This window comes from Bacillus sp. EKM208B, assembly GCF_011800725.1.
In the GTDB taxonomy this organism is placed as follows: domain Bacteria; phylum Bacillota; class Bacilli; order Bacillales; family Bacillaceae; genus Bacillus; species Bacillus velezensis.
The window spans coordinates 124,157-239,499 of sequence record NZ_JAANHO010000007.1 but is presented as its reverse complement, the minus strand read 5'-3'; the positions used below and the strand labels follow the sequence as shown (position 1 = coordinate 239,499).

The following is a 115,343-nucleotide window of genomic DNA, read 5'->3' as shown; positions in this document are numbered from 1 at the left end:
TTGGCCGTACTGACGGCGGCTGTCTTTTCTTATGCCATGTTTCAGGGCGGATTTGTGAGCTGGTTTTTATTTTATGCGTTTTTGCCGTTTACCGTTTACGCCGGGCTGGTCGCTGTGTACCCGCTGCGGGCGTTTCAGGTGACGCGTGACGTGTCCTCTGCCCAGTTAACCTCAGGCGACAGGCTGTCTGTCACCATCAGGCTGACGAGGCGCCTGCCGTTTCCGCTGACATATATGGTCATTGAAGATGTGATGCCGGAAACGCTTGGCGAGAGGCGCAGTGCGAAACAGCTCGTGTTTCCGTGGTTTCAAAGGAAGCTGACGTTACAATATGAGCTGCCGCAGGTGCCGCGCGGAGAGCATCATTTACATACGATAAGAGTGCGGACGGGAGATGTTCTCGGGCTTTTGGACAAGACGGCGTCGTTTTCCGTAACGGATACGGTTCTGGTTTTCCCGGCGTACGGGTCTGTTCACTATAAGCCGCAGGCCGTATCCGGAGAAGAGGGTGCGGGTGCCGGCGCTCCGTTTCAGGTACACCGTTCCGCAATGGCTGCGAGCGTCAGAAATTATCAGCCGGGCGACCGGTTTTCCGCACTTGACTGGAAAACATCGGCGCGGCGAAATGAGCTGATGACGAAGGAATTTGACCCGCTGCAGAGTATGAATATGATTCTCCTTTTGGACTGCAGGCCGTCCCCTTCGTTTGAAGCCGCGGTGTCAGCTTCGGCATCCCTGCTTTACACGGCGCTTATGAAGGGCTCTCCCGCAGGGTTTATTTCATTGGGGAGCGACCGGACCGTATTTCCCGTCGGGGAGGGAGACCGGCATTTCAGAAAGATGCTGCGTTACCTGGCATCAGCTTCAGAATCGGAAGAAGCTGATGCAGACGGGCGTTTAGGAAAAGAGCTGGCGGATCCGCGCGTCCGCAAAGCTTCCATTGCCGTCGTGACGGGCAGTCTTACAGAAGACCTTCTCAAACAGGCTGAGCCCGGACGTGCTGACATGACGGTGTTTTTGGCGAAAGAAACGAATGCCGCGCTTTCGGAGAAAGAACGGAAACTCGCTCTCATCTTCGCGCAAAAAAATATTAAGGTGCAAATGATCAGGGACAAACGGGTGTCCCATGTTGTTTAGAAAGAGAGGTGGCGCGCCATGCCGCATGACGAGAACCAGGGAAGCAGGCTGAGTCTGCTGCTGTTTTATTTTCTCGCTTTTTTATTGTTATGGGAATGGCTCAGGCCGCTGCACAATTTTACGGATACAAAACATACCGGTTTTTTCATCGTTTTTATCGGTTTGGCATTTCTGCTGTCATTCTTCCGGATGAGGTGGTACGTCACCGTGCCGTCCTGCATTCTGTTTACGTTGATCAGTATTCACATCCTGTTTTATAAAGGTTCTATTTTTCAGCCGGAATGGCTCGTTTCTTTTTTGCGGGACGTGATGCAAAATGCCCGCCACATCGGGACCGGAAGATGGAATGATATGAATCCGTCATTCCGCACATTGCTGTTTTTTGTGCTTTTATGGCTGCTCGTGTATTTGCTGCATTACTGGGTGATCTATCAGCGGAAAATATTATTCTTTTTTATCATGACGGTGGCGTATATCACCGTGCTTGATACGTTTACTCCTTATGATGCCGCATACGCCGTCATCCGGATCGTCTTTATCGGCTTTCTGATGATGGGGCTTTTGTATATGGAGCGCATCCGGCTTACGGAACACATAGCGTTTAAAAAAAGATTGATACTCAAATGGTTTCTGCCGCTGATGCTGTTTATCTGCGCTTCCGTCGTGTTCGGTCTGGCGGCTCCGAAATCAGACCCGAACTGGCCGGACCCCGTGCCGTTTCTTAAAAAAATAACAAACCACAAAGAAGTGCCCGCCGCCGAAAGCAAAATCGGCTACGGCAATCATGATGAAACATTGGGCGGCCCTTTTCAGGAGGATGATACGCCGGTTTTTACATGGAAGGGAAAAGAACGGGCGTACTTCCGGGTGGAAACGAAGGATACATACACGGGGAAAGGCTGGGTGGAGACCGATCAGGGCATGTCCTATAAACTGAACGGCGGCAACGTGGAAGATATATGGTTTGACCGGAGTGTGCAGACGAGACGATATACGGCACAGGTGTCCATTGATGAGAATTATCTCTATAATCACGTCATGTATCCGATCGGCGTCTCCAATATTAAACCGAAGCACTCGATTCAGCTTGAAATGAACGGAAACACCGAGCAAATTACGCCGGTCAGTGAACAAGTGGGCAACATCCGCAATATGGGACGGTACACGGTGACTTTTCAGGCGCCCGTCTTTAAGCTGAATGATCTCAGAAAAGTGAAAGTAAAACGATACCGTGAGCAGAATCAATTCAATGACCGGTATTTACAGGTCCCCGACAGCCTTCCGAAAAGAGTGAGACAGCTTGCGGACAGACTGACGCGGGATCATCATAATATGTTCGATAAAGCGAAGGCGATCGAGGATTATCTCGGATCTTCCGCATTTTCGTATCATACACAGGATGTCGCGGTTCCGGAGCACAATCAGGATTATGTCGATCAATTTCTGTTTGAAACGAAAAGAGGATATTGTGATAACTTTTCATCGGCAATGGCCGTGCTGCTCCGATCTGCGGGTATTCCCGCCCGTTGGGTGAAGGGTTATACATCCGGCGAGTATAAAGGGGCAGGCGACCATAACGGCCACATTTATGAAGTCACGAACAACAACGCCCATTCGTGGGTAGAAGTGTATTTTCCGGATCAGGGCTGGGTGACGTTTGAGCCGACGAAAGGCTTCACCAATCCGACGGAGTTTACGTCAGAGCAAAATCATACCGCGGCAAAAGACAGCGGAGGCTCAGCGGGGAACTCGGATGAACCGTCTGACAAGCAGCGTCAGGAAACAAAGCCGGAAAAAGAGGAAAAGCCGAAAAAGCGGGATCACAGCGCGGCACCGCAGCCTGTGATCCGCAACAAAACCGCGGCACAGCTATGGCCGTATGCAGCCATCGTCATTGTGATTTCAGCCGCGGCGGCACTCGCCTGGCTGCTCCGGGCGCGCTGGATTCCGCACGTTACAGCAGCCAGATTGAAGCGGCGAACGGATGAAGACGTCTTTTTCGACGCATATGCCGCACTGCTCCGACAGCTGAAACGAAAAGGGTTCAGCAGGGGAGACGGAGAAACGCTCCGTGATTTTGCCGCGAGGGTTGACGAGGCGCACCATACAAACGACATGTCCGAGCTGACGCTGCGCTATGAGCGTGCGTTATACCGCAGCGATAATGCCGCAAAGCTTTGGAATGAATCGGGACAGTTGTGGGAAAATATAATTAAAAGAAGATAGTCTTGACCGCATATCGTCCTGTTGTTAGAATAAATGAATGTTAAATGGGAGCCCGGGAGCGTTAAAAAGCCGGGCTTCCGGACAAGTCTTGCCGACAGAGGGCTGAACGTGTGTCCTCCGTTTTTTCTGTGTCAAAAACTTAGAGGAGATTAGGTGACAACCATGACGAAGTTAGTGAATGAAATGATTCTTGTTCTTGATTTCGGCAGTCAGTATAACCAGCTGATTACCCGCCGGATCCGTGAATTTGGCGTATATAGCGAGCTGCATCCCCATACGTTGACAGCTGAGGAAATCAAAGAAATGAATCCAAAAGGAATTATCCTTTCAGGCGGACCAAACAGTGTATATGATGAAGGATCTTTCCGCTGTGATGAAAAAATCTTTGAACTTGATATTCCTGTATTGGGCATCTGCTACGGCATGCAGCTGATGACTCATTACCTCGGAGGGAAAGTCGAGGCGGCAAGCCAGCGCGAATACGGAAAAGCGAACATTCAGATTCAAGGAACTCCTGACTTGTTCAAAGATCTTCCGGAAGAACAAGTTGTCTGGATGAGCCACGGCGACTTAGTCGTACAAGTGCCGGAAGGGTTTACGGTAGACGCGACAAGCCATCACTGCCCGAACTCGGCGATGAGCAAAAAAGACAAAAAATGGTACGGTGTTCAGTTCCATCCGGAAGTCCGTCATTCAGAATACGGAAATGACCTTCTGAAAAACTTTGTCTTCGGGCCTTGTGAATGTAAAGGCGAATGGTCAATGGAAAACTTTATCGAAATCGAAATGCAAAAAATCCGCGAAACCGTCGGAGACAAACAAGTGCTTTGCGCTTTGAGCGGCGGAGTCGATTCTTCTGTCGTAGCCGTTTTGATTCATAAAGCGATCGGCGACCAGCTGACTTGTATTTTCGTAGATCACGGCCTTCTCCGCAAAGGCGAAGCGGAAGGCGTCATGAAAACGTTCAGCGAAGGCTTTAATATGAATGTCATTAAAGTTGATGCGAAAGACAGATTCTTAAACAAGCTGAAAGGTGTTTCTGATCCTGAGCAAAAACGCAAAATCATCGGCAACGAATTCATTTACGTGTTTGATGATGAAGCGGACAAGCTCAAAGGAATCGACTACCTTGCACAAGGAACGCTTTACACAGACATTATTGAAAGCGGAACGGCAACTGCGCAAACGATCAAATCGCACCACAATGTCGGCGGACTTCCTGAAGATATGCAGTTTGAACTGATCGAACCGCTGAACACTCTTTTCAAAGATGAAGTGCGCGCGCTCGGCACAGAGCTCGGCATCCCGGATGATATCGTATGGCGTCAGCCGTTCCCGGGCCCTGGACTTGGCATCCGCGTACTCGGCGAAGTAACGGAAGAAAAACTTGAGATCGTTCGTGAATCAGACGCGATTCTGCGTGAAGAAGTGGCGAACCACGGCCTTGAGCGCGACATCTGGCAGTACTTCACGGTTCTTCCTGACATCCGCAGCGTCGGCGTCATGGGAGATGCGAGAACGTATGATTACACAATCGGTATCCGTGCCGTAACATCAATTGACGGCATGACATCTGACTGGGCGCGTATCCCTTGGGATGTGCTTGAAGTGATTTCGACACGGATCGTCAATGAAGTGAAACACATCAACCGCGTCGTGTATGACATTACGAGCAAGCCGCCTGCAACGATTGAGTGGGAATAATGAGAAAAGCCTCAAATCTTTTATTTATAAAGATTTGAGGCTTTTTTAATTTACATGGTTCTAGGAATAATGGGCCTTTTATCATTAACACCGGAGAAGATGTGCAGCAGTTTTTTATATATTCGAGTTTTTTAATCAGTTGTATTCCTAATATTCTCCCTATAATTTCATTTTTTCTAATAAAACTGAATTCATAAAATATTCATTTAATAACAAATAATGTATGTTATTATGAATATATACAAATAAAACATATGATGGTTTGAGTTTTCCAAGGGGTTTTTTATCTTCTGCATTCAGTTCTTTAGAAACGCAGAAGGTTTCTAATTTGCAGAAAAAAATGTTGAAAGAGGCTCGGAAGGATGGAAAAACATATTTTATTTTTTAATGCTACTTATATTAAAAAAATTTCTACTTTGGAGACTGCTAAAAATTTGGGCTTGACGGTTTCTGTTGTCGGCCCTGAACTGCCTGAATGGTCGCGGCCATTCGTTGACCATTACATTTCCGCAAATACTTATCAGATTGATGAGACTATAGCTGTTCTGAAGGAAACTGCCAAAGAAAATCCTTTTGATGGAGTCATTACATTCTGGGATAGAGATGTGGTTCCGGTGGCGGTAACTGCCCGAGAACTTAACTTAAAGGGCAGTCCGGTGGAAGCGGCAGAACGGGCTCGAAACAAATGGAAGATGCGTCAATGTTTGAACCGCGCACAAGTTCCTCATCCAAAATATTGCAAATTTACAAATTGGACCGAATTATATCATGCAAGCATTGATATGGAATACCCATTGATCGTTAAACCTGTGGGTGCTTCTGCCAGTAAAGGCGTATTCCGAATATCAAAGCCTGAAGATTTAAATCGCGCATATCAGCAGCTGTTAAACGCCGCGGTGCCGGAAAACGATAAAATGTTTTCTTTTTATCAAAACGAGTATATTGTTGAAGAGTTTATGAACGGACAAGAAGTCAGCATTGAGGGAGTGATTTCCGACGGAGTCATTCACTTTGCAGGTGTTACTGAAAAATGGACGGATCAGTATTTCGAAGAATACCAGCATGCATTTCCCGCCAGGCTGCCGGAGGCTGTGGAACGTGAATTATTCCACATCACCAGTGAAGGGATAAAAGCTTTGGAGCTGAACAATTGTGGTTTTCATGCCGAGGTCATGATCACAGAGAAAGGGTGCAAGATTATCGAGATCAACGGTCGTCTGGGCGGCGATTTTATTACTACCCATTTGGTTCCTCTAGCCAAAGGTATAAATATAACGCGCGCAAACCTATTGGCTGTATTAGGAGAAACAATAAGCTTTGAAGCTTCGAAAAGAAGAGCTGCCTGCGTCAGGTTTTTAATTGCAGACCGTGCTGGTGTGATAGAAAAGTGGGAAGGTGTCGAATCGATCAAAGAAATGCCCGGGGTCGTTGAATTTGTTTTAGAAAAGCAGCCGGGCGATCATGTTGGCCTGCCGCCTGAAAAGTTTCATGATTCCCGGATTGCTTATGTCATCACAGAAGCTGAAGATACAGAAAAAGCGATCGAATATGCTGAAAATGCTTTATCTGAAGTGAGGTGTTTCATCAATGGAGAGGAAAAGACTGTTCCTGATCGGGATTCCTGAAACGCATATTGAGAAGGCCGTTACGAGGGCAAAACAACTTGGTTTTGACGTCTTATTAGGAGATACAGAAGCTTCATTAAAAAAATATGAGCATTTAATAAAGGAAGCTGACCAAAAAATCGCATTAGATTATACCAATCATGAGAATCTATTCTCAGTCGCTAAAGAAATCCATGACAAAGAGCCTTTAGATGCCATATTTACTTTCAAAGAAGCCGGCTTATTCAATGTATCCAAACTTCAGCAGGCATTTCATTTAAAAGGAAATCCTCCGTCTGTGGTGCAAGCATGCCTTGATAAATATACAACGCGCCGGCTTTTAAAAAAGGCAGGACTAAACTCTCCCGATTTTGGATTGTGCAGGAGCGTGGAAGACGTATACGATTTTTGGAATACATCTCAGCATCCTATCATTTTAAAGCCGAGATCTCAGCAAGGCAGTATAGGCGTCATAAAAGTTGAGAAAAAAGAGGACATTGAGGCGTGTTTTAAAGAGTGTTCAAAACATGACGAGGAGAAGTCAGTATTAGCCGAAGAATTTATAGAAGGGCAGGAAATTTCAATAGAAGCCGTTGTCTGCCAAGGCAAGGTCGACATATTTGGTGTGACCGAAAAGTTGCTATACCCCGGGACTTTTGTAGAATCTGGGCATATATCGCCGTATAAACATAAAGAAAAACATCAGGATTTGTATAAGAATCTGGTCAAGGAAGTTGTTCATGCCATGGGGATCGTATTTGGCCCCTTGCATATTGAAGGGTATCACACAAATAAAGGATTTGTGGTTGGCGAGGTACACACCCGCTATGGCGGAGACAACATAGTGACCATTACAGAAATCGCCATGAAATGTGATATGCATACACCTATTTTTGCGGAACTGGCGGGCATCCCATATCAACCGGAAAGGAAACATGCTCAAAGCGAAGTATGCGCCGTTCGTTTTTTAGAAACGAACCAAGGGGTTGTACGCGCAATCAAAGGGATCAGCGATCTCAAAATGATGGGGAATGTAGTAGATTTTCATGTAAATTGCAGTGTCGGTGATAGAATCAGACCGATCAAAAACAGCTACGATAGAGCAGGATGGATGATTGTAAAGGGGAAAAATGAGCGAGAAGTCAATCACGCATTACATGATGCGATTGACAAAATAAAAATAATCATTAGGTGAAGGGGAGAATGATGGTGAAAAACAGAAAATCATCAATTTTTAGAGATGCTTTAAACAGTAAAGGTTTGGTGAAAGTTGCGGGAGCTCATGACGGTTTAAGCGCCAAATTAGCAGAGAAAAACGGATTTAATGCCGTATGGGCAAGCGGTTTGGGAATCTCGGCTGTGCAAACTGTACCTGATGCCAGTATATTAACGATGACTGAATTTCTTGAAGCCGCCGTCATTATGAATGAATCATGCAATTTGCCGGTCATCGCTGACTGTGATTCCGGCTACGGGAACATTCACAATGTCACCCGCATGATCAAAAAATACGAAGCTGCTGGTATTGCCGGAGTTTGTATTGAAGATAAAGTATATCCAAAATTAAACTCATTTGACGACAGACAACAGATCCTTGTCAGTACTGAAGAATTTTGCGCAAAAATTAGAGCCGCAAAGATGGCTCAGCAAAATGACGATTTTGTATTGATTGCCCGTGTCGAAGCTTTAATTGCTAAATTGGGTCAAGAAGAAGCCTATACAAGAGCAAAAGCTTATGTTCATGCTGGAGCAGATGCAATTTTAATTCATTCAAAAGAACAATCGCCTGATGAAATTATTGAGTTTGTTAACAATTGGGACGTGGATGCGCCGTTGGTTGTGGTTCCGACTAAATATCCGACGCTCTCAATGGAACAGCTTGAGAAATTGGGAGTGAAGGTTTCCATCTATGCGAATCAGGCGTTGCGCGCTTCTGTTAAGGCTATAAATGATACATTCGAAAGCATTATAAATAATAAATCGTCTTTGCAGATTGAAAATGACATCGTGAGCGTTAATGAGATATTTGACATTCAAGACGTTCCGGGGATGAAGCAACTGGAGCGTTTGATCCATAGACAGCCGGCTAACTGAGGTTTTTGTATCGTGCTATTTTAAGAATGGCCCATAAAGACATTGGAGGCGTTTGAATTGAATAAAAGATTATCCGATAGAGTCATGAATATAAAACCTTCGGCCACTATGTCATTAAATGCCAAAACGAAGATAATGGTAAAAGAAGGAAAAGACATTATAAATATGAGTGTCGGAGAACCGGATCTTCATCCGCCATTAACAGCCTCATATGCAGGAATTCAGGCAATAGTGAAGGGGAAAACCGGGTATACGCCGGCAGCAGGGCTGATTGAATTAAGAGAATCCATTGTGCGATATCTGCTTAACGAACGAGGTTTAGAATATAAACCAAACCAAATAATTGCATCTGCCGGGGGAAAACAGCCGCTATATAATGTTTTTCAAGCAATTTGTGATCAAGACGACGAAGTTATCCTCCCTTCACCTTACTGGGTATCTTATCCGGAACAAATCAAACTGTCGGGGGCGGTTCCTGTTATTGTAAGCTGTGATGAAACTACAAATTTTAAAATCACACCCGAGAAGCTTGCAGAAGTAATTACCCCTAAGACAAAAGCTGTTGTTATCACATCTCCCAATAATCCGACAGGGTCCGTTTATTCAGAAAATGAACTGAAAGCTTTAGGAAATGTGTTGAAAGATTATTCTGAAATTTTTATCATTTCCGACGAAATTTATGATCAGTTTGTGTATGAGGGCAAGCATATCAGTCTGCCGCTCATTTTTCCCGAATTGCTGAATCGGACCATCATAACGAATGGATTTTCCAAAGTCTTTGCAATGACTGGATGGAGGCTCGGCTATATCGCAGCCCCATCGGATATAGCCGAAGCCATTGCCAGCTTTCAAAGCCATGCTACAGGCAGCCCGTCAACTATTTCTCAATATGCCGGTATTTCTGCTTTAAACGGTTTTGACAAGTCGATGGTCGAAGAATACAAAAAAAGACGCGATATATTAGTCGATGGTTTAAATCAAATTGAGGGCATTCAATGCGCCAAACCAAATGGAGCCTTTTATGCGTTTCCGAATGTTTCACAATTTTTCGGAACAATGTTTGAAGATCAACAAATAATTGATGCGGAGACATTTTGTCATCTTCTGTTGGAAAAACAGCACGTGTCAGCTGTTCCCGGCACAGCATTCGGAGAGCCGAAAAACATTCGTTTGAATTTTGCCATCCCAAAGGGTCTTATCACAGAGGCTTTGAAAAGAATTAATAATTTTACAACTCAGCTGGCAGTTAAGGTATAACAGAGCGCTGAAAGCTTAAACGAGCCTCTTTATATCTGCATCTAATGTTTAGGCAGGTGGTTTTTTGAAAGGCATACGATTAAGAATTCACCCTGTGGGCTGGAATATCATTTTAGGCACCTTGTTTAGCAGAATGTCAGTCTCGATGAGCATTCCCTTCCTTTCTATTTACCTAACACAAGTAAAAGGTGTTTCTCCTGCTTTGACCGGCATCATTGTTTCAGTAAGTTCGCTGGCTGGGATTGTAATGAGCTTTTACGGAGGGTATTTGTCTGATCTTTTTGGCAGGAAAATTGTGATGATAACGTCTGTATTTTGTTGGGCGCTTGTTTTTGTAAGTTTTATGTTTGCAGATAGTGTACTCGCATTTTTTGTCATCAATGCGCTTAACGGGCTGTGTCAATCTATCTTTGAACCGGCGTCAAGAGCATTATTATCCGATATAAGCAAAGAAGAAAATCGTTTGAAGATGTTTAATTTGCGGTATACTGCGATTAATATCGGCGTAGTTTTCGGTCCTCTTTTAGGCCTTAGATTGGGAGCTGCCAAGACGGCTCTCCCATTTCTGTTCGCAGGTTTTACATATTTTCTTTATGGTCTATCTCTCGTATTTTCATTCCGAAAATTTAAATTAGATGAGAACAATCGAAAAGAAAATAAAACGACTATTGCTACGGCTTTTAATGTGACAAGGAAAGACAAGGTTTTTCTTATCACATTACTTGGAGTGATATTATCAATATCCGGATATGCGCACTTTTCTACAACATTGCCCCAATATTTTGCCGCCAAAATAGAGGACGGGGTGACCATATTTTCATGGCTTTTAGCTTTGAATGCAATTGTCGTCTTAATCGTTCAATACCCTATTGTGAATATCATGAAAAAGTTCCCGCCGATTCATTCAATCATTCTGGGAAATGCTTTAATTAGTTTCAGTTTATTATTTTTTTCGCTATCGTCCAACCCATTCATATGGGGCTCTATCGTCGTGTTTTTCACAATAGGGGAAGTTTTGATTTTTTCGATGGTTGATATGCTGGTGGATGAAATTGCAAAACCAGGCTTCAAAGGGACATACTTTGGAGCAGCAGGCTTTAACCGTTTAGGAAATGTAATCGGTCCTTGGCTGGGAGGGATTCTTCTTTCCTTTTTTGGTGTAAACGGGTCCTTCTATATGTTTTTGATCATTTTTATAACGACAGCCTCGGGAATTCCGGTTTTATTTTTGGCAAAAAAACATCTTGATAAGAGCGGACATTCAAAAGTTGATGTAACAGAATCTCATAGGAGTTAAATGTTTTAACACAATGAAGAATTAATGGCAAAGTCTTTGAACCTCAAAGGTTTAAAGGCTTTTTTCTTTTCAGCAGCGCCCCATCAGAATGGGAAACAAGAGTGTTTATATTTTTGGGGAGAGGAATACAGAGTGAACGGCGAACAAAGAAGGTATTAATCTAAGGGACTGACCCCATAAGATGAGACAAATAAAAAACACCTTCAAGTTTGAAAACGGATCGTTGTTATCCGAAATTAGACTTTGAGGCGTTTTTTTTCATCTTTTTGAAACCGTTTTGCCCTGATTCATATCTAACAGCATAGGAGGTGGATAAGGTGAAGGAAGAACGATTGATCAAAAAGGCGAAAAAAGGTGATGCCGCAGCCTTTGAAAAACTGATCACAGCACACCAGGATACTTTATATAAAACAGCTTATCTCTATTTGCATCACAAGGAAGATACGCTGGACGCTGTTCAGGAAACGGCTTACAAGGCTTTTCTTCATATCGCGCAGCTGAAGGAGCCGAAATATTTTAAAACGTGGCTGATCCGGATTTTGCTTCATACGATTTTTGCGATGAGGAAAAAGCACGGTGACGTCATCCCGTTTGAGCCGCAGCATGATACGCGCGCGGAGAATAAGAACATTGAAGAATACATAGATCTTCGGAATGCCCTGGAAACGCTTGACGAACATATACAGCTGACCATTCAGCTTTATTATTTTCAAGATTTCTCGATTGCTATGATCGCTGAACAGACCGGTATGGCGGAAGGCACTGTAAAAACGCATCTGCACAGGGCGAGAAAAGCATTGAAGCAGGAGCTGGAAAAGGAGGATAAACATATATGGAAAAGCATCAAATGAAGCAATTGTATCAGGACATTGACGTGCCGAAAGCTGAATTGAAAAATGTGATACACAGCGCCGCTGTCCGTGTCGGAAAAGAAGGCGCCGTCAGACGGAGATGGGGAAGAAAACTGATAAACGGACTCGCGGTTGCTGCTGCTTTGTTTATTCTGTATCTGTCCTCAGGCTTATTCATGCCCTCCGTTAATACGGCTATGGGAAACATTCCTGTTGCCGGACAAATTTACAGTCTGTTTCAGGATAAGGCAGGTTCTGCGCTGTTTAAAAGCAATTTGGTGACAAAACTGAATGAGAAAGCGGAATCACGCGGAATCACGGTGACAGTGAAAAGTGTGTATTACGACAGCGGACAGCTCGTTTACAATTTTACCGTTGACAATTTGAAATCAGATGAGGAGAGCATCTCTTTTCAAGTTGATTATAAAGATCCATGGAATATGTTAGCAGAGGATTATGACAACAGTGATATGAAAAAAATGAAAGACGGACGGTACGCGGGACAGCTTCGCCTGTTCACGGACGGCTCAAAGCTGAAAGACGGTGATAAGCTTCCGCTTGTCATTACAAAAATCAAGGACATCCCGGGAAACTGGCGCTTTACACTCCCTATTAAAAAACAAAAGTCCGTTTCTCTGGAAGGAACGAAAGCTGTGAATGTAAATCACGGATTATACCGCTTTTTCGATATCCGGGCGGAAAACGGAACGACGGGATCGGCTCTCCTGTATTCTATCGACTTCTATGATGCAGCCAAAAATGATGCCATCTCGATTTACGAGGCAACGGATGATGCCGGAAACCATTATGAAATGACGGCGTCGAATATTGAACTTGGCGGCAGAAAGAATCTTCCCGGCGGCGGGAAAAGAATACGCGGCCAAACTCAATTCAGCAAACCGATAGACCCGAAAGCGAAAACACTTTTCATAACGGGCGATATAAAAACAGAATCAGAGCCGGGAGAAATCGTGCCTCTGAAAACAAAACTGCCCGTCAGTTATAAAACGAAACATCATCATGTCGGCATTACCATCAAAAAGATCAAACAGCAAGGCAGAACGGTAATCGTCGATTATCAATTCACCGGAATCAATTACAGCAAGGCGGATGAAGATCAGCTGATCAATGTCGGTGAGTCAATCGGTCTCGGCAATACGAAAAAAATGAAAACCTGGCCATCGCTTAATGAGTATGAAAAAGGCTATTATCTGAAAGGGAATAAGGCGAAAGTCACGAACCTTAAAACGGGTGAAATGGAATCCGTTTTTGAATTAGATGATTCAACCGATAAAGACTATTCGTTGCGCGATTTCTCATTCGATTCATACGCTTTGTACGTCAATCAAACGGTTATGAACTTGCTGGCGGATGATAAGGGGATCACATTCGCGGTGCCGGTTCGGTCTGCGGACGGAAAATGATGTCTGGAAGGCGGCTTTTGCCGTCTTCCATTTTTGGTCAATTAACGAATAAACCAAATTTTTTTAACGGGATTGTTCGTTTTTTTTATTGAGTTTTCAAAATTGAATTGATACAATAGACTCAGAAATCAAATATGCAGATATCGTATAATGGCGGGGATATGGCCCGCAAGTTTCTACCAAGCTACCGTAAATGGCTTGACTACGGATCAATCTCAATCGTTTGATATAAATAATCCATTCTTATTTATTCAGACTGAACGTATGTAGTCAAGCGTCCCAAATGTATTTGGGGCGTTTTTTATTTGGCGGATAACGGGCAGAATAAATGGGAGAGAATGAAGGAGGCAATTGGCTTGAAGCAATTTTTTCAGTTTGATGAGCTGGGGACAAGCTATCGTAATGAAATCATCGGCGGTTTAACGACCTTTTTGTCAATGGCGTACATTCTGTTCGTCAATCCGCTGACATTGTCTTTAAACGGTGTGAAGGGATTTCCGGAAGCATTAAAAATTGATCAGGGCGCGGTGTTCACCGCTACAGCCTTGGCGTCTGCGGCCGGCTGTATTTTAATGGGGCTCATTGCAAAGTATCCGATCGCGATTGCGCCGGGTATGGGATTAAATGCGTTTTTTGCTTTCTCTGTCGTCCTCGGCATGGGGATTTCATGGCAGGCTGCGCTTTCCGGCGTCTTGATTTCCGGAATTATCTTCGTGGCGCTTTCGCTGACGGGACTGCGGGAAAAAATCATTAATGCGATTCCGCCTGAGCTGAAATTGGCGGTCGGCGCGGGTATCGGTTTGTTTATCACATTTGTCGGTTTGCAGGGTTCGGGCATTATTGAAGCGAACTCATCGACTCTGGTGTCTATCGGCAATATTCACAGCGGCCCTGTGCTGCTGACGGTTTTCGGTGTTATTGTGACGGTCATTCTGATGGTGCTTCGCGTAAACGGCGGCGTATTTATCGGAATGCTTCTGACGGCGGTTGCCGGCATGGTTTGCGGACTGATTCCAGTTCCGACGCACATTGTCGGCAGCGTGCCGAGTCTTGCGCCGACTTTCGGGCAGGCGTGGATGCACCTTCCGGATATCTTCTCCGTACAAATGCTGATTGTCATTTTAACTTTCTTGTTCGTCGGGTTTTTCGATACGGCCGGAACGCTGGTGGCTGTAGCGACACAGGCCGGGCTGATGAAGGAAAACAAACTTCCGCGTGCGGGAAGAGCGCTTCTGGCAGATTCGACATCAATCGTTATCGGAGCCGTACTCGGTACGTCTACAACGACTTCTTATGTTGAATCCAGCTCAGGCGTTGCGGCGGGGGCGCGCTCCGGCTTCGCGGCTGTTGTCACGGGCATTCTCTTTTTGCTGGCGATGTTTTTCTCGCCGCTTCTGTCAGTCGTCACCACGAATGTGACGGCTCCGGCTTTAATTATTGTCGGCGCGCTGATGGTGGCGCCGCTCGGTAAGATCGCCTGGGATAAATTCGAGGTGGCTGTGCCGGCATTCTTAACGATGATTATGATGCCGCTGACGTACAGCATTGCGACGGGGATTGCGATCGGTTTTATATTCTACCCGATTACAATGATCTGCAAAGGAAAAGGAAAAAGCGTTCACCCGATTATGTACGGGCTGTTCGTCATCTTTATCCTGTATTTCATCTTCTTGAAATAACGGAAAAACCGGCTGAGTTAAGCCGGTTTTTTGTTTTTGTCCTATTCCGTAAAACCAATACATACGATAAAACGTCATGTGGGTGTCCGGGTGAAGAAAACCGCTTGACTGTTGAAGGACGCTTCGGTACCTTATATAAGTGTTTTATTTTCTTATTTAACAAATTCCGCCGTATTTTTTTGATAGGAGTTGCTGACATGACGGAAGAAAGAAAAGAAACGTTGGAAGAAGAAAAACAGCATCAGGGGACTGATGAAGAACCGCTGTCGAGAATGTCCAGAAATGCGGGACGTTATCAAAAGCAAAAGAAAAAAGAAAAGGAACGGCGCCCGGCTCCGGCTTTTACGGAAAAACTCGCTTCTGCATGGGCCGCGGCCAAACGTTATTGCCGTTTCGCGCTGCGCATTTTGACATCACCGGTGAAGGTCGTTGGGGAAGACGGCTTTTCCCGCTTTAAATATGCTCTTATTTCAATGCTTGTATTCAGTATCTTTTTCTCAATCGGAAATTGGTTTCAGCTGAGGGCAAGCCAGCAAAGGCCTCTCGGATACGGGGAGCGGCATCATACGTTTTTTGACGGCTTTACTGTCGTTCTCGTGTATACGCTCGTCTTTTTTGCCGCTGCGGCCGGCGCGGTCTGGCTTGTATCACGTTATATGATGAAACAGAAAATTACGATGCGGGATGCGGCCGCGGGGGTCGGATCGCTTTTGGTTCCGGCTGTCGCCTGCTCTATCGTGTGGATGATTTTCGCGATATTGAATCTGCCGGTCGTCACCGTGGTGTTTACGGCGCTGACCTTGTTTCTGGCCGCCTCGGCGATGGTGCAGTTTGTGCAGATTCTATACAAATCGGCTGAAAAGCCTGCGGCTGACGTGATGTACTGTATTTCCGCGGCGGTCATCATCATGCTCGTTTTTACGGCTGTGACATGGCCGCTCATTTCCGAGTACTTTACTGCTTCGCTGATCCCTTTATAAGTCGAAATTTGTCTTTCACAATGTTTACAAATTTTTCTAATAAAGCGTATTGTTTTGAGGACCCGGCCGAGATATGATGAGAGCAACAGCAATTCGAAAGCGGCACTACTCTTTATGATTCGGAAAGGGATGATGAAGATGGCCCCGTTGTTGCGAGAAGCCATTAATCGGAAAAAACAGCACCTGAGGACAAAACTGATCCGCTCAGGGTTTTATCAAGACCATGTTCAGGAACTGTCCGGGTACACGCTGAGTGAACTTGAGAAGGAATATGAAGCCGTCAAACGATTGAAAAAAGCCGAGCTTCACTGATAAGAGCTTAACAGTCTGCCTTGCGGGGCGGGCTTTTTTTTCTTTTGAAAATGATGAAAAGAGGGTAAACTATCCTTAATTGAAGGATTGATGCTTTTCAAAGTATCAGAGGAGGGGAATCAGTGATGCAGACGATTTTATCCAACAGTATAGGTATGGTTCTCATTATTCTCATCATTAACATTATATATGTCTCTTTCTTTACGATCAGGATGATTCTGACATTAAAGGGACAGCGCTATTTCGCCGCAGGCATCAGTACGATTGAAATCCTTGTGTATGTGACCGGCCTGAGTCTCGTGCTCGGCAATCTGAATCAAATTCAAAACGTCATTGCCTATGCGCTCGGCTACGGCCTCGGCGTCATAGTGGGAATGAAAATTGAAGAGAAACTGGCGCTCGGCTATATTACAGTCAACGTCATTACGAAGGAGCTCGATCTGGACCTGCCGAAACAGCTCCGGGAAAAAGGATACGGGGTTACAAGCTGGGTTGCGGGCGGACTTGAAGGAGACCGGACCGCCATGCAGATTCTGACGCCGCGCAAATATGAGCTTCAGCTTTATGATACGATTAAAACGCTTGATGAAAAAGCGTTTATTATCGCCTTTGAGCCGAAAACGATCCACGGCGGATTCTGGGTGAAAGCAGTGAAGAAGAGGAGAATTAAGGAATGACAAAGCCAAAAAAGAAACGGTTTGAAGTAACGGAAGATGAAACGATTGACACCATTCTCACTTTAATGAAGGAAGAGGGTTATATGCCCGTCCGGCGGATGGAAGAGCCGATCTTTACAGAAAAGAAAGAAAATGGATCAATTCAAGTCGTTCCTTGCGGGAAAAAAATCGTATTTGAAGGGAAATTGATCTAAACACGAACATTAAAAGAAAGAATTTTTATATCGTTCGATAATGTCGTTGACATTATCCAAGTCCGTTGTTAAGATAAACATGAAATCAAAACACGACCTCATATAATCTTGGGAATATGGCCCATAAGTTTCTACCCGGCTGCCGTAAACGGCCGGACTATGCAGGAAAGTGATAAACAGCTGACATGGATATCGCAGAAGCGAACGACTGACGATACGCGCGCCATGCCCGGTTTGTATTGCTTCCTCATAGTTGCAATATAAGCCGGGCTTTTTTTTCTGAAAAACAAAGCATGAGAAGGTGGGAACAGAATGCAGCCGCTAGCAGGAATCATCATGGGAAGCACCTCCGATTGGGAGACAATAAAACATGCATGCGACATACTTGACGAACTTCACATTCCTTATGAAAAACAGGTGGTATCCGCGCACCGGACGCCTGATTTGATGTTTGAATATGCAGAAAGCGCAAGAGACAGGGGTTTAAAAGTCATTATTGCCGGAGCCGGGGGAGCGGCGCATCTGCCGGGAATGACGGCGGCCAAAACGACGCTGCCGGTGATCGGCGTACCGGTTCAGACGAAATCGCTTAACGGGCTTGATTCTCTTCTGTCTATCGTACAGATGCCCGGCGGCGTGCCGGTCGCGACGACGGCGATCGGGAAAGCGGGCGCAGTGAACGCGGGTCTGTTAGCCGCGCAAATTTTGTCGGCATTTGACGATGACATTGCGGATAAACTAGAGGCGAGAAGAAATGCGACAAAACAAACGGTGCTGGAAAGCAGTGATCAGCTTGTCTGATAAAAAAACGATTTTTCCCGGCGCCGTCATCGGCATTATCGGAGGCGGACAGCTCGGAAAAATGATGGCTGTCGCCGCAAAACAGATGGGCTATAAAGTCGCTGTCGTCGATCCCGTGAAAGACTCGCCATGCGGACAGATCGCCGATATTGAGATTACCGCCCAGTACAATGACCGTGAAGCGATTCAAAAATTGGCCGGAGTCAGTGACATCATTACCTACGAATTTGAAAATATCGATTACGAGGCGCTCAACTGGCTCAAAGAACATGCATATCTTCCCCAGGGAAGCGAGCTGCTGCTCATCACCCAGAACAGGGAAACGGAAAAAAAGGCGATCCAGTCAGCAGGCTGTCAAGTCGCTCCTTATCGGATCGTAAACAGCGGACGGGAGCTTGAGGAAGCCGTTCAGGCACTGGGACTCCCGGCGGTGCTGAAAACATGCCGCGGCGGATATGACGGCAAAGGCCAATTTGTCATTAAGGAAGAAGGACAGACAGATGAAGCGGCTGCGCTGTTAGAAAACGGCACGTGCATACTTGAAAGCTGGGTATCGTTCCGGATGGAGCTTTCCGTTATCGTGACGAGATCGGTGCACGGTGAGATTTCAACCTTTCCGGCTGCTGAAAATATCCACAAAAATAATATTCTGTTCCAAAGCATCGTGCCCGCGAGAGCGGAGGAAACGGTTCAGAAGCGGGCAGAGGCGCTTGCCGTTCAGCTCGCGGAGAAATTGGAACTTGTCGGGCCGCTTGCGGTGGAAATGTTCGTCACGGAAGACGGAGACCTTTTGATTAATGAACTGGCGCCGCGTCCTCACAATTCAGGGCATTATACGCTCGACCTTTGTGAAACGAGCCAATTCGAACAGCACATCAGAGCGGTCTGCGGACTTCCTCTCGGCAGAACCGATCTTCTCAAACCGGGAATGATGGTGAATCTGCTCGGTGATGAAGTGAAGCTTGCGGAGGAGCATACGGAGCTTTTAAAAGAAGCCAAACTGTACCTGTACGGAAAACATGAGATTAAAAAAGGCCGCAAAATGGGGCATATGACATTTTTGCGGAAGCCTGATGAAACATGGATTCAGGACATCACGAACATATGGATGAAAAGAGACGGAGGACGAGCATAATGATCGAACGTTATTCAAGACCTGAAATGTCCGCGATCTGGACGGACGAAAACAGATACCAGGCATGGCTGGAAGTCGAGATTTTAGCCTGTGAAGCCTGGGCTGAGCTTGGCGTCATTCCGAAAGAAGACGTCAAGGTCATGCGCGAAAACGCGTCTTTTGACATCAACCGGATTTTGGAAATCGAGCAGGATACGCGCCATGACGTCGTTGCATTTACCCGCGCGGTTTCAGAATCATTAGGCGAAGAAAGAAAATGGGTTCACTACGGCCTGACGTCAACAGATGTCGTGGATACCGCTCTTTCCTATCTATTAAAACAGGCGAATGAGATCTTGCTCAAGGACATTGAGAGATTTGTTGACATTATAAAAGAAAAAGCGAAAGAACATAAATACACGGTCATGATGGGCCGCACGCACGGCGTACACGCGGAACCGACGACATTCGGCCTGAAGCTCGCGCTTTGGCACGAAGAAATGAAACGCAACCTTGAACGTTTCAAGCAGGCAAAAGAAGGGATCGAAGTCGGGAAGCTTTCCGGCGCGGTCGGCACATATGCGAATATTGATCCGTTCGTAGAGCAGTATGTCTGTGAAAAACTCGGCCTGAAAGCGGCGCCGATTTCCACTCAGACATTACAGCGCGACCGTCATGCGGATTACATGGCGGCACTGGCTTTGATCGCGACGAGCATTGAAAAATTCGCAGTGGAAATCCGCGGTCTGCAAAAGAGTGAAACACGTGAAGTGGAAGAGTTTTTTGCGAAAGGACAAAAAGGTTCATCGGCTATGCCTCATAAACGGAATCCGATCGGGTCGGAAAATATGACGGGCATGGCGCGCGTGATCCGCGGGTACATGCTGACGGCATACGAAAATGTACCTTTATGGCATGAGCGTGATATTTCTCATTCATCAGCTGAGCGCATCATTCTTCCTGACGCGACAATCGCGCTGAATTACATGCTGAACCGATTCAGCAATATCGTCAAAAACTTAACGGTATTCCCGGAAAATATGAAACGCAACATGGACCGCACACTCGGTTTAATCTACTCTCAGCGCGTGCTGCTCGCTTTAATCGACACGGGTCTGCCTCGTGAAGAAGCATATGACACGGTTCAGCCGAAAGCGATGGAAGCGTGGGAAAAACAAGTGCCTTTCCGCCAGCTTGTCGAAGCTGAGGAAAAAATCACGTCCCGTCTCACAACGGAACAGATTGCCGATTGCTTTGACTACAATTATCATCTGAAAAACGTCGACTTGATCTTTGATCGTTTAGGTTTATAGAAGAAGCCAGCCGGAGGCGGCTTCTTCAGCCGCCATAGATTGAATATTCCCAACATTCGGGTTAGGAGGCCTTCCGTGAATATTGTGAACAATAATCTTCTTTATGAAGGAAAAGCGAAACGGATTTATCAAACTGAAGACGAACAGATTCTCCGCGTGGTCTACAAGGATTCCGCAACAGCCTTTAACGGTGAGAAAAAAGCGGAGATCAGCGGAAAGGGCCGTCTGAACAATGAAATTTCAAGCCTGATTTTCAAACATCTGCACGCCAAAGGAATTGACAACCACTTTGTGGAGCGTGTTTCAGAATCAGAGCAGCTTATCAAAAAAGTGAGCATCATTCCGCTTGAAGTCGTGGTCAGAAACATTGCCGCCGGAAGCATGTCGAAACGTCTCGGCATCCCGGAAGGAACTGAGCTTCCGCAGCCGATTATCGAATTTTACTATAAAGATGATGCACTCGGTGATCCGCTCATCACAGAAGATCATATCTGGCTCTTAAAAGCTGCGGCTCCTGAGCAGGTCAAAACGATCAAATCGATTACAAACCAGGTGAATCAAGAACTTCAGCATATTTTTGAAGACTGCGGCGTCAGATTAATAGATTTTAAGCTGGAATTCGGCTTAGACGCAGAGGGACGGGTGCTTTTAGCGGACGAAATTTCTCCTGACACGTGCCGTCTGTGGGACAAAGACACAAACGAAAAGCTCGATAAAGATTTGTTCAGACGGAACCTGGGAAGCTTAACCGACGCATATGAAGAGATTTTCAAAAGACTGGGAGGCATTTCATAATGTATAAAGTGAAAGTTTATGTCAGCTTAAAAGAAAGTGTGCTCGATCCTCAAGGAAGCGCGGTGCAGCATGCATTGCACAGCATGGCCTACAATGAAGTGCAGGATGTGCGCATCGGAAAATACATGGAGCTGACGATTGAAAAATCTGACCGCGATCTTGACGCGCTCGTGAAAGAAATGTGTGAAAAGCTCCTTGCCAATACAGTCATTGAAGACTACCGATATGAAGTTGAGGAGGTTGTCGCACAGTGAAATTTGCGGTGATTGTGTTACCCGGCTCCAACTGTGATATTGATATGTTCCACGCCGTAAAGGACGAACTCGGCGAAGAAGTCGAGTATGTCTGGCACGAGGAAACAAGCCTTGACGGATTTGACGGCGTGCTCATCCCCGGCGGGTTTTCATACGGCGACTACTTGAGATGCGGCGCCATCGCCAGATTCGCAAACATCATGCCGGCCGTGAAAAAAGCGGCTGCCGAAGGAAAACCGGTTCTCGGCGTCTGCAACGGATTCCAGATTCTGCAGGAGCTCGGACTTCTGCCCGGCGCGATGAGACGCAATAAAGATTTAAAGTTCATCTGCCGCCCGGTTGAACTAATCGTGCAGAACAGCGGCACGTTATTCACATCTTCCTATGAAAAAGGACAATCGATTACGATTCCGGTTGCCCACGGCGAAGGCAATTTCTACTGTGATGACGAAACGCTTGAAAGATTAAAAGAAAACGATCAAATCGCCTTCACATACGGCGGCGATATTAACGGAAGCGTCAGCGGCATTGCCGGCGTCGTGAATGAGAAAGGCAACGTATTAGGCATGATGCCTCACCCTGAGCGCGCAGTCGATGAACTGCTCGGCAGCGCAGACGGTCTTACATTGTTCCGGTCTATCGTGAAAAATTGGAGGGAAACTCATGTCGCTACTGCTTGAACCAAGTAAAGAACAAATAAAAGAAGAGAAACTCTATCAGCAAATGGGTGTCAGTGATGACGAGTTCGCACTCATTGAATCTATTATCGGAAGATTGCCGAACTACACGGAAATCGGGATTTTTTCCGTCATGTGGTCAGAGCACTGCAGCTATAAAAACTCAAAACCGGTTTTACGCAAATTCCCGACTAACGGCGAACGCGTGCTGCAGGGTCCCGGAGAAGGCGCGGGAATCGTTGACATCGGTGACAATCAGGCGGTCGTGTTCAAAATTGAATCTCATAACCATCCGTCAGCGATTGAGCCATACCAAGGTGCTGCGACGGGAGTGGGCGGCATCATCCGTGATGTTTTCTCAATGGGCGCCCGTCCGATAGCTGTATTAAACTCTCTTCGATTTGGTGAGCTCGCTTCACCTCGTGTGAAGTACTTGTTTGAAGAAGTAGTGGCGGGAATCGCGGGATACGGAAACTGTATCGGCATTCCGACGGTCGGCGGAGAAGTGCAGTTTGACGCAAGCTATGAGGGCAATCCGCTTGTCAATGCAATGTGCGTCGGCTTAATTGATCATAAAGATATTAAAAAGGGCCAGGCGAAAGGTGTCGGCAATACGGTCATGTACGTCGGCGCTAAAACGGGCCGCGACGGCATACACGGCGCTACTTTCGCATCAGAAGAAATGTCAGATTCATCTGAAGAAAAACGTTCCGCGGTGCAGGTCGGCGATCCTTTCATGGAAAAACTTCTCCTGGAAGCATGCCTTGAAGTCATCCAATGCGACGCCTTAGTCGGCATTCAGGATATGGGGGCGGCCGGTCTGACAAGTTCGAGTGCTGAAATGGCAAGCAAAGCCGGCTCCGGCATTGAAATGAACCTTGATTTCATTCCGCAGCGGGAAACAGGTATGACCGCTTACGAAATGATGCTTTCCGAGTCTCAGGAACGCATGCTTCTCGTCATTGAACGCGGACGTGAACAGGAAATTGTCGATATTTTTGATAAATATGATCTTGAAGCGGTTTCCGTAGGTCATGTTACGGATGATAAAATGCTCCGCCTCCGCCATAACGGAGAGGTTGTTTGCGAGCTTCCGGTCGACGCGCTGGCGGAAGAAGCGCCTGTATACCACAAGCCGTCAGCAGAACCCGCGTACTACCGCGAGTTTCAGGAAACGGAAGTTCCCGCGCCTGAAGTAAAAGATGCGACAGAGACGCTTTTTGCCCTGCTGCAGCAGCCGACAATCGCCAGCAAAGAGTGGGTGTACGATCAGTATGACTACATGGTGCGCACAAATACGGTGGTCGCTCCGGGCTCTGACGCGGGAGTGCTCAGAATCCGCGGCACGAAAAAAGCGCTGGCGATGACGACGGATTGCAACGCGCGTTATTTATATCTTGATCCAGAAGAAGGCGGGAAAATCGCCGTTGCCGAAGCGGCGCGCAACATCGTATGCTCCGGCGCCGAACCGCTTGCGGTCACGGATAATCTGAATTTCGGAAACCCGGAAAAACCTGAAATTTTCTGGCAGATCGAAAAAGCGGCCGACGGCATCAGCGAGGCGTGTAATGTTCTCAGCACTCCCGTCATCGGCGGTAACGTATCACTTTATAATGAATCGAACGGAACGGCGATCTACCCGACGCCTGTGATCGGCATGGTCGGCTTAATTGAAGATACCGCTCATATTACGACACAGCATTTCAAACAAGCGGGGGATCTTGTATACGTGATCGGCGAAACAAAACCTGAGTTTGCCGGAAGCGAACTGCAAAAAATGACAGAAGGCCGCATTTACGGCAAAGCGCCGCAAATCGATCTTGATGTAGAGCTGTCACGCCAAAAAGCATTGCTTGACGCGATTAAAAAAGGCTTCGTACAATCAGCGCATGATGTGTCTGAAGGCGGCTTAGGCGTAGCGGTTGCAGAAAGCGTCATGACGACGGAAAACCTTGGCGCGCACGTGACTGTAGAAGGGGAAGCGGCATTATTATTCTCTGAATCTCAATCACGCTTCGTCGTTTCGGTGAAAAAAGAACACCAAGCGGCGTTTGAAGCGGCTATGGCCGATGCGGTTCATATCGGCGAGGTAACGGCTGACGGACTTCTGGCGATTCAAAACCAGGACGGACAACAATTGGTTCACGCGCAAACGAAAGAACTTGAGCGCGCGTGGAAAGGAGCTATTCCATGCTTGCTGAAATCAAAGGCCTGAATGAAGAATGCGGTGTGTTTGGCATCTGGGGACATGAAGAAGCCCCGCAGATCACGTATTACGGCCTGCACAGCCTCCAGCACAGAGGACAGGAAGGCGCCGGCATCGTGGCGACTGACGGTGAAAAACTGACTGCGCATAAAGGACAGGGGCTTATTACCGAGGTTTTTCAAAACGGCGAACTGAGCAAAGTGAAGGGAAAAGGCGCGATCGGGCACGTCCGTTATGCGACGGCAGGCGGAGGCGGATATGAAAATGTCCAGCCGCTCCTGTTCCGTTCGCAAAACAACGGCAGCCTCGCGCTTGCCCATAACGGCAACTTGGTCAACGCCACACAGTTGAAGCAGCAGCTTGAAAACCAAGGGAGCATCTTTCAGACTTCCTCCGATACGGAAGTGCTGGCTCATCTGATTAAACGCAGCGGACACTTTTCGCTGAAGGATCAGATCAAAAATTCGCTGTCTATGCTGAAAGGCGCTTATGCCTTTTTAATCATGACTGAAACAGAAATGATCGTAGCGCTTGACCCGAACGGACTCAGACCGCTGTCAATCGGCATGATGGGTGACGCTTACGTCGTGGCATCAGAAACGTGCGCATTCGATGTGGTCGGCGCGACATACCTTCGCGAGGTAGAGCCGGGCGAAATGCTGATCATCAATGATGAAGGCATGAAATCAGAGCGTTTCTCCATGAATATCAACCGTTCCATCTGCAGCATGGAGTACATTTATTTCTCAAGACCTGACAGCAATATCGACGGCATTAACGTGCACAGCGCCCGGAAAAACCTCGGAAAAATGCTTGCCCAGGAGTCCGCGATTGAAGCGGATGTCGTCACAGGCGTGCCTGATTCCAGTATTTCTGCAGCCATCGGCTATGCCGAGGCAACGGGCATTCCGTACGAACTCGGTCTCATTAAAAACCGTTATGTCGGCAGAACGTTTATTCAGCCGTCCCAGGCTCTGCGCGAGCAAGGCGTCAGAATGAAGCTGTCCGCCGTCCGCGGTGTTGTTGAAGGAAAACGGGTCGTCATGGTTGATGATTCCATCGTGCGCGGGACGACAAGCCGCCGGATTGTCACAATGCTCAGAGAAGCGGGAGCGACAGAGGTGCACGTCAAGATCAGTTCACCGCCGATCGCTCATCCGTGCTTCTACGGCATCGACACATCAACCCATGAGGAGCTGATCGCTTCTTCTCATTCGGTGGAAGAAATCCGCCAGATCATCGGTGCTGACACGCTTTCTTTCTTAAGTGTAGACGGATTGTTAAAAGGAGTCGGCCGAAAATTTGAAGACACCAACTGCGGACAATGCCTCGCTTGTTTTACGGGCAAATATCCGACGGAAATTTATCAGGATACAGTGCTTCCTCACGTAAAAGAAGCGGTGCTGACAAAATAAAATCTGAAAATGACATAAAGGCAGCGGGAATTCAGGCTGCCTTTCTCTTTCTGCCTTTTAAGGAGAAACGAATTGACAAGGAGTGATAGGGATGTCTGATGCTTATAAAAATGCCGGAGTTGACATCGAAGCCGGATACGAAGCCGTCAAACGAATGAAAAAACACGTGGAGCGCACGAAAAGGCTCGGCGTTATGGGAAGCCTAGGCGGTTTTGGCGGAATGTTTGATCTGTCAGAGCTTCCGTATCAAAAGCCTGTTTTAATTTCCGGAACAGACGGTGTCGGCACCAAGCTGAAACTCGCATTTTCAATGGATAAGCATGACACGATCGGCGTCGATGCGGTCGCGATGTGTGTAAATGATGTGCTTGCCCAAGGAGCGGAGCCGCTGTTTTTCCTTGATTATTTGGCGGTCGGCAAGGCTGATCCGGTAAAAATTGAGCAGATCGTTCAGGGCGTGGCGGACGGATGCGAGCAGTCAGGATCAGCGCTTATCGGCGGTGAGACGGCGGAAATGCCGGGACTGTATACGGTTGATGAATACGATATTGCGGGCTTTTCAGTCGGCGTCGCGGAAAAAGACGAAATCGTCACCGGTGAACATATCGAAGAGGGGCATCTCTTAATCGGACTTACTTCAAGCGGCCTTCACAGCAACGGATTTTCCCTTGTGAGAAAAGTGCTTCTTGATGACGGCGGACTTGATTTGGATACTGTCTATGAACCGTTTGCGCGTCCTCTCGGAGAAGAATTGCTGGAACCGACGAGAATATATATGAAGCCGGTGCTCAAGGCGGTGAAAAGCGGTAAGGTGGACGGCATGGCGCATGTGACAGGCGGAGGATTCATCGAGAACATCCCGCGGATGCTGCCGGACGGATTGAGTGCGGAAATTGATCACGGATCATGGCCGATCCCGCCGATTTTTCCGTTTCTGCAGGAGCACGGCAAGCTGAAAGAAGAAGAAATGTTCAATGTTTTTAATATGGGCATCGGTTTTGTCCTTGCCGTTAAAGAAGAAAACCTGACAGACGTCATCGACACGCTTGAAGCTCAGGGCGAGAAGGCTTATTTGATCGGCCGGGTCAAGCGGGGCGAAGGCATTTCTTTCGGCGGTGCGGCTCTTTCATGAAAAAGTTTGCGGTATTTGCTTCAGGAAACGGATCGAACTTCGAGGCCATTGCCAAACGCATGAGAGAAGAGAAGTGGGATGCGGAGCTCTCGCTTCTCGTGACGGATAAGCCTCAGGCAAAGGCGGTGGAAAGGGCGGAGGCTTTACACATTCCGTCATTCGCCTTTGAACCGTCATCTTTTGAAAACAAAGCGGCCTTTGAACGGGCCGTTATTGAACAGCTGTGCCTGCACGGGGCGGAATTAATCGTTCTCGCCGGTTATATGAGACTGATTGGAGATACGCTGCTTGAAGCATACGGGGGCCGCATTATTAATATACATCCCTCGCTTCTTCCGGCATTCCCCGGGATTGACGCTGTCGGACAGGCGTATCGGGCCGGTGTGAAAGTGGCGGGCATTACCGTTCATTACGTCGACGAAGGCATGGACACAGGACCGATTATCGCGCAAAAAGCATTCGAAATACAGGAAAACGATACGCTTGAAGACATAGAGCATACAATACACGAGCTTGAGCACAAATGGTATCCGAGCGTTGTGAAACAGCTGCTGGGACTAAATAACAGAGGTGAAAAGGCATGACAATCAAACGCGCACTAATCAGTGTTTCTGATAAAACAAATCTCGTACCTTTCGTAAAGGAACTGACAGAGCTCGGCGTCGAAGTCATTTCGACCGGAGGAACAAAAAAACTACTTCAGGAAAACGGTGTGGATGTCATCGGCATTTCAGAAGTGACCGGATTTCCTGAAATTATGGACGGACGGTTAAAAACGCTCCATCCTAATATTCACGGCGGCCTGCTTGCCGTAAGAGACAATGAAGAGCATATGGCGCAGATCAATGAGCACGGCATTGCACCGATTGACCTTGTGGTTGTCAACCTTTATCCGTTTAAAGAAACGATTTCAAAAGAAGATGTAACATACGATGAAGCGATAGAAAACATTGATATCGGCGGCCCCGGCATGCTGCGCGCCGCATCGAAAAACCATCAGGATGTGACGGTCATCACAGATCCGGCCGATTACAGCTCCGTGCTCAATGAGATGAAAGAACACGGCGGTGTTTCGCTTAAAAGAAAACGCGAGCTTGCGGCCAAAGTATTCCGCCATACCGCGGCATACGACGCATTAATCGCTGATTACTTAACACGCGAGGCCGGTGAGAAAGACCCTGAGCAATTCACCGTTACATTTCAGAAAAAACAATCGCTCCGCTACGGTGAAAACCCTCACCAAGAGGCTGTTTTCTATCAAAGCGCACTTCCTGTCTCCGGTTCCATCGCGGCGGCAAAACAGCTTCACGGCAAAGAGCTTTCTTACAACAATATTAAGGACGCGGATGCGGCCGTTCAAATCGTCCGGGAGTTTACAGAACCCGCAGCTGTCGCCGTTAAACATATGAACCCGTGCGGAGTCGGTACGGGAGCTTCAATTGAGGAAGCATTCAATAAAGCGTATGAAGCTGATAAAACCTCCATTTTCGGCGGCATCATCGCGCTGAACCGTGAAGTTGATCAGGCAACGGCTGAAGCCCTTCACGGCATCTTTTTAGAAATCATTATCGCCCCTTCTTTCAGTGAAGAAGCGCTGAACGTGCTGACGGCGAAGAAAAACCTTCGTCTGCTCACGCTTGACGTGACCGCATCAGGGAAGAAAGAAAAACAGCTGACATCCGTACAGGGCGGCCTTTTGATTCAAGATTTAGACGTCCATGGATTTGATGACGCCGACATCAGCATCCCGACAAAAAGAGAGCCGAACGAGCAGGAATGGGAAGATCTGAAGCTCGCCTGGAAAGTCGTCAAACACGTAAAATCCAACGCGATCGTTCTTGCAAAAGACCATATGACGGTCGGTGTGGGCGCAGGACAGATGAATCGCGTCGGTTCAGCTAAAATCGCCATTGAGCAGGCCGGAGAAAAAGCAAAAGGCAGCGCGCTCGGATCAGACGCGTTTTTCCCGATGCCGGATACAGTCGAAGAAGCCGCAAAAGCCGGTGTCACGGCGATTATCCAGCCAGGCGGATCGGTCCGCGATGAAGATTCGATTAAAAAAGCGGATGAATACGGGATCGCCATGGTATTCACCGGCATCAGACATTTCAAACATTAAGAGGGGGAACGAAGCGTGAATGTATTGATTATCGGAAAAGGCGGCAGAGAGCATACATTGGCTTGGAAAGCGGCGCAAAGCCCGCTTGTTGACACGGTGTACGCCGCGCCCGGAAATGACGGTATGGCAGACTGCGCGACGCTGGCCAACATTGAAGAAAGCGATCATGCCGCACTCATTGCGTTTGCGAAAGAACATCATGTCGGGCTGACGATTATCGGCCCCGAAGTTCCTCTGATTGAAGGGATAGCGGACGAGTTTGAAAAAGCCGGACTGCTTGTTTTCGGACCGTCTGAAAAAGCGGCTATCATTGAAGGAAGCAAACAGTTTGCCAAGGATTTAATGAAAAAATACGGTATTCCGACGGCGGAGTATGAGACGTTTACTTCATTTGAAGAGGCGAAAGCATATGTGCAGCAAAAAGGCGCGCCGATTGTCATTAAAGCGGACGGGCTTGCCGCCGGAAAAGGTGTCACGGTCGCGATGACGGAAGAAGAAGCGATTGAATGCCTGCACGATTTTCTTGAAGATGAGAAATTCGGCGAGGCGAGCGCATCTGTTGTCATTGAAGAGTTCCTCGCCGGCGAAGAATTTTCTTTAATGGCGTTTGTAAAAGGGGAGACCGTCTATCCGATGGTAATCGCTCAAGATCATAAACGCGCCTTCGATGGAGACAAAGGGCCGAATACGGGCGGAATGGGCGCCTACTCACCGGTGCCGCACATTTCCGATGATATCGTCAGAAGCGCAGTCGAAACGATTGTGAAGCCGGCGGCAAAAGCAATGGTGAAAGAGGGACGCTCCTTCACGGGCGTGCTGTACGCGGGGCTGATTTTGACGGAAAACGGATCAAAAGTCATTGAATTCAACGCGCGCTTCGGAGATCCGGAAACACAGGTTGTCGTGCCGAGAATGGAATCTGACCTCATCCAGGTGCTTTTGGATCTGCTGCATGAGAAGGATGTTGACCTAAGGTGGAAAGATACGGCCGCCGTCAGCGTCGTACTGGCTTCTGAAGGCTATCCGGAAGGCTATGCGAAAGGGACGCCGATCGGCAGTTTGGCATCCGCTGAAGACGGGATCGCCATTTTTCATGCCGGAACGAAAAAAGAAGGCGGTCAATTTGTCACAAACGGCGGCCGGGTCGCCAATGTCACCGCATTTGCTGAGACATTTGAAGCGGCGAGAGATAAAGTGTACAGCGCCGTTTCAGGGCTGACAAAACCCGGGCTGTTTTACAGAAGCGACATCGGCGCCCGTGCGCTGAAAGCTTCTCAACGATAGAAAGCAGAACCCCGCAGCACCCGAGCTGCGGGGTTTTTTACGTAAGCTGAGGACGGCCTAGGTTGTCGGCTTGCCAGTCATCGATGAAGGCGTATAGACGGATTCTTCTCAGACTCGCGGGACAGGAGAAATTAAATAACAAGCCGAAACGGCTTGTTATTTTTCTTGCTGATGGCTGTCATCCTGATTCATTCCGGTTTGGAACATATATGTCACCGGGCAGAAGCGGAGGATGCCGGACGCCGCTTTCATCGCGCCCATTATCATACAGAAGAGATGCATCTTGCACCAAGGTTTTCTCGTGTATTTCGCTGAAGCAGCAGACAAAATTGTGAGGCCGCAAGTGATGCGCATAACGGCATTTAATAAACTGATATTCGGTTTCATCATTTCAGCTCCCTTAGAAAAAGTTTTTCATTCATCTTCAATAATTTGTAACGTTTTAGCCGTGCGATAATTGTGCGGATGTGATACGATGGGTCTAATATAAGCGAAGGAGAGTATGTGAATGTCCGAACGTACCTTTAACTGGAAAAATAAAGACATCAGATCACAGGCGGATGTTGTAGACTCAAAGCTGCTTCCAACGCTACTTTTACGGGATGCTCTCGTATTAAATCCTTTTTTAAAACAATGGCTGAAAAAGAACGTCTGGATTTACGGAGACCGAATTGTATATGTTGGTCATGAGCTTCCTGATGCAGCTGAGCACATTCATACCATAAATTGTGAAGGAAAATACATTGTGCCAGGTTACATTGAACCGCATACACATCCTTTTCAAATATATAATCCCCAAACGCTCGCCGAATATGTGTCTCAATTCGGAACAACGACGTTTGTTAATGATAACTTGTTTTTTCTTTTGCACAGCGGTAAAAAGAAAGCGCTTACTATATTGGAAGAACTGAAAAAACAGCCGGTGCAATATTTCTGGTGGTCCAGATATGATCTGCAGACTGAAGTGCTGAATGAGGATCAGCTTCTTTCTTTTGATGTCCGAAAGCAATGGATTGAGCACCCGGATGTCATTCAAGGCGGAGAATTGACCGGATGGCCGCGCCTCATGGACGGCGATGACCTGATGCTTCATTGCATGCAGGCGACAAAGAAACTGCGCAAGCGGATAGAAGGGCATTTTCCCGGAGCCTCTGAAAAAACACTGACGAAGATGAAACTGTTCGGAGCTGATTCCGACCACGAGGCGATGAATGGCGGCGAGGTAATGAGACGGCTTGAATTGGGCTACTATGTTTCGCTCAGACATTCATCCATCCGCCCTGATTTGAGAACGATTTTGCAGGATCTTCATCAAAAAGGCTTCCGGCATTATGATCATTTCTTTTACACGACGGATGGAGCGACGCCGCATTTTTATAAAGGCGGCATGACGAATGAATTGATCAAAATCGCTTTGGAGGAAGGGGTTCCGGCGATCGATGCCTACAATATGGCGTCCTTTAATATCGCGAAGTATTATCAGATGGACGACTTTCTCGGTGTGATCGGTCCGGGCCGGCTTGCTTCATTGAACATTCTCGATGACCCGATGAATCCTGACCCGGTCACGGTGATCTCCAAAGGTATCCTGGTGAGGGAAGACGGCCGAAATATGAATGCGTTTACAGAAACGGATTGGAAAAAGGGCGGTCTTGTCCCTCTTGAGCTTTCATATGATATGACGATGGATGATTTACAGTTTTCAATGCCGATGGGTGTGTCCATGCGCAACGCGGTCATTATGGAGCCGTATATGATTGCGATTGATAATTCTGTTGACCAGCTTTCTTTTGATCATGATGAATGCTATCTCACGCTTCTCGATAAGCATGGAAAATGGCGGGTTAATACAATGCTGAAAGGTTTTGCCGATCGGGTGCAGGGCTTTGTCAGTTCCTACACGACAACAGGAGATATTATCGCTGCCGGAAAAAATAAGGAAGATATCCTGCTCGCTTTCTCACGGATGAAAGAAATCGGCGGCGGAATCGTGCTTGCCGAAAACGGGAAGATTCTGCATGAGATTCCCCTCGCCTTAAACGGTTCTGCATCCGCGGAGAATTATGAAGAAGTGCTTGAGAAAGAGCAAAAACTGAGGACGCTGCTGGAGGAGCGGGGCTACCGATTCTGCGATCCGATCTATACGCTGCTCTTTTTGCAGAGCACACACCTGCCTTATATCCGCATTACGCCGAGAGGAATATTCGACGTGATGAAAAAAACTGTACTCTTTCCATCGATAATGCGTTAAAATATAAAAGCAGGGAGCCGACATATGAAAAGATGGAAAACCGTTTGTATGCTTTGTTTTGCGTTTTTGCTGCTTGCCGCCTGCCGGCAGAACAATGCCGATCAGGTGCAGCCGAAAGAAGCGGAAGCTCCTTTAACGGGGCTGAAAACTGAGCAGAAGCTTGCAGAACGCCGTCCGATTGCAGTCGCAGTGAACAATCATCCGAAGGCGAGGCCCCAATCCGGGCTGTCAAAGGCGGATGTTGTCATCGAGGCGCTTGCGGAGGGCCGGATTACGCGGTTTCTCGCGATTTTTCAAAGTGAGATGCCGGAAACGGTCGGGCCTGTGCGGAGCGCGAGGGAATATTTTGTCACGCTCAGCAGCGGGTTTAACAGCATATTTGTCCATCATGGCTGGAGTCCCGGCGCAAAAAAGCAGCTGGAGTCCGGAGCTTACGATTATATAAACGGTTTGGATTTTGACGGAAGCCTGTTTTGGAGAGCCGATTTCAGCAAGCCGCCCCACAATTCCTACACGTCGTATGACAATATCAGGAAGGCGGCGGAACAAAAAGGATACAAGCTGAACGGAAAAACAGAACCGCTCCCATTTCAGACATCAGATGCAAAACCCGGAAACGAAACCTACAATATTCGGATAGATTATGGAACACAAAACATTACAAATCTTGTCGAATACGATTATGATAAAAAAGCTGATGCTTATACAAGAAGCTCTGATGGTGTGAAAGCGACAGACCGGGAGACCGGAAAGCCTTTAGCCATGCACAACATTTTTATTGTTGAAGCCGGCCATCGCATGACAGACAAAGATGGAAGGCGGGCCATCGATATTCAGTCAGGGGGGAAGGGCCTCCTGCTTCAGCACGGCGATGTTATGGAGTCAGACTGGGAATATAAAGACGGCCGTATTCTGCCCGTAAAAGGCGGTGAGATTCTTCCGTTTGTGCCAGGAAAGACATGGATTAATATCGTGCCTGATCTCGATGCAGCTTCCATTAGTAAAGGAGAAGGTGTTTGACGATGCAAATCGATAAATTACGCGGAAAAGAACTGGACCAGTTATTTTTATCTATTTTATCGCTGAAAGATCTGGAGGAATGCTATCGTTTCTTTGACGATCTTTGTACGATTAATGAAATCCAATCGCTGGCGCAGCGTTTGGAAGTGGCAAGAATGCTCCGCGAAGGAAATACGTATCACAAAATTGAAAGCGAAACGGGTGCTTCCACAGCGACGATTTCCCGGGTGAAGCGCTGCTTAAATTACGGAAACGATGCCTATGAAATGGCGCTTGACCGCGTAAACAAAGGAGAATCCTCCTCAGCTACGTAAAAAACCGCTCTGCCGATGACGGCAGGCGGTTTTTTTATGCGTGCTGATTCAAAAGGCCGGGAAGTTCCCTCAGGCTTCCGTCTTCCTCCCGGTATACGATGTGTTCAGCTGAGAAATGAACCGGCGAGCTGATGCCCGCCGCGGCGGCAAGGTGAAACAGCCCTTCACGCAACGAGAGCACGTAGTTGCAGACGCGGTGCTGTTTATCTTCGATACTGAGCGCGCGCTGAAGTTTTGGATCGGTTGTCGCCACTCCGACAGGACAATGATTGGTGTGGCATACTTGAGCGCGGATACAGCCGACTGAAAACATCATTCCCCGGGCAATATTGACAAAATCCGCGCCTAACGCGAGGGCAACGGCAATCTTATCCGGAGTGAGCAGCTTTCCGGATGCGAAAATTTTCAGCTTATCTCTTATCCCGTATGTCTTCAAAAGGCCGTCAACAAGGGGGAGGCCGGTCAGAATCGGCAGGCCGACGGAATCCGCCAGCTCATGGAAAGAAGCTCCCGTTCCCCCTTCACTGCCGTCAATCGTAATAAAGTCGGGATGTTTGCCTGAGGAACTCATACAGGAAATAAGGTCTTCAAGGTCTTTGCGGCTGCCCGGGACAATTTTGATGCCGACCGGTTTTTCTCCGACAGTCCTTAATTTCTCAATGAAATCAAGCATGTCCGGAACATTTGAGAACTCGTTGAAGCGGTTTGGGCTGTCAATGGATTGTCCGGGCTGCACATTTCTGATGGCGGCAATTTCTTCGGTCACCTTTGAACCGTCAATATGCCCGCCTCTTGCTTTCGCCCCTTGCGCAAGCTTTAATTCAAAGGCTTTAATCTGCTCGAGGCGGCTTTTTTTCTTAAATTCTTCCCACGAAAATTCTCCATCTTCAGTGCGGACGCCGAACAGCCCGGGGCCGATTTGGCAGATAATATCCGCGCCGCCTTTCAGGTGATACTCAGACAGGCCGCCTTCGCCTGTATTCATCCATGTGCCGCCGGCCTGGTGCAGCCCTTTTGACAGGGCGGTAATTGCCCGGTCGCCAAGTGAGCCGTAGCTCATCGCTGATTGTCCGATTAGCCCTTTCACATAAAACGGCTTCTTGCATGTATCGCGGCCGATCACTTGCACATCGTCCGGATGCAGGTAATAAGGGTCCGCCTTTGCTTTTTCGCGGTGTTCGCTGCGTTTCAGCAGGTTGTCTTTGTCAATTTTGTATATCATCGTGTCGATCTTCGGCGTCTGATCTGCGCGCAGCTCCTCCCTTTGTTTTGGGAAGAGGGCGTTACGGATATAATAGCCCGGCTGATCGAAATCCCGTTCTGAGCCGAAGCCCATCATTCTGCTTTTATACTTTCCCGACATGACCGTCTGTTCATATTCTCTCCGGGAAAACGGCTGTTCTTCGTTATCATTGCTGAATAAATACTGCCGCAGCTCTGGTCCGATTTTTTCAAATATATAGCGCAGTTTTCCCGCTACGGGATAATTGCGCAGCACTGAATGTTCTTCCTGCTTTTCGTCTCTTATGTATATCCAGAGAAACAATGCGGCGGGAACTAAAATAATAAAGATCAATATACAAATCAGTACGATAATGGCTTGTTCCATTGAGATCAGACTCCTTGTCTTTTTTCTCTTTGACATTCCACATATTGTCTGTTTTCAAACATAGCCGTTTCCCGTCCGGCGGAGCGCAATCTTTTTTTGTGAATCAGGTGAATGACGTCTTTTTCCGTTTTTCCGGGCCAAACGAATTTGTTATAATGTTTAAATGGCAAGAAACGAATGGAGGAACGAAAACGCATGTACGATGTTAACGAGTGGAAGCATGTTTTTAAACTCGATCCGAATAAAGATTTACCGGATGAACAGCTGGAACGGCTTTGTGAATCAGGGACTGACGCCATTGTGATCGGAGGAAGCGACAATATCACCGAGGACAATGTGCTGAGACTGATGTCAAAGGTGCGGCGGTTTTTAGTGCCGTGCGTACTTGAGGTGTCGACGATTGATTCCATTGTGCCCGGGTTTGATCTTTATTTCATTCCGAGTGTGCTCAACAGCAAAAAGGCGGACTGGATTGTCGGCATGCATCATCAGGCGATGAAAGAATACGGAGAGCTCATGTCAATGGAGGAAATCGTGACGGAGGGCTACTGCATCGTCAATCCTGATTGTAAGGCGGCCGCTTTAACGGAGGCGGATACACATATAGAAACAGAAGATATTCTCGCCTATGCGCGGGTCGCGGAACATTTGCTTCATCTCCCGATTTTTTATCTGGAATACAGCGGGATGCTGGCGGACATAGAAACGGTGGAGAAAACGAAGGCTGTGCTGGACAAGTCCGTCCTGTTTTACGGAGGCGGCATTAAAGACGCGGAAACGGCGGAACGGTTCGGCCGTCATGCCGATGTCATCGTTGTCGGAAATGCCGTATATGAAGATTTTGATCAGGCGCTTAAAACAGTGGCGGCTGTAAAGACAAAGTAGCCAAGCGGACGAAATTGATTTATGATAGAACATATGTTTGATAGGCGGTGAACGGATATGAATTACATTAGCAATCAATTATTAAGCGGATTAAATCCCGTTCAGCAGGAAGCGGTCAAGACGACGGACGGTCCGCTGCTTCTGATGGCGGGCGCGGGAAGCGGAAAAACACGTGTGCTGACGCACAGAATCGCATACTTAATGGCGGAAAAACACGTGGCGCCGTGGAACATTCTGGCGATTACATTTACAAATAAAGCAGCCAGAGAAATGAAGGAGCGGGTGGAGAGCATTCTCGGACCCGGCGCGGATGAAATCTGGATATCCACCTTCCACAGCATGTGCGTGCGGATTCTGCGCAGGGATATTGACAGAATCGGCATCAACCGAAATTTCTCCATTCTTGATACGGCTGATCAGCTTTCCGTTATTAAAGGGATTCTGAAAGAGCGGAATATCGATCCAAAAAAGTTTGATCCGAGAAGTATTTTAGGCTCCATCAGCAGCGCAAAAAACGAGCTGATCGAACCTGAGGAATTCGCAAAAACGGCCGGCGGCTACTACGATCAGGTCACGAGTGACGTGTATACCGATTATCAGAAAAAACTGCTGAAAAACCAATCGCTCGATTTTGATGATTTAATCATGACGACAATTAAGCTTTTCGAGCGTGTGCCGGAAGTGCTTGAGTTTTATCAGCGCAAATTCCAGTACATTCACGTAGACGAGTATCAGGATACGAACAGGGCGCAATACCTGCTTGTGAAGCAGCTTGCGGCCCGTCTTGAAAATATCTGCGTCGTCGGTGACTCCGACCAGTCCATTTACAGATGGCGCGGGGCGGATATCGCGAATATCCTTTCCTTTGAAAAAGATTACCCGAGCGCAAACGTGATTCTGCTCGAGCAAAACTACCGCTCAACAAAGCGTATTCTGCAAGCGGCTAACGAAGTGATCAAAAACAACTCAAACCGCAAGCCGAAAAACCTGTGGACGGAAAATGACGAAGGCATCAAGCTTTCTTATTACAGCGGAGACAATGAATTCGGCGAAGGCCAATTCGTCGCAGGCAAAATTTATGAGCTGCACAGCTCGGGCCGGCGGAAGCTTTCCGATATCGCGATTTTATACCGGACAAACGCCCAGTCGCGCGTCATTGAGGAAACCCTTTTAAAATCCGGTCTGAACTACAATATCGTCGGCGGAACCAAGTTCTACGACAGGAAAGAAATTAAAGACATTCTCGCATACCTGCGCCTTGTGTCAAACCCGGACGACGACATCAGTTTTACGCGGATCGTCAATGTGCCGAAGCGGGGCGTCGGCGCAACTTCACTAGAAAAAATCGCTTCATATGCGGCGATGAACGGAATGTCAATGTTCCAGGCGATCAAACAGGTTGATTTCATCGGCGTCAGCGCGAAAGCGGCAAACGCGCTTGACGGCTTTGGCGCGATGATTGAAAATCTGACGAATATGCAGGATTACCTGTCCATTACGGAACTCACGGAAGAAATTCTCGTGAAAACGGAATACAGAGAAATGCTGAAGGCCGAAAAATCCATCGAAGCCCAAAGCCGCCTTGAAAATATCGACGAGTTTCTTTCCGTGACGAAAAACTTCGAACAAAAAAGCGAAGACAAGTCTCTCGTCGCGTTTCTGACTGATCTGGCGCTGATCGCGGATATTGACCAGCTCGACCAGAAGGAAGAGGAATCAGGCGGAAAGGATGCCGTCACTTTAATGACACTGCACGCCGCTAAGGGGCTTGAATTTCCTGTCGTGTTCTTAATGGGCATGGAAGAAGGCGTGTTCCCGCACAGCCGCTCCCTGATGGAAGAAGCCGAGATGGAAGAAGAACGCAGGCTCGCATATGTAGGCATTACGAGGGCGGAGGAAGAACTGTATTTAACGAATGCCAAAATGCGCACCTTATTCGGCCGCACCAATATGAATCCGGAATCCCGCTTTATCAGGGAAATACCTGGCGATTTATTGGAGAACCTAAATGAGAAGAAAACACCTCGCATGCAGCCGGGAAGAAAAGTGCAGCCAAAACGCGGGCCCGTATCCCGTCCCGTTTCCTATGCGAACAAAACAGGCGGCGACTCGCTCAGCTGGGCGGTCGGCGATAAAGCGGGCCATAAAAAATGGGGCACCGGAACGGTTGTCAGCGTAAAAGGAGAAGGCGAAAGCACCGAGCTTGATATTGCATTCCCGAGCCCAGTCGGCGTGAAGCGTCTTCTTGCCGCTTTTGCGCCGATTGAAAAGCAGTAACCTGAAGAGGAAAGGAAGAACATGATGGACAAAGAAACAGCGAAACACCGGGCAGAAGAATTGCGCCGCACCATCGATCAGTACAGTTATGAATATTACACCTTAGATGAACCGAGCGTGCCGGATTCCGAGTACGACAGACTGATGCAGGAGCTGATTGCCATAGAGGAAGAGCACCCGGAGCTCAGAACGCCTGATTCGCCCACACAGCGGGTCGGGGGAGCGGTGCTTGAATCGTTTCAAAAGGTGCAGCACGGCACGCCGATGCTCAGTCTCGGCAACGCATTTAACGATGATGATCTCCGCGATTTTGACCGCCGCGTCCGTCAGGCTGTCGGTGCCGGCGTCGCTTATAACGTGGAGCTGAAAATAGACGGTCTTGCTGTTTCTCTCCGTTATGAAGACGGCTATTTCGTCAGAGGCGCGACAAGAGGAGACGGAACGACGGGCGAAGATATCACGGAAAACTTAAAAACGATCCGCAACATTCCGCTGAAAATGAAACGGAATCTTTCCATAGAAGTGCGCGGAGAGGCGTACATGCCGAAACAGTCATTTGAAGCGCTCAATGAAGAAAGGCTGAAACATGAAGAGGAGCCGTTCGCCAATCCCCGGAACGCGGCTGCGGGCTCACTCAGACAGCTCGATCCGAAAATTGCAGCGAAACGAAATCTTGACATCTTCGTCTACAGTATAGCGGAGCTTGACGAAATGGGTGTGGAAACACAGAGTCAGGGCCTGGATTTTCTGGATGAGCTCGGTTTTAAAACAAATCAGGAACGGAAAAAATGCGCCACGATAGATGAAGTCATTGAAATGATCGAAGAGCTGCAGGCGAAGCGGGCCGATCTCCCGTATGAAATTGACGGGATCGTCATCAAAGTCGATTCGCTCGATCAACAGGAAGAACTCGGGTATACGGCAAAAAGCCCGCGCTGGGCGATTGCTTATAAATTCCCGGCGGAAGAGGTCGTGACAAAACTGCTCGATATCGAACTGAATGTCGGAAGAACGGGCGTCATTACGCCGACCGCCGTTCTGGAACCGGTAAAAGTCGCGGGAACGACGGTCTCAAGAGCATCCCTTCATAACGAAGATTTAATTAAAGAGAAGGATATCCGCATTCTCGATAAAGTGGTCGTCAAAAAAGCGGGCGACATCATCCCTGAGGTCGTCAATGTCTTAATCGAACAGCGGACCGGGGAAGAAAAAGAATTCAATATGCCTACCAGCTGCCCTGAGTGCGAGAGCGAACTTGTCCGCATTGAAGGGGAAGTCGCGCTGCGCTGCATCAATCCGGAATGTCCGGCGCAGATCAGAGAAGGCCTGATTCACTTTGTCTCACGCAACGCGATGAATATTGACGGACTCGGAGAACGTGTCATCACACAGCTTTTCCGTGAACATCTCGTCCGTAATGTCGCTGATTTGTATAAGCTGACGAAAGAGCAGGTCATCCGGCTTGAGCGGATGGGGGAAAAATCAACTGACAATCTGATCAGCTCCATCCAAAAGTCGAAAGAGAATTCGCTGGAACGCCTGCTGTTCGGTCTCGGCATCCGTTTTATCGGCTCAAAAGCGGCCAAAACACTCGCCATGCATTTTGAAAGCCTGGAAAATCTGAAACAAGCCACGGAAGAAGAGCTGCTTGCGGTAGATGAAATCGGCGAAAAGATGGCCGATGCCGTTGTCACCTATTTCCGTAAAGAAGAAATGGTTGAGCTATTGAATGAACTTGAGGAACTCGGTGTGAACACACTCTACAAAGGCCCGAAAAAAGTAAAAGCGGAGGACAGCGACTCTTATTTTGCCGGCAAAACCATCGTGTTAACCGGAAAGCTTGAAGAGCTGTCCAGAAATGAAGCCAAGGCGCAGATTGAAGCGCTCGGCGGAAAGCTGACGGGATCTGTCAGCAAAAAAACAGACTTGCTGATTGCCGGAGAAGCGGCCGGAAGCAAGCTGACAAAAGCGCAGGAATTAAACATTGAAGTATGGAATGAAGCACAGCTATTGGGAGAGCTAAAGAAATAAGAGGAGTGTTTTCTATTGAAAAAGATGTTGGCATTGGCGGCGACGGCAACGGCGGCAGTACTCATGCTGTCGGCCTGTTCGCCGAGTTTCGGGGGGAACAAAGAGGAAGAGATCACGCAGAAAACGGCAAAGTCTTCTGAAAAAGCGATCATACCGAAATATAATATCTCTGATTCCTACTATAAAATGGTGCTTCCGTTTAAGGCCGGAAAAGCGCGCGGCCTGACCGCGGACCGGCTGAACACGAGGCTGGACATCGATGAATTCGAGACGGGTCTGATGCGGCTCGCTCAAGACACGTTCCCGACGGATGACTATTTGTATCAGGAAGGCCAGTATTTAGATGAGGACACGGTACTCAGCTGGCTTGACCGCAAAAAAGAGGGCAGTGATCTGAAAAAGGCGAAAAAGGCAGATGCCAATTTTCAGAATCTCGGCTTAAACCCGGTGCTGCCAAGCTCGGGATCGGCAAAAGAGAAAAATGAAAACAGCCCGATTTACTTAGCGTCTATGCTTGAACAGGATTACTTAGTAAGAAAAGATAAAAATTCCATCCAGCTTGGCGGTGTCATGATCGGTCTCGCTCTCAACTCTGTTTACTATTACCGCGAAAACACAGGTGATCCGCAGCAGGAAGTGGAGCTCAGCGACAAAACGATCCGCAGCCACGGTGAAGAAATCGCCCAGGAAGTCGTTAACCGCCTCCGGAAAATGGATAACCTGAAAAATGTGCCGATTACCGTCGCCCTTTATAAACAAGCGCCGAAAACATCAATCGTACCGGGGAATTACATTGCGAAAACAGAAGTCAAGGCCGGCTCATCCACCATTTCAAACTGGGATGATGTCAAAGAAAAGTACGTCTTCTATCCGGCGGATACAGACACGGCAAAGAAATACCCTGATGATTCCGAAGTGTTTAAACGCTTCAAAAACGCCATCGACAGCTACTTCCCGAATTACACCGGAGTCGTCGGAACGGCAATGTACGAAAACGATGAAATGAGAAAAATGAAGATTGAAATCCCGATGCAATTTTACGGGAAAAGCGAAGTTATCGCCTTTACCCAATACTTAACAGGTGAGCTGATGGATTATTATTCAAAAAGCTCAGTTGATGTCGAAATTAACATTACCTCGTCTGACGGACAGGAAGCGCTGATCGTCCGCAATGCGGGTGACAAAGAACCGACCGTCCATATTTACGATTAACCAAGATGCCCTTGTTCATTTCTGTATGAGCAAGGGTTTTTTATTGTGAATATCGTTGGAGCGAGGAATGAGGTATGTTAAGATATTTGTATAATTAGGAATTAACAGGAAAACACATTTCATTTCTAAGCGGATGTTACGAATCTGCTGTGAAAAAAGAAGGGCAGGAATGTTGATGAATGACATTTGCTGAGTACACACACCGCCTACAAACGTTATGAAAAGGGTGAATCAGCATGCATAAAGATATTAAAGCGATTTTTGAGGAAGAGAAGGTGCTCGCTGAAGCAGGTGAAATATACGGCTTTACCAAGTTTCAATTTATCGCGGACGCAGAGAACTACGTATATGAAATTGTGAAAGATAACGAACCTTATATCTTAAAAATTACGCATACGATCAGAAGAACACCGGAATATATTCTCGGAGAAATGGAATGGCTTCATCATCTGGCAAAGGGCGGGCTTTCAGCAGCGAAACCGATTCCTTCATTAAATGGCAAAGATGTCGAAGAAGTGCCGGATGGAAAAGGCGGAGCATTTTTAGTAAGAGTCTATGAAAAAGCGCCCGGACGCAAAGTGGAGCAATCAGACTGGAACGGAACTCTGTTTTATGAGCTTGGAAAGTACACGGGGAACATGCACCGGCTGACGAAAAGCTACCGTCTGAGCGACCCGGCATTTAAAAGGCAGGAATGGGATGAAGAGGAGCAGCTGAAGCTGAGAAAATACGTGCCCGCAGATCAGCATCTCGTATTTGAGCGGGCGGATGCTCTAATGGAAAAACTGCGCCGTTTGCCGAAGAACCCTGAAAACTACGGCCTTGTGCACGCCGATCTGCACCACGGCAATTTCAATTGGGACAACGGTAAAATCACTGCATTTGATTTTGATGATACCGGCTACAATTGGTTTGTGAATGATATCAGTATTCTGCTGTACAACATGTTGTGGTATCCGGTCATCCCGTATGAAGACAAGGCCGCGTTTACGGGTGAATTCATGACTCACTTTATGAAAGGCTACAGGGAAGAAAATGACCTTGACCCCGCCTGGCTTGAACACATCCCGGATTTTCTCCGGCTGCGCCATATGCTGATCTACGGATTATTGCATCAGGCGTTTGACCTCAATGCACTCGGGGACGAGGAACGTGAGATGCTGAAAACCTTCAGGCGCGATATCGAAAACGAAACCCCGATTACGGAGTATCACTTTTCTGCATTCGTATAAATAGAAAAACGCCGGCTGAATCCAGCCCGGCGTTTTTTTATAACGTATCACACTTCACTCCGACGACACCTTGAATTTCTTTAATATCATAATAGACGTCAGTGGTGTAGCGGTTTTTGTGAACACTGACTTTCACTTCCATAATCGGAAATTCTTTTTCGCGCAGATCATCAATCCGGACAGAGTGAATGCGGAGCCGTTTGCTTTTCATTTCTTTTAGAATCTCGGTCATTTTGTCTTTATCGGAAAGAGACATTCTCACGCGGATATCCTTTTCCTTCAAGCGGTTGGGACCGATTTTTCTGATCAGCCACGGAAGAAATTCGACACTGATCAGAATAAACAAGAGGCTTGCGAACGCCTCTTTATAAAAGCCGGCGCCTGTCGCCAGACCGAGCCCGGCTGCGCCCCAGATGATGGCCGATGTCGTCAGGCCGGATATGACGTCATTGCTTTTACGCAGGATCACGCCCGCGCCGATAAAACCGACGCCGGAAATGATTTGGGCGGGGAGGCGGAGCGGATCCATCATGATACGGTAATATTTTGGGAAATGATATGCCGCATTAATGCTGACGATCGTCAGCATACAGGAGCTGACGGCGATGACGATACAGGTTTTCAGTCCGAGCGGTTTGTTTTTCAGCTCGCGTTCAAGACCGATGATCATGCCGATCAGCGTGGCAATGCCCAGCTTTAATAAAATGTCTGGTTCGATAGGCCAGCTCAATTTGCACAGCACCTCCGCAATTTTTCTTATAATAAATTGATATGATTTTCTCACAGTATTTATAGCAGGACAAGTGCGGAAGAAAAAAGCCGTCAGGGATAAAATCTGACGGCTTTTTGTCTATTTCTTGTTTTTCAAAAGAGCTTCCATCCGGCTGAACAGCTGATAAGAAGCATCGGCCGGTTTTTTGGTCAGCAGGCTGACGGCAATACCGGCAATCAGACTGAGGAAGAACCCCGGAATGATTTCGTATATGCCGGTTGAAGCGGCAAGCCCTGTCGTGATCCAGATTAAAACGGCCGCGGCCCCGGTAATCATCGCCGCAAGCGCTCCCCATTCATTCATCCGTTTCCAGTACAGACTGAGCAAGAGCGCCGGGCCGATAGCCGAACCGAAGCCTGCCCACGCATATCCGACCAGATCAAGAATGGTGCTGTTCGGATTCATGGAAAGCAGGATGGCGATAACGGCCACGATCAATACCGACAGGCGTCCGGTCATGACCAATTCTTTATCGCTCGCTTCCCGTCTGAAAAAGGCGCGGTATAAATCTTCCGTAATGGCGCTTGCCGTTACGAGAAGCTGTGAGGAAATGGAACTCATGATCGCCGCTAAAATTGCGGACAGCAAGAAGCCCGTAATCAGCGGATGGAACAAGATTTTAGAAAAAATAATGAAAATCGTTTCCGGATCTTTTACGGAGACCCCGAAGTGATGAGAATACGCAACCCCGATAATCCCGGTAAGCAATGAACCGACAACTGAAATAACCATCCAGCTCATCCCGATTCTGCGGGCGGGTTTTAAATCTTTCACTTCTTTAATCGCCATAAATCGTACGATGATATGAGGCTGGCCGTAATAGCCGAGTCCCCATGCCAAATAAGAAATAATGCTAATGACGCTCGCGCCTTTAAAGATATCCAATAGTTTCGGGTTAACGGCGTTGATCGAATCAATCGTCGTTGAAACGCTCCCGAGCTGGGTAAAAGCAACGATCGGCACAAGCACTAATGCCGCAAACATGATCGCTCCCTGTACAAAGTCAGTCAGACTGACAGCGAGGAAACCGCCAAACAGCGTGTAAAGCACAACAACACCGGCCGTTAAAAACAAACCGAATTTGTAGTCGGCGCCGAATGCCGATTCAAATAACCTGCCTCCGGATACCATCCCGGACGATGTGTACAGCGTGAAAAAGATCATAATAATCACGGCGGAAACAATTTTCAGCAATGATGACGAGTGGCGGAACCGTTTATCGAAAAAATCGGGAATCGTAATCGCATCATCCGCAACTTCCGTGTAAGCGCGCAGCCTCGGAGCAAGCAGCAGATAATTTGAATACGCGCCGATCGTCAAACCGAGCGCCAGCCATAAGGTCGATAACCCCGTTGCGAACATTGCGCCGGGAACTCCCATCAGCATCCATGCGCTCATATCGGCCGCACCTGCGGACAGCGCCGTTACGAACGGGCCTAGTCCTCTTCCGCCCAGCATGTAATCATTAATATTCGTTGTCTTCCTGAATGCGTACCAGCCGATTAACAGCATGGCAGCAAAGTAAATGCCAAGAGATATAATTAATTCAATACTCACGTTTTTGGACCCTCTCTTCTTTCATGTAAATGTTGCATCACCTCTGCAGATTAGTAGTGCCGGAATATGCGCCGGCGATCCAGCCTTTAGTCATCATTCCATGCGGATCGCATGATTTAGTGCTGGCTATGGTTACTAAACCTAACAAAGTATCCCCGATCAATCAACTCTCGAAACCTGGCCCGCTCAAGGAAAAAATCCCCGCCAACATAGAACAGCTTAGAGATGAAAACGCTACCAATAAATTATAAAAGTAAAAATTTTCTGACATATAATTCGTTTCTCTTTCTCCCCGATTTAGGATAAAATAGAGAGGGTTTCATCATGCCTCAGAAGGCGGCGTTTTGTTGCTTTAGAGGGCTCATTTTTGATATGATCAGTATTATATGACGAAACGGAGAATTATGCGGAGGTGGATCTTATGTCACGAATTTCTATAGAAGAAGTAAAGCATGTCGCTCATTTGGCGAGACTCGCCATTACGGATGAAGAAGCTGAAATGTTCACAGAACAGCTTGACAGCATCATCTCGTTTGCCGAGGAGCTTAATGAAGTGGACACGGATAACGTGGAACCGACAACACACGTGCTGAAAATGAAAAACGTAATGAGAGAAGATGAAGCGGGTAAAGGCCTTCCGGTCGAGGATGTCATGAAAAATGCTCCCGATCATAAAGACGGCTATGTCCGTGTGCCATCTATTCTGGATTAAAGGAGGGAGACAGTATGTCATTATTTGATCACAAAATCACAGAACTGAAACAAATGATACATAAAAAAGAAATCAAGATTTCCGATCTTGTTGATGAATCTTACAAACGGATCGCATCCGTGGATGATAAGGTGCAGGCGTTTTTACAGCTTGATGAAGAAAGAGCCCGCGCTTACGCGAAAGAACTTGACGAAGCGGTTGACGGACGGTCTGAACACGGTCTTCTCTTCGGAATGCCGATCGGCGTCAAAGACAACATCGTGACCAAAGGGCTTCGCACAACATGCTCAAGCAAAATCCTCGAAAACTTCGATCCGATTTACGATGCGACGGTCGTGGAGCGCCTTCAAGCCGCTGAAGCCGTCACGATCGGAAAGCTGAATATGGACGAGTTCGCGATGGGTTCTTCTACTGAAAACTCCGCGTACAAAGCGACGAAAAACCCTTGGAATCTCGATACGGTTCCCGGCGGATCAAGCGGCGGTTCCGCAGCTGCGGTTGCCGCGGGCGAAGTGCCGTTTTCACTCGGATCTGATACGGGCGGCTCCATCCGCCAGCCGGCTTCTTTCTGCGGCGTCGTCGGATTAAAGCCCACATACGGACGCGTGTCGCGTTACGGTTTGGTCGCTTTTGCGTCTTCACTGGACCAGATCGGGCCGATCACAAGAACCGTAGAAGATAACGCATTCCTGCTTCAGGCGATTTCAGGCCCGGACAAAATGGACTCTACGAGCGCCAATGTCGAAGTGCCGGATTTTCTTTCTTCATTAACTGGCGATATTAAAGGCTTAAAAATCGCCGTACCGAAAGAATATCTCGGAGAAGGCGTCGGCAAAGAAGCGAAAGAATCGGTTTTAGCCGCTTTAAAAGTGCTTGAAGACCTCGGAGCGACATGGGAAGAAGTATCTCTGCCGCACAGCAAATACGCGCTTGCGACGTATTATCTGCTGTCTTCTTCCGAAGCGTCTGCAAACCTTGCGCGCTTTGACGGCATCCGCTACGGCTACCGCTCAGACAATGCGGACAACCTGATCGACCTTTATAAACAGACACGCTCAGAAGGCTTCGGCAATGAAGTGAAGCGCCGCATCATGCTCGGCACCTTCGCGCTCAGCTCCGGCTACTATGACGCGTATTACAAAAAAGCGCAAAAAGTGCGCACGCTTATTAAGAAAGATTTTGAAGACGTATTTGAGAAATACGATGTCATCGTCGGACCGACAACGCCGACACCGGCATTCAAAATCGGCGAAAAAACCAGCGATCCGCTCACAATGTACGCCAACGATATTTTAACGATCCCTGTCAACCTCGCGGGTGTGCCGGGAATCAGCGTGCCGTGCGGATTTGCGGACGGGCTGCCGCTCGGATTGCAAATCATCGGAAAACACTTCGATGAAGGCACTGTATACCGCGTCGCTCATGCTTTTGAGCAGGCAACAGATCATCATAAAGCGAAACCTGAACTGTAAGGGGTGAAATGAAGTGAACTTTGAAACGGTAATCGGACTTGAAGTCCATGTGGAATTAAAAACAAAATCTAAAATTTTCTCAAGCTCACCGACGCCATTCGGCGCGGAAGCGAATACCCAAACGAGCGTCATCGACCTCGGCTATCCCGGCGTGCTGCCCGTTTTGAACAAAGAAGCGGTTGAATTCGCGATGAAAGCCGCAATGGCTTTGAACTGTGAAATCGCAACGGATACGAAGTTTGACCGGAAAAACTATTTCTATCCGGACAACCCGAAGGCATATCAAATTTCTCAATTTGACAAGCCGATCGGCGAAAACGGCTGGATCGAAATCGAAGTCGGCGGAAAAACGAAAAAAATCGGCATTACCCGTCTTCACCTTGAAGAAGATGCGGGAAAACTGACGCATACGGGCGACGGCTATTCCCTCGTTGACTTCAACCGCCAAGGCACGCCGCTTGTCGAGATTGTATCTGAGCCGGATATCCGCACACCGGAGGAAGCTTACGCATATCTCGAAAAGCTGAAATCAATTATCCAATACACAGGCGTTTCCGACTGTAAAATGGAAGAAGGTTCACTGCGTTGTGACGCCAACATTTCCCTTCGTCCGATCGGCCAGGAGAAATTCGGCACAAAAACGGAGCTGAAAAACCTGAACTCCTTCGCATTCGTGCAAAAAGGACTTGAGCATGAAGAAAAACGCCAAGAGCAGGTGCTTCTGTCAGGCGGAGTCATTCAGCAGGAGACGCGCCGCTACGATGAAGCGACGAAAAAAACCATTTTGATGCGTGTCAAAGAAGGTTCGGACGACTATCGTTATTTCCCTGAGCCTGACCTTGTCGAGCTCTACATTGATGACGAATGGAAAGAACGCGTAAGAGCAACCATTCCTGAGCTTCCGGACGAGCGCCGCAAGCGTTATATCGAAGAGCTCGGCCTGCCTGCTTATGACGCAATGGTTCTGACGCTGACGAAAGAAATGGCTGATTTCTTCGAAGAAACGGTCAATAAAGGCGCAGAAGCCAAGCAGGCATCAAACTGGCTGATGGGTGAAGTCTCAGCTTACCTGAACGCCGAACAAAAAGAGCTTGAGGATGTCGCCCTGACTCCTGAAGGCCTTGCCGGCATGATTAAGCTGATTGAAAAAGGAACCATCTCGTCCAAAATCGCGAAGAAAGTCTTTAAAGAATTAATTGAAAAAGGCGGCGACGCAGAAAAAATCGTCAAAGAAAAAGGCCTCGTGCAGATTTCTGACGAAAGCGTGCTTCTGAAGCTGGTAACAGATGCGCTTGACAGCAACCCGCAGTCAATTGAAGACTTCAAAAACGGAAAAGACCGCGCGATCGGCTTCCTTGTCGGGCAGATTATGAAAGCCTCAAAAGGACAGGCCAACCCGCCGATGGTCAACAAGATCTTACTTGAAGAAATCAAAAAACGATAAAAAAAGCAGCCGCCTCTAAGGGCGCTGCTGACACGGAGACCGGTAAGCGCCGGTCTCTTTTTTTTATAAGCTGAAATAGGTTTCAATGGAAGCCCGCAGCGTTTCAATCTGCTCATTTCCGCTGCCTGCCAAGTTGGACAGCATTCCTTTAATAATCGGTTTTCGCGGCTCTTCCTTTGCGCATTCCTCTTCAATGACTTCAAGCGATACGAGGACGTCCTCAGGCAGCCCCTGCTGTGCTTTTATCTTTTGAATATCCGCAAGCAGTCTTTCTCTGTCCGCCGCGGGCTGAGTGAAGATATCCTCAGGCAGCAGCGGATCGGGGTTGTCTTTTATCAGTCCCGTAATCAGATCATCGATTCTGGCAATCAGAAAGGCCGCCACGTTTTCCGTCCGGAATGCCGTATGTTCATTAAAAATCAAGAAATGAATATAGGAGCTCACAATTCCTTGCGCCATAACGGACGCATCCGCTATAAACGGTGTGACGGCATCTCCGTAAACGGAGAGCAACGCATCCCGATACAGCATGTTAAATTGAATATTGGCCTCATGAAAATACTGCTTGACCTTTTGATTTTCAGGAATGACCTTTTCGCTCAGCAAGAGAATGATAAAGTCCTTGTGCTCCATAAATTCCTGGAATTGATAAGCGATTTGTTTTCGAAATACGTCCTTAGGCGGTTTATGCTGATGTTCTGTTTTGATTTTCTTTATTTCTTCCATGGACATGCCGATGTAATACTCACATGCTGACAGCAAAAGGTCTTCTTTTGATTTGAAATGGAGATAGAAGGCTCCTTTTGAAATTCCGCATTCACCGGCGATTTCCTGAATGGTTGTTGAAGAAAACCCTTTTTTGGCAAATAAATGGATGCCTGTTTTTATGATTTTCTCTTTTTTTTCGTTCATGACGTGCTTCCCCTTAATCCTGAAAAATTTAGAAAAATTTACTGCCTTATTAGTTGACGATGTTGAGTTATACCGTTTAGTATTATATAGAATGACCAGTCAGTCAATAAAAATTAACGGAGGACATGATGAACCACATTATTAACTTTGTACTGAAGAACAAATTCGCAGTTTGGCTGATGACGATTATCGTTACTGTAGCAGGGCTGTATGCCGGTATGAATATGAAGCAGGAATCCATACCGGACGTCAACATGCCTTACCTTTCAGTAAATACGACTTATCCCGGAGCTGCTCCGAGTCAAGTTGCGGATGACGTGACAAAACCGATCGAGCAGGCGGTCCAGAATTTAGAAGGAGTGAGCGTCGTAACGTCCACATCTTCTGAAAACGTCTCATCGGTTATGATTGAATATGATTACAGCAAGGATATGGACAAGGCGAAAACCGAAGTCGCTGAAGCGCTGGACAGTGTCAGCCTTCCTGACGACGCGAAAAAACCTGACATTTCCCGTTACAGCCTCAACTCTTTCCCGATTTTGACGCTCAGTGTGACAAGCGGCAAAAGCTCGCTTGAAGACCTGACCAAAAATGTGGAAAACACTCTCGTTCCTAAGCTTGAAGGCATTCAGGGCGTTGCGTCCGTGCAAGTTTCCGGACAGCAGGAAGAGCAGGTGGAGTTCTCTTTCAAAGACAAAAAAATGAAAGAGTACGGACTTGATGAAGATACCGTCAAGAAAGTGATCCAAGGCTCTGACGTCAATACGCCGCTTGGATTGTACACATTCGGCAACAAAGAAAAATCAGTTGTCGTTAACGGAAATATTACGTCAATTAAAGATCTGAAAGATATGAGAATTCCGGTCACATCTTCTTCTGCCGCTCAAGGTCAAGCGGGCGGAGCCGGTGCGGCATCTGCGGCGGACGCTCAGGCTATGCAGCAGGCACAGCAAAGCGCGGCAGCAGGGGTGCCGACAGTCAAGCTTTCTGACATTGCCGACATTAAAGATGTGAAAAAAGCTGAATCCATTTCCCGCACGAACGGAAAGGACAGCATCGGAATTAATATCGTAAAAGCCAATGACGCCAACACGGTAGAAGTGGCCGATGCGATTAAAGATGAACTGAATCAATACAAAAAAGACCACAAAGGGTTCAAGTACAGCTCGACTCTTGATATGGCAGAGCCGATTACAGAGTCGGTGGATACGATGTTAAGCAAAGCGATTTTCGGCGCGATTTTTGCGGTCGTGATCATTCTCTTATTCTTAAGAGATATTAAATCAACGATGATTTCTATCATTTCCATCCCGCTGTCACTGCTGATTGCGCTTCTCGTGCTGAATCAGCTTGATGTCACATTAAACATAATGACGCTCGGTGCGATGACGGTCGCCATCGGACGGGTAGTCGACGACTCGATTGTCGTGATCGAAAACATTTACCGCCGCATGAGGCTGAAAGATGAACCTTTACGCGGGAAGCAATTGGTGCGTGAAGCGACGAAAGAAATGTTTAAACCGATCATGTCATCAACGATCGTAACCATTGCCGTATTCCTGCCGCTTGCCATGGTCGGCGGACAGATCGGCGAACTGTTTATGCCGTTTGCATTAACAATCGTCTTCGCGCTTGCCGCATCACTGTTGATTTCGATCACACTGGTGCCGATGCTTGCGCACAGCTTATTCAAAAAATCGCTCACAGGCGCGCCTGTTAAAGCGAAAGAGCATAAGCCGGGCAGATTGGCCAATTTCTATAAAAAAGTGCTGAATTGGTCATTAAGACATAAATGGATTACATCTATCATCGCGGTTCTGATGCTTGTCGGCAGTTTGTTCCTCGTACCTCTGATCGGCGCGAGCTACCTGCCTGCGCAAGCGGACAAAACGATGCAGCTCACATACACGCCTGAACCGGGCGAAACGAAAAGCGAAGCTGAAAAAGCTGCGCAAAAAGCGGAAGACATGCTGCTTAAACGCAAACATGTCGATACCGTTCAGTATTCATTAGGCTCGCAAAGTCCGCTCGGCGGAAGCTCAAACGGCGCATTGTTCTACGTGAAATACGAGGATGACACGCCTGATTTTGACAAAGAAAAAGACAATGTCTTAAAAGAAATCAAAAAAACATCCAGCCGCGGCGAATGGAAATCACAAAATTTCAGTTCGTCAGGCAACAACAACGAATTAACGTACTATGTGTACGGAGATTCAGAGTCTGATATTAAAGGCACGGTCAAAGACATCGAAAGCATCATGAAAAAGCAGAAAGATCTGAAAGACGTCAACTCAGGCCTTTCCAGCACATATGATGAGTACACGTTCACCGCTGACCAGGAGAAACTCAGCAAGCAGGGCCTGACGGCTTCGCAAATCTCCCAAGCCCTGATGTCCCAAACGTCACAGTCTCCTTTGACAACGGTGAAAAAGGACGGCAAAGAGCTTGACGTCAACATCAAAACAGAAAAAGACCAGTATAAGAGTGTAAAAGAATTAGAGGATAAAACCATCACATCGCCTGCAGGCCAAGAAGTAAAAATCGGCGATGTGGCGAAAGTGAAAAATGGCACGACATCCGATACCATTTCCAAACGCGACGGCAAAGTGTACGCTGACGTAACGGCAACCGTCACTTCTGACAACGTCACGAAGGTGTCATCAGCCGTTCAAAAGAAAGTTGACAAACTGGATAAGCCGGACAATGTATCGATTGATACCGGCGGTGTATCAGCGGATATTGCTGATTCCTTTACGAAACTCGGGTTAGCGATGCTTGCCGCAATCGCCATCGTATACCTCGTTCTTGTGATCACGTTCGGCGGAGCATTAGCGCCGTTTGCGATTCTGTTCTCGCTTCCGTTTACAGTCATCGGCGCATTAGCCGGCCTGTATGTATCCGGAGAGACGATCAGTCTGAATGCCATGATCGGTATGCTGATGCTGATCGGAATCGTCGTCACAAACGCGATTGTCTTAATTGACCGCGTTATCCATAAAGAAGCGGAAGGCTTATCGACGAGAGAAGCGCTCCTGGAAGCCGGCTCTACGAGATTGCGTCCGATTCTGATGACGGCGATCGCGACAATCGGCGCCCTGCTTCCATTGGCATTGGGCTTCGAAGGCGGAAGCCAGGTCATTTCTAAAGGACTCGGTGTCACCGTTATCGGCGGTTTAATCAGTTCAACTCTGCTTACCCTTCTGATTGTGCCGATCGTATATGAAGTATTGGCGAAATTCCGTAAGAAAAAACCTAGAACGGAAGAAGAGTAAGACAGCGGGCCTTGGCTCCTTAAACGGAGCCGGGGCCTTTTTTCTTCTGGGAATTCCTGTACATATTGTTGCGATTTTCTCAAGTCATAGTATAATTAAAGGTTGTTAGTGTTAATAATGGATCGGATACTCTTAAGTAGGATGATGAGATAATGAAACGTGCACGCATAATATACAATCCGACTTCAGGACGGGAGCTTTTTAAGAAAAATCTTGCCCAGGTCCTGCAAAAATTTGAACAAGCCGGTTATGAAACCTCCACCCATGCCACCACATGCGCGGGGGATGCCACCCACGCCGCAAAAGAAGCCGCTTTGCGGGAGTTTGACCTGATTATCGCTGCCGGCGGAGACGGAACGATTAATGAAGTCGTCAACGGCCTTGCGCCGTTAGACACACGCCCGACACTCGGCATCATTCCGGTCGGCACGACAAATGACTTCGCCAGAGCGCTGGGCATTCCGAGAGAGAATATACTGAATGCCGCCGATACCGTCATTAACGGCGTAGCCCGCCCGATCGACATCGGACAGGTGAACGGTCAGTATTTTATCAACATCGCCGGCGGAGGCCGTCTGACGGAGCTGACGTATGATGTGCCAAGCAAACTGAAAACGATGCTCGGCCAGCTTGCTTATTATTTAAAGGGAATGGAAATGCTGCCTTCACTTCGACCGACAGAAGTCGAGATTGAATATGACGGCAAGCTGTTTCAAGGGGAAATTATGCTGTTTTTAGTGACGCTGACCAACTCGGTCGGCGGATTCGAGAAACTGGCCCCTGATTCCAGCCTGAATGACGGCATGTTTGATTTGATTATTTTGAAAAAAGCCAATCTCGCGGAGTTTATCAGAGTCGCGAGCATGGCGCTCAGAGGCGATCATATTAACGATCAGCACATTATTTACACAAAAGCGAACCGCGTGAAAGTTAACGTATCAGAAAAGATGCAGCTGAACCTGGACGGCGAATACGGCGGCATGCTGCCGGGCGAATTCGTGAACCTGTACCGGCATATTCACGTCATCATGCCGAAGGAGAAAGCGGAACAGCTGGATGATTAATACGCGGACAAAATCCTAAAACAGTATTCGTTTTAGGATTTTGTCATCTTTTCAGCGTGATCGGAAACCTTTGAAGGCTGACATTGAATTTGAAGGTTTGCCAGCACGCTGAAACAAGGTTATTGGTAAAACTAGAGGTGATTATAGATGAAAATGAAACCCCCGATAGAAAAAAATGAATACTATGATGTGACATTTGAGGATTTGACGCACGAAGGAGCGGGCGTCGCAAAGGTTCAGGGCTTTCCGATCTTCGTGCCGAACGCCCTGCCTGAGGAAAAAGCGCAAATCAAAGTGACACGCGTCAAAAAAGGCTTCGCTTTCGGCCGTTTGATCGAGCTGAAGGAAGAAAGCCCGCACAGAACGGATGCCCCGTGCCCAATCTACAAACAATGCGGCGGCTGCCAGCTTCAGCACATGACCTATGAAGGCCAGCTTTTGTTTAAACAGAAACAAGTCAAAGACGTCTTAGAACGGATCGGCAAGCTGGACCTCTCAAAAGTCACCGTGCACCCGACGCTCGGCATGGAAGACCCGTGGAACTACAGAAACAAAGCGCAGGTGCCGGTAGGAGAAAGAGAAGGCGGACTCGTCGCCGGATTTTATCAGCAAAGAAGCCATGACATCATCGACATGAGCGCCTGCCTGATCCAGCAATCCAAAAATGACGAAGCCGTCCAAGCCGTCAAAGACATCTGCGCAGCATACGGTGTCAAAGCCTATAACGAAGAACGCCACAAAGGCTGGCTCCGCCACATTATGGTCAGATACGGCGTCGTCACGGGCGAAATGATGATCGTCTTCATCACAAGAACAAGCGATTTTCCGCACAAAGCGAAAATCATCGAAGACATCACAGCGCAATTCCCGCACGTCAAATCCATCGTGCAAAACATCAATCCAAACAAAACAAACGTCATCTTTGGGAACGAAACAAACGTCATCTGGGGCGAAGAATACATCTACGACCTCATCGGAGACGTCAAATTCGCCATCTCCGCCAGATCGTTCTATCAGGTCAACCCGGAACAGACAAAAGTGCTCTACGACAAAGCGCTTGAGTACGCGGAGCTGCAAGGGGAAGAAACCGTCATCGACGCCTACTGCGGCATCGGAACCATTTCTCTCTTCTTAGCGAAGCAGGCGAAGAAAGTATACGGCGTCGAAATCGTGCCGGAAGCCATCGAGGATGCAAAACGCAACGCTGAGCTGAACGGCATCACAAACGCGGAATTCACAGTCGGAGAAGCGGAAACAGTCATTCCAAAATGGTATGAAGAAGGCATCACGGCCGACACCCTCGTCGTGGACCCGCCAAGAAAAGGCTGTGACGAAGCCCTCCTGCGGACAATCATCGACATGAAACCGAAGCGGGTGGTGTACGTATCCTGCAATCCAGGAACGCTTGCAAGAGACCTGCGGGTGCTTGAGGATGGCGGGTATCAGACGCGAGAAGTGCAGCCAGTGGATATGTTCCCGCATACGAATCATGTGGAGTGTGTGGCTGTGCTGGAATTAAGAGAAGGCAACTAACCCTTAGGGATGGTTGCCTTTTTTTAATCCAAATTTTTTTGCATTCAGGACGAACTCTTGACATGAGAAGAGTACCAGAAGATGTTTGGTTAACGCCTATAATATAGCTTTCTATACATTTCTTTATTAATATTCACTCTAGAGGGGCAGCTTTTTTAATACACTTTCATATCTTGTTTTTTCTCCTTACTAATCATTACTTTTTCTAAATAACTCTTAAGAAATACATTATCTATCCTATCTGGAATGTAACCCAGACGTTTATTTAATATATTCTCTATGATATACATTTTCTTTGTGTAATATTGGTAATTCTCCGTTGCGATTTGAACACTTTCTGATTCATTTCCTTTTTCTGATTCAAGTCGAGATTTATATAGCTGATCATACTTCTGTTTGCGTATTTTTCTTGAGAGCCGCAGTAAATGAAATAATTCAATTGTTGGCAGAGTCATTAGTTCTGGTGTAGACTTATCCAAATCTAATTCAAAAGTATGCTCACGATATTTTATGATTTCACGTTTGCCATCTCTCTGAACATTATGTATGTACATTAAGCAAAAACTACAGTAATACTGATTATTCTTTTGAATTGAAGTTGCACAATAAGGGCATGTTTCCATTACGTTCTCCTTTCTGAATGTTCTAAGATAATATGTATTTCGGTTACAAACAGGAATTTTAAATAGTATTAGAGATTCTTAACCAATAAAAACCCTTTTTATGATAAAGGGTTTATTGATTACAGCATGTATAAATTTCATGCAAAATCAATAGTGATCCCCAATATAGAAAATCCACCGATCCTAAACCCAATAACAAAACGCGAGAATAATAAATTATATCGTTATAATAAAGATAATTATTTTTAAAAAGATAATAAAGTTGGATAAAAATGAGGAAAATCCTGGCGGGAATGACGATATAAAGTTAGTGAACAACGGTATAGAATCTTACTTTTCGAGGTGAACAGAATGGGAGAAGAACAAGACATTATTACAGTAACGGATCTTCGTAAAAAATATGGATCATTTGAAGCAGTGAAAGGGGTATCCTTTTCTGTCAAACGCGGCGAGCTGTTTGCATTTCTGGGAACGAACGGTGCAGGGAAATCGACCACTATCGATATTCTCTGTACGCTGATTAAAAAGACATCCGGAAAAGTGGTAATAGACGGTTATACGCTGGGTGAAGGAAAAGAGAATAATCATATCCGCAAAAAGATCGGAGTTGTTTTCCAAGAGAGCATTTTGGATGAACGATTGACCGTTTATGAAAATATCATGAACCGCGGACAATATTATCATTTAAGCAAGGCACAAGTGCAAGAGAACTATCAGTTTGTAACAGACTATTTAAAATTGGATGATATTAAGGAGAAAAAATACAGCGATTTGTCAGGCGGACAAAGAAGAAGAGCGGATATTGCCCGTGCCATCATCCATAAACCGACTATATTATTTTTAGATGAGCCTACTACAGGTCTTGATCCGCAAACGAGAGTATTTGTTTGGAATGCGATTAAAAGGCTGCAGGAAGAAACAAACATGACGATCTTTTTAACGACCCATTACATGGAGGAGGCCGCTGTGGCTGATAACGTTGTGGTCATCAAAGAAGGACGTCTGATCGCAGAGGGTACACCGAGTCAGCTGAAAGATCAATATGCGTTTGACAGTCTGCATATGATGTTTAAGCAAGGCGTTGATCCGACGGCATGGTTTGAAAATAAACAACTGGATTTTACGGTTAAAAACTCTATTTATTCTCTTCGTGTAGAGTCCACTCTCCATGCGCTGGACATTTTGAAAGGTCTTGAAGGAAAAATTGAATCTTTCGAGGTGATTAAAGGGAATATGGATGATGTGTTTATCCATATTATCGAGGAACAAGGAAGCAGTTTGCCAGTAAAGGGGAGCATTGCATAAATGAAGTCTTTATCCAGTTTAATCAGCAGAAATATAAAAATATACTTCCGTGATCGAACGCTTTTGCTTCTTTCTTTGCTGTCAGTATTTATCGTCATTCTGTTATATGCCGTGTTCTTACAGCAGACACAGCTGGACGCCATTAAGGCCTTGGTCGGTTCGACAGATGATTCCAAAGCAATGGTGAACGAATGGATGGTGGCGGGATTGCTGTCCATTACAGCTGTGACAACGACTTTAGGCGCTTTCGGAATTATGGTGAAAGATAAAGAAAGTAAGAGAACGTATGACTTTTTAACAGCTCCTTTATCAAGGGCGACCATCCAATTGAGCTATGTCATTCATTCATTTGTCATCGGCTTGATCTTTTCTTTCATCGCCTTTTTAGGCTGTGAAATTTTTCTCATTTCAACAGGCAGCAAGCTTTTAAGCGGTACAGATATACTTGAAGTATTGGGGATCATTATTCTTTCAGTTGCACTGTCAAGTTCCATAAATTTATTTTTAACGCTGTTTATTCACACACAAAATGCATTTTCGACGTTAAGTACGATTGTCGGAACAGCCATCGGTTTTTTATGCGGAGTATATGTGCCGATCGGCGGCGTACCGGTGTTTGTGCAGAAGATTATTATGTATTTCCCTATCAGCCACACCGCTGTTCTGTTCAGAAAAGCGTTTATGACAGACTCAGTTGATAAAGTATTTAAACATGCTTCCACAACCCAAATACAGGAATATGAAAAGCATTACGGGATCGTCTACAAGTTAAACGGCCATTTTATCAGTACGGCTGCGAGCTTGTGGGTCATTGTCATTACAGCCATCATATTTACCGTCATATCTATTTTCATATTTAAAAAACAAAATAAATGACTTCTTCAGACGATACATAACGATGTAACAGGCAGCATCCGTTTACTGGATGCTGCCTGTTTTGTTTATCATTATTCTTTTTGTTCTCAATTCTTAATTCCTCAAAGAGTTCTCGGATTTCTCTTGAAAAAGTTTTGAAGATATCTTTACTTACACTGTATCGGACTGGTATATTTTGTGAATAAATCAGTTGACATTTGGTGTCTTGAAGTGATAGAGAACCATGGTAGAGTCATCTAATACTTCTGCATAAAGATATATTTTTGTCCATTCACAATGTATGATGTCATTTAATTTTTCACCAATAATGTGGTGCAAATCTTGCATTTGCTTAGTTTCCAACTTTTTCACCTTCAATTGTCGAGAAATCCTAGTTATAAAAAATAGCCCAGCAGGGAACTGCTGAGCCATTATTGATTTATAGACCGAAGTAGCTTATTACAAATTCTTTGTCGTCCTCATCTTCAGGCAAAATCCCCAAGTTTTGATATTCCCATACCACTTGCCGTTGTGTTCCGTTTAAGTCTGAGGCGATGACATCGGTGTAATCGTAGTCAATTGAGAATTTACCGCTTCGTTCGAGATGTAAAGTGAGGTTTGTCCATAAGTCTTCATTGTTTGTTTTAAATTCATCCCGTAACTCTTCAAGGTAATCATGCAACTCATATAGAAGTTCGTCATATATATCTTCATCAACATTAAAATGTTCAGGAATATCGTGTGAATATATATATTCCTGATTTTGTGGAGTAGTAAAGAAGAAGTAAACTTCTGAAGAATCATCTAAAATTTCGGCATAAAGAGCAACCTTCTCCCACTCAGACGGAATGATTTCATTTATTTGCTCAGCGATTTTTTGATATAGTTCGCCCATTTTTTCAGTTTCCACAATATCAGAATCCTTTTTAATTTTTTATATGTTTAGATACTCTTCTATGAATTTTCTATCTTCCTCATCAGCTGGCAGTATGCCGAGATTTTGATATTTCCAAACATCTCGTCTTTGAAGGTCATCAAGTTCAGAGGATAAAACATCATCATAATTATAATCAATTGAAAACTTTCCGGTGTTTTCTAATTTTAAAGTGAGATTTGTCCAAATATCTTGATTGCCTAGTTTAAATTCTTCTTTTAGTTCTTCAAAAAGCTCTTGAAGTTCAATTAGCAGTTGATCGTAAATCTCTTCGCTCACATCAAAATGTTCAGGTATATTATGAGAAAATAAATAATCACTGTTATTTGGTGTTGTAAAATAAAAGTATATATCCGCCGAGTTATCGAGTATTTCAGCATATAAAGCGATCTGTTCCCATTGAGATGGAATCATTTCATTTAGATGTTCAGCAATCTTTTGATATAGTTCACCCATTTTTTGAGTTTCCATTGATGATCCTCTACCTTTGAATTGTTGAAGCCATTATTTAATATTTAGATAATCCTTAACAAATTCTTTGTCCTCTTCATCTTCAGGGTAAATACCCAAGTTATTGTACTCCCAAATCATTTGTCTTTCGTATTCGTCCAAACTAGATTCAATAACATCTTCATAATCATAATCAATTGAGAACGTTCCATTGCTTTCAAGATTCAGTGTCAAATTTGTCCATGCTTCGGGATTATTTTCTTTAAATTCATTGTGTAACTGTTTAAATAACTCTTGAAGATCTAATAATAGTTCTGTATAAATTTTTTTACTAACTTGAAATTGTTCTGGAATGTCGTGAGAGTATATATATTCATCGTTTTCTGGTGTTTGAAAGAAAAAATACACTTCTCTGGAGCCGTCTAATATTTCTGCATAAAGAACAACTTTGCTCCATTCGGAAGGAATTATTTTTCCTATGGCATCAGTTATTTTTAGATAAGCTTTTCCTAACATCATTATCCCAACTTTATTAAATTGGATTTTCAGGATATTCTTCTGAATATTTTTTGTTAATTTTTGTAATGATGGATCCTTAGGTTCTTCTCCTAAATTTTTAAATTTCCAGATGATAAGCTGATCACTGAAACTATAATCTGTCTTAAACCAATCTGTATAATCAAAGTTGACAGTTAATTTTCCTGATTTCTCTAGGCTAAGAGTGAAGGAATAAAATAATTCTTGATCATGATCTCTGAAAACATCTCTCATTTTTCGCTTAGTTTAAATAATTCCATCTCATACTGATCGAATTCATTTTCGTCAATATCAAATTCAAACGGAATTTCAAGACTGTACTTAAAATGATTAGGTTCATTTTGAGAATTATAAAAAAAGTAAGTGCCTCCGCCTGTCTCTGAAACCTGAGCATAGAACAAAAATTTCTCCCATGGTTCAGGTATCATTTCGTTAACGGTTTCAGCTATGCTTCTATATAATGCATTTAATTCATTTTCCAACAGAATCTGCCTCCAGCATTATAATTGGTAATTTGTAAGGATCATTTGTATCAACCAAACCCCCCAATAAAGGAGGGGGAATTTTAATTTTGAGAATTTAGATACTGTTCTAAAAAAGATTTTAAAGGTTTACTCTTAGGATAAATTCCTACATTTTTATAAGTCCAGATTGTTTGTCTTTGAGAGATGGTATATGGAGATTGAATAACGTCTTCATAATTATAATCTATCGAAAATTCTCCGCTTATCCCCAGATTAAGTGTTAAATTAGTCCATATTTTCTTTAAATTCATCTCGTAATTCCTCGAATAAGTCCTGCAAGTCAAATAACAGCTCCTCATAAATCTCCTCACTGACATGATAGTGTTCAGGGATATTATGAGAATATATAAAATCTTCACTATGTGGAGTATTGAAATAAAAGAAAACCTCAGATGAATCGTCAAGTATTTCCGCATAAAGAATAACTCTTTCCCATTCTGCTGGAATCATTTCATTAATTTGTTCTACTATTTTTTGACATAATAAATCCATTTTTTGAGTCTCCATAAAATCATCTCCAGAAACAAAAATAGCCCAGTAGAGAAGAGCTATTTTTGTTTTGTAGATTCCAATACCAATAGACGGTGGGGGTACTATTTAAGTCCATCGGTGTAAATTATATGAGAACTTTAAAATTTCACCATTAGAGTCCTAATTGGACAAAACATCTTGATTGTTATTGAAGGTTACGGGCTATAGTGTGATTACTCTTCTTTATAGTTTAGAGCAATCTCCACAATTTGCTCAGCTGTGTATTCTTCATCGCTCCAAAAAATTAAATCACTTGGTGCAGGATGAGGGACATTTTCTTCTAATAAATCGATGTATTTACCAATAACCTCATCTTCTAATTCAGGATTCATAATTTTTTTCACCAATGAGACTAATTCTTCTTTTGACATTTTATTCAAGACTAATTCTTCCTTTCTACATTTAATTTTTACTTCCTTTTTTTCCGAAATGATAAGCCGGATCTAGTATCTCTTGATGCATTTTGGGAGAAGTAATAATTAGGTTATCTAAATTATACACATCCCCACCTTTATCAATAGGTTGTTTATGGTGTAAAATATATGACTTATGTTTACCGTAATGCTCTTTTTTAGGCGCGATAGGGGAATTCCCGTTTTTCATTCTTGCTATGTTATTTTTATTAAATTCATTTGCATATTCAGTGTTTGCTATTGATTTCCAGAATTCTTTTCTGAACTCATCAAATGATTTGAACTCCTTTCCAAGGAGCTGTTTACGTACTTCTTGAGGGATAACCCCTAATTTACCATTATTGTACATTAGTCTTTCTTGAAGCTGAAGCCCTCTGCTTGGAATTGCTTTACCAGTTGCAACACCTGGAATGTTTCTTTTGGTGAACAGGATGCTAGATTCTTTAGTTTCTTCTATAATTTTCTTTAACAAAGGAGTATTCTTCACATTGTGAGTATTTTCAATATTCTGTGCTATTCCGGCAAGCGCGGGTTCGTACTTGTTTTTCGAAACGGAATTAATATAGTCATTTCCTTTTTCAATCCCGGTTTTTACATGTTTTGCAGCCGCTTTTTCTCCGGCTTCCAAGACGTTATCCACTTTGGCGGCACCTGTTTTGGCGAGCTTGCTTGATACTTTTACAGCTGAGCCGGAACCTTTGAGCCCGACAATGCTCCCGATGGCGTAGGTGATGTAATGTGATCTTGAATACGCATCCCCGTTAACCATTTTATCATTCCATGAATCCGCCAGGTTTGTCCATATGATTTTTGCGTAAGAGGGCGTGTTCAATACGCCGGATATGGTTTTAGCGACTTTTTGTTCATCAGAGAGATGGTAAAAATCCCATGCGCCGACAGCCAGATCTTTGACGCCGGTTATTGTGTCTTTCCCGACATCATAAAGGCCGACGCCTATTCCTTTGACGATATCCCAAGCCGTTTCTCCGACTTCTTCGAGCTGTTTTGCTTGTTCGAGCTGCATCACATATTGCACCTGAGCGGGTTCAAGGTTTTCATAGCCGATTTTCTTCGCGATTTCCAAATACTCATCCGGATCGGTGACACCATCAGCAAGCTTTTTCTTCAGATCCTTGATTTCCCGCTCTTTCGCTTCTTCCTTCTTCATCGTCAAATAAGCATCCGAATGTCTTGCAATCTCGCCTTTCTTCTTATGGATGTCGCTTTCTCGATACGCTTTGGCGTTGTAGTGAAGCGGCGTGGCGCTTTTTCCTTTGCCCGTGGCGTTTTGGAGCTGCTGAAAGTCGGCTTGGAGGAACTGTTCGTTTGCTTCGGTTTCTGCGTATTCTTTCGTTAGATCGTGATCAAGTTTGCCGAGTTTATGTATCGTTTCGCTTCTTTTTTTGTCAGCTGAAGAAAGCTTCTGATCTGTGCTTTCGGTTGAAAACAGATCAAGCGAGATGATGTCTTCGATCTCTCCGAGGATGGAGCGCATGTCCTTTTTCTGCTCTTCCATAATCGCCTTTGATTTACTGAGGGCGTGGGTGAGCTCATGCTCCAGAAATGATTCCTCCACATGCGAATTGGAAAGTCCGGCGTCTTCGACCTTGCCGGGAAGGCTTGTGAGGAATGCGATTTTCATATCGATCAGATCAAGCCAGCTGTCTGTGACGCCGGCGTGGTCCTTGAAAAAAGCTTTGATGTTATTTGCGCCCCGGCCTGAGAAATCATTGTCACCAAGGTCAGCCATACCTTGAAACGCTTTTTTCAGATTAACCATCTGGCCGCGCAGTTTTTTGTATTCACCCGCGCGCTGTTTGGCAGCGGCGAGGAGGCTGTTTGCTTCGAAAACTTTCATGACCATATCCTTTCTTTTGTTCGATATCAAAATTTTACCACGTGAGTCGGGATATACAGTGTAGGAAATAGGTAATAAGAATAAAATGAATCTTTTGGCTTGCGACTTCCTTCCTGTATGAAGGGAGGCTTTTTATGTTTTGTACAATAACCTTCAAATTCGGCTTACTGCGCTCCGGTGATTTTAAGCGTGCCTGTTTTTTCTAATGTCTTACACTCGAAACAACCCAACCGCTGAGGTATAATAGAAGCAGAGTATTTATCATACAGATTCAATTCGTGAAAGAGAGTGGAACAAAATGGGCCGTAAGTGGAACAACATTAAAGAAAAGAAAGCATCAAAGGACGCAAATACGAGCCGGATTTACGCGAAGTTCGGCCGTGAGATTTATGTGGCGGCAAAACAAGGCGAGCCAGATCCGGAATCGAACCAGGCGTTAAAAGTGGTGCTTGAGCGCGCGAAGACGTACAGTGTGCCGAAAAATATTATTGAGCGTGCGATTGAAAAGGCGAAAGGCGGCGCGGAGGAGAACTTTGACGAGCTGCGTTACGAAGGTTTCGGGCCGAACGGTTCAATGATCATCGTTGACGCGTTAACGAATAATGTAAACCGCACGGCGCCTGAAGTGCGCGCTGCATTCGGGAAAAACGGCGGAAATATGGGTGTGAGCGGGTCTGTCGCTTACATGTTTGATGCGACTGCCGTTATCGGCGTTGAAGGCAAGACGGCGGATGAAGCGCTGGAATTGCTGATGGAAGCTGATGTGGACGTGCGCGATATTTTAGAAGAGGATGACAGTGTTATCGTGTATGCCGAGCCTGATCAATTCCATGCCGTACAGGAGGCATTCAAAAATGCCGGCGTTGAAGAGTTCACGGTTGCGGAGCTGACGATGCTTGCGCAAAATGAAGTTGAGCTTCCGGAAGATGCGAAAGCTCAATTTGAAAAGCTGATCGATGTGCTGGAAGATCTCGAAGACGTACAGCAGGTTTATCACAATGTAGATTTAGGCGAATAAAGACAAACAGGCCGGGGCGGCATAAGTTCCGGCCTTTTTATTTTGCTTACGCGGTCGGCCTGTATCGTATGTCTCCGTAAGCAATTATTGATTATTTCGCCAAAACTGGGCGGATGCCCATACGTTTCCTTCCGGATGTCATAAACTGGACTGTAACCTATGTGAAGGAGCGATAAGTCATGAATGAAAGAAGACCGATTTACGGCGGAGGCTTTGGCGGCGGCTATGGAGGCTTCGGAGGCTACCCGGGGTACGGTTTTGGCGGCCACGGAGGCTTCGGAGGATATCCGGGATACGGTTTCGGCGGAGGCTACGGCTACCCGGGATACGGTTTTGGCGGTTACGGCGGTTACGGCGGTTTTGGCGGCTACGGAGGCTTCGGGGGATATCCGGGGTACGGTTTTGGCGGCTATGGCGGAGGCTACGGCGGCTACCCGTTCCATCATCATCATCGGGACAGCCAATATATCTGACCATTCGGGAAAAAGCACTCTTGGAACAGCAGGAGTGCTCTTCTCATGTTCTTGCAGATGTGTTACGATTGGAGCAAAATCATCAAGTACATAAGGCTTTCTGTAAATCATGAGCAAGCTCACAAACCTTTTCTTTCTGTTGTTTATAAACTGAAAAGCATGATCTGTAAAAATCTCTTTATCGGGAGGTTTTACATGTGAGAAGTGAAGACGAAATGATGAAATTGATTCTTGATATTGCGATGAAGGACGAGAGAATCCGTCTTGTCACTTTAGAGGGATCAAGAACCAATAAAAATGTACCGAGAGACAAATTTCAAGACTATGATATTTCTTATTTTGTGACCGATATGGACTCCTTCACATCTGACGACAGCTGGCTGGATCAGTTTGGCGAAAGAATGATGATGCAAAAACCTGAAGATATGGAACTCTTCCCTCCGGAACTCGGAGACTGGTTCTCCTATCTAATGCTATTTAAAGATCATCATAAAATCGACTTAACTTTGATCCCTCTGAGTCAAACAGAGGATTATTTTACACAGAGTGATGGTTTGGCGGAAATAGTATTAGACAAGGATGACCGAATCAATAGTAAGGTTATTGCGAGTGATGAACAATATCATATAAAGAAACCGACCTCCAGAGAGTTTGATGATTGCTGCAATGAATTTTGGATGGTTTCAACCTATGTGATTAAAGGATTAATGCGTAAAGAAATACTGTTTGCGCTGGATCATATGAATGACATTTTAAGGCCTAATGTTTTGCGTATGATTGCGTGGAATATCGGGATAGAGAATCAGTTTTCATTAAGTGTAGGGAAGAATTATAAGTATATTCAACATTACATGAATGCGAAAGATTGGGAAATCCTGCTGAATACTTATGTCGGCAATACTTATGAAAGCGTGTGGAAGGCATTGTTTGACTGCCAAGGTCTCTTTAGAGCATATTCAAAGTCAGTGGCTGATTTATTGAGATATGAATATCCTGAATATGATCAACAAATTACGGAATATACATTGAAACATTATCAGCGCTTTCAATCAGATTTTTCATTATGATTTTTTTACTTCAAATTCCAGATGAGCTGCATTGAGTCCGTTTTTAACGGGCTTTTTTATTTTCTTACAGGGCATAAATGCCGATACGGATTCATACCTATTAAGGTCATGTGTTTAGGAAAGGAGGATCGTAATGAAAGAAAATCAGCCGTTTACACCGGTCAAATCCTATAAACCCTTCCACAGCCGGTTTGATCCCTGCCCGCCGATCGGGAGAAAATACTACAGAACGCCGCCGCATCTTTATATGCGGTTTCAGCCGTATCACTTGGAGCAGTTTTCTCCGATGGAGGCATTGAGAAAAGGGACCCTTTGGAAGGATCTTTATGATTTCTATGATAATCCTTATCGGGGGGGAATCGAATATGGCGAAAAAGATTGATGATGAATACTATCGGCTGCTGGAACAAATCCAGGCGGCGGACTTTGTCTTGGTGGAGCTGACGCTTTATCTGGATACGCATCCCCATGACCGTCTCGCGCTTCAGCAGTTTCATGAATATTCCCGGTACTCAAGACAGCTGAGAAAGCGGTTTGAGCCTGAGTACGGACCGCTTCTGCAATTCGGCGTGAGTCAGGTCGGCGCTCAATGGGACTGGGGCCGCGGTCCTTGGCCATGGCAAGTATAAGGAGGGATCTGTAAATGTGGGTATATGAAAAAAAGCTGCAGTATCCGGTTAAAGTGAGTACATGCAACCCGATGCTGGCTAAGTTTCTCATTGAACAATACGGCGGGGCGGACGGCGAATTGGCCGCAGCGCTCCGGTACTTAAACCAGCGCTACACGATTCCTGACAAGGTGATCGGCCTGCTGACGGATATCGGCACGGAGGAGTTTGCGCATTTAGAAATGATTGCGACGATGATTTATAAGCTGACAAAAGACGCGACCCCGGAGCAGCTGCGTGATGCAGGGCTCAGTGATCATTACGTCAACCATGACAGCGCGCTGTTTTATCACAATGCGGCCGGAGTTCCGTTCACAGCGTCTTACATACAGGCGAAGGGAGATCCGATCGCTGATTTATATGAGGATATTGCGGCTGAAGAAAAGGCGAGAGCGACGTATCAATGGATTATTGATATTTCCGATGATCCTGACCTGAATGATTCACTCCGTTTTCTGCGTGAGCGTGAAATCGTCCACTCTATGCGTTTCAGGGAAGCGGTTGAGATTTTAAAAGAAGAACGTGATAAGAAGAAAATTTTTTAAACGGCCCTCAAACATGACGGCTGTTTTTTTCCTTTCTGCGTTTGGTCTATAATAAAGGTGTCGAATATTCTGATTACAGGAGGCTTTTATGACACCATTTACGATCACGGAGGAGAAGGCGGGGGCATTCCGGGTCACCCCCGCCCGGAAGGATGATGAAGAAGAGGTCATGGATCTGCTCGTGCAAGCGGCAGAATGGCTTCGCGATAAAGGGTCGAACCAGTGGAGCGGCCTTCTGCAAGGGGAAGATACCCACAATATGCGGGAGGTGATCGCCAAAGGGTATGTTTATTTATTCAGGCAGAATGAAGAGCTGGCCGGCGTCGTCATGCTGCTTCCCGAAGCAAGCGGGTGGGACAGACGTCTTTGGGGCGATGAAGGACATGAGGAGTCCGTATATCTCCACCGGCTGGCGATTAACAGGCGGTTTGCAGGCGAGAGGCTCGGCCGGACAATCATGACTTGGGCGGAGACGGGTGTGTCTTGTCCGGGAAAAACGAAAATCCGGCTCGATTGCGTGTCCGAAAACAAGGCGCTTCAGTCGTTTTACAGCGGAATGGGGTACGAATCAAAAGGACTCGCGCCGGGTTATCATTTGTTTGAAAAAAAGATGAGCAAATAAAAAGCTCCTCATGACGGAGGTGCAAAAGACATGGGGTTTTTTTATCTGATCTGTCTGGCCGCATTTTGTCTTAACTTTGCCGTATCGGCTGTGCTCCGTAAGAAATGGCCGAAAAAGATGTGGCCTGAGTGCCTTTTGGCGGTGCTGGGCCTGACTGCTTTCGGTACGGTTGTTTACAGCATTTTCGGTGTCGGCGGCTGGGAAGGAATGGGCTTGGGGCTTGCCGCGATGTTTGCGGGTTCCGGAGCGGCCGCCGGTTATGCCGCTGAGGTGTGTTTACGGGTCGTCAGATCGAATCAAAAACAGTAAGCAGAAGTGAAAAAACGCGGCCTCGGCTGCGTTTTTTTGTGTGTTGCCGGCCGCTGTATAGAAAACAGGCGAATGTCCATAATGGTAATGACTTTTAAGAAGAAGGTGCGAATATGGGACATTTACTTACAGTGGCTTGGGAGTTAGTATGCGGTTTGGGTATTTTATTTGTGATTTTAAAATTGCTTGGAAAAACTCAATTCTCGCAAATTACGCCGTTTGATTTTATTTCTGCGCTCATCCTCGGCGAACTGGTCGGAAATGCGGTGTATGATAAAAACGTCAGGATTATTGAAATCATTTTTGCTTCCCTGTTATGGGGGGTTTTAATTTATCTCATCGAACTGATTACGCAGAAAGTAAAAAGCACCAGAAAGCTGTTGGAAGGCGAGCCGAGTATTATCATACATAAAGGAAAACTGAAATATGATGTGCTGAAAAAGAATAAGCTGGACATTAATCAATTGCAAAGCCTTCTCAGACAGGCGAATTGCTTTTCCATACAGGAAGCGGAGTACGCGATTTTAGAAACAAACGGGATGGTCAGCGTCCTGCCGAAATTTCAATATGACACGACGAAAAACGGCGACATGCAAATAAAGCCGAAGCAGGTCTCTTTGCCGGTCACGCTGATTATTGACGGCGAAGTGCTGTATGAAAATCTGAAAGAAGCCGGGCTGGAAGAAAAGCAGCTGAATCAGGAGCTGAAAAAGCTGAACATCAAAAAAACGGAGGACGTGCTGTATGCGGAATGGAAGCCCGATAATCCGCTGTTTGTCCTGCCGTATGAGGAGAAAAAATAAAAAGAGCATTGCCCTGGGGCAAATGCTCTTTATTATTTTTCGTGTACGCCTGTTTTAACGGCTCTGACATGATACATACCGACATCCGTCCCAAGCATATAATCAGGTTTCGGCTTGCCTTGGTTTGCTTTGTGGGCCGCGATGTGGTCTTCGCTTTTTTCCCATTGTTTCCAATGATCTTCTGACTCCCAGCGGATTAATACGACGACTTCTTCATCACCGCGGCGGACTTTTTTTTCCAAGACCGTTACGTCTATCAAACCTTCCTGCTTTTCAATCACGCCTTCTGAACTGAAGCGTTCGATTACTTTGTCGGCATGTCCTTCTTTTACGGTCATTTTTCTGATTTGCACGAACATCTGGCATCTCTCCAATCATTTCTACGCTTTATCCAACATTTTAAATGAAAATGATTCTCAAAGTCAATTAAGATGCCTGACGGATTACGATTTCAGGAGAAAGACATGACCATCCTCATCTTTAAATTGCACGAAGCTGCCCCATTCCATTTGTTTCGGTTCATCTAAAAAGGTGATGCCGTTCTTTTTCATCTGTTCGTATGCGGCAAAGACATCTTCACACTCAAATACGATAGAAGCCTTCATATGCTCGGCGCCTTTCATCATCGATTTCGGATAAATAACCAAATGAGTGGCGGCTCCTTTGGGCGCTACCTCAAGCCAGAAGGCGCCCGGGCCCATCGGATGCTCGGCGACGGTTTCAAACCCCGCTTTTTCCGTCCAGAATGTTTTCGCTTTTTGCTGATCATCAGTGTATACGGCGACTGTCGCGATTTTTTTGATCATCATACTGACCTCCTGTTTCATTTCTTTTATAGTGTATCCTCCTGCCAAAAAAAGCAATCAAAAGCTTTAATGTGCCGGTTTTTTTAATTTCTCTAGTGCGATCGGCGATTCCGATTTATAATTTAGACAAAAGTACATATTCTTGAAAGAGGAGACGGCAGTGAACAAAGACCAGTTACTTCATGATTATATTATTACACATTCGGCAGAGCTGACGGAAAAATGGCTCAAGCTGAGACGGAAGCTGAGAGGGCGTTTTTATTCTGCGGATCAATTAAGTGAGGAAATGAAACGGCTGCTGATCGAGCAGCATACCTTTACAAACACGGTCATCGCAAGCGCTTTTTTGGAAGATCCGGCCGTTTTTCAGCATAACAAAGAAAAATGGGCCGCACAGGTAGCGAAAAGCAGAGTGGAGCAGGACGCGGAGGTTCATGAGGTCGTTGAGGCGATCGGCAATTCAAGAACCGTCTTTTGGGAGGCGGTCACCCGTTTTATGGATGAGCATCAGGACATCGTAACAAACGAGGATGCCCGCCGCTGGAATCACCTTGTCAACAGCTCATTTGATCAGCTGATGACGGATTTTACTGAACAGTTTCAGACATTAATGATCGCAAGGCTGTCATCTCAGCAGGAGCTTATTTCCGAATTGAGCTGTCCGGTTATTTTGATCGCGGATACGATCGGCACTCTGCCGCTCATCGGATCGATTGATACGAGACGGGCGCGCGTGATTTTGGAGACGGTGCCGGAAAACTGTGTCGCCAAACGGATCACAAACCTTGTGATTGATCTGTCCGGTGTGCCCATTGTCGATACGATGGTGGCGCAGCAATTGTATATGCTGTCGAAAACGTTATTTCTCCTCGGCATCAGAACCGTGTTTTCCGGCATTCGGCCTGATGTGGCACAGACTTCTATCCAATTAGGGCTTGATTTTTCAGAGTATCAAACTTACGGCTCCCTGGAGCAGGCGCTCGCCAGCATGGGTGTCACATGTGTGATCGAGGAAGCAAAAGCATAGAAAATAGGTGCTCCGTCCAGAGGCGGGGCGCTTTTTTTGTCAGCGGAAAACAATTTAAATAGTCTAAAACTTAGTTGACAGCTAGGGATAGTTTGAATTATTCTTATACACATCGAACCGGCACAAATAGCTGATCGTACACAAACGAAAGCTGGCCGTTCTGCCCAAATCTGATACCGGTATAATTGCCCATCAGTCAACTGAAGGCATATTATTTCCCTTTTTTGAAAGGGGATAATATGCCTTTTTTTATGCGGAAAAAGAGAGGAGAAATCAGGCACATGAAAAAAACAGCGGCATTTTTAGTATTGATCTTATTGGCGGGGGCGCTGTCAGCCTGTCAATCTGAGTCCGGCAGCGCGTCATCAGACGGAAAGACCGTTCAGCTGCTGAATGTATCGTATGATCCGACACGGGAGCTGTATAAAGAGTATAATCAGGCCTTTTCTTCCTATTGGAAAAAGAAAACGGGTCAAGATGTAACCGTTCAGCAGTCGCACGGAGGTTCGGGGAAGCAGGCCAGATCCGTAATAGACGGACTTGACGCTGATGTCGTAACGCTTGCTTTAGGTTATGACATTGATTCGATAGCAGAAAAAGCGCGACTCATTGATCAAAACTGGCAGTCACGTCTGCCGGATCAATCAACTCCTTACACGTCAACCATCGTATTCTTAGTCAGAAAAGGGAATCCGAAGCACATCAATGATTGGGCTGACTTGGTGAAAAAGGACGTTTCGGTCATTACGCCCAATCCGAAAACATCGGGCGGAGCCAGATGGAACTATTTAGCGGCATGGGCATATGCGGATGAAACGTATCATCATGACGACACGAAAATCAAACAGTTTATGAAAGACCTCTACGGCAATGTGGAAGTGCTTGATTCAGGGGCGCGCGGAGCCACGACCAGTTTTACAGAAAGAGGGATGGGGGATGTGCTGATCGCCTGGGAAAATGAGGCCTATCTCACACTGAAGGAATTCGGCAAGGAGAAATTTGAGATTATCAATCCTTCAATCAGTATCCTGGCTGAGCCTCCTGTCTCTGTCGTCGACAAAACCGCGGATAAAAAAGGAACAAAAAAAGCGGCTGAAGCATATTTATCCTATCTCTACAGCAAAAAAGGGCAGGAGATCGCCGCGAAGAATTTTTACCGGCCCCGCGATAAAGAGGTTCTGAAAACGTATGAAAAACAATTCCCGAAGATTAAAACGGTGACGGTCGAAAAGGAATTCGGCGGCTGGAAAAAAGCACAGGAAACCCATTTCAATGACGGCGGAACCTTTGACAGCATCTATGAGAAATAGAAAGAGGAAACGAGTATGAGAACGTTACTTTTCAAAAAAACAAAATCGTCCGTGATTCCGGGTTTCGGATTAACGATGGGATTTACATTTTTATATATGGCCGTTTTGGTTATCGTGCCGCTGTCCATGGTGTTTTTTCATACGATGTCAATGGGGCCCGGGGACGTCTGGCATATCATTTCTGAGCCGAGGGCCGCGGCTTCCTATCGGCTGAGCTTCTTGACGGCGGGCTGCGCCGCTTTGATCAATGCGGTTTTCGGCGTTGTCATCGCCTGGGTGCTGACGAGATATGACTTTCCGGGGAAAAGGCTGGCTGACGGCCTGGTTGATCTGCCGTTTGCGCTGCCGACCGCCGTCGCAGGCATTACATTAACGGCAATGTATTCACCGGACGGCTGGATCGGACAGCTGTTTCCTTTCCGTATTTCCTTTACGCCGATCGGCATTATCATCGCACTAACGTTTATCGGGCTGCCTTTTGTCGTCAGGATGGTTCAGCCCGTCTTAGAAAATCTCCAAAAGGAAACGGAAGAAGCATCTGCTTCACTTGGAGCTTCGAAATGGAAAACCTTCCAAAAGGTCATTCTGCCGGAGCTTTTTCCTTCTATTATATCGGGTTTCGCATTATCTTTTGCCCGCGCCCTCGGGGAGTATGGTTCTGTCGTTTTTATCGCGGGCAATATGCCGTTTAAAACCGAGATTTCCCCGCTGATCATTATGACGAAATTAGAGCAATACGATTATGCCGGGGCAACGGCTGTTGCGGCAGTCATGCTTGTCATCACATTTTTCATTTTATTCGTCATCAATGGATTGCAATGGCTCACCGCGAGAAAATACGCAGGAAGGTAGGGGATATGCCATGCAGCTGGAAACAGCGAAAACAGCCGGGCCAAAGCGGGAGATGCGGGAATCACCCGTTGTGAAATGGGTGCTGATCTCAGCGGTCCTGCTCTTTTTGTCCATATTTTTAATCATGCCGCTTGCATTCATATTTATTGAAGCTTTTAAAAAGGGAGCGGAAGCATATATCCTCTTTGTCACGCATCCGGATTCCCTTGCCGCGATGAAATTGACGCTCCTCGTCGTTTTCATCACGGTTCCGCTGAATACGCTGTTCGGCGTCGCCGCGGCGTGGGCTGTGACCAAATATGAATTCAGGGGGAAAAGTCTGTTTATGACACTGATTGATCTGCCGTTTGCCGTGTCTCCGGTAATCGCGGGCTTAATCTTTGTCCTTTTGTTCGGGCTTCACGGCTGGCTTGGTCCATTTTTACTTGATCACCAGATAAAAATCGTATTCGCTGTCCCGGGAATCGTGCTTGCATCCTTGTTTGTGACGCTCCCTTTCATCGCCCGGGAATTAATACCGCTTATGCAAAGCTTAGGAAATGCTGAAGAAGAAGCCTCCGTCACGCTAGGCGCGGGAGGCTGGAGAACGTTTTGGCATGTCACTCTTCCTAATATCAAATGGGGGCTGATCTACGGCGTGATTTTGAGCGCGGCCCGGACAATCGGCGAATTCGGCGCCGTATCAGTCGTTTCCGGTCATATCAGGGGTGTTACCAACACGCTCCCGCTTCATATCGAAATTTTGTACAACGAATATCAGTTTACGGCCGCTTTTGCGGCGGCCTCCGTCATGTCGGTTTTTGCGATTGCGACACTGTTTTTGAAAAACATCATTGAATGGAAAGCCGGTTATCGTTCTGTCAAAGCCGGATGAGGAAGGAGTCATTATGGAGATTACGATCGACAGTATTTCTAAGCATTACGGAAACTATCAGGCATTGCGGGATATCAATCTTCACGTCAATAATGGCGAGCTGGTTGCGCTTCTCGGTCCGTCAGGCTCAGGCAAAACATCATTATTGAGAGTCATTGCCGGTCTTGAGCAGGCGGATGGGGGACGTGTCCTGTTCGGAAAACAAGATGTGACGGATACGCATGTGAAAAGCAGACATGTCGGTTTTGTGTTTCAGCACTATGCGTTATTCAGCAAGATGACGATTTTTGAAAATGTCGCCTACGGATTAAAAGTCCGTCCGCGAAAGCAGCGTCCCGCCAAAAAGGAAATTGCCGAAAGAGTGAGAGAGCTTCTGGCGCTTGTGAAACTGGAACCTTATGAAAAGCGCTATCCCTCGCAGCTGTCAGGCGGACAAAGACAAAGAGCCGCCCTCGCACGCGCCTTGGCCGTAGAACCGAACATTCTGCTGTTGGATGAACCGTTCGGCGCGCTTGACGCCAAAGTAAGAAAAGAGTTAAGACAATGGCTCAGACGGCTTCATGATGAATTCGGCATGACAAGTATTTTCGTCACTCACGACCAGGAAGAAGCGCTTGATGTGGCCGACCGCATCGTTATTATGAATGAAGGTGCGATTGAACAGATCGGAACGCCGCAGGAGGTGTATGATCACCCCGCAAATCCGTTTGTGTACGACTTTCTCGGCAGTGTCAACGTATTTGAAGGAAGAGTGGAGGAAGGAAAGCTGATCACCGGAAACGCGGCAATACCTGTCGGGCATGCTGATCAGGATAAGGGGATCGCTTATGTGAGGCCACACCATTTTACCGTAGAAAAAAAACCGTCCGGTCTGCATTCATTTGAAGCAAGGGCGGCTCATATTCGCGCCATCGGACCGTCCGTCAGATTGGAAGCCGTCCGTACCGACACAGGCCAGCACTTGGAGATTGAGCTCTCAAAAGAGCAATATGACGCCTTGGGGGCGGGCGTCGGCGACACGGTTTATGTCAAAGCGAAGGAAGTGAAAGTTTTCGCAAAGAAAACATATCCAAAAATTGTGTAAATGTTATTGATTTCTGAATGAAAACATAATAGTATAATTATATATTTCTTATCAGAATAGTATGAATTAAAACGCTCATTGTCAAAAGACGAACGGCCAGACATAAAGGGGGAGCATGATGACGTCCAAAGGAAACGTAGATCCGCATGTGATCGAAAAGATTATCAGCGCGCTGGAAACGCTCGATTTCGGGACAGTTCAGATTACGGTTCATAATTCCCAAGTGACACAAATTGATAAGGTGGAGAAATATCGATTTTCCCTGAAGAGCAAAGAAGTAAAACAATCTTAAAAAACAGCCAATGACAGGAGGCGGTACATATGAAGCATTCAACTGTTCCTTTCCGGGAGAGCCGGTATCTGCACCTGCCCGAAGTGCGCTTTCTGCATTGGTGCACGAAGCAATACGGCATTAACAAAGGCGTGCTCAATACAATTGACGGCTGGTTTTATGATGCGGGCGTCATTCCGATTCCCGTCAGGCGTCTTTATGTGCTGGCATTCCTCGATTTCGCGAAAACGCCGGGGAAGAAGGGGAAAATCCGATTCGGGCACGGCGGTTTGACGAAAAAACTGCATGATTTCATGGATATGCAGGAGTGCGCAGCAAAACGTCAGGCCTGACATCCTTAAAATCTTCTTAAAATCATACAAATTTCTCCCATTTTATTTATAATAGACCTATCACGATCATTTTTTGGGAGGACTTTTGACATGCAAACTGCTGCTTATGAGAGCAAACAATCTATTATGCAGCGCATTATAACGGTATTTGTGTTTACACTGTTAGTTGCGACAATCGGCCTGTATACGGGCCAGTTCATTCCGCCGGCATTGATGCTGCCGCTGTCGGTCTTAGAGGTCGTCATGATCATCGCCGCGTTTTGGCTGCGCCGAAAAAAAGCCGTCGGATATGTGTTTGTGTTTTCATTCGCTTTCATTTCCGGAATGACGCTGTTTCCGATTATCAGCCATTATGCGTCCGCAGCGGGGGCCTATGTTGTATTGGAGGCATTCGGTTCTTCGTTTGTGATTTTTGCGGTGCTCGGCACGATTGGCGCTAAGACGAAAAAGGACTTGTCGTTTTTATGGTCCTTCTTGCTTGTCGCTGTTATCGCGCTTCTCGCAGTGGGGATCTTTAATATTTTCAGCCCGCTGAATTCCGCCGCCATGATGGCGTATTCCGTCATCGGAACGATTGTGTTTTCAATGTATATCTTATACGATCTGAACCAGATCAAGCACCGGGACATCACGGCTGACCTGATTCCTTTGATGGCATTGACGCTTTATATCGACTTTATTAACCTGTTTATCAACCTGCTTCGGTTTTTCGGGATTTTAAACAGTGATGATTAACCGCGTGAAAAAGGCGCCCTGCTGAGAGGGGCGCCTTTTTATATTCTGCCGCCGGAAAACAGCAGAAGCTTATCAAATAATACTTCAAGCATTTTTGTCAATTCCGCTTTTTGTTCAGCGGTGAAGCTTTCCATGACTCCTGAAATATTGGAGAAGTGGCCGGGAAGAAACAGCATCAGCTTTTCTTTTCCTTCTTTTGTGAGTTCGATGCTGATTTTTCGTCTGTCGCCGGTATGCCGGCTGCGGTTTACAAAGCCGTCCCGTGCGAGTCCGTCGATCAACCCGGTGATGGTCGCTTTGGTGACATTGGATTTTTTTGCCAGCTCCGTCGGACTCAGGCTGTGGCCGGGTGCGTCAAACAGAAACATTAAAATTTTGAATTTCCCTTCGGACAATCCGTGACTTGAGAAATAATGCTCCATGACCTGATTCATTTTTTTAGACATATCAAATAACGTCAAAAATGTTTTCAATGATTCAGCATCCATATCGGCGTAAATCTCAGCGCGTCCGGCAATCTGCGAGTAATCCGGCAAATGTCTCAACTCCATTTTTGTAAGCCTCCGTACCATTTTAGTGATTCAAAGTATAAGCTTGCCGGATTCAAAAGGCAACCTATAAAGATTGACAGTTTTTCAGCCTATATAGTAAGGTGGCTAATAGTTAATGAATGATAAATAAATAGAGAAGGCGGTATCGGGATGAACCATGAAGTGAAAAAGATCATCATAGCGGGCGGAGGGATCGGCGGCCTGTCCGCAGCGATTTCTCTCGGCAGAGCGGGTTTTGAAGTGACCCTTTGCGAGGCGGCGTCCGGCATGCGAAAAAGCGGAGCGGGCATTCTCCAGCCTCAAAATGCGCTGCGGGTGCTGCGGGAAATCGGTGTGTATGATGAATGCTGCCAACACGGCTTTCAAACGGAATGGCTGAAGCAGCATGATGAAAACGGAACGCTGCAGTTTAAAGTGAGTGAGGCGTTTTTAGATGATTCACTGCCGGGGCGGAATAATATATTGCGGCAAACGTTAAACGATATCCTCAAAAAGCATGCTGAAGCGGCGGGGGTCACGATTCTTCTCGGTAAAAAAGTCGTGTCTTACGAAGAAACAGCAGATGACATAACGGTGCATTGTGCAGACGGAACCGCGATGACGGCTGACATCCTCGCCGGCTTTGACGGCATCCGCTCCGCTGTCCGCAATCAAATGCTGCAAAGAGAAGTGAAAACGGAGTATCTCGGCATGGGAGCGCACAGATTTTACATTTCTTTTCCCGAGCCGGTTTTTCATGATTCAACACTGATGTATAAAAAGGGGCAGACGCAGGTCGGGGTCGTGCCGCTCTCTGAAAAAACAGGATACGTATTTATCATCCGGCCGTATGACGCTGACTTCAGGGATGACGAGGACACGCGTTTTGAACGGGTGAAAGACTTGCTGCACGGATTTCCGGGAGTAAAGTTTGTGACAGAGAATATGTCAAAGGAATATCCCGTTTTGTTTCATAAGATTGAGCAGATGGCGGTTAAAGAACCGTGGCACAGAGGCCGCGTCGTTCTGGGCGGGGATGCCGTCCATGCAGGAGCGCCGACATTGGCGCAGGGAGCGGCGATGGCGATTGAAGACGCGATTGTGCTTAGTGAAGAACTGCAAAAACACGAAAACCATGAAACTGCATGTCAAGCATACTTCGAAAGACGGGCGGAGCGGGCATTGCAGGTGCAGAATCTCTCATCTGAAATCGTCCGCCGCGAGATAAAGGGAACGCCCGGCGTCCAAGACATCATCAGTGAATGCTATCGATTGCTCAAAGAGCCTTATTAAATAAAGAAAGTCCAGAACATGGCGTCTGGACTTTTGTCAGTCTTGTTCAGATTTATTCCGTATCCGTTCAATCACCTCATGCAGCCCCTCAGGCTTGTGAAACTCCACCGGCGAACTGCCTTTTTCAAACGAGATCGTCTCCGCCTCAATGAGCGCGACATAGCGCCCGTTCACTTTTGCGAGATGGATGGATTCGCCGAAATCAGCCAGTAATCCTTTAATCTCTGTTTCTCCGACTTTCATTTTCAGCTCGGCTTCCGGCGTGTGTTCAATGATCTGCGCGGATGCCTCGATGACTTGATGGGTGTCGAGGCGCTCCTGAATTTCCCGCTTTTCACTCGCTTCCCAAATTTCAATGTCGTGCTCAAACTGCTGAAGCTCTTCGCTGTTTTCTTCAAAAGTTTCATACACGTGCTCCTGCACCATGTTCATGACTTGGCTTTTCATGATTTCCGGCATCGATTCGCCGTATTCGACAAATTTGAGAAAATCTTCGAAATAACGGGCGTGCGAGGCCTGGTGGATTTTCAGCTCATGCTCTTCCGTCATGCCTTCTTCCGGCATATACGGATATTGAATGCTTTTCATGTTTTTTGTCGTGATGGCCATTTCGACCTTTTTAATGAGAGACGAGGCGTCTGAGATGCGGGCGACCTTCGGCTCGAAATCGCATTTCATCATAAAGACGAATTTGTCTTCAAAATACTTGCGCGGAACGGCCGATGCCACGATAAAAACACCGCCGCGCACGGCGCTCGTGTCAAGGTAAGTGCGGACGAACTGCTCGCTTGCTTCGATAAATGCTTCCTTCGTATCCGCAAGTCTGGCGCGGTTGAAAAGGTTGTAATTCGGATTTGAATCAAGCTCATGGCCCGGCTCCGTGATAAAATGGCCGATTTTTGTGGGGACCTGCTCGGATTGCGGATGCCGTTCGGCTTTCCGTTTGACGATTTTCTTCAATTCCCCGTCAAGAAAATCCTTCAGCTCGCTTTCTTCAAATTCTTCCGTGTCAAGGGTCTGGAAATGTTTGAACTGTTTGTTTGCCTGTTCGTCTTTTCCTTCCACTTGAATGACATAAAACGATAAAAACTTGATTTCAAAATCCATATGTGAACTCACCTTATTTCTGTATTTAACAAGCCTCTCCAGTATAGAAAAAACCGTTATCGATCGTCAATCCGATGATTGATCCGTGACGGCGGATAATCGGCCGGTGAAAAGGGCAATGTAGTTGGAAGGAACGCATCAACGTGTTAGAAAGGGTGTTATTCATGAAGGAAACAGGTCCGATTCCGCAGCCGAAGACATTCGGCCCGCTCGGCAATCTTCCTTTGCTTGATAAAGACAAGCCTACAATGTCGCTTATCAAACTGGCAAACGAGCAGGGGCCTATTTTTCAGCTGCATACGCCGGCGGGCGCCATTATCGTCGTGTCCGGCCATGAACTGGTGAAAGAGGTTTGTGATGAAGAGCGGTTCGATAAAAGCATTGAAGGGGCTTTAGAGAAAGTCCGGGCGTTTTCCGGTGACGGGCTGTTTACAAGCTGGACGCATGAGCCTAACTGGCGAAAGGCGCATAATATTCTGATGCCGACCTTCAGCCAGCGCGCGATGAAAGATTATCATTCGATGATGACTGATATCGCGGTGCAGCTGATTCAAAAATGGGCTAGGCTGAACCCGGATGAGGCCGTTGATGTGCCTGCTGATATGACCCGCCTGACGCTCGATACGATCGGGCTTTGCGGCTTTAACTATCGGTTTAACAGCTATTACAGGGAAACGCCTCATCCGTTTATCAACAGCATGGTGCGCGCCCTTGATGAAGCGATGCACCAAATGCAGCGCCTTGATGTTCAGGATAAGCTCATGATCAGGACGAAACGCCAATTTCATCATGACATTCAGGCGATGTTTTCGTTAGTAGACAGTATTATCGCAGAGCGCCGGTCAGGCGGCCGGGATGAAAAGGATCTGCTGGCCAGAATGCTGAATGTGGAAGACCCGGAAACGGGCGAAAAACTTGATGATGAAAATATCCGGTTTCAAATTATCACGTTTTTAATTGCCGGCCACGAAACGACCAGCGGCCTGCTTTCCTTTGCCATCTACTTTCTGCTGAAACATCCCCGTGTTTTGGAAAAAGCCTATGAAGAAGCCGATCGGGTATTGACCGATCCCGTTCCTTCATATAAACAAGTGCTGGATCTTACTTATATCCGAATGATTTTGCAGGAGTCATTGCGCTTATGGCCGACCGCGCCTGCGTTCAGCCTTTATGCGAAAGAGGATACGGTGATCGGCGGGAAATATCCGATCACGCCGAAAGACAGAATTTCCGTCTTAATTCCCCAGCTTCACCGTGATAAAGACGCGTGGGGAGACAATGTGGAGGAATTTTATCCGGAGCGGTTTGAACATCCTGATCAAGTGCCTCACCATGCGTACAAGCCGTTCGGAAACGGTCAGAGGGCATGTATCGGTATGCAGTTCGCCCTGCATGAAGCAACTCTTGTTCTGGGGATGATTCTGCAGCATTTTACCTTTATCGATCACACCGATTATGAGCTCGATATTAAACAGACGCTAACGATCAAGCCCGGCGACTTTCATATCCGGGTGCGGCCGAGAAACAAAGGAGCCGTTGCGGCAGCCCTCCCGGCGGCTGAAAAAGCGGCGGGAGACGTCGAAAAAGAAAAACGGGAAACAAAAGGCGCATCCATTATCGGGCTTGATAACCGACCGCTTCTGATTTTGTACGGCTCAGATACGGGAACCGCAGAAGGCGTGGCGCGGGAGCTTGCCGATACTGCCGGGATGCACGGCGTCCGGACTGAAACGGCGCCTTTAAATGACCGGATCGGAAAACTGCCGAAAGAAGGGGCTCTCTTGATCATTACGTCCTCTTATAACGGAAAGCCTCCGAGCAACGCGGGACAATTCGTTCAATGGCTTGAAGAAGTCAAACCCGGGGAGCTGGAAGGCGTCCGATATGCCGTCTTCGGCTGCGGTGATCATAACTGGGCGGCGACATATCAGGCCGTGCCGAGGCTTATTGATGAGAAGCTTGCCGAAAAAGGGGCGGAACGCTTTTCCTCCCGAGGCGAGGGGGACGTCAGCGGCGATTTTGAAGGAAAGCTTGATGAATGGAAAAAAAGCATGTGGACGGACGCCATGAAGGCATTCGGTCTCAAGCTGAATGAAAATGCCGAAAAAGAGCGGAGTGCGCTGGGCCTTCAATTTGTCAGCGGGCTTGGCGGGTCCCCTTTGGCACAGACGTATGAAGCGGTTTACGCATCCGTTGCGGAAAACAGGGAACTTCAGGCGCCGGAAAGCGGCCGGAGCACAAGGCATATCGAAATCACTCTGCCGAAAGAGGCTGCCTATCATGAAGGGGATCATCTCGGCGTGCTGCCGGTAAACAGCAAGGAGCAGGTCAGCCGTGTTCTCCGCCGGTTCAATCTGAATGGGAATGATCAAGTGCTGCTGACGGCCAGCGGACAGAGCGCGGCTCATCTCCCGCTCGATCGGCCGGTCAGGCTGCATGATCTTCTGAGCAGCTGTGTCGAATTGCAGGAAGCGGCATCAAGGGCTCAAATCCGGGAAATGGCCGCTTATACGGTCTGCCCGCCGCACAAACGGGAATTGGAAGATTTTCTTGAGGAGGGCGTCTATCAGGAGAAAATCTTAACATTGCGCGTCTCGATGCTCGATCTCCTTGAAAAATATGAAGCGTGTGAACTTCCGTTTGAGCGATTTCTGGAGCTTTTGCGCCCGCTGAAGCCGCGGTATTATTCGATTTCAAGTTCGCCGCGGAAACATCCCGGGCAGGCTTCAATTACCGTCGGCGTCGTTTGCGGCCCCGCCCGGAGCGGTTTGGGTGAGTATCGCGGAGTCGCTTCGAATTATTTAGCGGATCGCGGCCCTGAGGATGGTATCGTGATGTTTGTCCGCACTCCGGAAACACGATTCCGGCTGCCGGAAGATCCGGAAAAACCGATTATTATGGTCGGTCCCGGCACAGGAGTCGCCCCGTTCCGCGGATTTCTGCAGGCCCGGGCGGCGTTAAAAAAAGAAGGAAAAGAGCTGGGGGAGGCTCATCTGTATTTCGGATGCAGAAACGATCATGATTTTATTTACCGTGACGAGCTTGAAGCTTATGAAAAAGACGGAATCGTGACGCTTCATACGGCTTTCTCCCGCAAAGAAGGCGTACCGAAAACGTATGTGCAGCACTTAATGGCGAAAGACGCCGGCGCTTTAATTTCCATCCTCGGCCGGGGAGGGCACCTCTACGTATGCGGCGACGGCAGCAAAATGGCGCCCGATGTAGAGGCAACGCTGCAAAAAGCGTATCAGTCGGTCCACGAAACAGACGAACGGCAAGCGCAAGAATGGCTTTTGGACCTCCAGACAAAAGGCATTTACGCAAAAGATGTTTGGGCGGGGATTTGACCGATTTGATGAGAAGGACTGGATGACTCCAGTCCTTTTTTTACATCAGCCAAAAAAATCTTCAAGTTTTTCACCCCCTTTGCATACAATAACTTCAGCCCGCCTGTTGGGCGGCTGTCTTTGATATTCATTTTTCGTTTTTAGAAGTTTGTGTTATTCTTATATTTGGTATCTCCTATTTTTCAGACCGGGTCTGATACGGTACCTTTTAATGCCAGAAAAAAATGTGAAACGAAGAACGGATATCCTGCGTCTAATGGCTGGCGGGATAAGATGTTCAATGGGCATGACACGAATGATAAATATATCGTTTTTTAAAATGGTGTGTTTATGGGGCTGTGTGATGCTTTCGTTTTGCTCGGAAAGCAGGAATTGAAGCAAAAAGTAAGAATACAGATTTAAAGTGTTTAGGAAAGTAGAGGTTGCCATGAAGAAATTATTTTCTTACAGACTTAGTTTTTTTGTACTGGCTATTATTTTGTTTTGGGCCAAAACGTATTTAGCCTATCATGCTGAATTCAACCTTGGGGTGAAGGGTCCGACGCAGCAGTTTCTGCTTGTGATCAATCCGTTCTCAAGCGCCATTTTCTTTTTAGGACTGGCATTGTTTGCGAAAGGCCGCAAATCAGCGATTATCATGGTGATTATTGATTTCATCATGACGTTTATTTTGTATGCAAATATCCTATTCTATCGATTCTTCGATGATTTCTTGACATTCCCGAACTTAAAGCAATCCGGTAATGTCGGAAATATGGGAGACGGCATCTTCAGCATTATGTCCGGCCATGATATTTTATACTTTGTTGATATTATTATTTTAATCGCGCTTCTGGTGTGGAGACGTGAGCTGAAGGAATTCAAGCTGAAAAAACGGTATACGTCATTAATTATCGTGACGGGTATTGTTTTGTTCTTCGTGAACCTGGCGATTGCCGAAGAGGACCGCCCGGAGCTGCTGACAAGAACGTTTGACCGCAATTACATTGTAAAATACTTAGGCCTTTATAATTACACGATTTATGACGGCGTGCAGACGGCGCAGACGGAATCACAGCGGGCATATGCCAGCAGCGATGACCTGACGAGCGTTGAAAACTACACATCCTCGCATTATGCGAAGCCGAACGCCGAGTATTTCGGCAAGGCCAAAGGCAAAAACATTATTAAGATTCACTTGGAAAGTTTCCAAACGTTTTTGATCAACTACAAACTTGACGGAAAAGAAGTCACGCCGTTCCTGAATAAACTCGCCCGCGGCGGAGAGGACATGACGTACTTTGATAACTTTTTCCACCAAACAGGCCAAGGTAAAACATCTGATGCCGAGCTGATGATGGATAACAGCCTGTTCGGACTGCCTGAAGGGTCAGCCTTCGTGACAAAAGGGGAAAACACGTATCAATCGCTTCCTGCCATCCTTAACCAAAGTGAGGGCTATACAAGCGCCGTTTTACACGGTGACTACAAATCATTCTGGAACCGTGACCAGATATACAAACATATCGGCTACGATAAATTCTTTGACGCCAGCACATACGATATGTCTGATGACAACCTTGTCAATTTGGGGCTGAAGGATAAACCATTCTTCAAAGAATCCATTCCGAAGCTTCAATCGCTGAAACAGCCGTTCTATGCGCATTTGCTCACGCTGACGAACCATTATCCGTTTACGCTTGATGAAAAAGACGCAACGATCGAAAAAGCGAAAACGGGCGACGCGACTGTGGATGACTATTTCCAGACGGCGCGTTATCTCGACGAGGCGCTTGAACAGTTCTTTAAAGATCTGAAGTCATCCGGTTTATATGACAACTCGGTGATTATGCTTTACGGAGACCACTACGGAATCTCTGAAAACCATAACCGCGCGATGAAAGAAATTCTCGGCAAAGAAATTACGCCTTATCAAAACGCGCAGAATCAGCGTGTGCCGCTTATGATTCGCATCCCCGGCAAAAAAGGCGGGGTGAACCATACGTACGGCGGTGAAATGGACGTTGTGCCGACGATCCTTCACTTGGAAGGCATCGATTCTAGGAAATATATTAATTTCGGCACCGATCTCTTCTCGAAAGACCATGATGATACGGTGGCGTTCCGTAACGGAGATTACGTCACGCCGAAATATACTTCCATCTCCAATGTCGTATACGATACGAAGACAGGAAAAGAACTGAAAGGCAATCAGGAAACGAAAAACCTGAAAGCCAGAGTCACAGAGCAGCTGAAGCTGTCTGACAGCGTGATGTACAAAGACCTGCTCAGATTCCACAAATTGAGCGACTTTACGCCGGTTGATCCGTCTAAATATCATTACGGCAAAGAAAAGCTGAATCAGGATAATAAATAATAGAAAGAGCCTTACGGAATTTCCGTAAGGCTCTTTTTTTGTGTGTATCTTCACCAATCTGAAAAAAGAGAGAGCTTTTGGTCACAAAGGGCGCCAATCTCTCATATCTTACAGTAGATTTTGAAACCGGTGATAGAGAATCGGACAAATTATCGGGTTGGTTTCTCTTATACGGGCGGTTTCGAATCCAATATTCACAGAGAAGAGGGGTAGAGATGAAAGCAGTCATTCTCTGCGGCGGAAAAGGAACGAGAATGAGCGAAATCACCAATGAACGTCCCAAACCGCTCGCCATGATAGGCGGCAAACCGATTCTATGGCATATTATGAAACTCTATCAATACTATGGCGTGAACGAATTTATCCTGCTTCTTGGTTTCAAAGGAGAGATGATTAAGGAATATTTCTTAGATTATGACTGGAAGAATCACAGCATGACGCTGGACAGCTCTACCGGAGAAGTGCGGATATTGGGAAAATCCGAGCCGTGGAAAATCACTTTTTTAGACACGGGGGAACACACGCAGACAGCGGGGCGGCTTTTACAGGCGAAGGACATCATCGGTGATGAAACCTTTCTTATGACGTACGGGGACGGACTGGCCAACATCAACCTGTTTCATCTGATCAGCTATCATCAATCAAAAGGGGCTGCGGCAACCGTCACCGGTATAGAAAAGACCTCGCAATTCGGAACGCTGACGGTTGAAGACGGTATGGCGAAAAGCTTTTCTGAAAAAACCTCAAGTGAAGGCATCATCAACGGCGGATTTTTCGTGCTCAGCCCGAAGGTATTTGATTATCTGCCGAAAGACAGGGACGTCATGTTTGAAGAAGAACCGCTGAAGGAGCTGGCGAAGGACGGCGAATTGGCGGTATACCGGCATTACGGTTTCTGGACGGCGATCGATACGTATAAAAACCTGCTGGAAATCAACAAGATGTGGGACCGGGGACAACATGTATGGAAGGTATGGTGATCAAGTTTGAGTTTCTGGAAAAATAAAAATGTGTTTGTGACGGGATGTACAGGTCTTTTAGGAAGCTGCTTGGTGAAGGAACTGATCGATCAGGGGGCCAATGTGACGGGACTTGTCCGTGACACTGTGCCCAAGTCGAACCTGTATCAGGGAGAACAAGTGAAGCAAATGAATATCGTGCAGGGCGCGCTTGAGGATCTGGATGTGATTGAGCGGGCGCTGGGCGAATATGAAATTGACACGGTCTTTCATTTAGCCGCTCAGGCGATCGTCGGCGTCGCAAACCGCAATCCGATTTCCACATTTGAAGCCAATATTCTCGGCACATGGAACATCCTTGAAGCGTGCCGCAGGCATCCGCTCATCAAGCGGGTGATCGTCGCGTCCAGTGATAAAGCGTACGGCGACCAGCCGACACTGCCGTACGATGAAAACATGCCTCTTCAGGGCAAACATCCGTATGACGTATCAAAAAGCTGTGCCGATTTGTTAAGCCACACATATTTTAATACGTACGGACTTCCGGTCTGTATTACGCGCTGCGGCAACTTGTACGGCGGCGGAGATTTGAACTTCAACCGGATTATTCCGCAGACGATTCAGCTCGTGCTGAACGGTGAAGCGCCGGAAATCCGCAGCGACGGCACATTTATCCGTGATTATTTTTACATCGAGGATGCGGTCGAGGCATACCTTTTGCTGGCGGAAAAGATGGAGGAGCTCAATCTTGCGGGAGAAGCGTTCAACTTCAGCAATGAGATTCAGCTGACGGTGCTGGAGCTTGTAGAAAAAATTCTTAAGGCCATGGACAGTGACCTCAAGCCGAAAGTGCTCAACCAGGGAAGCCATGAAATCAAGCACCAATATTTATCGGCGGAAAAGGCGAGGAAGCTTCTGAATTGGACGCCCGCGCATACCATTGATGAAGGATTGGAAAAAACGATCGAATGGTATAAAGCCTTTTTTCAAAAGTAACAGAAACAGAGGTGAGAGAAAGACGTGACAAGCGCATATTGCACAGTTTTATCAAAAGGAAGGCTGTATCAGGCCATCGCTTTGTTCGGCTCATTGAAAGCGGTTCAGGCGGACGCCCCCATTTTTACTTTGTGTATGGATCAAGACACCTATGACGTGCTTCAGGCAATGCGGCCGGATAATGTCACCTTGATTCAGGTGTCCGCACTGGAAAATGAGGAGCTCCTTGAACTGAAGCGGACGAGGGATCAGAGCGAATACTGCTGGACGGTGAAGCCGGTATTTCTCGAATTCGTGCTGGACGGACATCCGGAATTAGAGCGTGTCACGTACATTGATGCCGATTTGTTTTTCTTCGCTGATCCGCGCGCGATTTTTGACAATCAGCCGGATTGTTCGGTGCTTCTGTCACGGGGCGATATCGTCATTCCCTCATTTGAAAAACAGGAAATCGACATGCTGCAGCGTCTTTTAGGCCGGTATAATTCCGGTTTTCTCAGCTTCAAAACCGACAGTGCCGGCACAGATTGTCTCAGATGGTGGAAAGAACGCTGCCTTGAGGAATGCAAAAATGCGCCGGGCGAAGGAAAATTCGGAGATCAAGGCTACTTGGATTACATGTCCGGCCTGTTCCCGAACGTGTGTGACATCACCACGCCCGGCGTGAATATCGGCCATTGGAATTACGGCCGCCACACGTTTTCATGGAAGGACGGGCGTCTTGTGCTCGAAGACGGAAGTCCGCTGATTTTCTATCATTTCAGCGGATACCGGATCGTCACAGCCGGCGACATTCGGCAGATTCATGAGACGGACCGGACCGACCTGCCGTTTGTCCATCAGCTTTACCAGGACATTCTGAAGCGGGTGATCGGGACGGTCAGCGCCGTCTGCCCGGAGTTCAGCGGCTTTGCATCTGAGGATGATAACAAATAAATGATCATATACAGGAAGTGAACGAAAAGTGAAGGCAAGCGTCATTGTTCCCGCATATAATTCCAAGGAGAGGCTTTATAACAGCCTGCTGTCCCTGAATGAACAGGAATGCACAGAGCCGTTCGAAGTGATTGTGGCTGACAACGGTTCGGAAGACGGAACCTTATCCATGCTTGAATCATTCAGCGCGAATTTCCCGCTGATTTTTGTGAGAATTAAAGAAAACAGAGGGATCGCTTACGGCCGGAATCAGGCGGTCCGCAATGCCAGAGGCGATATTTTGATCTTCCATGACAGCGACATGCTTGCCGAAAAGGATTTGGTGGCGAAGCATATTAAGGCTCATGAGAACCGGGACGATCTTGTCGTATGCGGTATGTTCTGGAAGCGGATTTACAGCTTTTATTATGACCGTTTTGAAAAAGAGCATAAGGAAAAACTCGCCGAACTGTATGAAGAGCTGCCGGGCGATAAAGAGCCGCTCCTTGAAGAAGGTGACATCAGAGACGGAAGTTTTCTTGACCAATGCTTTGATTTAGATACCGACTTTATCCGTGTGCTGAAAAGCATTTTGGAAAAATACGGAGATGATTTGAACGGCTACCGTCTGCCGTGGCGTTTTTTCATTACGAACAATTCGTCAGTCAAGAGACAGCACGTGGCAGATCTCGGCCTGTTTGATGAAGGCATTGTCAGATACGGCTTTGAAGATTATGATCTCGGCATCAGGCTTCATCAGTCGGGAATGAGATTTCAGCTGCGGCGCGATATCATGAGCGTCCATCAGGAGCATCCGAGCAACTGCGCTTCCGTTGATGACATCAGGGCGAACATCGCGTACATGTGCGACAAGTACAATGACATTCATTCGCTTGACGTGCACCTCGCGTTTAACGGCCCGTTTGACGCGGAGTTAACCAACAGCATGATGGCAGACATCGAAGTGCTGCTTGATTATGAGAAATATGAAAGCCTGCTGCACATTTTTCTCGAACTGCTCCACGCGGTTAAAGACCGCAACCTCGACCCGGACTGGAAGACGAAAAGCCCGCGGATCACGGCGAACAGCTTCAATCTGCCGGAGGTCGGGAAGCTTTTGGCAAAAGCGGAAAAAAAGCTGGGCGTCACGCACTTTGCAAGGGCGTTCAAAGCGCTGGCTGCTGATTTACTGCATGTGGATCTTAAATAAATTGGATGTGATATGGTGAGTAAATATCATTTTTCAACCATTGTTTCCAGAACGCATATCTTTAAACTGATGCCGATGATTCATTCTCTCCATGAGCATTGCCGGGATTTTCATCTGTATGTGCTGTGTGTCGATCAGAAAGCGTACGAACTGCTTCAGCAGGTGCCGTGGGAACATGTCACGGCGGTTCAGCTCCATGAAATGGAGGACCCGGAGCTGCTTGAAGCAAAGGGCGGCCGGACGTTTCATGAATATTGCTGGACGCTGAAGCCGGCTTTTCTGTTCCATGTGATGACAGAGTATGATGAAGCCGAATATTTTGCCCACTTGGACACCGATCTCTTTTTCTTCTCAGATGCGGGCGAGCTGTTTGCGGAAAAGCCTGATGCTTCCCTTTTTCTGACGGATCACCGCAATTCAGAACGGTTTGCGTCTTATTACAAGCTGACGGGGCAGTACAACACCGGGTTTGTCGGCGCGCGGAATACCGGGGAAGCGTATCGGGCGGTCTGGCAGTGGAGACAGGATTGCATCTCCTATTGTACGGTGGAGATGAATGAAGAAAAAAAGACATACGGTGACCAAAGGTATGTTGAAAAGTGGCCCGCGCAGTTTGAACACGTTCATGTCACGGAGTCGATCGGCGCGAATGCGGCGCTTTGGAATATTGAGCAATATGACGTCAGCCTGCGTGACGGGGCTGTGTATGTCAATGACACCCCGCTGATTTTTTATCATTTTTCAGGCTTTACGCTCGTCACGGAGAACGAATTCAATCTGTGCTGGTACTATCACATTGATGACGAGGCGACAGTCAATATGATTTACGTGCCGTACATCAAAAACGTGAAAAAATGGATTGATGAAATTCAAAAAGCATTTCCCGATTTCAGAGACGGGTTTATTCCGAAATATGCGGTTCCTGACACCCATTTTTATACGGTTGAAACATAAAATCCCTGCCTTTTCGGCAGGGATTGTTTTTATGAATGCCATTCTTTTAATGTTTTGTCGCTCGGCAGGACAAAGGCGAGCAGACCTAAAACGGGCAGAAAGGCGACGGCTGTCATGGTCGGCGTCAATCCTGCTGAATCAATAAGAGCTCCGAGCGCAACGGCTCCGATCGCGCCCATTCCGAAGGCGAGCCCGACCGTAAGCCCTGACATCGTTCCAATTTTGCCTGGAACAAGCTCCTGCGCGTAGACAACCGTCACGGAGAAGCTAGACATCAGAACAACACCGATCAGCGCCAGTACGCCATAGGCGATGACAGGCCCCGCAAACGGAAGGAAAATCGTCAATGGAGCCGACGCTATCATCGAAACGATGATGACGTTCCGCTTTCCGAAACGGTCTGCAAGCGGCCCGCCGAGAAACGTTCCGACAGCTCCGAAAAATAAAAAGACGAAGATGTAGCTCTGTGCCTGCTGAATGCTGACATGATAGGCATTCATCGCATAGAACGTATAAAAGTTGCCGATCGCGCTCACATACCAGGAGCGCGCGAAAATTAAGAAGATAATCATGATAAGGGCGAGAATAATCGGTTTTGTAATCACGGTCTGCACAGCGGCGGCCGGTGATTTTTTACTTACGGCGCGCAAATGAATAAGGCGGCCTTTATACCATTTGGCGATATAAATGAGAAACAGCACAGCGATTGCGGCGACAAGCGTAAACCAGACAGAGCCGAATTGACCGAGCGGAACGAGAATCAGCGCGGTAATCAAGGGCGCCATCGCCTGGCCGGTATTCCCTCCGACTTGGTAAATCGATTGCGCCAAGCCGCGCTTTTCGCCGGCGGCCATGTAGGCGACACGCGATCCTTCAGGATGAAAGACGGCGGAGCCAAGGCCGATAAAAAAGACACAGCATAAAATCGTCAGAAAAGACGGGGCGAACGCGAGACCTAAAATGCCGAGCATGCTTGCGGTGAGTCCGAGCGGCAAAGCATACGGCATCGGGCGTTTATCCGTATACCAGCCGATGACGGGCTGCATCACGGAAGACACCATATTCAGCGTAAAGGCGATCATTCCGAGCTGCGTAAATGTAAGATTCATGGAACGTTCCAAAATCGGAAACATCGCCGGAATCACCGCTTGCAGTGAATCGTTCAGCAGATGACAGATCCCGATAATGAACAAAATAGAATACATGGTTGTCTCGGGACGATGGACAGGTTTTTCTTTAAGCGGGGCGGCAATTGCCAAAGTGATTCTCCTCCTTTTTATGTAAACGAAGCATACACCATATTATTCATAAGGTGAATGAATTATCAAGTGCAAAAAAGGCTCTTCTTTCTCAAAAAGAAAAAAGAGCCTCCCTTTTTATTTATTTAACAAACTGTGTTTTCTCGAATACATCATATAAACGACGATCCCGGCGGCGATCCAGATGACAAAGGCGATCCATGTCACGCCCGGCAGGCTGCTTGCGAGATACAGGCATAAGCATGCGCTGATGATCGGCACAAAAGGCACGAAAGGAACACGGAAGGAAGATTTGATCTCCGGATGTTTCTTTCTTAAAACGATGACGGCGATCGCAATGACCGTAAAGGCCGCCAAGGTTCCCATGTTGACGAGATGCGCCAAGGTTCCCAGATCAATAAAACCCGCGATCCCGGCGGCAATGATCCCCGTCACCCATGTGTTTTGAAATGGTGTTTTAAAACGCGGGTGAACCTTGGAAAACATGCGTGGCAAAAGGCCGTCTCTGCTCATCGCAAATGTAAGGCGCACCTGAGCGTAAAGCAGAGCGAGCATGACCGTTGTAATCCCGATAATCGCACCGACGGAAATAATGCCTGCTATCTTGTTCTGGCCGACAAATTGAAGCGCGAAAGATACCGGATCTCCGACATTCAGCTTGGTGTACGAAAGCATTCCCGTCAGGACGAGCGATACCGTAATGTAAAGGATGGTGCAGATGGCGAGCGCGCCGATGATTCCGACCGGCATTGATTTCTGCGGGTTTTTCACTTCTTCCGACGCGTTTGACACGGCATCAAATCCGAGATACGCGAAGAAAACGGTCGCGGCGCTCGTGATGACGCCTTTCATTCCGAACGGCATAAACGGCGACCAGTTTTCCGGTTTCACGTAGCCGAAACCGACAATGATAAATAGCAGAATGATCGCAATTTTCATCAATACAATGACATTGTTAAAGCGGGTGCTTTCTTTCACGCCTCTTGAAACAATCGCGGTAATGACCAAAATAATGATAACGGCCGGCAGGTTGAACACGGCACCCGTTTTGCTGCCGGGTGCGGCGGTCAGCGCCTCCGGAAGATGCAGCCCGAAGCCTGCAAGAAGCGATTGGAAATAGGATGACCAGCCGGTTGCGACGGCGGCAAGCGCGATGACATATTCAAGCATTAAGTCCCATCCGATTAAAAACGCGAGACACTCCCCGAGAGTGACATATGAATACGTATATACGCTGCCTGAAATCGGAATGGATGAAGAAAATTCCGCATAACAAAACGCGGCGAGCGCGCAGGCAAGGCCCGCGAGCACAAACGACAGAATCAAAGCCGGTCCTGCGCCTGTCGCGGCCACAGTCCCGGTAATCACAAAAATCCCCGTGCCGACAACACAGCCGATTCCGAGCAAAACCAAGTCAAAAGCGCTTAACGAGCGGGACAGGCTGGTCTGTTTGCTCTGGGCCTTTAAGTCGGCCAGCGGCTTTTTCCGAAATAGTAAAGACATATGGATCCTCCTGAAAATTCATAATATTCCCATCATTATATACACTGACGTTTGTATTATATTGTCGAAATTTCTCGCAGTCAATTAAAGAATTTTCCACTTTAAAAGGACAAAGCTAAAAAGCGTCGATGCACGGAAGGAACGGGAATTTTATTGTGAAATAGTTCAATTTTCTCACCTTAAGACCGATACAAAAGATGACTCATCAACTAATTTCAAGTTTCGGTGAAAGGGAGATGTTTACATGTTTCAATATGAAGAACTAAATAAGCAGTTTATCGGCGGCCGATGGAGGGATGGGAGCAGCCGGAACGTATTGGAAAACAGAAATCCTTATACTCAAAAAGTCATCACCTCATTCCAAAAAGCGACGTCTGATGACGTGGATGCGGCATATCGCGCCGCGGCTCTTGCGAAACAAGAATGGGACAAAGTAAACCCTTTTAAAAAGCGGGCCATTTTGGAAAAAGCCGTTTCTTTCATCGAAGAGCATGAAGAAGCGATTATTTACTTAATCATGGAGGAGCTTGGCGGAACACGGCTGAAGGCTGAGTTTGAAATCGGACTTGTCAAAAATATGATAAAAGAAGCCGCAACATTTCCGGTGCGGATGGAAGGGAAAATTCTCCCGTCCACGATTGACGGAAAAGAAAACAGGCTGTACAGAATACCCGCCGGAGTCGTGGGAGTGATCAGCCCGTTTAATTTCCCGTTTTTCCTTTCGATGAAATCTGTTGCGCCGGCACTCGGCGCGGGGAACGGCGTCGTGCTGAAGCCTCATGAAGAAACACCGATCTGCGGCGGAACGCTTATCGCGAAAATTTTTGAAGCGGCCGGCGTACCGGACGGGCTGCTGAATGTTATCGTGACGGATATCGGGGAGATCGGCGACAGCTTTGTTGAGCATCCCGTGCCGCGGATTATCTCATTTACAGGCTCAACCGGAGTGGGCAGCTATATCGGACAGCTTGCGGTCAAACACTTTAAAAAACCGCTGTTGGAGCTTGGCGGAAACAGCGCGCTGATCGTGCTTGAGGATGCTGATCTTGAATACGCCGTCAATGCGGCCGTATTCAGCCGGTTTACGCATCAAGGCCAGATCTGTATGTCGGCGAACCGCGTGCTCGTTCACACATCTGTATATGACAAATTTACAGAGCTTTACGAAGCGAAAGTGTCATCGCTGAAAGTCGGCGATCCGATGGACCCTGATACGGTTATCGGTCCTTTAATCAATGAGAGACAGGCGGAAGGTCTGAGACGGTCTGTCGAAAAAGCGATAGAAGAGGGAGCGGTTCCGGTGCTGTCCGGCCGATTCAGCGGAACGGTCGCTGAGCCCGTCATTTTAAAAGATGTGAAACCTGAGATGAGCATCGCGAAGGAGGAGCTGTTCGGACCGGCCGTCTGCATCATGCCGTTTGAAACGGAGGATGAAGCGGTAAGCATCGCAAACGCGACACCGTTCGGTTTAAGCGGAGCCGTGCATACAGCAAACGTTGAGCGCGGCGTTGAGTTTGCTAAGCGGATCGAAACCGGCATGATTCACGTCAACGATACGACCATTAATGATGAACCGAACGTCGCGTTCGGCGGCGAGAAGCAATCAGGTCTCGGCAGGCTGAACGGCGAATGGAGCCTTGAAGAATTCACCACGCTGAAATGGATTTCGGTTCAGCATGAAAAACGGCAATTCCCATATTAAGAAGGAGTGAAAGAAATGAGTATACAGACGGAGCAGCAAACGCACAGCCTGCTTGACGCTTTTGTCAAAGTTGCGCCTTTTTTAAACAGCCTGATCCAAGATGACATCACCATCGGAATTTATGATACAGAAAAATTAATCGTGAATATTCCGGCTAAAACGTTTTCTCTTAACGTAAAGCCGGGGGACCCGCTGCAAAAAGGGGACATCATTACAGACGCGATCCGCATGAATCAGAAGAAGACAAGCATGGTGCCGAAAGAGCTGTTCGGATTTCCGCTGATCGCCAGAGCGATTCCGCTTCACGATGAAAACGGAAAAGTCATCGGCGGCGTCGGTCTCGGCACGAGCCTTGAAAAATCAGCCAAGCTTCATGATGTCGCTGAAAGCCTGTCCGCCGTCGTGGAGCAGACCGCTTCGGCCATCGCGGATATCTCAGAATCCATCAGCGGTTTCTCAGCACAGATGAACGGGATTTCCACTCAGGCGAAACAAGTCAGTGAAAGCGCGGGAGAAATCGCCGACATTTCCGTCACTGTCAAGGGCATCTCGGATCAAAGCAATCTGCTCGGTTTGAATGCGGCCATTGAAGCCGCGAGAGCAGGAGAATCCGGCAAGGGCTTTTCCGTGGTGGCGGATGAGATCCGCAAGCTTGCCACTCATTCAAAAGACAATGTCGGCCAAATTGACCAAATTACGAAAAAAATCCACAGCCTGCTGAAAGGGCTGGAGGACTCAATTGAATCCATCAACCAGAACACGGACGGCCAAGCGGCGGCGGTTGAACAAATTTCTGCCACGATGCAGGAAATTTCGGGAAGCGCCCAGCATTTAGCGAAAATGGCTGAAAACGTACTCGGAGAGTCATAAAAAAAGGGAGCTTACGGGCTCCTTTTTTGTTTTCCCTTTATCAATCGAAAACTGCACTTACACGTTTGATCCGTCATGCTAAAGGGGTACACATACGAATACATCACCAATGATAAAGGAGAGTCTTGTATGTCTGATGCAAATCTGCACAACCCGCTGACGAAATATGATCATGATGAATTTCCAAAACAATATCAAGAACCGCCCGGTTTGCAAAAAGAGATGAAGCCTGTGCCGGACTGCGGTGAAACAAGCTATAAAGGAGCCGGCAAGCTGAAGGGAAGAAAAGCCCTCGTCACCGGCGGCGATTCAGGTATCGGCCGGGCCGCCGCGATTGCTTATGCCCGGGAAGGGGCGGATGTGGCGATTAACTATCTGCCTGAGGAACAGCCGGATGCCGAAGAAGTGAAAGCGTTAATTGAAAAAGAGGGAAGAAAAGCCGTTCTGCTGCCGGGAGATTTAAGCGATGAAACGTTTTGCGGAGAATTGGCGGAAAAAGCGTATCAAGAGCTTGGCGGTCTTGACACGCTCGCTCTTGTCGCCGGCAAACAGCAGGCAGTGGATGATATCAGCGATCTTGCCACAGAACAAATCTATCAAACATTTGAAGTCAACGTATTCTCGCTGTATTGGCTCGTCAAAGCCGCGCTTCCGTATCTGCCGGAAGGCGCGTCTATTATTACGACAACGTCCGTAGAAGGGTATAATCCAAGCCCGATGCTGTTGGATTATGCCGCGACGAAACATGCCATTATCGGTTTTACCGTCGGCTTAGGAAAGCAGCTGGCGAATAAAGGAATCAGAGTCAACTCGGTAGCGCCGGGGCCGATCTGGACGCCGCTGCAGATTTCGGGAGGACAGCCCGGTGAAAACATTCCGAAATTCGGCAAGGAAACACCGGCCGTCCCATTAAAGCGCGCCGGACAGCCGGCGGAGCTAGCAGGGATTTATGTCTTTTTGGCCTCAGAAGAATCGAGCTATGTGACATCCCAAATTTACAGTGTAAGCGGAGGAATTCCGACAGCGTAATCAATAAGGAGCTGCCCTTCACACGGGGGCAGCTCTTTTTTTCGATGTTATGTGCCGAGCACGTTTTGATTATACAGGACACTCGGATGTGACGGATGATAGGAGGCGGCTTTGTCGTTATGAATCTTCGCTTTTTCTCTGTCGCCGAGCTGCCAGTGGCAGACGCAGAGCTGCAGATGGGGATACCAGGTGGAGTACTCGAGCTGGGTAAAGCCTGCATCACTGCTTTTGGCGGATAGGGCGAGCTCATACCAAAACACGCCCTGCCGGTATTGCCGTTTCTCCGCAAAATAGTCGCCGAGCCTGCAGCAGAACTCCGGCCGCGGACAATCGATCAGAAATGATTTTAAGAGAGATGTCATGGCGGCCTCTTCATGGCCGACCGCCCTGTAGCAATCGGATAGATATTGGCACGTTCTGATCTCGTCTTCGATCCAGCACTGTTTTGTGGAAAGAAAATGGTGATAATACGTGATGGCGCGCTGATACTGGCCGTGATCCTTTAATTCATTCGCGAAGTAAAACAAATCGCGCGGTGTCATCGTTTCACTGTTTTCCGCCATTTTCTCATAAATCTTCAAGTTGCGGTCTGAGGGGGGCGAGTGCTTTTTCTCGGATTTCCGGTGTGTGACGGCAATATCGGTTTCTATGATGTTTCCGTATACTTCAAGATACTCATGCACGGCTCCGATCCAGCGGAACTCTTTTTCACGCTTGACGAGTCGGTTGCGGCGGTATCTGAAGCTGACCTCTCCCCGATCATCAAAGCCGACGTGATAATACATGGATACCGCGTCCACCTCTTTTGAAAGCGACGCCTTCAGTGCAATCAGCTTTTCACGGTCCTTCTCCGTCAGCATATCGTCGGCGTCCAGCCACAGAATATAATCCATTTCCGCTTTCGAAAACACAAAATTACGGGCGGCCGCAAAGTGATCGATCCATTCAAAATCATAAATCTTATCCGTATAACGGGCCGCGATTTCTTTCGTCCGGTCGGTCGAGCCCGTATCAGCAATCACAATTTCATCCGCAATGTCTTTGACGGAATCAAGACAGCCCGCAAGCACTTCCTCTTCATTTTTCACGATAACGCACAAACTGATGCTGATCATGTCATCACCTCTTCACCTCCAGTGTATAAAAGGAGAGGCGGAAACATTCTTCGGACAAAATGATCTCTTCCAAGAAATTTGTCTGTCCTTTTACTAGTTTTATTCCAGCGCCTGATTTAAAATGAACACATGAACTTACGTGAGGATTGATAGGGACCATGAGCATCATAAAAGCGGAAAACCTTTATAAAACATACGGAGATAAGACATTATTCGACCATATCTCCTTTCATATTGAAGAGAATGAAAGAATCGGTTTAATCGGCCCGAACGGAACGGGGAAGTCTACGCTTCTGAAAACCATTGCCGGCCTTGAATCAACGGAGGAAGGCGAGATTACGGCCTCAGGAAACGTGCATATTGAGTTTTTGCATCAGGACCCTGAGCTTCCGGCCGGACAAACCGTACTTGAGCATATTTATTCCGGCGGATCAGCCGTCATGAGAACGATGAGAGAGTACGAAAAAGCGCTTCAGGCGCTGAATGAAGAACCGGAAAATGACCAGCGCCAGAAACAGCTGCTTGATGCGCAGGCCCGAATGGACGAGAATGATGCGTGGGAGGCGAATACGTTAGCCAAAACGGTTTTAACCAAACTTGGCGTCACCGATCTGATGAAGGATGTCAGCGAGCTGTCCGGCGGCCAGAGAAAGCGCGTCGCGATTGCGAAAAACGTCATCCAGCCGGCTGACCTGCTCATTTTGGATGAACCGACAAACCACTTGGACAATGAAACGATTGAATGGCTGGAAGGCTACTTATCGCAATATCCGGGCGCCGTTATGCTTGTCACGCACGACAGATATTTTCTGAACAGGGTGACGAATAGAATTTACGAGCTTGAGAGAGGCAGCCTTTATACGTATAAAGGAAACTATGAAGTATTCTTGGAAAAACGGGCCGAACGGGAAGCGCTGGCGGAGCAGAAAGAAACAAAACGTCAAAACCTCCTGCGCCGCGAATTGGCGTGGCTCAGAAGAGGGGCGAAAGCGCGCTCGACGAAACAAAAAGCGAGAGTGGACAGAGCGGAGGCGCTCAAAGAGCAAAAAGGGCCGGCAGTCTCCGGATCACTCGATTTCGCGATCGGCTCCCACCGTCTCGGAAAACAGGTGATCGAAGCCGATAACGTCTCCGTTACCTATAACGGCCAAGCGCTGATCAGCCAGTTTAATGAGCTTGTCATCCCGGGGGAACGAATCGGCATCATCGGGCCGAACGGAATCGGGAAAACGACACTTTTAAACAGCCTCGCCGGCAGAATTCAGCCTGACAGCGGCAATATCACCATCGGGCAGACGGTCCGGATCGGCTACTACACCCAGGATCACAGCGAAATGAACGGTGATATGAAAGTCATTGAATATATAAAAGAGACGGCTGAAATCGTCAAAACGGCGGAAGGCGATGTCATCACCGCGGAACAAATGCTTGAGCGTTTTCTGTTCCCGCGTCCGATGCAGCAGACGTATATCAGAAAGCTGTCGGGCGGGGAAAAGCGCCGTCTGTACTTGCTGAATGTACTGATGCAGGAACCGAATGTGCTGTTTTTAGATGAGCCGACCAATGATCTGGACACGGAAACATTAAGCGTGCTCGAAGATTATATCGAACAGTTCCCAGGCGTCGTCATCACCGTATCCCATGACCGCTATTTCCTTGACCGCGTCATTGACCGCCTGATCGTATTTGAAGGACAAGGTGTCATTTCCCGTTTCCAAGGTTCGTACAGTGAATACATGGAACACGCAAAAGCGAAGAAGACGGCGGTAAAACAGCCGGCCGAAGAGAAAAAGGCGGAAGAAGAGCCGAAGAAAAAGCGCAAAAAGCTTTCATATAAGGATCAGATCGAATGGGACGGCATCGAAGACAAAATCGCCGGCCTTGAAGAAAAGCATCAGCGTCTGGAAGCGGATATCGCTGAAGCGGGAAGTGATTTCGGAAAGATTCAAGAACTGATGGCCGAACAGGCAAAAACGGCTGAAGAGCTCGAAGCGGCGATGGAGCGCTGGACCGAATTGTCACTGATGATTGAAGAACTTGAGAATTAAGAAAAGCCGGTACGGCCCCCGAGAAGATGACGGGTCATACCGGCTTTTTTTATCTTGCACAGATGTCTCCCGGCGCTTTAAAGACAAACGTTTTGTCCAAGCAAAGTTTATCAGGCGTAAAAAAGTTTACGTTTACGTTAAGGTTCAAATGGTGTATAATAGAAACAGATACGACAAGAGGGGGATTCACCTTGGAATGGATGAAGATTGATCAAGTTGCCAAGCGAAGCGGATTGACAAAACGAACCATTCGTTTTTACGAGGAGATTGGTTTGATTCCTGCTCCTAAACGGACAGAAGGCGGCGTCCGGCTTTACTCTGAAGATGATATGGAGGAGCTCGAAAAAGTAACCAGCACAAAAGAAGTGCTCGGTTTTTCCCTTCAGGAGCTTCAGCAGTTTATGGAGATGAGCCGTCAGCTGGAATTAAACAAAGAGGGGTACTTGTTGTCACTGGATCCGAAGGAACGGAAAGAAAAGCTGGAAGAGATTCAGCACGCTTTGAACCACCAGCTTGAGATGATTGATGAGAAGATCAGCACATTTCAGCATTTTAAAACGCGCCTTAACGGAATGAAAGAAAAAGCTGACCGCGCCATTCAATCAATCGAATGATTTTGCTGTAAACGCTATGGATATAGCGTTTCTTTTAATGGATGAAACAGGAGGTTTGGTCAAATGGATACATCATCACAACAGAAAACAGGCTTATTCAGCCAGCCGAAAGCCGTTTGGGCGGTTGCGTTTGCCTGTGTGATTTCCTTTATGGGAATCGGTCTTGTCGATCCGATTCTTCCGGCGATCGCCGCACAATTACATGCTTCACCTAGTGAAGTATCTCTGCTATTTACAAGTTATTTGCTCGTTACCGGTTTTATGATGTTTTTCTCCGGCGCGATTTCAAGCCGGATCGGCGCAAAATGGACGCTGCTTCTCGGACTTATTTTTATCATCGTGTTTGCCGCTCTCGGCGGAAGCTCAAGTTCAATCGCTCAGCTTGTCGGCTATCGCGGCGGCTGGGGGCTTGGGAATGCTCTCTTTATTTCAACCGCGCTTGCCGTCATTGTCGGGGTATCTGTCGGCGGCAGCGCCAAAGCCATTATTCTGTATGAGGCTGCACTCGGACTGGGAATTTCCGTCGGGCCGCTTGCAGGCGGAGAGCTTGGCAGCATTTCATGGCGCGCTCCGTTCTTCGGAGTGTCTGTCCTCATGTTCATAGCGCTTTGCGCGATTTCACTCATGCTGCCGAAGCTGCCGAAACCGGCGAAACGCGTCGGTGTGTTTGATGCGATGAAGGCGCTCAAATATAAAGGCCTTTTGACAATGGCAGTATCTGCATTCTTATACAACTTTGGATTTTTTATTTTGCTTGCTTATTCTCCGTTCGTGCTGGATTTAGATGAACACGGCCTTGGATACGTCTTCTTCGGCTGGGGGTTATTGCTGGCAATTACGTCAGTCTTTACGGCGCCGCTCGTGCACAAAGTGCTGGGAACAGTGGGTTCGCTCGTCGTTCTCTTTATCGCCTTTGCGGTCATTCTCATCATCATGGGGATCTGGACTGACCATCAGACGTTGATCATTACATGTATCGTTGTCGCCGGTGCTGTTCTCGGTATGGTGAATACGATCATGACAACCGCTGTAATGGGTTCTGCACCGGTTGAACGTTCAATCGCGTCTTCAGCCTACAGCTCAGTCCGTTTTATCGGCGGTGCGCTCGCTCCGTGGATTGCGGGAATGCTGTCAGAACACTTCACTGCAAGCACACCATATACAGTAGGCGGGATCGTCGTTTTTGTCGGCATGCTTGTCCTTCTCATGGGACGCAAACATCTCGCCGGAATAAAAGCCGGACATTAAGAAAAAAAAGGAACTTCCGCACAGGCGGGAGTTCCTTTTTGTGTTTACAGCACTTTCGTCGTCCAAGATTCACAATTCCATGTTTCCGTCGCGATATCCATGTAGAACTCGGGTTCGTGGGAAATCAGCAGAATGGAGCCTTTGTATTCTTTCAGCGCGCGTTTCAGCTCTTCTTTCGCATCGACATCCAGGTGGTTTGTCGGTTCGTCAAGCACGAGCAGGTTTGTTTCTGAATTGATCAGCTTGCACAGTCTGACCTTCGCTTTTTCTCCTCCGCTGAGAACGGAGACGCGGCTTTCAATGTGTTTGGTCGTCAGGCCGCATTTGGCGAGGGCGGCGCGGATTTCGTACTGGGTAAAGGAAGGAAATTCGCTCCACACTTCTTCGATGCACGTATTGTTATTGGTTTCTTTCACTTCCTGCTCGAAATAGCCCGTGTATTGATGCTCGCCCCGTTCCACCGTGCCTTCCAGCGGCTGGATTTCACCGAGCAGGCTTTTTAACAGCGTCGTTTTCCCGATGCCGTTTGCGCCGTACAGGGCGACTTTCTGTCCGCGCTCCATTCTGAGATTGAGCGGGCGTGACAGCGGAGTATCGTAGCCGATGACTAAGTCCTTCGTTTCAAAAATGAGCTTGCCTGACGTTCTCGCAGGCTTGAAATGGAATTCCGGTTTCGGTTTTTCGGCCGCCAGTTCGATCATATCCATCTTATCAAGCTTTTTCTGGCGGGACATCGCCATATTTCTCGTGCTGACGCGCGCTTTGTTGCGGGCGACGAAATCTTTCAGCTCAGCCACTTCCTGCTGCTGTTTTTTATAGGCGGCTTCGAGCTGCTGTTTTTTCACTTCGTATACTTCCATGAATTGATGATAATCACCGACATAACGCGTCAGCTCCTGGTTTTCCACATGATAAATCAAATTGATCACGCTGTTTAAAAACGGAATGTCGTGAGAAATCAAGATGAACGCATTTTCATATTCCTGCAAATAGCGTTTCAGCCATTCAATATGCTGTTCATCAAGGTAGTTGGTCGGTTCGTCCAACAGAAGGATTTCCGGCTTTTCCAAAAGCAGCTTGGCGAGCAGCACTTTCGTCCGCTGTCCGCCGCTTAAGTCTGTGACGTCGCGGTCAAGGCCGACATCCTGCAGGCCGAGGCCGCGGGCGATTTCTTCAACTTTGCTGTCAATCACGTAGAAATCATTGTTTGTCAGGGCGTCTTGAATGACACCGACATCTTCAAGCAGCTGCTCAAGCTCATCAGGGTCCGCTTCGCCCATTTTGTTGTAAATCTCATTCATTTCCTCTTCCATTGCAAATAAGTAATGGAACGCATCTTTCAGCACGTCGCGGATCGTTTTTCCTTTTTCAAGCACGGTATGCTGATCGAGGTAGCCGACGCGCACGTTTTTCGCCCATTCAACCTTACCCTCATCAGGCTCAAGTTTTCCGGTAATAATATTCATAAACGTTGATTTACCTTCGCCGTTTGCTCCGATTAAGCCGACGTGTTCCCCTTTTAAAAGACGGAACGATACATTGTTAAAAAGCGCACGGTCACCAAAGCCGTGGCTTAAATCTTTTACGGATAAAATACTCATCATTACACCTCTATCGTTATCAGACACGCTTTATTTATCATGTGTCTTTCTCATTTATGATTATAAAGGAGGAGACCGTTTGTTAAAAGGCTTGGAAGGAAAAAGAAAATTGCGTTTAGCGCGTGCATTTGAGATACTATGGAGTAGATTTTAAGAATTGAGGAGAACGACATGACCCAAACATGGCCATTTTTACAGCATACACAACCATTTATCGCCGAAAACTGGGAGGCCTCAGGTTTTCAGGAGCCGACCGTCATTCAGGAAAAAGCCGCTCAGGTGATCATGGAAGGGAAAGACGTCATCGCCGAATCCCCGACGGGAACGGGAAAAACATTGGCGTACACGCTTCCGGTTCTGGAGCGGATCAACCCGGAACAGAAACATCCGCAAGTGATCATTTTAGCGCCGTCCCGCGAGCTGGTGATGCAGATTTTCCAAGTGATTCAGGAGTGGAAAAAAGGCTCTGATCTTCGCGCTTTGTCTTTGATCGGCGGAGCAAACGTGAAAAAGCAGGTGGAAAAGCTCAAAAATAAACCGCATATCATCGCGGGCACACCGGGCAGGGTGCTCGAATTGATTCAGGCGAAAAAGCTGAAAATGCATGAAGTCAAGACGATCGTTCTTGATGAAGCGGATCAGCTCGTGACACAGGAACACCGCGAAACGATGAAAAAAATCATTAAAACGACGCTGAAAGACCGACAGCTTTTAAGCTTTTCCGCTACGCTGCAGCCGGAAACAGAACAGGTGCTGAATACCATCGCACACGAACCGGCCGTTTTGAAAGTGGAGCGGAATACGGCGGAAAAAGCGCGCGTCACGCATCAATATCTCGTCTGCGATCAGCGGGATAAAGTGAAGCTTTTGCAAAAGCTGTCACGGCTGAACGGCATGCAGGCGCTCGTGTTCGTCAGAGATATCGGAAATTTAAGCGTCTATGCGGAAAAACTCGCCTATCACCACGTGGATCTCGGCATTCTGCATGGAGAAGCGAAAAAAATGGAGCGGGCAAAGATATTATCAGCGTTTGAACGGGGAGAATTTCCGCTGCTTCTGGCGACTGACATTGCGGCGCGCGGACTCGATATCGATGATCTTCCGTACGTCATTCACGCGGACATACCGAATGAAGACGGATATATCCACAGATCCGGCCGGACGGGGCGGGCCGGTAAAGAAGGAACCGTACTCAGCCTTGTCACGCCGATGGAAGAATCCAAATTGAAAAAAATGGCCAAATCACTCGGAATTGAGCTGAAAGAGGCCGTTTATTCAGGCGGAAAACTATCTGAGAAATAAGAAACGGAGGGCGGGAAGCCCTTCTTTTTTTGTTGTAAAATAATAGAAAATGTTCAGGCGGGGGCGGGAAGATGGTTTCAATAGACAGATGTCAAATATTGAAGGAACCCGAGCTGAAAATACTTGAACACTGGTTTAAGAACGATAATATCAAACGGAGAATGGATGCAATGCTGCCATTAGACGCGTGGTATGCACGATTGAATAAAGATAAAGACGATACTGTCATTATGGCATATGACGGGGAGTGTCCGGCAGGCATGGCCTCTATAGAGTTTGTGGATGAGCGGGCGTATATCGGGTTGATCGTCAATCCTTTATACCAGCTTCAAGGGTACGGAAAACAGATCTTGCAAAAACTGCTGACTGACCCTGGGTTTACCAGCGTGCGGGAATGGGCGGCAAGCATCGAAAAAGACAATCAAATCAGTTTAGCCTGCTTTCAAGCAGCGGGATTCATTTTGGAAGATACGGAGCCTGATGAAGACGGCTTTCTTACTTTGATTCTTCACGGCTGATCCCAAATAAACAGAAAAGGAGGGGACAAAGCCCTCCTTTTTTTCATCATCATGTTAACTTAGATCACTGACTTTGATGATCTGTTTGCCTTTATTTTCTCCTTTAAACAGGCCGAGGAACGCGTCAGGAATATTGCTGAATCCTTCCGTAATCGTTTCTTCATAATGAAGCTTTCCGTCCTTAAGCCATTCGGCCAATTGTTTCGCACCTTCGGAAAAGCGGTCAGCATAATCACTGACGATGAATCCCTGCATCAGCGCTTTTGTTTTGATCAGCTTCGGCTGGACGCGGGGGCCCATGTCTTCTTCTTCACTTTCGGTATTGTACGATGAGATCGCTCCGCATACCGGAATGCGGGCGAATTCATTCAGCAGGTTTATCACCGCATCTGAAATCGGTCCGCCGACATTGTCAAAATAGACATCGACGCCGTCAGGACATGCCTGTTCCAGCGCTTTTTGAATATCATCCGCCGTTTTGTAATTAATGGCTTCATCAAATTGAAGCTCCTCTTTCAAATACGCGATTTTTTCATCAGATCCGGCGATGCCGACAACCCGCGCGCCTTTGATTTTGGCAATCTGTCCGACTGTTGAGCCGACGGCGCCCGCCGCGCCTGAAACGACGACGGTTTCGCCTTTTTTCGGACGGCCGATATCGAGCAGCCCGAAGTAAGCGGTCAGTCCGGTCATCCCTAAAATGCCGAGATACGCCTGGGCGGGTGCGATATCCGTATCCAACTTGCGGAGGGCGGACTCATTGACGGCTGAATATTCCTGCCACGCGAGATTTCCGATCACAACATCTCCTTTTTTCAGCTTATCGCCGTCTGTCAGAACCTCGGCAATCACTCCGCCTGTTATGGCTTCATCTAAAGCGAACGGCTCTACATATGATTTTGTATCCTGCATCCGTCCGCGCATGTACGGATCAACGGACACATAACTCGTTTTCACAAGCACTTCGCCGTCTTTCGGTTCGAGAACGGCAATCGTTTCAAAGCGGAAATCGTCATGGGCGGGAACGCCTTTGGGGCGTCTTGCCAATTGAATTTGCTGCTGATTATTCGGCATACTGAATCCTCCTTCAAGATAAGTGGTTGTTCCAAATGTAACACGAACCATTTCCCGATTACAAAATCAAACCGTCAGCGGTCATAAAAAAAGAAGGGCCCAGGGCCCTTCTTTCCTCACATGCATATTTAATAGAATAACCGGTACACATCGGTGTTTTTCTCATGTTCCAAATATTCATAGGCATTCGTTTTTGAAGAATGAAGCATGTCAGCGGTAACGACGGGCTGAAGCGCGGTCAGATAAGAACCCAGCCTATTTTCAATTTCTTTCGGCAGAACGGATTCGATATCACCGATATTGATAATGATAGAGAAAACGAAATCGATATTAATATGAAAAGTATCTTCAGCAAAGGCCGTAAGCTCTTTTATTCCATCCGGGCAGCGGGTATGCCGGCGGAATACCTGCTTCACTAAATCACTGACAACCCAAGCGTTAAATCGCTGTTCCGGTGAAAAGTAATGAATAGGAACCACCTCCCTGCTTAATCGGCTCATGAAGATTTTTATTTTTCTGATAAATGTAGCTTCCTCTACTGTAACATGTCCCGCCAGAAAATATCCACCGACAACCTGCCCGTTTTTTCACGGAACTCTCTTTCTTTTGTTTGATCCTTGGTTGAGCGGGTAAACATCAAATATACAAAAACAAAAGGGAGGACTTATCAATGAAACCGGTAGTAAGAGAATATACAAATGATCAAAAACTGATGCAGGACGTAAAAGAGCTTCAGCAATTGGGTGTCGCAAAAGAAGACGTATATGTGCTTTCTCATGATGACGACAGAACGGACCGCCTGGCAGATAATACTGATGTCAATACCATCGGAGCGAAAGAAACGGGCATTAAACACGCAGTCGGCAATATGTTTAATAAAAAAGGCGACGAGCTCCGCAACAAAATTCACGAAATCGGCTTTTCAGAAGAGGAAGCATCACAATTTGAAAAGCGCTTAGATGAAGGAAAAGTTCTTCTGTTTGTCACGGATAACGAAAAAGTGAAATCATGGGCGTAAGCTGAACAGATCCCAAGGGGTTTTCGGTCCCTTGGGATTTTTTTTGCGGTTTCCGCAATAAAACCGAAAGGCACATTCTGTACATTTTCGGTGCTGTTTCTCAACTGATTTGATACAATTCAATTGTAATAAATTGGTATACGGAATCAGGAGGAGCACAATTCATGAAAAAAATGTTACTTATGCTGGCGATTTGTTTATGTATGATCCCTGCGGACGTCTATGCCGCTGATCTGGGACGGCAGACGTTAGGAACAAATGACGGCTGGGGAGCCGCTTCCGGCGGGACAACCGGCGGCGCGAAAGCCTCATCATCGAATGTATACACCGTATCAAACAGACAGCAGCTCGTTTCTGCATTAGGGGGAAGCGCCAACAGCACACCGAAGATTATTTACATACAAGGCACAATCAATATGAATACGGACGACCGCAATAAAACGCTCGGCTTTAATGATTATAAAGATCCGGCATATGATCTCAATGCCTATCTCAAGGCGTACGACCCGGACAAATGGGGAAAAAAAGCGCCGTCAGGCACCCAGGAAGACGCCAGACAGCGATCGCAAAAAAACCAGAAGGCACGGGTCGTGGTTGACATTCCTTCAAATACGACGATCATCGGCTCGGGTTCAAATGCCAAAGTGACAGGCGGAAGTTTTAATATAAAGAACGGCGTCGACAATGTCATCATCCGCAACATTGAATTTCAAGACGCTTACGACTATTTTCCGCAATGGGACCCGACGGACGGCAGCAGCGGCAACTGGAACTCGGAATATGACAATATCACCATTAACGGCGCGACGCACATCTGGATCGATCATTGCACCTTTAATGACGGATCGAATCCCGACAGCGGTTTTCCCTACTATTACGGGAGAAAATATCAGCACCATGACGGCCAGACGGATATAGCCAACGGGGCGAATTATATTACATTGTCCTATAATAAATATCATGACCATGACAAAGGCTCCGTCATCGGAAACAGCGACAGCAAGACGTCGGATGAAGGAAAACTGAAGGTGACCATTCACCATAACTATTATCAGAACATCGTCCAGCGCGCACCGCGGGTCCGGTACGGGCAGGTTCATATTTATAATAATTTTTACGCAGGCTCGAAAAGCGCCGCATACCCGTTCAGCTATGCGTGGGGCGCGGGCCACGCGTCAAAAATATATGCCCAGAATAATGTCTTTGAAGTGCCGGGACTGGCTGCTGATAAAGTCATCAGCGTCTTCAGCGGCGGAAAAGCGCTTCATGAAGACGGCACTCTTTTAAACGGCGCCTCCATTAACGCGTCAGCCGCCAACGGATTAAGTCAGTCCGTCGGCTGGACACCGTCATTGCACGGTTCCATCGGCTCATCATCAAATGTAAAATCAGATGTTATATCTAAAGCCGGGTCGGGCATATTAAAATAAGAAACAAGAAACACAAAGGAAAATATTCCTTTGTGTTTTTTAATTAACAAAAACGTTTATTAACTTAGTTAAGTAGTAAAATGGGATAGGGGATGGAAGACAACAAAATAGGAGGAGACCTGTAATGGCTTCAGAAAAAGACGCAAAAAAACAGCAGGCAGTAAAAATCATTCCTTTGCTTATTACTGTTGCTGTGGGATTAATCATTTGGTTTATTCCCGCGCCGTCCGGACTTGAACCTAAAGCATGGCATTTGTTCGCTATTTTTGTCGCAACAATTATCGGCTTTATCTCCAAGCCCTTGCCAATGGGCGCAATTGCAATTTTTGCATTGGCAGTCACCGCGTTAACGGGAACGCTATCTATTGAAAATACGTTAAGCGGATTTGGAAACAAGACAATCTGGCTGATTGTCATCGCCTTTTTTATTTCCCGGGGGTTCATCAAAACCGGGCTCGGCGCCAGGATTTCTTACGTATTCGTACAACGGTTCGGGAAGAAAACACTCGGCCTTTCTTATTCACTGCTTTTCAGTGATTTAATTTTATCACCTGCCATTCCGAGCAACACGGCACGGGCGGGCGGCATTATTTTTCCTATTATCAGATCATTATCCGAAACTTTCGGATCAACGCCGGCAGACGGAACAGAGCGGAAAATCGGCGCTTTCTTATTAAAAACCGGTTTTCAAGGAAACTTGATTACGTCTGCGATGTTTTTGACGGCAATGGCGGCGAACCCGCTGATCGCCAAGCTGGCCCACGATGTCGCAGGGGTGGACATCACATGGACAAGCTGGGCAATCGCGGCCATTGTACCGGGATTGGCGAGCTTAATCATTACGCCGCTCGTCATTTATAAGCTGTATCCGCCGGAAATTAAAGAAACACCGGATGCGGCTAAAATCGCAACGGAAAAATTGAAAGAAATGGGTCCGTTTAAAAAATCCGAACTCTCCATGGTCATCGTCTTTTTATTGGTGCTTGCGCTGTGGATTTTCGGAGGAAGCTTAAATATTGACGCAACGACGACGGCCCTGATCGGATTATCCGTTTTGCTTTTGTCACAGGTATTAACATGGGAGGACATCAAAAAAGAACAAGGTGCATGGGATACGCTGACTTGGTTCGCGGCGCTTGTGATGCTGGCGAATTTCCTGAATGAGCTCGGTATGGTGTCTTGGTTCAGCAATATGATGAAATCTTCTGTTTCCGGTTTTTCATGGATTGTGGCATTTATGATTCTGATTGTCGTGTATTATTACACGCATTACTTCTTTGCGAGCGCAACCGCGCATATCAGCGCCATGTATGCGGCATTTCTCGCCGTCATCGTGGCGGCAGGCGCTCCGCCGCTGTTGGCGGCGCTCAGCCTGGCGTTTTTCAGCAACCTTTTCGGTTCTACGACGCATTACGGTTCGGGAGCGGCTCCGGTCTTTTTCGGAGCGGGTTATATATCGCAAAGCAAATGGTGGTCCATCGGCTTTATCCTGTCAATCGTCCATATTGTGACATGGCTTGTGATCGGCGGATTATGGTGGAAAGTATTAGGGTTATGGTAGAAGAAAAAAGGCAGACTCAGGTCTGCCTTTTTTTATTTCTGTAGGGAATGGGAAGGGCCTGCACATGATGACTTCAGTGCGAATAGAATATGGCCGGGGTGATAATATGAGCAGCGGCCGTGATCAATACATGATATTGAAACAGAAACCTTACAAATATATGAGCAGACATATGAAACGCCGGTATGAACAATTACCATGTGAACTTGAAAGACCGGAAACAGGGACGGAAAAACGGTTTCCGTATTCAGATGAAAATCGATCTGCCTTGTGCGTACCCGGGCTGCGAGGTCCCGAAGGCAAAAGAGGACCCGCCGGCTCCCGCGGTCCGCAAGGGGAGGCCGGTCCGCCCGGTCCACCGGGGCCTGAGGGGCCGCCGGGAGCGGTTCCTGCGGTAGCTTTTCAAAATACAGCAGACCAGATGATGATTCCGTTAGAAGGAACACCGATAAACGTGTTAAGCACAGTGATAGCCGCGCCGACAGATCAATTGGTGAAAACGGATGCCGTCATACAAGTAAATGTGGAATTAGACCCGCTCGCGTCTCATTTCTCATTGGTCTTAGCTGTCGATCTGCAAAGAAATGGCGTATCGATACAAACACAGAGACAAGAGCGGAACCTCTTTTCTTCAGGCGGACAAATCATAGGAATTCCTTTTACGTACATCGACGAAATGAAGGCGGATGAAACAGCCGCGTACCAGCTCTATTTATCCGTCCTTTCTTCGAATCTCGTAACACAAGTCGCAGCGGCAAACCGCTCCCTCATTGCGACGGGATTCCCCATTCAAGGATCGGACTAAGGTGATGAATAGAAATCACCTTTTTTATTTAGGTTGTCAAAACACAGCCCGTATTAATATGCTGTCTTAATAGGTAAGACGGTCAACAACGGGAAGGAGAGGGAAAAAGATTGAATGAATAATCCGATTATAAACGGGAGCTTTGAAACCGGTACATTAGCAGGGTGGAGTTCGGCCAATACCCAGATTAACAGTTTGTTTGCACATTCAGGGAGATATTCCGCGCAATTTATTGGAGCTCAGCCATATGCTTACCTCAGTCAAATCGTTCCCATTTCAGCCAAGTCACTGACTCTATTCGTATCACTCGCAACGCTCGGAAATGAGCCAAGTCCCCAAGTAACTCTCCAGTTCATCTATGTCAGCGCAGCAGGTGAACAAATCAGTTCCATTCAAGAAAATATTACACCCGGAAATTTGCCGAACGTGCTCTTTCACACATGGTCTGAAATCTATAAAACAAGCAGTGTGCCTTCTGGCGCGGCCTCTGCCGTCATTGTATTAAGTAAAGTTTCTTCCGGCACGGTTTTAATAGACGATGTTTCATTGGCGCAAACCGGGGGTGAACCTGGCGTAACAGGAATTACAGGTCCCACAGGAGTGACGGGCCCCACAGGAGTGACCGGAGCAAGAGGAGCGACCGGAGTAACTGGTGCAACGGGAGCAACTGGTTCAACCGGGGCAAGAGGAGCGACTGGGTCAACGGGTGCACCCGGGGTTACAGGCCCAACTGGCGCAACAGGTTCAACCGGGGCAACAGGAGGAACTGGGGTAGCAGGTTCAACCGGAGAAACGGGGTTAACCGGAGCCACTGGAGTAACAGGATCAACAGGAGCGACCGGTTCAACTGGAGCAACAGGCCCAACCGGCTCGACCGGTCCAACTGGAGTTACTGGTGCAGCAGGCTCAACTGGGCCCACGGGAGAGATCGGTCCAACCGGAGCCACCGGCTCAACGGGAGTAACAGGAGCGACTGGGATAACTGGTGCAACAGGAGAGACCGGAGTAACAGGTGCAACAGGAGAAACGGGATCGACCGGAGTAACAGGGGCAACAGGAGTTACTGGCCCGACTGGGGTCACGGGTGTAACCGGCCCAACCGGCCCAACCGGCCCAACCGGCTCAACCGGAGCAACGGGAGTAACAGGAGCCACCGGCTCAACGGGTGCAATGGGATCGACAGGAGCGACTGGGGTAACTGGTATAACGGGATCAACTGGTTCAACGGGAGTAACTGGACCAACAGGAGCAGCAGGGTCAACTGGTTCAACCGGAGAAACCGGTCCAACCGGAGCGACTGGAGTAACAGGCCCAACCGGCGCAATAGGAGAGACCGGTGTAACAGGAATAACCGGCGCAACGGGATCGACAGGAGAAACCGGATCAACCGGGTCAACTGGGGAGACTGGTCCAACAGGAGAAACAGGAGCAACTGGCTCAACGGGAGAAACGGGTCCAACTGGAGTGACTGGGGCAACGGGGATAACGGGAGCCACAGGGGCTACTGGCCCGATCGGCCCAACCGGAGCGACAGGAATAACAGGTCCGACCGGGGAGACAGGAGTGACTGGTGTAACGGGGACAACCGGGGTAACAGGTTCAACCGGAGCAACGGGATCAACGGGAGTGACTGGGGCAACGGGGATAACAGGAGCAACAGGCGCAACAGGAACAACAGGACCAACAGGCGCAACCGGAGAAACGGGTGCAATCGGCCCAACCGGATCGACAGGAGAAACGGGGTCAACTGGGGAGACTGGTCCAACAGGAGAAACAGGAGCAACTGGCTCAACGGGAGAAACGGGTCCGACTGGTGTAACCGGATCAACAGGAGTGACTGGCCCGACTGGGGTCACGGGCTCAACTGGTGTAACCGGATCAACAGGATCGACAGGAGAAACGGGTTCAACTGGAGTAACCGGGGCGACGGGAGTAACCGGAGAAACCGGTGCGACAGGAATAACCGGGCCGACAGGAGCAACGGGAACGACCGGCTCAACAGGCTCAACAGGCCCAACAGGCCCAACGGGAGTAACAGGCGCGACAGGATCAACCGGGTCAACTGGGGAGACTGGTCCAACGGGATCGACAGGAGAAACCGGCGCAACCGGTGTAACTGGAGAAATCGGCCCAACGGGAGAGACCGGTCCAACCGGAGCAACAGGTTCAATCGGAGCAACCGGCCCAACTGGGGCAACAGGAATAACCGGAGCAACGGGAGAAACTGGTCCAACCGGTCCAACTGGAGTAATTGGCGCAACCGGAGAAACTGGCTCGACCGGGGAAACCGGCCCAGCAGGAGTAACGGGACCAACCGGCTCGACTGGAGCAACAGGATCGACTGGAGAAACCGGCCCAACCGGAATCACGGGTCCAACTGGTGTAACGGGATCAACAGGTGTAACAGGAGAAACCGGAGCAACGGGAGTAACTGGAGCAACAGGATCAACAGGAGAAACGGGTTCAACGGGAGTGACTGGGGCAATCGGCCCAGAAGGACCAACAGGAGAAACCGGCGCAACGGGGGCAATCGGCCCAACAGGAGGAACTGGGTCAACCGGGTCAACCGGGGTAACTGGAGAAATCGGCCCAACGGGAGAAACCGGGGCGACTGGTGTAACTGGGCCAACAGGAGCCACCGGCTCAACGGGTGCAATGGGATCGACAGGAGCGACTGGGGTAACGGGTGTAACAGGAGCCACCGGCGCAACCGGTGTAACTGGAGAAATCGGCCCAACGGGAGAAACCGGTCCAACCGGAGCGACTGGAGTAACAGGCCCAACCGGCGCAATAGGAGAGACCGGTGTAACAGGAATAACCGGCGCAACGGGCGCCACTGGCATAACCGGAGCAACTGGGGTAGCAGGTTCAACCGGCTCAACCGGCCCAACTGGTATAACCGGAGTAACAGGGGCAACAGGAGTTACTGGCCCGACTGGGGTCACGGGCTCAACTGGTGTAACTGGCGCAACCGGCTCAACTGGCCCAACCGGATCAACAGGAGAAACCGGAACCACGGGATCAACCGGCTCGACTGGTGTAACCGGGGCAATGGGAGTAACAGGCTCAACTGGTGCAACGGGATCAACCGGCTCAACCGGAGTAACGGGGGTAACAGGCGCGACAGGATCAACCGGGTCAACTGGGGAGACTGGTCCAACGGGATCGACAGGAGAAACCGGGGCGACGGGTGCATCCGGTTCAACCGGAGCAACAGGAATAACAGGCCCAACCGGCTTGACTGGTGTAACTGGAGCAACAGGGGCAACCGGAGCAACCGGTGTAACTGGAGAAATCGGCCCAACGGGAGAGGCCGGTCCAACCGGACCAACAGGTTCAATCGGAGCAACCGGCCCAACAGGGGTAACGGGTGTAACTGGAGAAATCGGCCCAACGGGAGAGGCCGGTCCAACCGGACCAACAGGCTCAACCGGAATAACAGGGGCAACAGGTGTAACAGGTTCGACCGGAGAAACCGGCCCAACTGGAGAAACCGGCCCAACTGGAGTAACAGGTTCAACGGGAGAAACGGGTCCAACAGGAGTAACAGGGGTGACGGGAGAAACTGGCCCAACCGGAATCACGGGTCCAACAGGAGAAACCGGAGCAATAGGAGTAACCGGGGCAACCGGAGCCATGGGAGTAACAGGAGCCACGGGAGTAACTGGTTCAACTGGAACAACCGGTACAACCGGAATAACAGGCCCAACGGGATCGACAGGCCCAACCGGTTCAACAGGTGTGACTGGAGCAACGGGTATAACTGGAGCAACTGGAGTAACAGGAGAAACCGGAGAAACGGGTCCAACAGGCCCAACCGGTCCAACTGGAGTTACTGGCGAAACCGGAGAAACTGGCTCGACCGGGGAAACCGGAGCTACTGGAGAAACCGGCCCAGCAGGAGTAACGGGACCAACCGGCTCGACTGGAGCAACAGGGCCGACTGGAGCAACAGGGCCGACTGGAGCAACAGGGCCGACTGGAGCAACAGGGCCGACTGGAGCAACAGGGCCGACT

Annotated in this window: 102 protein-coding genes, 3 pseudogenes and 2 riboswitches (1 of these 107 cut by a window edge); of the genes and pseudogenes, 81 read left to right on the top strand and 24 right to left on the bottom strand. The window is 47.4% G+C overall.

Going from position 1 to position 115,343, the window contains the following annotated elements:
* The 27 genes from G9F75_RS14485 to purD form a co-directional block, all read left to right on the top strand.
* On the top strand, positions 1-1,137 hold the 3' portion of the coding sequence (locus G9F75_RS14485; protein WP_167409183.1) for a DUF58 domain-containing protein. 48 nt of this gene lie to the left of the window's left edge; the window shows 1,137 of its 1,185 coding nt (coding positions 49-1,185); its start codon lies beyond the left edge, outside the window; it ends in the stop codon at positions 1,135-1,137.
* A gap of 18 nt (positions 1,138-1,155) precedes the next feature.
* Positions 1,156-3,363 (top strand): DUF4129 domain-containing transglutaminase family protein, encoded by a 2,208-nt coding sequence (locus G9F75_RS14480; RefSeq protein ID WP_029973754.1) that lies wholly within the window; start codon positions 1,156-1,158, stop codon positions 3,361-3,363.
* A gap of 162 nt (positions 3,364-3,525) precedes the next feature.
* Complete coding sequence (gene guaA, locus G9F75_RS14475; RefSeq protein WP_021495197.1) at positions 3,526-5,067, top strand: glutamine-hydrolyzing GMP synthase; 1,542 nt, start codon at positions 3,526-3,528, stop codon at positions 5,065-5,067.
* A gap of 362 nt (positions 5,068-5,429) precedes the next feature.
* Positions 5,430-6,692: an ATP-grasp domain-containing protein gene (locus G9F75_RS14470; protein WP_014417089.1), complete on the top strand. Its 1,263-nt coding sequence runs from the start codon at positions 5,430-5,432 to the stop codon at positions 6,690-6,692.
* Positions 6,655-7,866 carry an ATP-grasp domain-containing protein gene (locus G9F75_RS14465; RefSeq protein ID WP_014417090.1) on the top strand — a complete coding sequence of 404 codons (1,212 nt, stop codon included), beginning with the start codon at positions 6,655-6,657 and terminating at the stop codon, positions 7,864-7,866. Before G9F75_RS14470 ends, G9F75_RS14465 begins: the two co-directional genes overlap by 38 nt.
* A gap of 8 nt (positions 7,867-7,874) precedes the next feature.
* Positions 7,875-8,765, top strand: a complete 891-nt coding sequence (locus G9F75_RS14460) for an isocitrate lyase/phosphoenolpyruvate mutase family protein (RefSeq protein ID WP_014417091.1) — start codon at positions 7,875-7,877, stop codon at positions 8,763-8,765.
* Positions 8,766-8,822: 57 nt separating this feature from the next.
* Positions 8,823-10,022, top strand: coding sequence for a pyridoxal phosphate-dependent aminotransferase (locus tag G9F75_RS14455; protein ID WP_167409182.1), 1,200 nt, complete (start codon positions 8,823-8,825; stop codon positions 10,020-10,022).
* A 64-nt stretch (positions 10,023-10,086) separates the two neighbouring features.
* The gene (locus G9F75_RS14450) at positions 10,087-11,319 is read left to right on the top strand and encodes an MDR family MFS transporter (RefSeq protein WP_061861925.1); all 1,233 of its coding nucleotides are present in this window, start codon (positions 10,087-10,089) and stop codon (positions 11,317-11,319) included.
* Between the two features lie 317 nt (positions 11,320-11,636).
* Positions 11,637-12,170 (top strand): sigma-70 family RNA polymerase sigma factor, encoded by a 534-nt coding sequence (locus G9F75_RS14445; protein WP_021495186.1) that lies wholly within the window; start codon positions 11,637-11,639, stop codon positions 12,168-12,170.
* Complete coding sequence (locus G9F75_RS14440) at positions 12,152-13,594, top strand: DUF4179 domain-containing protein (RefSeq protein WP_167409181.1); 1,443 nt, start codon at positions 12,152-12,154, stop codon at positions 13,592-13,594. Before G9F75_RS14445 ends, G9F75_RS14440 begins: the two co-directional genes overlap by 19 nt.
* 123 nt (positions 13,595-13,717) lie before the next feature.
* Positions 13,718-13,819: riboswitch (purine riboswitch) on the top strand.
* Between the two features lie 131 nt (positions 13,820-13,950).
* Positions 13,951-15,273, top strand: coding sequence for an NCS2 family permease (locus tag G9F75_RS14435; protein WP_007408891.1), 1,323 nt, complete (start codon positions 13,951-13,953; stop codon positions 15,271-15,273).
* Between the two features lie 197 nt (positions 15,274-15,470).
* Positions 15,471-16,253: a hypothetical protein gene (locus G9F75_RS14430; RefSeq protein WP_053285249.1), complete on the top strand. Its 783-nt coding sequence runs from the start codon at positions 15,471-15,473 to the stop codon at positions 16,251-16,253.
* A 138-nt stretch (positions 16,254-16,391) separates the two neighbouring features.
* Positions 16,392-16,565, top strand: coding sequence for a Fur-regulated basic protein FbpA (locus G9F75_RS14425; RefSeq protein WP_003155777.1), 174 nt, complete (start codon positions 16,392-16,394; stop codon positions 16,563-16,565).
* A gap of 122 nt (positions 16,566-16,687) precedes the next feature.
* Positions 16,688-17,242 carry a DUF2179 domain-containing protein gene (locus G9F75_RS14420; protein ID WP_014469850.1) on the top strand — a complete coding sequence of 185 codons (555 nt, stop codon included), beginning with the start codon at positions 16,688-16,690 and terminating at the stop codon, positions 17,240-17,242.
* Entirely contained in the window at positions 17,239-17,436 is a 198-nt protein-coding gene (locus G9F75_RS14415; protein WP_007609843.1) for an NETI motif-containing protein, read from the top strand. Before G9F75_RS14420 ends, G9F75_RS14415 begins: the two co-directional genes overlap by 4 nt.
* A gap of 78 nt (positions 17,437-17,514) precedes the next feature.
* Positions 17,515-17,616, top strand: a riboswitch (purine riboswitch).
* A gap of 132 nt (positions 17,617-17,748) precedes the next feature.
* Positions 17,749-18,237 (top strand): 5-(carboxyamino)imidazole ribonucleotide mutase, encoded by a 489-nt coding sequence (gene purE / locus G9F75_RS14410; protein ID WP_167409180.1) that lies wholly within the window; start codon positions 17,749-17,751, stop codon positions 18,235-18,237.
* On the top strand, positions 18,191-19,372 hold the full coding sequence (purK, locus tag G9F75_RS14405) for a 5-(carboxyamino)imidazole ribonucleotide synthase (protein ID WP_045206924.1): 1,182 nt from the start codon (positions 18,191-18,193) through the stop codon (positions 19,370-19,372). Before purE ends, purK begins: the two co-directional genes overlap by 47 nt.
* Positions 19,372-20,664 (top strand): adenylosuccinate lyase, encoded by a 1,293-nt coding sequence (gene purB / locus G9F75_RS14400; protein WP_022552701.1) that lies wholly within the window; start codon positions 19,372-19,374, stop codon positions 20,662-20,664. The genes purK and purB overlap by 1 nt, the downstream gene beginning before the upstream one ends.
* A gap of 75 nt (positions 20,665-20,739) precedes the next feature.
* Positions 20,740-21,459: a phosphoribosylaminoimidazolesuccinocarboxamide synthase gene (purC, locus tag G9F75_RS14395; RefSeq protein ID WP_014417101.1), complete on the top strand. Its 720-nt coding sequence runs from the start codon at positions 20,740-20,742 to the stop codon at positions 21,457-21,459.
* Complete coding sequence (gene purS / locus G9F75_RS14390) at positions 21,459-21,713, top strand: phosphoribosylformylglycinamidine synthase subunit PurS (RefSeq protein ID WP_014417102.1); 255 nt, start codon at positions 21,459-21,461, stop codon at positions 21,711-21,713. Before purC ends, purS begins: the two co-directional genes overlap by 1 nt.
* Positions 21,710-22,393 (top strand): phosphoribosylformylglycinamidine synthase subunit PurQ, encoded by a 684-nt coding sequence (gene purQ / locus G9F75_RS14385; protein ID WP_014417103.1) that lies wholly within the window; start codon positions 21,710-21,712, stop codon positions 22,391-22,393. Before purS ends, purQ begins: the two co-directional genes overlap by 4 nt.
* A complete protein-coding gene (gene purL / locus G9F75_RS14380) occupies positions 22,377-24,605 on the top strand; it encodes a phosphoribosylformylglycinamidine synthase subunit PurL (RefSeq protein ID WP_167409179.1) in 2,229 nt (742 codons plus the stop codon). The genes purQ and purL overlap by 17 nt, the downstream gene beginning before the upstream one ends.
* Positions 24,581-26,011: an amidophosphoribosyltransferase gene (purF, locus tag G9F75_RS14375; RefSeq protein WP_014417105.1), complete on the top strand. Its 1,431-nt coding sequence runs from the start codon at positions 24,581-24,583 to the stop codon at positions 26,009-26,011. The genes purL and purF overlap by 25 nt, the downstream gene beginning before the upstream one ends.
* 91 nt (positions 26,012-26,102) lie before the next feature.
* Positions 26,103-27,143 (top strand): phosphoribosylformylglycinamidine cyclo-ligase, encoded by a 1,041-nt coding sequence (gene purM, locus G9F75_RS14370; RefSeq protein WP_167409178.1) that lies wholly within the window; start codon positions 26,103-26,105, stop codon positions 27,141-27,143.
* On the top strand, positions 27,140-27,727 hold the full coding sequence (gene purN, locus G9F75_RS14365; RefSeq protein ID WP_021495180.1) for a phosphoribosylglycinamide formyltransferase: 588 nt from the start codon (positions 27,140-27,142) through the stop codon (positions 27,725-27,727). The genes purM and purN overlap by 4 nt, the downstream gene beginning before the upstream one ends.
* The gene (purH, locus tag G9F75_RS14360; protein WP_167409177.1) at positions 27,724-29,262 is read left to right on the top strand and encodes a bifunctional phosphoribosylaminoimidazolecarboxamide formyltransferase/IMP cyclohydrolase; all 1,539 of its coding nucleotides are present in this window, start codon (positions 27,724-27,726) and stop codon (positions 29,260-29,262) included. The genes purN and purH overlap by 4 nt, the downstream gene beginning before the upstream one ends.
* 15 nt (positions 29,263-29,277) lie before the next feature.
* The gene (gene purD / locus G9F75_RS14355; protein WP_088056303.1) at positions 29,278-30,546 is read left to right on the top strand and encodes a phosphoribosylamine--glycine ligase; all 1,269 of its coding nucleotides are present in this window, start codon (positions 29,278-29,280) and stop codon (positions 30,544-30,546) included.
* 156 nt (positions 30,547-30,702) lie between these two features.
* On the opposite strand, the gene G9F75_RS14350 is transcribed toward purD, so the two are convergent.
* Complete coding sequence (locus G9F75_RS14350) at positions 30,703-30,933, bottom strand: YgaP family membrane protein (RefSeq protein ID WP_032872536.1); 231 nt, start codon at positions 30,931-30,933, stop codon at positions 30,703-30,705.
* A 121-nt stretch (positions 30,934-31,054) separates the two neighbouring features.
* Here G9F75_RS14350 and G9F75_RS14345 point away from each other — a divergent pair, with 121 nt between their 5' ends.
* The 3 genes from G9F75_RS14345 to G9F75_RS14335 are packed head-to-tail and all read left to right on the top strand — an operon-like array spanning position 31,055 to position 34,131.
* The gene (locus G9F75_RS14345; protein ID WP_021495178.1) at positions 31,055-32,797 is read left to right on the top strand and encodes an adenine deaminase; all 1,743 of its coding nucleotides are present in this window, start codon (positions 31,055-31,057) and stop codon (positions 32,795-32,797) included.
* Positions 32,798-32,821: 24 nt separating this feature from the next.
* Positions 32,822-33,817: a DUF3048 domain-containing protein gene (locus tag G9F75_RS14340; RefSeq protein WP_017419031.1), complete on the top strand. Its 996-nt coding sequence runs from the start codon at positions 32,822-32,824 to the stop codon at positions 33,815-33,817.
* 2 nt (positions 33,818-33,819) lie between these two features.
* Positions 33,820-34,131, top strand: coding sequence for a YerC/YecD family TrpR-related protein (locus G9F75_RS14335; protein WP_003155745.1), 312 nt, complete (start codon positions 33,820-33,822; stop codon positions 34,129-34,131).
* A gap of 34 nt (positions 34,132-34,165) precedes the next feature.
* Here the strand turns inward: G9F75_RS14335 and G9F75_RS14330 are convergent, their stop codons facing one another.
* Positions 34,166-35,740 (bottom strand): FMN-binding glutamate synthase family protein, encoded by a 1,575-nt coding sequence (locus tag G9F75_RS14330; protein WP_038461247.1) that lies wholly within the window; start codon positions 35,738-35,740, stop codon positions 34,166-34,168.
* Positions 35,741-35,935: 195 nt separating this feature from the next.
* Here G9F75_RS14330 and pcrB point away from each other — a divergent pair, with 195 nt between their 5' ends.
* From pcrB to G9F75_RS14305, 5 genes are all read left to right on the top strand, one after another.
* Positions 35,936-36,625: a heptaprenylglyceryl phosphate synthase gene (gene pcrB / locus G9F75_RS14325; RefSeq protein ID WP_003155740.1), complete on the top strand. Its 690-nt coding sequence runs from the start codon at positions 35,936-35,938 to the stop codon at positions 36,623-36,625.
* A gap of 57 nt (positions 36,626-36,682) precedes the next feature.
* The gene (pcrA, locus tag G9F75_RS14320) at positions 36,683-38,902 is read left to right on the top strand and encodes a DNA helicase PcrA (protein WP_167409176.1); all 2,220 of its coding nucleotides are present in this window, start codon (positions 36,683-36,685) and stop codon (positions 38,900-38,902) included.
* 24 nt (positions 38,903-38,926) lie between these two features.
* Positions 38,927-40,933, top strand: a complete 2,007-nt coding sequence (gene ligA, locus G9F75_RS14315; protein WP_021495174.1) for an NAD-dependent DNA ligase LigA — start codon at positions 38,927-38,929, stop codon at positions 40,931-40,933.
* A gap of 15 nt (positions 40,934-40,948) precedes the next feature.
* Positions 40,949-42,145 (top strand): CamS family sex pheromone protein, encoded by a 1,197-nt coding sequence (locus tag G9F75_RS14310; RefSeq protein WP_014417115.1) that lies wholly within the window; start codon positions 40,949-40,951, stop codon positions 42,143-42,145.
* Positions 42,146-42,381: 236 nt separating this feature from the next.
* Positions 42,382-43,377, top strand: coding sequence for a phosphotransferase enzyme family protein (locus G9F75_RS14305; protein ID WP_021495173.1), 996 nt, complete (start codon positions 42,382-42,384; stop codon positions 43,375-43,377).
* Positions 43,378-43,414: 37 nt separating this feature from the next.
* On the opposite strand, the gene G9F75_RS14300 is transcribed toward G9F75_RS14305, so the two are convergent.
* Positions 43,415-44,107, bottom strand: coding sequence for an MgtC/SapB family protein (locus tag G9F75_RS14300; RefSeq protein ID WP_007609875.1), 693 nt, complete (start codon positions 44,105-44,107; stop codon positions 43,415-43,417).
* A 120-nt stretch (positions 44,108-44,227) separates the two neighbouring features.
* Positions 44,228-45,706, bottom strand: a complete 1,479-nt coding sequence (putP, locus tag G9F75_RS14295; protein ID WP_021495172.1) for a sodium/proline symporter PutP — start codon at positions 45,704-45,706, stop codon at positions 44,228-44,230.
* Between the two features lie 421 nt (positions 45,707-46,127).
* Here putP and gatC point away from each other — a divergent pair, with 421 nt between their 5' ends.
* The 3 genes from gatC to gatB are packed head-to-tail and all read left to right on the top strand — an operon-like array spanning position 46,128 to position 49,334.
* A complete protein-coding gene (gene gatC, locus G9F75_RS14290; protein WP_003155732.1) occupies positions 46,128-46,418 on the top strand; it encodes an Asp-tRNA(Asn)/Glu-tRNA(Gln) amidotransferase subunit GatC in 291 nt (96 codons plus the stop codon).
* A 14-nt stretch (positions 46,419-46,432) separates the two neighbouring features.
* Positions 46,433-47,890 (top strand): Asp-tRNA(Asn)/Glu-tRNA(Gln) amidotransferase subunit GatA, encoded by a 1,458-nt coding sequence (gene gatA, locus G9F75_RS14285; protein ID WP_007408915.1) that lies wholly within the window; start codon positions 46,433-46,435, stop codon positions 47,888-47,890.
* Between the two features lie 13 nt (positions 47,891-47,903).
* Positions 47,904-49,334, top strand: a complete 1,431-nt coding sequence (gene gatB / locus G9F75_RS14280; protein WP_003155730.1) for an Asp-tRNA(Asn)/Glu-tRNA(Gln) amidotransferase subunit GatB — start codon at positions 47,904-47,906, stop codon at positions 49,332-49,334.
* A gap of 63 nt (positions 49,335-49,397) precedes the next feature.
* Here the strand turns inward: gatB and G9F75_RS14275 are convergent, their stop codons facing one another.
* Positions 49,398-50,246: a TetR/AcrR family transcriptional regulator gene (locus G9F75_RS14275; protein ID WP_021495171.1), complete on the bottom strand. Its 849-nt coding sequence runs from the start codon at positions 50,244-50,246 to the stop codon at positions 49,398-49,400.
* Positions 50,247-50,374: 128 nt separating this feature from the next.
* Here G9F75_RS14275 and G9F75_RS14270 point away from each other — a divergent pair, with 128 nt between their 5' ends.
* From G9F75_RS14270 to rlmD, 3 genes are all read left to right on the top strand, one after another.
* Entirely contained in the window at positions 50,375-53,518 is a 3,144-nt protein-coding gene (locus G9F75_RS14270) for an efflux RND transporter permease subunit (protein WP_021495170.1), read from the top strand.
* 152 nt (positions 53,519-53,670) lie between these two features.
* Positions 53,671-54,582, top strand: coding sequence for a diacylglycerol kinase (locus G9F75_RS14265; protein WP_014417122.1), 912 nt, complete (start codon positions 53,671-53,673; stop codon positions 54,580-54,582).
* 147 nt (positions 54,583-54,729) lie between these two features.
* Complete coding sequence (gene rlmD / locus G9F75_RS14260) at positions 54,730-56,115, top strand: 23S rRNA (uracil(1939)-C(5))-methyltransferase RlmD (RefSeq protein WP_021495169.1); 1,386 nt, start codon at positions 54,730-54,732, stop codon at positions 56,113-56,115.
* Positions 56,116-56,270: 155 nt separating this feature from the next.
* Here rlmD and G9F75_RS14255 read toward each other — a convergent pair whose 3' ends face one another.
* Positions 56,271-56,738: a hypothetical protein gene (locus tag G9F75_RS14255; RefSeq protein ID WP_021495168.1), complete on the bottom strand. Its 468-nt coding sequence runs from the start codon at positions 56,736-56,738 to the stop codon at positions 56,271-56,273.
* Positions 56,739-57,089: 351 nt separating this feature from the next.
* Here G9F75_RS14255 and G9F75_RS14250 point away from each other — a divergent pair, with 351 nt between their 5' ends.
* On the top strand, positions 57,090-58,043 hold the full coding sequence (locus G9F75_RS14250) for an ABC transporter ATP-binding protein (RefSeq protein ID WP_014417126.1): 954 nt from the start codon (positions 57,090-57,092) through the stop codon (positions 58,041-58,043).
* Positions 58,044-58,919 (top strand): ABC transporter permease, encoded by an 876-nt coding sequence (locus G9F75_RS14245; RefSeq protein WP_103527092.1) that lies wholly within the window; start codon positions 58,044-58,046, stop codon positions 58,917-58,919.
* A gap of 67 nt (positions 58,920-58,986) precedes the next feature.
* Here the strand turns inward: G9F75_RS14245 and G9F75_RS14240 are convergent.
* From G9F75_RS14240 to G9F75_RS14200, 8 genes and pseudogenes are all read right to left on the bottom strand, one after another.
* Positions 58,987-59,246 (bottom strand): annotated as a pseudogene (locus G9F75_RS14240) (TIGR01741 family protein); the annotation flags it as partial.
* 91 nt (positions 59,247-59,337) lie between these two features.
* A complete protein-coding gene (locus tag G9F75_RS14235) occupies positions 59,338-59,808 on the bottom strand; it encodes an antitoxin YezG family protein (protein ID WP_021495166.1) in 471 nt (156 codons plus the stop codon).
* A 24-nt stretch (positions 59,809-59,832) separates the two neighbouring features.
* Positions 59,833-60,303, bottom strand: a complete 471-nt coding sequence (locus G9F75_RS14230; RefSeq protein WP_021495165.1) for an immunity protein YezG family protein — start codon at positions 60,301-60,303, stop codon at positions 59,833-59,835.
* 33 nt (positions 60,304-60,336) lie between these two features.
* Complete coding sequence (locus tag G9F75_RS14225; RefSeq protein ID WP_031304524.1) at positions 60,337-60,798, bottom strand: antitoxin YezG family protein; 462 nt, start codon at positions 60,796-60,798, stop codon at positions 60,337-60,339.
* A 16-nt stretch (positions 60,799-60,814) separates the two neighbouring features.
* Positions 60,815-61,301, bottom strand: a pseudogene (locus tag G9F75_RS19940) (immunity protein YezG family protein).
* Between the two features lie 173 nt (positions 61,302-61,474).
* Positions 61,475-61,793: pseudogene (locus tag G9F75_RS14210) on the bottom strand (immunity protein YezG family protein); the annotation flags it as partial.
* Positions 61,794-62,047: 254 nt separating this feature from the next.
* On the bottom strand, positions 62,048-62,254 hold the full coding sequence (locus tag G9F75_RS14205; protein ID WP_014417133.1) for a bacteriocin immunity protein: 207 nt from the start codon (positions 62,252-62,254) through the stop codon (positions 62,048-62,050).
* 22 nt (positions 62,255-62,276) lie between these two features.
* Positions 62,277-64,145 carry a T7SS effector LXG polymorphic toxin gene (locus G9F75_RS14200; RefSeq protein WP_021495162.1) on the bottom strand — a complete coding sequence of 623 codons (1,869 nt, stop codon included), beginning with the start codon at positions 64,143-64,145 and terminating at the stop codon, positions 62,277-62,279.
* A 298-nt stretch (positions 64,146-64,443) separates the two neighbouring features.
* On the opposite strand from G9F75_RS14200, the gene G9F75_RS14195 reads away from it, so the two are divergent.
* The 9 genes from G9F75_RS14195 to G9F75_RS14155 all read left to right on the top strand — a co-directional run bounded on the left by G9F75_RS14195 (position 64,444) and on the right by G9F75_RS14155 (position 69,650).
* Entirely contained in the window at positions 64,444-65,163 is a 720-nt protein-coding gene (locus G9F75_RS14195) for a YebC/PmpR family DNA-binding transcriptional regulator (protein ID WP_003155709.1), read from the top strand.
* Between the two features lie 179 nt (positions 65,164-65,342).
* Positions 65,343-65,636, top strand: coding sequence for a hypothetical protein (locus tag G9F75_RS14190; RefSeq protein ID WP_021495161.1), 294 nt, complete (start codon positions 65,343-65,345; stop codon positions 65,634-65,636).
* Between the two features lie 197 nt (positions 65,637-65,833).
* Positions 65,834-66,703, top strand: coding sequence for an aminoglycoside 6-adenylyltransferase (gene ant(6), locus G9F75_RS14185; protein ID WP_103527090.1), 870 nt, complete (start codon positions 65,834-65,836; stop codon positions 66,701-66,703).
* A 133-nt stretch (positions 66,704-66,836) separates the two neighbouring features.
* Positions 66,837-67,085: a spore coat-associated protein CotJA gene (cotJA, locus tag G9F75_RS14180; protein ID WP_003155704.1), complete on the top strand. Its 249-nt coding sequence runs from the start codon at positions 66,837-66,839 to the stop codon at positions 67,083-67,085.
* Positions 67,069-67,332 carry a spore coat protein CotJB gene (gene cotJB, locus G9F75_RS14175; protein ID WP_007408934.1) on the top strand — a complete coding sequence of 88 codons (264 nt, stop codon included), beginning with the start codon at positions 67,069-67,071 and terminating at the stop codon, positions 67,330-67,332. The genes cotJA and cotJB overlap by 17 nt, the downstream gene beginning before the upstream one ends.
* A 14-nt stretch (positions 67,333-67,346) precedes the next feature.
* Positions 67,347-67,916: a spore coat protein CotJC gene (gene cotJC / locus G9F75_RS14170; RefSeq protein WP_003155700.1), complete on the top strand. Its 570-nt coding sequence runs from the start codon at positions 67,347-67,349 to the stop codon at positions 67,914-67,916.
* A gap of 88 nt (positions 67,917-68,004) precedes the next feature.
* Complete coding sequence (locus G9F75_RS14165; protein ID WP_167409175.1) at positions 68,005-68,538, top strand: GNAT family N-acetyltransferase; 534 nt, start codon at positions 68,005-68,007, stop codon at positions 68,536-68,538.
* Positions 68,539-68,568: 30 nt separating this feature from the next.
* Positions 68,569-68,847: a YesK-like family protein gene (locus G9F75_RS14160; RefSeq protein ID WP_017419062.1), complete on the top strand. Its 279-nt coding sequence runs from the start codon at positions 68,569-68,571 to the stop codon at positions 68,845-68,847.
* Between the two features lie 113 nt (positions 68,848-68,960).
* The gene (locus G9F75_RS14155; RefSeq protein ID WP_095061182.1) at positions 68,961-69,650 is read left to right on the top strand and encodes a YetF domain-containing protein; all 690 of its coding nucleotides are present in this window, start codon (positions 68,961-68,963) and stop codon (positions 69,648-69,650) included.
* A 32-nt stretch (positions 69,651-69,682) separates the two neighbouring features.
* Here the strand turns inward: G9F75_RS14155 and hmoA are convergent, their stop codons facing one another.
* Complete coding sequence (hmoA, locus tag G9F75_RS14150) at positions 69,683-70,009, bottom strand: heme-degrading oxygenase HmoA (protein WP_003155696.1); 327 nt, start codon at positions 70,007-70,009, stop codon at positions 69,683-69,685.
* A gap of 84 nt (positions 70,010-70,093) precedes the next feature.
* A complete protein-coding gene (locus tag G9F75_RS14145; RefSeq protein ID WP_007408938.1) occupies positions 70,094-70,456 on the bottom strand; it encodes a VOC family protein in 363 nt (120 codons plus the stop codon).
* A 160-nt stretch (positions 70,457-70,616) separates the two neighbouring features.
* Here G9F75_RS14145 and G9F75_RS14140 point away from each other — a divergent pair, with 160 nt between their 5' ends.
* The 8 genes from G9F75_RS14140 (at position 70,617) to G9F75_RS14105 (ending at position 76,962) form a co-directional block, all read left to right on the top strand.
* On the top strand, positions 70,617-71,483 hold the full coding sequence (locus tag G9F75_RS14140) for an STAS domain-containing protein (RefSeq protein ID WP_014417142.1): 867 nt from the start codon (positions 70,617-70,619) through the stop codon (positions 71,481-71,483).
* 239 nt (positions 71,484-71,722) lie between these two features.
* Positions 71,723-72,793: a sulfate ABC transporter substrate-binding protein gene (locus tag G9F75_RS14135; protein WP_395940726.1), complete on the top strand. Its 1,071-nt coding sequence runs from the start codon at positions 71,723-71,725 to the stop codon at positions 72,791-72,793.
* Between the two features lie 15 nt (positions 72,794-72,808).
* Positions 72,809-73,645: a sulfate ABC transporter permease subunit CysT gene (gene cysT, locus G9F75_RS14130; RefSeq protein ID WP_021495154.1), complete on the top strand. Its 837-nt coding sequence runs from the start codon at positions 72,809-72,811 to the stop codon at positions 73,643-73,645.
* A 10-nt stretch (positions 73,646-73,655) separates the two neighbouring features.
* On the top strand, positions 73,656-74,519 hold the full coding sequence (cysW, locus tag G9F75_RS14125) for a sulfate ABC transporter permease subunit CysW (protein WP_021495153.1): 864 nt from the start codon (positions 73,656-73,658) through the stop codon (positions 74,517-74,519).
* Between the two features lie 13 nt (positions 74,520-74,532).
* Complete coding sequence (locus G9F75_RS14120) at positions 74,533-75,603, top strand: sulfate/molybdate ABC transporter ATP-binding protein (protein ID WP_021495152.1); 1,071 nt, start codon at positions 74,533-74,535, stop codon at positions 75,601-75,603.
* 118 nt (positions 75,604-75,721) lie between these two features.
* Positions 75,722-75,895, top strand: coding sequence for a YezD family protein (locus G9F75_RS14115; protein ID WP_003155693.1), 174 nt, complete (start codon positions 75,722-75,724; stop codon positions 75,893-75,895).
* A gap of 29 nt (positions 75,896-75,924) precedes the next feature.
* On the top strand, positions 75,925-76,227 hold the full coding sequence (gene ribR, locus G9F75_RS14110; protein WP_017419069.1) for an FMN riboswitch-binding regulator RibR: 303 nt from the start codon (positions 75,925-75,927) through the stop codon (positions 76,225-76,227).
* A gap of 90 nt (positions 76,228-76,317) precedes the next feature.
* Positions 76,318-76,962, top strand: coding sequence for a Bax inhibitor-1/YccA family protein (locus G9F75_RS14105; RefSeq protein WP_007408941.1), 645 nt, complete (start codon positions 76,318-76,320; stop codon positions 76,960-76,962).
* 38 nt (positions 76,963-77,000) lie between these two features.
* Here the strand turns inward: G9F75_RS14105 and G9F75_RS14100 are convergent, their stop codons facing one another.
* Positions 77,001-77,513, bottom strand: a complete 513-nt coding sequence (locus tag G9F75_RS14100) for a MarR family winged helix-turn-helix transcriptional regulator (protein WP_017419070.1) — start codon at positions 77,511-77,513, stop codon at positions 77,001-77,003.
* 150 nt (positions 77,514-77,663) lie between these two features.
* Here G9F75_RS14100 and G9F75_RS14095 point away from each other — a divergent pair, with 150 nt between their 5' ends.
* A complete protein-coding gene (locus G9F75_RS14095) occupies positions 77,664-78,785 on the top strand; it encodes an FAD-dependent oxidoreductase (protein ID WP_038461265.1) in 1,122 nt (373 codons plus the stop codon).
* A gap of 36 nt (positions 78,786-78,821) precedes the next feature.
* Here G9F75_RS14095 and G9F75_RS14090 read toward each other — a convergent pair whose 3' ends face one another.
* Entirely contained in the window at positions 78,822-79,892 is a 1,071-nt protein-coding gene (locus tag G9F75_RS14090) for a DUF3900 domain-containing protein (RefSeq protein WP_007609950.1), read from the bottom strand.
* Between the two features lie 164 nt (positions 79,893-80,056).
* On the opposite strand from G9F75_RS14090, the gene G9F75_RS14085 reads away from it, so the two are divergent.
* The 7 genes from G9F75_RS14085 (at position 80,057) to G9F75_RS14055 (ending at position 90,629) form a co-directional block, all read left to right on the top strand.
* The gene (locus G9F75_RS14085; RefSeq protein WP_128496496.1) at positions 80,057-83,239 is read left to right on the top strand and encodes a bifunctional cytochrome P450/NADPH--P450 reductase; all 3,183 of its coding nucleotides are present in this window, start codon (positions 80,057-80,059) and stop codon (positions 83,237-83,239) included.
* Positions 83,240-83,666: 427 nt separating this feature from the next.
* Entirely contained in the window at positions 83,667-85,595 is a 1,929-nt protein-coding gene (gene ltaS / locus G9F75_RS14080) for a lipoteichoic acid synthase (protein ID WP_014417149.1), read from the top strand.
* 215 nt (positions 85,596-85,810) lie between these two features.
* Positions 85,811-86,575, top strand: coding sequence for a glucose-1-phosphate cytidylyltransferase (gene rfbF, locus G9F75_RS14075; protein ID WP_014417150.1), 765 nt, complete (start codon positions 85,811-85,813; stop codon positions 86,573-86,575).
* 6 nt (positions 86,576-86,581) lie between these two features.
* On the top strand, positions 86,582-87,550 hold the full coding sequence (locus G9F75_RS14070; protein WP_012117042.1) for a GDP-mannose 4,6-dehydratase: 969 nt from the start codon (positions 86,582-86,584) through the stop codon (positions 87,548-87,550).
* 24 nt (positions 87,551-87,574) lie between these two features.
* Positions 87,575-88,486 carry a putative nucleotide-diphospho-sugar transferase gene (locus G9F75_RS14065; protein WP_014417151.1) on the top strand — a complete coding sequence of 304 codons (912 nt, stop codon included), beginning with the start codon at positions 87,575-87,577 and terminating at the stop codon, positions 88,484-88,486.
* Positions 88,487-88,514: 28 nt separating this feature from the next.
* Positions 88,515-89,675 carry a glycosyltransferase family 2 protein gene (locus G9F75_RS14060; protein ID WP_014417152.1) on the top strand — a complete coding sequence of 387 codons (1,161 nt, stop codon included), beginning with the start codon at positions 88,515-88,517 and terminating at the stop codon, positions 89,673-89,675.
* Positions 89,676-89,690: 15 nt separating this feature from the next.
* On the top strand, positions 89,691-90,629 hold the full coding sequence (locus G9F75_RS14055) for a putative nucleotide-diphospho-sugar transferase (protein WP_014417153.1): 939 nt from the start codon (positions 89,691-89,693) through the stop codon (positions 90,627-90,629).
* A gap of 29 nt (positions 90,630-90,658) precedes the next feature.
* Here the strand turns inward: G9F75_RS14055 and G9F75_RS14050 are convergent, their stop codons facing one another.
* Together G9F75_RS14050 and bcaP are read right to left on the bottom strand one after the other, a co-directional pair.
* Positions 90,659-91,888: an MFS transporter gene (locus G9F75_RS14050; protein WP_014417154.1), complete on the bottom strand. Its 1,230-nt coding sequence runs from the start codon at positions 91,886-91,888 to the stop codon at positions 90,659-90,661.
* A 117-nt stretch (positions 91,889-92,005) separates the two neighbouring features.
* Positions 92,006-93,391, bottom strand: a complete 1,386-nt coding sequence (gene bcaP / locus G9F75_RS14045) for a branched-chain amino acid transporter BcaP (protein ID WP_072177525.1) — start codon at positions 93,389-93,391, stop codon at positions 92,006-92,008.
* Between the two features lie 244 nt (positions 93,392-93,635).
* On the opposite strand from bcaP, the gene yfmT reads away from it, so the two are divergent.
* The 3 genes from yfmT (at position 93,636) to G9F75_RS14030 (ending at position 96,992) form a co-directional block, all read left to right on the top strand.
* Complete coding sequence (yfmT, locus tag G9F75_RS14040; protein WP_007408954.1) at positions 93,636-95,093, top strand: benzaldehyde dehydrogenase; 1,458 nt, start codon at positions 93,636-93,638, stop codon at positions 95,091-95,093.
* Positions 95,094-95,108: 15 nt separating this feature from the next.
* A complete protein-coding gene (locus G9F75_RS14035; protein WP_014417157.1) occupies positions 95,109-95,963 on the top strand; it encodes a methyl-accepting chemotaxis protein in 855 nt (284 codons plus the stop codon).
* A 129-nt stretch (positions 95,964-96,092) separates the two neighbouring features.
* Positions 96,093-96,992 (top strand): SDR family oxidoreductase, encoded by a 900-nt coding sequence (locus G9F75_RS14030; protein WP_021495145.1) that lies wholly within the window; start codon positions 96,093-96,095, stop codon positions 96,990-96,992.
* A gap of 47 nt (positions 96,993-97,039) precedes the next feature.
* On the opposite strand, the gene G9F75_RS14025 is transcribed toward G9F75_RS14030, so the two are convergent.
* The gene (locus G9F75_RS14025; protein ID WP_022552735.1) at positions 97,040-98,107 is read right to left on the bottom strand and encodes a glycosyltransferase; all 1,068 of its coding nucleotides are present in this window, start codon (positions 98,105-98,107) and stop codon (positions 97,040-97,042) included.
* Positions 98,108-98,265: 158 nt separating this feature from the next.
* Between G9F75_RS14025 and G9F75_RS14020 the strand changes: the two genes are divergently transcribed.
* From G9F75_RS14020 to G9F75_RS14010, 3 genes are all read left to right on the top strand, one after another.
* On the top strand, positions 98,266-100,155 hold the full coding sequence (locus tag G9F75_RS14020) for an ABC-F family ATP-binding cassette domain-containing protein (protein ID WP_167409173.1): 1,890 nt from the start codon (positions 98,266-98,268) through the stop codon (positions 100,153-100,155).
* Between the two features lie 191 nt (positions 100,156-100,346).
* Positions 100,347-100,769: a MerR family transcriptional regulator gene (locus tag G9F75_RS14015; protein WP_003155658.1), complete on the top strand. Its 423-nt coding sequence runs from the start codon at positions 100,347-100,349 to the stop codon at positions 100,767-100,769.
* 63 nt (positions 100,770-100,832) lie between these two features.
* Positions 100,833-102,017 carry an MFS transporter gene (locus G9F75_RS14010; RefSeq protein WP_065180695.1) on the top strand — a complete coding sequence of 395 codons (1,185 nt, stop codon included), beginning with the start codon at positions 100,833-100,835 and terminating at the stop codon, positions 102,015-102,017.
* A gap of 44 nt (positions 102,018-102,061) precedes the next feature.
* Here G9F75_RS14010 and G9F75_RS14005 read toward each other — a convergent pair whose 3' ends face one another.
* The gene (locus G9F75_RS14005; protein WP_012117051.1) at positions 102,062-103,618 is read right to left on the bottom strand and encodes an ABC-F family ATP-binding cassette domain-containing protein; all 1,557 of its coding nucleotides are present in this window, start codon (positions 103,616-103,618) and stop codon (positions 102,062-102,064) included.
* Between the two features lie 171 nt (positions 103,619-103,789).
* Here G9F75_RS14005 and G9F75_RS14000 point away from each other — a divergent pair, with 171 nt between their 5' ends.
* Complete coding sequence (locus G9F75_RS14000; protein ID WP_021495144.1) at positions 103,790-104,920, top strand: DEAD/DEAH box helicase; 1,131 nt, start codon at positions 103,790-103,792, stop codon at positions 104,918-104,920.
* 71 nt (positions 104,921-104,991) lie between these two features.
* Positions 104,992-105,438 carry a GNAT family N-acetyltransferase gene (locus G9F75_RS13995; protein WP_154818028.1) on the top strand — a complete coding sequence of 149 codons (447 nt, stop codon included), beginning with the start codon at positions 104,992-104,994 and terminating at the stop codon, positions 105,436-105,438.
* A gap of 54 nt (positions 105,439-105,492) precedes the next feature.
* Here G9F75_RS13995 and G9F75_RS13990 read toward each other — a convergent pair whose 3' ends face one another.
* The gene (locus G9F75_RS13990; protein ID WP_167409172.1) at positions 105,493-106,512 is read right to left on the bottom strand and encodes an NADP-dependent oxidoreductase; all 1,020 of its coding nucleotides are present in this window, start codon (positions 106,510-106,512) and stop codon (positions 105,493-105,495) included.
* 128 nt (positions 106,513-106,640) lie between these two features.
* A complete protein-coding gene (locus G9F75_RS13985; protein ID WP_007610002.1) occupies positions 106,641-106,991 on the bottom strand; it encodes a DUF3212 family protein in 351 nt (116 codons plus the stop codon).
* Positions 106,992-107,182: 191 nt separating this feature from the next.
* Between G9F75_RS13985 and G9F75_RS13980 the strand changes: the two genes are divergently transcribed.
* From G9F75_RS13980 to G9F75_RS19980, 5 genes are all read left to right on the top strand, one after another.
* Positions 107,183-107,530, top strand: a complete 348-nt coding sequence (locus G9F75_RS13980) for a YflT domain-containing protein (protein ID WP_003155650.1) — start codon at positions 107,183-107,185, stop codon at positions 107,528-107,530.
* Between the two features lie 164 nt (positions 107,531-107,694).
* Positions 107,695-108,960: a pectate lyase gene (locus G9F75_RS13975; RefSeq protein WP_094296470.1), complete on the top strand. Its 1,266-nt coding sequence runs from the start codon at positions 107,695-107,697 to the stop codon at positions 108,958-108,960.
* Between the two features lie 124 nt (positions 108,961-109,084).
* Entirely contained in the window at positions 109,085-110,521 is a 1,437-nt protein-coding gene (locus tag G9F75_RS13970; RefSeq protein ID WP_007408966.1) for an anion permease, read from the top strand.
* Positions 110,522-110,627: 106 nt separating this feature from the next.
* A complete protein-coding gene (locus G9F75_RS13965; protein WP_167409194.1) occupies positions 110,628-111,326 on the top strand; it encodes a hypothetical protein in 699 nt (232 codons plus the stop codon).
* Positions 111,327-111,440: 114 nt separating this feature from the next.
* Positions 111,441-115,343, top strand: a 3,903-nt coding sequence (locus tag G9F75_RS19980) for an NTTRR-F1 domain (protein ID WP_221414860.1), incomplete at its 3' end; no start/stop codon positions are given.

What these genes read in the sequence shown, in the direction of transcription:
- G9F75_RS14480 (WP_029973754.1), top strand. Translation starts at nt 1,156, where the DNA reads ATGCCGCATGACGAGAACCAGGGAAGCAGGCTGAGTCTGCTGCTGTTT.
- guaA (WP_021495197.1), top strand. Translation starts at nt 3,526, where the DNA reads ATGACGAAGTTAGTGAATGAAATGATTCTTGTTCTTGATTTCGGCAGT.
- G9F75_RS14470 (WP_014417089.1), top strand. Translation starts at nt 5,430, where the DNA reads ATGGAAAAACATATTTTATTTTTTAATGCTACTTATATTAAAAAAATT.
- G9F75_RS14465 (WP_014417090.1), top strand. Translation starts at nt 6,655, where the DNA reads ATGGAGAGGAAAAGACTGTTCCTGATCGGGATTCCTGAAACGCATATT.
- G9F75_RS14460 (WP_014417091.1), top strand. Translation starts at nt 7,875, where the DNA reads ATGATGGTGAAAAACAGAAAATCATCAATTTTTAGAGATGCTTTAAAC.
- G9F75_RS14440 (WP_167409181.1), top strand. Translation starts at nt 12,152, where the DNA reads ATGGAAAAGCATCAAATGAAGCAATTGTATCAGGACATTGACGTGCCG.
- G9F75_RS14430 (WP_053285249.1), top strand. Translation starts at nt 15,471, where the DNA reads ATGACGGAAGAAAGAAAAGAAACGTTGGAAGAAGAAAAACAGCATCAG.
- G9F75_RS14425 (WP_003155777.1), top strand. Translation starts at nt 16,392, where the DNA reads ATGGCCCCGTTGTTGCGAGAAGCCATTAATCGGAAAAAACAGCACCTG.
- G9F75_RS14415 (WP_007609843.1), top strand. Translation starts at nt 17,239, where the DNA reads ATGACAAAGCCAAAAAAGAAACGGTTTGAAGTAACGGAAGATGAAACG.
- purE (WP_167409180.1), top strand. Translation starts at nt 17,749, where the DNA reads ATGCAGCCGCTAGCAGGAATCATCATGGGAAGCACCTCCGATTGGGAG.
- purK (WP_045206924.1), top strand. Translation starts at nt 18,191, where the DNA reads ATGCGACAAAACAAACGGTGCTGGAAAGCAGTGATCAGCTTGTCTGAT.
- purB (WP_022552701.1), top strand. Translation starts at nt 19,372, where the DNA reads ATGATCGAACGTTATTCAAGACCTGAAATGTCCGCGATCTGGACGGAC.
- purS (WP_014417102.1), top strand. Translation starts at nt 21,459, where the DNA reads ATGTATAAAGTGAAAGTTTATGTCAGCTTAAAAGAAAGTGTGCTCGAT.
- purL (WP_167409179.1), top strand. Translation starts at nt 22,377, where the DNA reads ATGTCGCTACTGCTTGAACCAAGTAAAGAACAAATAAAAGAAGAGAAA.
- purF (WP_014417105.1), top strand. Translation starts at nt 24,581, where the DNA reads ATGCTTGCTGAAATCAAAGGCCTGAATGAAGAATGCGGTGTGTTTGGC.
- purM (WP_167409178.1), top strand. Translation starts at nt 26,103, where the DNA reads ATGTCTGATGCTTATAAAAATGCCGGAGTTGACATCGAAGCCGGATAC.
- purN (WP_021495180.1), top strand. Translation starts at nt 27,140, where the DNA reads ATGAAAAAGTTTGCGGTATTTGCTTCAGGAAACGGATCGAACTTCGAG.
- purH (WP_167409177.1), top strand. Translation starts at nt 27,724, where the DNA reads ATGACAATCAAACGCGCACTAATCAGTGTTTCTGATAAAACAAATCTC.
- G9F75_RS14350 (WP_032872536.1), bottom strand. Translation starts at nt 30,933, where the DNA reads ATGAAACCGAATATCAGTTTATTAAATGCCGTTATGCGCATCACTTGC.
- G9F75_RS14345 (WP_021495178.1), top strand. Translation starts at nt 31,055, where the DNA reads ATGTCCGAACGTACCTTTAACTGGAAAAATAAAGACATCAGATCACAG.
- G9F75_RS14340 (WP_017419031.1), top strand. Translation starts at nt 32,822, where the DNA reads ATGAAAAGATGGAAAACCGTTTGTATGCTTTGTTTTGCGTTTTTGCTG.
- G9F75_RS14335 (WP_003155745.1), top strand. Translation starts at nt 33,820, where the DNA reads ATGCAAATCGATAAATTACGCGGAAAAGAACTGGACCAGTTATTTTTA.
- G9F75_RS14330 (WP_038461247.1), bottom strand. Translation starts at nt 35,740, where the DNA reads ATGGAACAAGCCATTATCGTACTGATTTGTATATTGATCTTTATTATT.
- pcrB (WP_003155740.1), top strand. Translation starts at nt 35,936, where the DNA reads ATGTACGATGTTAACGAGTGGAAGCATGTTTTTAAACTCGATCCGAAT.
- pcrA (WP_167409176.1), top strand. Translation starts at nt 36,683, where the DNA reads ATGAATTACATTAGCAATCAATTATTAAGCGGATTAAATCCCGTTCAG.
- ligA (WP_021495174.1), top strand. Translation starts at nt 38,927, where the DNA reads ATGGACAAAGAAACAGCGAAACACCGGGCAGAAGAATTGCGCCGCACC.
- G9F75_RS14305 (WP_021495173.1), top strand. Translation starts at nt 42,382, where the DNA reads ATGCATAAAGATATTAAAGCGATTTTTGAGGAAGAGAAGGTGCTCGCT.
- gatC (WP_003155732.1), top strand. Translation starts at nt 46,128, where the DNA reads ATGTCACGAATTTCTATAGAAGAAGTAAAGCATGTCGCTCATTTGGCG.
- gatA (WP_007408915.1), top strand. Translation starts at nt 46,433, where the DNA reads ATGTCATTATTTGATCACAAAATCACAGAACTGAAACAAATGATACAT.
- G9F75_RS14275 (WP_021495171.1), bottom strand. Translation starts at nt 50,246, where the DNA reads ATGAACGAAAAAAAAGAGAAAATCATAAAAACAGGCATCCATTTATTT.
- G9F75_RS14270 (WP_021495170.1), top strand. Translation starts at nt 50,375, where the DNA reads ATGAACCACATTATTAACTTTGTACTGAAGAACAAATTCGCAGTTTGG.
- G9F75_RS14265 (WP_014417122.1), top strand. Translation starts at nt 53,671, where the DNA reads ATGAAACGTGCACGCATAATATACAATCCGACTTCAGGACGGGAGCTT.
- rlmD (WP_021495169.1), top strand. Translation starts at nt 54,730, where the DNA reads ATGAAAATGAAACCCCCGATAGAAAAAAATGAATACTATGATGTGACA.
- G9F75_RS14255 (WP_021495168.1), bottom strand. Translation starts at nt 56,738, where the DNA reads ATGGAAACATGCCCTTATTGTGCAACTTCAATTCAAAAGAATAATCAG.
- G9F75_RS14250 (WP_014417126.1), top strand. Translation starts at nt 57,090, where the DNA reads ATGGGAGAAGAACAAGACATTATTACAGTAACGGATCTTCGTAAAAAA.
- G9F75_RS14245 (WP_103527092.1), top strand. Translation starts at nt 58,044, where the DNA reads ATGAAGTCTTTATCCAGTTTAATCAGCAGAAATATAAAAATATACTTC.
- G9F75_RS14230 (WP_021495165.1), bottom strand. Translation starts at nt 60,303, where the DNA reads ATGGAAACTCAAAAAATGGGTGAACTATATCAAAAGATTGCTGAACAT.
- G9F75_RS14225 (WP_031304524.1), bottom strand. Translation starts at nt 60,798, where the DNA reads ATGTTAGGAAAAGCTTATCTAAAAATAACTGATGCCATAGGAAAAATA.
- G9F75_RS14200 (WP_021495162.1), bottom strand. Translation starts at nt 64,145, where the DNA reads ATGAAAGTTTTCGAAGCAAACAGCCTCCTCGCCGCTGCCAAACAGCGC.
- G9F75_RS14195 (WP_003155709.1), top strand. Translation starts at nt 64,444, where the DNA reads ATGGGCCGTAAGTGGAACAACATTAAAGAAAAGAAAGCATCAAAGGAC.
- G9F75_RS14190 (WP_021495161.1), top strand. Translation starts at nt 65,343, where the DNA reads ATGAATGAAAGAAGACCGATTTACGGCGGAGGCTTTGGCGGCGGCTAT.
- cotJA (WP_003155704.1), top strand. Translation starts at nt 66,837, where the DNA reads ATGAAAGAAAATCAGCCGTTTACACCGGTCAAATCCTATAAACCCTTC.
- cotJB (WP_007408934.1), top strand. Translation starts at nt 67,069, where the DNA reads ATGGCGAAAAAGATTGATGATGAATACTATCGGCTGCTGGAACAAATC.
- cotJC (WP_003155700.1), top strand. Translation starts at nt 67,347, where the DNA reads ATGTGGGTATATGAAAAAAAGCTGCAGTATCCGGTTAAAGTGAGTACA.
- G9F75_RS14165 (WP_167409175.1), top strand. Translation starts at nt 68,005, where the DNA reads ATGACACCATTTACGATCACGGAGGAGAAGGCGGGGGCATTCCGGGTC.
- G9F75_RS14160 (WP_017419062.1), top strand. Translation starts at nt 68,569, where the DNA reads ATGGGGTTTTTTTATCTGATCTGTCTGGCCGCATTTTGTCTTAACTTT.
- G9F75_RS14155 (WP_095061182.1), top strand. Translation starts at nt 68,961, where the DNA reads ATGGGACATTTACTTACAGTGGCTTGGGAGTTAGTATGCGGTTTGGGT.
- hmoA (WP_003155696.1), bottom strand. Translation starts at nt 70,009, where the DNA reads ATGTTCGTGCAAATCAGAAAAATGACCGTAAAAGAAGGACATGCCGAC.
- G9F75_RS14145 (WP_007408938.1), bottom strand. Translation starts at nt 70,456, where the DNA reads ATGATCAAAAAAATCGCGACAGTCGCCGTATACACTGATGATCAGCAA.
- G9F75_RS14135 (WP_395940726.1), top strand. Translation starts at nt 71,723, where the DNA reads ATGCCTTTTTTTATGCGGAAAAAGAGAGGAGAAATCAGGCACATGAAA.
- cysT (WP_021495154.1), top strand. Translation starts at nt 72,809, where the DNA reads ATGAGAACGTTACTTTTCAAAAAAACAAAATCGTCCGTGATTCCGGGT.
- cysW (WP_021495153.1), top strand. Translation starts at nt 73,656, where the DNA reads ATGCAGCTGGAAACAGCGAAAACAGCCGGGCCAAAGCGGGAGATGCGG.
- G9F75_RS14120 (WP_021495152.1), top strand. Translation starts at nt 74,533, where the DNA reads ATGGAGATTACGATCGACAGTATTTCTAAGCATTACGGAAACTATCAG.
- G9F75_RS14115 (WP_003155693.1), top strand. Translation starts at nt 75,722, where the DNA reads ATGACGTCCAAAGGAAACGTAGATCCGCATGTGATCGAAAAGATTATC.
- ribR (WP_017419069.1), top strand. Translation starts at nt 75,925, where the DNA reads ATGAAGCATTCAACTGTTCCTTTCCGGGAGAGCCGGTATCTGCACCTG.
- G9F75_RS14105 (WP_007408941.1), top strand. Translation starts at nt 76,318, where the DNA reads ATGCAAACTGCTGCTTATGAGAGCAAACAATCTATTATGCAGCGCATT.
- G9F75_RS14100 (WP_017419070.1), bottom strand. Translation starts at nt 77,513, where the DNA reads ATGGAGTTGAGACATTTGCCGGATTACTCGCAGATTGCCGGACGCGCT.
- G9F75_RS14095 (WP_038461265.1), top strand. Translation starts at nt 77,664, where the DNA reads ATGAACCATGAAGTGAAAAAGATCATCATAGCGGGCGGAGGGATCGGC.
- G9F75_RS14090 (WP_007609950.1), bottom strand. Translation starts at nt 79,892, where the DNA reads ATGGATTTTGAAATCAAGTTTTTATCGTTTTATGTCATTCAAGTGGAA.
- G9F75_RS14085 (WP_128496496.1), top strand. Translation starts at nt 80,057, where the DNA reads ATGAAGGAAACAGGTCCGATTCCGCAGCCGAAGACATTCGGCCCGCTC.
- ltaS (WP_014417149.1), top strand. Translation starts at nt 83,667, where the DNA reads ATGAAGAAATTATTTTCTTACAGACTTAGTTTTTTTGTACTGGCTATT.
- rfbF (WP_014417150.1), top strand. Translation starts at nt 85,811, where the DNA reads ATGAAAGCAGTCATTCTCTGCGGCGGAAAAGGAACGAGAATGAGCGAA.
- bcaP (WP_072177525.1), bottom strand. Translation starts at nt 93,391, where the DNA reads ATGTCTTTACTATTTCGGAAAAAGCCGCTGGCCGACTTAAAGGCCCAG.
- yfmT (WP_007408954.1), top strand. Translation starts at nt 93,636, where the DNA reads ATGTTTCAATATGAAGAACTAAATAAGCAGTTTATCGGCGGCCGATGG.
- G9F75_RS14035 (WP_014417157.1), top strand. Translation starts at nt 95,109, where the DNA reads ATGAGTATACAGACGGAGCAGCAAACGCACAGCCTGCTTGACGCTTTT.
- G9F75_RS14030 (WP_021495145.1), top strand. Translation starts at nt 96,093, where the DNA reads ATGTCTGATGCAAATCTGCACAACCCGCTGACGAAATATGATCATGAT.
- G9F75_RS14025 (WP_022552735.1), bottom strand. Translation starts at nt 98,107, where the DNA reads ATGATCAGCATCAGTTTGTGCGTTATCGTGAAAAATGAAGAGGAAGTG.
- G9F75_RS14020 (WP_167409173.1), top strand. Translation starts at nt 98,266, where the DNA reads ATGAGCATCATAAAAGCGGAAAACCTTTATAAAACATACGGAGATAAG.
- G9F75_RS14010 (WP_065180695.1), top strand. Translation starts at nt 100,833, where the DNA reads ATGGATACATCATCACAACAGAAAACAGGCTTATTCAGCCAGCCGAAA.
- G9F75_RS14005 (WP_012117051.1), bottom strand. Translation starts at nt 103,618, where the DNA reads ATGAGTATTTTATCCGTAAAAGATTTAAGCCACGGCTTTGGTGACCGT.
- G9F75_RS14000 (WP_021495144.1), top strand. Translation starts at nt 103,790, where the DNA reads ATGACCCAAACATGGCCATTTTTACAGCATACACAACCATTTATCGCC.
- G9F75_RS13995 (WP_154818028.1), top strand. Translation starts at nt 104,992, where the DNA reads ATGGTTTCAATAGACAGATGTCAAATATTGAAGGAACCCGAGCTGAAA.
- G9F75_RS13990 (WP_167409172.1), bottom strand. Translation starts at nt 106,512, where the DNA reads ATGCCGAATAATCAGCAGCAAATTCAATTGGCAAGACGCCCCAAAGGC.
- G9F75_RS13980 (WP_003155650.1), top strand. Translation starts at nt 107,183, where the DNA reads ATGAAACCGGTAGTAAGAGAATATACAAATGATCAAAAACTGATGCAG.
- G9F75_RS13975 (WP_094296470.1), top strand. Translation starts at nt 107,695, where the DNA reads ATGAAAAAAATGTTACTTATGCTGGCGATTTGTTTATGTATGATCCCT.
- G9F75_RS13970 (WP_007408966.1), top strand. Translation starts at nt 109,085, where the DNA reads ATGGCTTCAGAAAAAGACGCAAAAAAACAGCAGGCAGTAAAAATCATT.
- G9F75_RS13965 (WP_167409194.1), top strand. Translation starts at nt 110,628, where the DNA reads ATGAGCAGCGGCCGTGATCAATACATGATATTGAAACAGAAACCTTAC.